This window comes from Oceanobacter sp. 1_MG-2023 (genome assembly GCF_030689025.1).
Taxonomy (GTDB): Bacteria; Pseudomonadota; Gammaproteobacteria; order Pseudomonadales; family Oceanobacteraceae; genus Oceanobacter.
In genome coordinates, this window is the sequence record NZ_JAUYWA010000007.1 from 1 (window position 1) to 115,343 (window position 115,343).

Consider the following 115,343-nt stretch of genomic DNA (forward strand, 5'->3'; position numbering starts at 1 on the left):
AACGTCACCGTGCTGGACAACGGCAACCTGTTGGTGAGCTGGACCTCAGACAACCAGGATGGCTCCGAAGGGGGCGTTTACGGCCAGACCTTCGATACCGATGGCAATGCCATTGGCAGCGAGTTCCTGATCAACAGCAGCACCGATGGCAACCAAAACGAATCCGACAGCAGCGCTCTCGCGCTTCTGAGTATCGATGAAAACAGCGGCGCCGGGCAGGTGGTGTATACCGCCACAGCCACTGATACCGGCGATATCTCCGATGGCGTGACTTTCTCGCTTTCGGGCGATGATGCCGCCCTGTTCAGCATCAACAGCAGCACGGGTGAAGTGACCCTGTTGGCCGATCCCGACTACGAAACCCAATTCAGCTACTCACTCATCGTTACCGCTAGCGATGGAGCCGGTAACCATACCGACCAAGCGGTTACCCTTGATGTCAACGACCTGGACGAAATAGCCCCAGAAGCCAGTATTGTGTTATCGCTCGCGACAGTACAGCTGGAAGCACCGGGTAATACCACTGGTTTTGACTATGCCCCCCAAATCACCGCCGTGGGCACTGACGGCACCTATGTGGTGACCTGGTACGGGTACGAGGGTGCTGGCTATTCAGGTGATCGGTCGATCTTTGTGCAAGCGTTTAACGCCGATGGTTCCTTCAACGGCACCAGGGTACAGCTGGAAGCACTGGGTCATACCACTGGTTATGACTATGATCCCCAAATCACTGCGGTGGGCAGCGCTGGCGCCTATGTGGTGACCTGGTACGGAAGGGATAGCGACGATGATTTGTCGATCTTTGTTCAAGCCTTTGATGCTGACGGTTCCTTCAATAGCACCACGGTACAGCTGGAAGCGCCGGATAATACCACGGGTCATGACTATGATCCCCAAATCACCGCGGTAGGCACTGATGGCGCCTATGTGGTGACCTGGTACGGAAGGGATAGCGACGATGACACTTCGATCTTTGTGCAGGCGTTTGATGCTTACGGCTCCTTCAACGGTGTTACGGTACAGCTGGAAGCGCCGGGTAATACCACTGGTTATGACTATGATCCGCAAATCATCGCCGTGGGCACTGATGGCGACTATGTGGTGACCTGGTACGGTGATGATAGCGACGGTGACTATTCGATCTTTGTGCAAGCCATTAATGCCGATGGTTCTTTCAACGGTGACACAGTACAGCTGGAAGCGCTGGGTAATACGACCGGTGATGACAGAAGTCCCCAAATCACTGCGGTGGGCACTGATGGCGACTATGTAGTGACCTGGTATGGGGTCGATAGCAACAATGACTATTCGATCTTTGTGCAAGCGTTTGATGCTGATGGCTCTTTAAACGGTGCCACGATACAGCTGGAAACACTGGGTGGGTATGATGTTGATCCTCAAATCGCCGCCGTGGGCAGTGCTGGCGCCTATGTAGTGACCTGGTACGGTAAGGATAGCGACGGTGACTATTCGATCTTTGTGCAAGCGTTTAATGCCAATGGTTCCTTCAACGGTGACACAGTACAGCTGGAAGCGCCGGGTAATACCACTGGTCATGACTTTGCTCCTCAAATCACCGCGGTGGGCACTGATGGTGCCTATGTGGTGACCTGGTTCGGTGAGGATAGCGACGGTGATGATTCGATCTTTGTGCAGGCGTTTAACGCCGATGGTTCCTTCAATGGCACCACGGTACAGCTGGAAGCGCCGGGTAATACCGATGGTGATGACTATGATCCTCAAATCACTGCGGTGGGCACTGATGGCGCCTATGTGGTGACCTGGTTCGGGATCGATAGCGACGGTGATTGGTCGGTCTTTGTACAGGCGTTTAATACCGATGGCACACTGGTGATGGATAGCACCTATGAAACAGGGGAGTTGATCACACTACAAAGCAATGAAGCGGGTACGGTGTATTTGGTGGGCGATACAGTGGCCGTGACCACTGAGGCCGATATTCTCTCTGCAGACGGTAGTTTGTGGACCCAGGCCGTTGCCACGGCCGATGTCAGTGTAGCGGTTGATAGCAGTGGCCTGGCTGGCGGCAATTATACGGCCTATGCCGTCGACAGTGCCGGTAACATATCGCAGGCCGCGGATGAAACCGTCACTCTGGTTGATACCAGTACGGTGGTGTTTGATCTGGTAAACGGCAGTTCGTCAGATCACAGTGGCCGGACGTTTGAGGAAGATACCAGCTATACCATTTACGTCCGGGTGGATTCTTCGACAAAGGTCTTGAATACCGATTCAAGTGAGTGGGGCAGCTGGGCCAATGCAGAGGCTCTTGGCAGTGATGATCAGGTGGTCTTGGTCGGGTCGGGGAGTGCGGTACTGGGTGCTAATAATTCGGCGGTTGCTTCTTTCAGTTCTCCCGGAGATAGCATGGCGGTGTGGGGGTCGGCTTTCTCATTGCAGGAGTCGGGTTTTGTTTTCCGCTGGGCGGACCATGCATTATCCGGTTCGGTATCGTTGTGGGATGGAAGGTGGAGTGATCTGAATGAGGGGCGGTCTCTGAATGAAGTCTACCTGACGACCATGCCAATGGGCGTTATGACATCACAGGGGTTGGTCTGATGCTGACAGGACATTCGTTAGCAGATGCGGGTGATGGCGCAGCCATTGCCCGGCTTCGGGCTTTGGTTGACGATCAGCACTATGAGCACCTGCTGCAACAGGTTAAGGGCTTGTTACTGCAGGCACCGGACGATGATGCCTTGCAAGTACTGCAGGCGCTGGCCTATGCACAACTGGGGAATCACTCCGAGGCGGAGCGTTTGATCGCTGGCCCGGCTGCTCGTGTTGCGAGTTTGACGGAAGATGTTCAAACGGATCTGGCGGCAGTGTGGTTGCTGTTGGGCCATATTGAGGTTGCTTGTGAACGTCTGGAGTCAGTGCTTGAGCAAGAACCACAACAGGATCTGGCATTGGCCCGGTTGGCCTTTGGTCGGGTTCAGCAAGGTCGTATGGAAGATGCCATTGCGTATTATCGGCAATCATTGCTGCTCAAACCTGGGCGTTTTTCGTTATGTCAGGCACTGGCCTCGTTGTATTTGCAACAACAACAGTGGCCGGAAGCCCAGCAGATGCTGGATCAGGCCATTGCCGGATTACAGGCCGCTTGTGAACGCTTGCCGGATAGCGCTCTGCATGGCACAACAGCCCGTTTGCGAGGGCTTCAGCTTGAGCTGTGGCTGGCCAGTGGTGAGCCACAGCGAGCCGAGGCCTGGCTGCAACAGGCGGGACAGGATCTGTCGGAATCAGAATGGCTGGTGCTGGTATCGGGCTATGCCCGTTTATTGGCTGGACAAGAACGCCATGATGATGCCGAAGCCCAGTTACGTTTGGGGCTGAAAGTTTATCCTGAAGCGTTGACACTGGTGTCGCAATTGGCGGAACTGCTCTGTGTGCGGGGGCGTATTGCCCAGGCCGGATGGCTGCTGCAGAAGGCGTTGCGGGTGGCGGCGGACAAGCAGTTACCACGGGCGGGGTTGTGGGTTCAGCTGGGGCAAACCCTGTTGATGACGGCGCCGGAGAAAGCACATGAAGCGGCCACTAAAGCTCTGGAACTAGTGGCCGTGGAAGAGCCAACCGAGTGGTTAACTGAGGTGGACGGGGCCGTCGAGTCGTTGCATCACACGGCATTACATTGGCGAATTCCCTTGATGGGACGTGCCCGCCATTTGCAGGCGATGGCAGATTTACAGCGGCAGCATTATGACGAGGCAGAACATGCGTTGCGCCAATTGTTGCTGGATTTTCCAGACTACACTGCGGCCATGCAAGGGTTGGCGCAGCTGGCGATGCAATTAGGGCGGGTCGATGATGCCATTGACTGGTATGAGCGTATCCAGCGGTTTGACCCGGCTGCGGGTTTTGCCGGGCTGGTCAATGCCCACCGTTTCCCTGAAGACGAGAACACCTTGCACCGGCTGGAGAAGCTGGCACAGCGGCCCGGTCTGTCTGGGGCGGTATCAACGTCCTTGTTGTTCCAGCTGGCTACGGCCTGGGAAAAACGGGGTAATTACGACAAGGCATTGGCGTTGGTTCGACAGGCCAACGAAGCCAGCAAGCTGCATATTCCTTACGACCCGGTTGCCCATCGGCAGCAGTGCGCACGTATTCGTTACGCTTTTTCGCGCAGTTTTTTCCAGCATCGGCAGTTGTATGGTGGTCAGCCTTATGGGCACCCCTCTTCGGCGCCGGTGTTTGTGGTCGGTATGCCGCGCTCTGGTACCACTCTGGTTGAGCAGATGCTGGCCAGCCATAGTGAAATCTGGGGGGCGGGTGAGTTGGGGGTTATTCCCCAGCGTATCCGGGGGCTGAATAATTGGGAGCGTCATATCGGTTCTGGCAGGCGCTATCCGGATTGTGTTGATGATCTGACGCCTTATGTTTGCCATGGTATTGCCGAGGGTATTTTGCAAGAACTGTTCGATCTGGCTCAGGCTGACAAGCCGGATGCCCGGTTTGTGATCGATAAATTGCCACATAATTTTGAACATATTGGTCTGATCAAATTCCTTTTCCCTAACGCCCGTATTATTTCGGTACGACGAGACCCGCGTGATATTGCTCTGTCCAACTATTTTATTGATTTCCAGGCCAAGCACGGTGGTATGGGCTTCGCCTATGACCTGCGTTGGATTGGCGAGCAACTGGCAGACCATAACCTGCTGATGCAGCACTGGCATGGGCTGTTTGGAGATGGCATTCTGGAGCTGCAATACGAACAGCTGTTGCAGGACCCGGAAGGACAGGCGCGGCGAATGCTGGAATATATTGGTGTGGCGTGGGAGCCACAAGTGCTGGCGTACAGTGATCTCGAACGGCCGGTGAAAACCGCCAGTGTATGGCAAGTACGGCAACCGATTTATCAGACCTCAAAAGCCAAATGGAAACATTACGCCAATCAGCTTGGGCCTTTGACTGAAGGCACCAATGCCAAAATCATCTGGGATGAGATTTCGATGCTGTCGTTGCCGGAGCCGGGCTTTTTGAGCGCGGCAGTGGCGTTGTATCACGCAGATGATCTGGATGGCGCAGAAAGGAGCTGCAAAAAAATGCTGTACCATAATCCACAACATGCGGCCTGCCAGTACCTGGTGGGGCTGATTTATTGCCGCAAGGGACATCTTCAGGACGGTATCGGTCTGATGCGTCAGGCGTTACAGCGGGTGCCATGGCAGCGGGCCTGGCAACATAACCTGGCTCTGGCGCTGACGTTGTCGGGCCAGAAAGAAGAAGCGGCTGCTATCCGTGAACAGCTGGGGCGTCGCTCATTGTCGCCGTTTGGTCCGTTGGATGAACCCCAGGACTGGGTTGATGGCGATTTGCCAGAACAGGCTTGGTAATGGCGGATACATTCAGAAAATATCGTGCCCTTTTACTGATTTGCAGTGGGCTGTTGTTCGCCGTTACGCATTCCGTGGCGGCCGAAACCAGCCAGTATCGCGGTATTTGGGGGGCGATTGAAGCGGCGCTGAAATTTCATCCGGCCATTGCCGGTCAACAAGCCTCGCTGGAAGCCAGCAGCTGGGGTGAGCAAGCGGCCAGGTCCGGGCGCTTACCCAACCTGTCGCTTTCGGCCGATAACCTCTATGACGATGATCTGGCCACGGTGACGCTCCAGCAGCCGTTGCTGACTTTTGGCAAGTTGAGCAGTGCCATTGAGCTGGCGCAGGCCGAAAGGCGAGCTGAGGATGTTGGCCTGTTGCAGATTCGTCGAGATCTGGTTGAAGCAACCAGTCAGGCTTATATTGCGATTGATGCCTTGCGTCGGCAGTTGCACATTGCCCAGCAGAACACCCGAGATCATCAGCAGCTGTACGACCGTATTGAACGACGTCGCGATGGCGGTCTGGCATCGGATGCCGATGTGCAGCTGGCGTTGGGACGTTTGTTGTGGGCGCAGTCGACGGAGCAGAATTATCAGGGGCAGCTGGCCGTTGCGGAGACGTCATTGCTGGCATTGACCCAGGTGCCGGTAGATTCGACGGAGGCGGTACCGGAACAGGGCTGGCTGCCAGGGAATGAGCAGCAGATCCAGTACGATGCCTTACAAACCAGTGCCGATCTGCAGTACCAGCGAGAGCAGGTTGTGATTGCGGACAAGACAGCCAATCAGCAACGTTACAGCTCGATGCCGACCTTGTACCTTCAGCTTGAGCGCGATATGCCTAACCAGACCAGCGATGAAGATGATGACCAGATGCGCTCGGGGTTATCGCTGGAAGCCAGTTTTGCCGGTCTGGGGGTCAGCAATTATGCCCAGACCAAAGCGGCGGTGGCCAGTAAACGGGCGGCCGAACAGTCATTGTATGTGACCGAAGTGAATTTGCGCCAGCAGGTGAGCTCGCTGCTGCTGAACCGGCAAATGCAGCAGCTTTTGCAGCATTCTCAAGAGCTGACGGTCGATGCGTTGAAACAAACTCTGGATTCTTTTGTGCGTCAGTACGAAACCGGTCGCAAGACCTGGCTGGAAGTGCTTAACGCCCAGCGGGAATGGGTTTATGGGCAGCTGGAGCTGGCAACCATTAAATCGACCTTGCTTGATGCATCACTGCAGCTGGCCAGTATGGCGGGTTATCTGGATGAGCGTAGCGGGGTTCCTGCTCTGGCACCAGAGCCCGTCACGCCGGTACCGAAACCGATGCCAATCAATAGATACCACTGATTTGTTTCAGACTGCTCTGAGGGCAGCCCGGAATGCCAAAACATTTGAAAATAACGCGTGGACACGATGTCAGATATTGAACAATCTACAGGGCCTTCTGCGGAGGACGATATAGGCAAATCCTTGCCTCTCAGTCTGTTGCAACGGCTGTTGTTGTTAATCCAGGTCAGTGTTGCACCGGGGAAGCTGGAGCAGGCCTGGAGTGCCAATACACAGGGCATCATGGGGCCGGTGTCGCTGCCTCAGCGCATTCAGTTGTTGGCGCAAGCATTACAACTACGAGGGTTGCGGGTGGCGCAATTACGCTGGGCGCGGATGGATCAGCGGCGGCTGCCGGCCTTGATGCATTGGCAAGGAGAATGGTGGCTGGCAGAACGCCAGTTGCTGGAACAGCCAACCACCAGCGCATCGTCTCAGGCAGAGGATTCCGCTCCGGTCGACTGGCCAGAGGATGGTGTGATACCGGCAAGCCATGAAATTTCTCTGACCGGTGTGGACGGTGTGGCGCATTTGCATGCACCGGAGGTGCTGGAAGACGGGGTGGTGCTCTGGCTGGACAATCCCGCCGCCAAGGCGCAAGAAAAAATCTCGCTGACGGGGAGTCGGTCCATCCGTCTGGTGGTGGCGGCGCTGTTGCGCCGTCGTCGCTGGATTGGTCATGTGGTGGTTGCCACTCTGGTAATCAATCTGATGGCGGTTGCGACATCTCTGTTTGCCATGCAGGTGTATGACCGGGTGGTACCGACCCTGGCCTGGGCTACCTTGTGGACTCTGGTGGTCGGGATGGTGATTGTGCTGTTGCTGGACTGGGGCTTGAAAATTTTGCGTGGACGGGTGCTCGACAGCGTCGCCTGTGAGGTCGATCAGAGGGTCAGTCAACAGGTGTTTGATCACCTTTTACACTTGCAGATGGATACCCGGCCACGCAGCCTGGGAACCATCGCTGCGCAAGTCAGTGGCCTGGAGTCGGTGCGTCATTTCTTTTCATCCGGGGTGTTTTTTACCCTGGTTGATACGCCGTTTGCACTGCTGTTTATAGTGTTTATCGCCATGATTGGTGGTCCTGTAGCCTGGGTGTATACGGCGCTGTTACCGGTGGCGGTGTTACTGGGCTGGCTGGGTCAACGCAGCATGCGGCGCTTGATGAAAGACGAAATGCAGCGCAGTAATGAGCGTCAGGGGCTGCTGGTCGATAGCATTCAGGGAGCCGAGACCATTCGGGCTGCGAATGCCAGTTGGCGTTTTTCTGAAATCTGGCAATCCATCAGTGAAACCGTGGCCGGGTTTGGTATTCAGCATAAAGCGCTGAATAACCTGATCCAGCTGACGACTGCCAGTCTGTCACAAGTCGCTTATGTGGCGGCTGTTGTGGTCGGGGTTTATGAAGTGGCTGAGGGACATATGACGATCGGGGCGATGATCGCATGCAGTATTCTGGGCGGGCGGGTGATTGCTCCGGTCAGTCAGGCGGTGCGTTATATGGCGCAGTGGGAAAATGTGCAGCAGTCGCTGAAAATGGTGGATCAGGTGCTGGATCTGGATACCGAGCGACGGGCAGAGCAATCGCTGCTGATGCCGTCGGAGCCTCCGGCGGAGATCGCGTTGCAAGCGGTGAGTTTTTCTTATCCGGATTCGCCGGTGTTGCAACTGGATGTCGGCTCATTGTCGCTCAAGGCCGGGGATCGGGTGGCGGTGGTGGGTCAAATCGGTTCGGGCAAGTCGACCTTGCTGAAAATACTGGCCGGCCTTTATCGGCCGTCCGCTGGTCGGGTGCGGCTGGGGCAAGGTGATCTGTGGGAAATGGACCCGGCGATTGTTGCCCAACAGGTCGGGTATTTGCCGCAGTCGGTGCATTTGTTCAAAGGGTCTTTGCGTTCCAATCTGATATTGGGTGGTGCCATCGCCGATGGTCATTTATTGGAAGTGGCCCAGCAACTGGGGATTGATCGTATTGCCGCCGATAGCCCCTACAGTATGGACTTGCCGATCAGTGAAGGTGGCGATGGTCTGTCGGGAGGTCAGAAGCAGCTGATCGGTATGGCCCGGGTGGTGTTGGCCCGGCCAACCATCTGGTTGCTGGATGAGCCGACAGCGTCGCTGGATCCGGATACCGAACAACAGGTATTAACAGCGCTGGAATCCCATCTCAAGCCTTCTGATATTCTGGTGGTATCGACGCACAAGCCAGCATTGGCCTCACGGCTGGCGCGTCGCGTGTTGCTGATGCAGCAGGGTCGGATTGTCCGGGATGACAGCCCGGAAGCCATTTTCCAGCGCCAGCGAGCGCCATCCGGTACGGCTCGTCGACCACCGGCAGGAGGCCCGATCAATGTTATCTGATAGCTTGATGGACGATCGTGATGCCAGTCGTGCCCAGCGGCTGGCGCGTTATCACCTGGATCGTAGTGGCTGGATCGTTTGGTTGATTGCGGCCACCTTTGTGGTGTTTATTGGTTGGGCCATTGAATTTCAGATCGATGAGGTAACCCGTGCGAATGGCGAGGTGATTGCCTCCAGCCGGGTACAAATTATCCAGTCGGTTGATGGTGGTGTGATCCGCAGCATCCAGGTGCGTGAAGGTGACCGGGTTCAGGCTGGCCAGGTGATTGCCGAGCTGGACGAAACCCGGGTTCGGGCCAGTGTGGGGGAAATGCGGGCACGGCTGGCGGGCTTGTTGGCCAAAGCAACCCGGTTGCGGGCAGAAGTGACCGGGAAACCTGAATTGGTCTTCCCACCGTTTCTGGAAATGTTTGATGAACAGAAACAGGTTGAACTGGCATTGTTTGAGCAGCGTCGTGATGGCCTGAAAGCCGAACTCGCCAACCTGACCCGGGCAGTGGAGCTGGCACAGGAAGATGCAGCTCTGGTGGCTAGGCTGCAGCACAGTGGTGATGTAAACCGCTCCGAGGTGATCCGCACCCAGCGCGCAATCAACGAGGCAGAGAACAAATTGCTCAGTCGTCGTAATCGCTTTTTTGAAGATGCCAGCGAAGAGTTGACGACTGCCGAGGACGAAATGGCACAAACCTCCGAAGTGCTGACCCAGCGACAACAGCAGTTGAATGACAGTGTGTTTCGGTCCAAGGTCGACGGTATCGTCAAAAACGTACGGGTCACTACCATCGGTGGTGTGTTGCGCGCCGGTGAGGAGTTGATGCAAATCGTTCCGGTGAATGACGAACTGATTGTGGAAGCCAAGATCAGTCCGACCGATATTTCCCGCGTTGAAATAGGGCAGCTGGCGACGGTGCGGTTTGATCCGTTTGATTACACGATTTACGGCGGCGTTGAAGGCAGCGTGGTGTATGTCAGTGCGGATACCCTCAAGGAAGAAAGCGGTGATAACGTTGATATTTATTATCGGGTGCATGTGCGTTTGGCAATGCATGACGGCAAGGTGCGCAGTTTGATTGGGCGGCAGTTGGAAATTCTGCCAGGCATGACTGCTCGCGTGGATATTCGTGCGGGTGAACGCAGTCTGATGGAATACTTGCTGAAACCGTTGCGTAAAACCTTGACCGAATCCCTGGGTGAGCGGTGATTCGCCATTGGAATGGGAACGGATAGCCTTGATGGCAGCCTGCATAGCCCGGCTGCTTTGCAGTGATCAACCACAGTTTGATACGCAGGGTGCCACCCGGTCACTGTGCTATTGATTTAAAAAACTGAATAAAAGTTTTGAATAATTGATTTAAAAAATCAAAAGACTTGATACAAACTGCAAATCTACCCATAAATAATCGAACATGACAGCAGAGGCAGTGCATGATTATGCTCTGCTGCCGTGGTTATCGATGCATTGCCCGGCCACTTCCCAACGATGAAGCAAGGAGAAAATAATAATGGCAGGTTTCGATAAAGTCGTAGGCAGCTACGAAGAAGCAATGGCAGGGCTCGAAGATGGCATGACCATCATCGCCGGTGGTTTTGGTTTGTGTGGCATCCCTGAAAACCTGATTGCGGAAGTCAAACGCAAAGGCAGCCGTCATCTGACCATCGTCTCCAATAACTGTGGGGTCGACGGATTTGGTCTGGGTGTGTTGCTGGAAGACAAGCAGGTCAAAAAAATGATCTCGTCATACGTTGGCGAAAACGCCATGTTTGAACAGCAGTTGCTGAACGGCGAACTGGAGGTTGAGCTGACGCCACAAGGCACATTGGCTGAAAAAATGCGTGCCGGTGGGGCTGGTATTCCGGCGTTTTATACGGCTACCGGGGTGGGTACTCCAGTAGCCGAAGGCAAGGAAGTGCGTGAGTTTAATGGCCGTGAATATTTGTTGGAAGAATCCATTCGCGGCGATTTTGCCATCGTCAAAGGCTGGAAAGCCGACCGTTATGGCAATGTGATGTACCGTCATACTGCACAGAACTTTAATCCGATGGCAGCCACTGCGGGAAAGATCACTGTGGTTGAAGTCGAGGAATTGGTAGAAGTGGGTGAGCTGGAGCCTTCGCAGATACATACACCGGGTATTTATGTGAATCGTCTGATTGTTGGCAGCTTTGAAAAACGTATCGAAAAACGAACGCTATCTGACAGCTGATTCGACGACTTAACCCATTAATAACAGGTGATGATCATGGCCCTTACTCGTGAACAAATGGCACAGCGTGTAGCCCGCGAATTGCAAGATGGATTTTATGTCAACCTGGGCATCGGCATTCCGACGCTGGTGGCCAACTATGTCCCAGATGGGATGGAAGTGATGCTGCAATCCGAAAATGGCTTGCTGGGCATGGGACGCTTTCCGACCGAAGCCGAGCTGGATGCGGATATGATCAATGCCGGGAAACAAACGGTAACGGCGGCGCCCGGGGCGTCTATTTTCAGCTCGGCGGAATCCTTTGCCATGATCCGTGGTGGTCATGTGGATTTGACGGTGCTGGGGGCTTTTGAAGTGGATATCAATGGCAATATTGCTTCCTGGATGATCCCCGGCAAGCTGATCAAGGGAATGGGGGGCGCGATGGATCTGGTGGCTGGTGCGGATAACATCATTGTTACCATGACCCATGCTTCCAAACATGGTGAGTCCAAGTTGTTGCCTGCGTGCAGCTTGCCGCTGACAGGCAAGGGGTGCATCAAAAAAGTACTGACTGACCTGGCCTGGCTTGAAATTGAAGACGGAGCCTTTCATTTGAAAGAGCGTGCCCCTGGCGTGTCGGTAGAAGAAATTGTTGAGAAAACGGCGGGCAAGCTGGTTGTACCAGACGGCGTGCCGGAAATGCAGTTTTAGGCACTGCCGGATTCTGGCTGGAGCGAACCGGCTGGCCGGTCTGTGACGATCATCCGTATCACTGCTATCAGTAGTAACACCCAGCCCGGCATATGGCCGGGCTGGGTGCGTATAGACATTGCTGTCTCTGCCGGGTATTAACTGACGGCCAGAATCACACTGTCGGGGCTGAAGGTTGCATAAACCGGCAGGTTCATGGCCAGTGCCAGGTCGTCAGCCTGCTGGTTGCTGACGGCGGCAACCACACTTTTTCCACTGGGTAAATCAACCCGGACTTCCGTACTTTGTTCTCCGCGGATCAGATCTGCTACCACCCCGGCAAAACAGTTGCGCTGCTCGACAGATTGGGTGTGAACACTGGCATAGGAGGTTTTGACCAGTGCAAACAATTCGAGACCAAGCCGCAAGTCGAGGTTTTCTGCACTTTCGTTGGTAACGATGGCGACGATCTCGGTGTGATCGTCAAGTCTCATCCGCACTTCACAATTAACCATCCCTTGTATCAAGGCTGTTACGACGCCATGAAACTGGTTGCGGGCACTGGTGCGCATCGAGAAACGGTTCATCATGCGGTGAAACTGCTGCATATCGCCGAGGCTGTTGTTCATCCGATCCAGCAGGCTCTGGTACTCGGCTTCAACAGTGCGATAGAGCGTGATTAATGCACGACCTTGTTCGGTCAAATGGCTACCACCACCACGACGGCCACCCACCTCCCGAATAACCAGAGGTTCATCGCACAGGTTATTCATGGCATTGACAGCATCCCATGCTCCTTTGTATGACAACCCCATTTCCTGGGCGGCTTTTTGAATTGTTCCATGGCGAGCAATGGCCTCGAGCAATATCACTCGTTTTTCTGCCAATAACGAGCCTTCATCAGTATCAAGCAGGATTCGTCCAACCAGTTGCATGCTGGATCTCCTTGTCATTTGTATGGTTATTTATCGAGTATACCTCTGACGGAAAAGAAAAGGAGTGCCGTTGTAACACGGATGCCACTTTTAGTGGCAGTGATGGCTAGATTGAGGGGATGTTTGATTCCGTTAGGTAGCTTGTCTATATACTGACACAGTCAGTACCAGGCTCAAGCTGTGAGTTTTCCGCTTTTGCCCCGCATGTTGAGCGCTAGCGGCCGTTCTTGCCGTCGATATCAAACCAACCACTGACAGTTACTGGCTTTTTGTTGATTTTGTTTTATATAAAAAATCATAGTGTGTATTTTCAAGTTATTGATTTTAAACGTAATTATTTGTTATTGGTATTTTTATATGGTTTTGAACTATTGATTACAATTGTCAGCTATTGAACAACCATGACGTTTTGAAGTCGGCTGCTGTGAGCTGTTGCTATCTGAGTGCTTTTGAGAAATATCTTTAAAATCAAATAGTTATGCTTGGCGTTGAAGGATGGCTCGTTCTGCTTTTCTCTGGTACGTGCATTGCTCCTGGTTTTCGTTGTGTAGTTTTAGGTTATTTATTGTATCCGGTGCTGACTTTGCTGATTATTTTTCAATTCTCGTGATGTGTATGGGGATGCCAATGGTGTCCCTGGGCGAGAACCTGGTTCTGTTTGGCTGTCGGCATCTGGTTTGGCGATAGATCCCTGATGCGACTTTTTCACAGTGATTAATCAGGAGTCATAAGATGAATGTTTCAGATGGCAGTACGTGTTTTTATCGTGTTACCAGCCCGGTGTCGGTACCGCTTGCACCGCTGACCTGGGCTGTACTGATGGTGCTTTCAACCCGGTGTGCTCTGGTGGCGGCAGAAGATAAAACAACCGTGGATACCCACTTGCCGACTGAAGTTGAAGACGCGATTGTGGTTGTGGGGCAACAGGAGGCCGCTATGTGGTATCCGTCAGATCAGGCGGCATCACAACGAACTGTAAGCCAAGAGGAGCTGGATATGTTTGCCGCACCGGGGGCAGGCAGCCCTTACAGTGCTGTGTCGGCATTGCCGGGAGTACAGGCAGAAACCGTCGACCCTTTTGGCTTTGGCAATCTGATGGGCGGGAACAAGGGGTTAAGGGTGCGCGGGGTGAATGCCTCTCATGGTGCCAATGGTACCGTCGAGGGAGTGGCGGTGACCGGCATGGGACCTGGACCTGGTTACTTGTGGATGTTCGAGCAGGAAAATATCGCCAGTGTGTCGCTGCACCAGGGGCCGGTACCTGCCGATCAGGTCGATCTGTTTAATAATTTTGGGGCGCTGGATACCCGGCTGTATTGGCCCAATATCGATCCTGAGGTGCAACTGTCCTACAGTGCCGGTAGTGACGATCTGGCACGCTGGTTTGCTCGGGCAGACTCGGGTGCCATGAATTTTGGTGGCCGGGTGATGGCATCGCTATCAAAATCCAGTGCTGATCAATGGCGAGGCCCAGGTCAGGCTGCTGACCAGAATAATATCAGTCTGGCCGGAGAGCAGCAGTTTGGGGCCTTGACTGCCCGGCTGTGGTACACCCGGAGTGAGGGAGAGCAACATGCTTACCGGGCCTTGAGTGCTGAGCAGGCGAATGATTTGGAGCAGTGGTATGACTATGCCTATAGCTCGGACCCGGAAGACCTGCATCTTTATTACGATCATAACCGTCAGCAGTTCAACAGCGACCTGTGGTTGCTGGAGGCTCGTTATCAGCTGTCTGACCAGAGTTATATCAGTGTCCAGCCTTATCAGAGTAACGAAGAGGGTGATTATTGGTCGGCGACCAGCTCCGGCATGATCCGGAACTGGTCGATTGATCATAAGGCCCGCGGGGTGCGGACAGAGTGGGTCCGCGAGGTGAAGGATACGCGTCTGAGTGTGGGGCACTGGTATATGACAATGGAACCGCCGGGGCCGCCAACAGACTGGAAAATGTACCAGCCACAAGCGGATGGCAGTCTGATGTTTAGCAAGTGGTCTCTACTGGCCAAGGTGACGAATGAGCACCAGATGAACAGTGTTTGGACTCAGTTGGATCGCTCGCTGGGGAATTGGCACTGGTCAGCCGGGCTGCGCTATGTGCGTGAAACCCTGGTCAGCCTGGATTACTACAATACCGATGGTCTTGGGGATGTGTCTTATGCAGCAGCGCTGCAACAATCGAGTGGCCCGATGGCGGATCGTAGTGTTGATGGTTTTGATCTGGATGTCTGGTTGCCTGTAGCCGGATTGAGTTATCGCTGGAATGACGACTGGTTATCGAGAATTCATGTTGGCCGTTCGATGGGAGCGCCGTCGTTTTCATCCTGGAATCAATTCCAGTCCAATTATTCCACTTTTGCTGCCGCGGGGTTGACGGCCCAGGACGTGATGGATAAGCAGCGTATCGAAACCCAGGACGGGATTGATCTGGGGCTGACCTGGACGTCGCGGTTTCACTATATGGATCTGACGGTGTATTACGCCCGCTTCCGCAATAAAGGCATCAGCTATTACGACCCGGATGTAGCTGTTGTGTATTCGCAGAATGTGGGGGATGGGCATCAGCAAGGATTGCAGTTCGCCGGTGGTCTGGAAGTGACACCAGAGTTGAATTTATTGGCCAATCTGGCCTGGACACACGCCGTTCTTGATAAGGATGTGCTGGGCAGTGGCGGCACGGTGATGGATGTGTCGGGTAACCAGTTGCCCGATGTACCGGTATGGACTGGTGCACTGGGCGCCCGTTGGGAGCAAGACCGCTGGTTTGCGACATCGATGCTGCGTTATGTCGGCCAGCGTTATGCTGATTCCGGTCATGAAGAGTCGGTGCCCGGTTATGCCCGTGTCGATATGGGTGCTGGTTATCAGTTGCCATTGGCCAGTGGTGATCTGTCGGTGGATGTAAATGTGGTCAATCTGACGGACAAGCGCTATATCGGCCGGATTAATGCCTCGGATGTGCAAAGTACTGGCTCATATACCTATTACTCTGGTGCGCCGCGTTCATATCTGATGACGTTGGCTTATATCTGGTAATTACTGGCAATAGCGGATCTGGCTGGCTGTCTTTGGCTGGCTGGCCAGAGAGGCCTGGTGGCTGTTTCAGGTATTGCCCCAGGCCATGATGATAATGCGGCTTGCTGGTTAGCAAACAAGTGTATTGTGGTGTTTGGTTTATTCTCATTAGATGGTTTGTCTATATGATTACAGGTGGTGGGTTTTGTCACAGAGCACCTTGGGTCATCGAGTTTATAAAATAAATAAAAATCAATAGCTTAGTATTTTTTCCATGATGGTATCAGCCTTGCTCTGTCTTTATATATGAAGTTTGTATTAATATAAACGTGAGCAGTAGGATGACCAGTGTCTCACCTCTTGTGGGCTGGCTTCTTGGTGTTCTGACAGGAGGCAAGCGATGAATAAACAAAGTGTTGACCAAGCCGTCTCGCTGATGGCTGACCGGGTAGTGGCCATCCATCATGATCAATGCAATATCAGCTGGCTGGCCAGTAATGATGGATGTTGGTTTGAGCAACAGGTATTGGCAGGGAAATGGTCGATGTCTCAGAGCAGCCAGCCTTGCAGTCATCAGTCTGTCTGTGTACGGAGTGATCTGGTGGCACGCTGGACCGACGTTTTTTTCTGAGGCCAGCGGGATCTTGCTAACCGTGACGTTGGGTTGGCGGAGTGACCAGAGTGAGCGATAGCGCTGTTACCGGTCTGCTGTGATGGTCTGGTTGTTGATGGTTCGTGACATTTTCAGGTGTTGGTCATAGCATGCCTTGGCATTGACGCGAGGGCTGAATGTCACAACTTACTGATTATCAACAACAGGTTGTTCAACACGTCGATGGCCACGCCCGAGTGGTGGCCGTTGCGGGTGCGGGTAAAACCACCACACTGACGCATTTTATTGCTGCGCGATTACAGGCTGGCGTATCGTCTCGCCGTATGCTGGTGCTGATGTATAACAAGGCGGCCCAGCAGGAGTTTCAACAGCGTTTATTTCGCCGTTTACCGGATCAAGCGGTACCGGAAGTACGCACTTTTCACTCGTTGGGATTGCGTATTTATCACAAGTTGATTGAACTGGAACAGTTGCCTGCTTTTGAGCGTAAATTGTTGGGAGATAGCGAAGTTGAAGGTCAGGTGTGGCGTTTGTTACAGCAATTGGCCGACGGCGACACCCGGCAGGAAATCCTGTCGCAACGAAAAAAATGGGTTGAGCCAGCGGTTGGTTTTATCGACCTGGTGAAATCCGGGCTGGCGCCTCCTCAGGCGGTTTATGAAGAGCTCGATTTACCCCCTCAGTGTCGTATGTTTATTGAGTTGTTTGAACGTTTTGAAGACTGGCGCAAACAGCAACGGCGTATTGGATTTTCCGACATGCTGTACGACCCGGTGATGCATCTGCGGCAAAATCCGGAAGCGGCGCGTTATTTTGGCGGCCATATGCAATGGATTCTGGTGGACGAATACCAGGATATCAACGGTATTCAGCAGCATTTGCTGGAACTGCTCCATGCTGGCCGGGGGTCGATGATGGTTATTGGTGATCCAGACCAGACGATTTATGAATTTCGTGGCTCACGGCCAGAATTTATTGTCAGTGGCTTTGCTAGCCAGTTGGGAAACGTCACTACGTATCAGTTACCGGAAACCTTTCGGTATGGACATCGACTGTCGTTGATGGCGAATCATCTGATTCACCATAACCGGCAGCGAGATCCGGTGATGGGGTTGTCCCACATATCCACTCCGGCCACCCAGGTACAGTTGCACAGCTGCTCTGTCAATGCGGAAGCGCATCAGGTTCTGACGCTGGTGCGGCAGTGCCTGGAAACCATGCCAGCCCATCAGATTGCTGTGATCCATCGTCTTTGGGCCTTGTGTGCGCCGATTGAACTGGCCTTGTTGCAGGCGGGTATTCCCTATCAGCTGGATCATTCTCTCTCGGTACTGGAGCGCTGGGAGCTGGAAATCTTCTGGCTGTTACTGGAAATTGCCGCAGGCCGTTTTGGGGATCGCAGCCGGGAGCAGCGCCGCTCGGGCTGGTTACAGATACTGACTACGCCGTTTCCCAAGGTACGCAGGGCGGTTCTGGAAGATATGGCCGATACGCTGGCGACGCACCGCGAGCACTTTGGCATTGCGTTACAGCAAGCGATTCCCGATACCCTGAGCCACTGGCAAAAAGCGCAGCTGCACGCACGGGCCGAGGTGCTCGACAGTGCCGAGCATGTGGTGGTACCGGTGCAGCGATTGCTGAACGCTTATATCGATACGACTGAATTGGAAAAAGGCATTGAAGACAGTGCTTTTTCTGCTCAACAGGTGGAAGACCGGTTACAAACCATCCGGGCGTTTGTGCGTTTTATGGCCGACTCCGGCGTGAACTCGAACGAAGCCCTGGAATTTTTGTTGGAACTGAGGGATCGCGCCCGGGCCCAGTCCCGTGAGCGACACGCCGGGGTCAGGCTGACGTCTATCCATAAAAGCAAGGGGCTGGAATGGCCGGTGGTGATTATTCCCGGCCTGAATGGCCATTACTTCCCGTACCGGCCAGAAGGCGAATTCAGCACTCCGGCCAGCGAGGAAAGTGAGCGGCGGCTGTTGTATGTCGCCATGACCCGCGCCATTCATCAATTACATCTGCTGGTGCCACTGCGATTGGTGCCGTCATCTTCGGGGCGTAAAAGGTCAGATGAGCGCCCTTCATTACGGGAAAAGCCCAGCCCTTTTACGAGTGAACTGAATGTCAGTCGTAGTGATCAAGTGGCCAGTGCCCTGGAGCAAGGGCAATCCCGCCTGGTGTTGGAAGGCGAGGTAGCCAGCTGGCTGCCAGCGTATCTGGCAGCACAACCGGCGCCGGTTGTGCTGGAGGTGAAGCCGTCCCGGGTACAGCCTGGGGTTCGCGGTGGTAACCGGTCGTTGCGCGATCCGGCCAAACCCATTGTGACCGGACAGCCACTGCCACGACTGGTGCATGCCCGCCTGGGAGCCGGTACCGTGATGGAGCAGGATGAACAGTATCTGATTATTCAGTTTGATGGCGAACGGACAACCCGGCGCCTGGATCGGGTATTTGCCGAGCCGCATATCCAGTGGTTACATTGATAATCAGATCCGTCGGGTGGCGTTGCGGGCTGATGGAATCTGTGCTTTTGGCGGCCACACCCGTCACCGACTGGCACTCAGCGGGGCAGTTGTTATACTGGGGGCCCATTTCGTAGAGAACGACTTTGGTCGCCGCTGGTTTCCAACGTCGCATCCTGTCGCCTTTGCGTAGAATTCACTGCCCTTAATCAGGGACAAAAAACGGACAATCATCATGACAATTGCCCAGCACAAAGTCGTTTCCATTCATTATAAAGTGGTTGACGTTGCTTCTGGAGAAACTATTGATTCTTCTGAAGGCGCAGCGCCAATGACTTACCTTCACGGTGCCCAGAACATCATTCCTGGCCTGGAAGCGGCGTTGGACGGCAAAAAAGTCGGCGACGAACTGGAAGTCACCGTAGAAGCCGCGAATGCTTACGGTGAATACAGCGAAGACCGTGTGCAGAAAGTTCCGCGTGATGCCTTTACCGGTGTTGATCAAATTGAACCTGGCATGGCATTTACAGCACAAACTGCACAAGGCCCGGTTAATCTGATTGTTACTGAAGTGGAAGAAGCAGAAGTAACGGTTGATGCCAACCACCCGCTGGCAGGCAAGGACCTAGCGTTCAGCGTAACGGTTGAATCCGTGCGTGATGCCAGTGAAGAAGAACTGGAACATGGCCATGTACATGGCGCAGAAGGCCACCAGCACTAAGCTGGTGCATTCTGCAACATAAAAACGGGCTGCCTTGGCAGCCCGATTTGCTTTTCTGCTTTTTTCCTTCCTGGTATTGCTTGTTTCCTTCCTGGTACTGCCTGGCCTAGCGAGTCAATGCAGTCGACATGGAAAAGTCGAGCGGTTCGGGTGACCAGATCGCCAGCTCTGGCGCATAGTCCAGGGTACCGGCAACGCCGATATCAACCGCTTCCTTGCTGGTTAGCAAAGACATCAGGCTGCTGGCCATATCCGCAAAGCTCAGTGACAGTGGAATAACCAACTGCTGCTGACTGTTTTTTTCCAGGTTGGCTGGCTGCACCGAGCCGGATGCCAATGCGCTGTTGGCGGCAGTTACCTGATAATCCAGCCCTTTCAGATCAATCCCGAAGCCATTGGGGTTTTCAACATCAACGGTCAGTTGCAGCTCCATGCCACGCCAGCTCAAATCCGCAACACTGGCGCTGGCCAGGCTGATTTTAGGACGTTGCGGGATCGGCAGGGTCGTGGTGTAGCTGGCGGGCAGGCTGATGTCTCCCAGTACCGGCAAATTAAACAGCAGGGCAGTATCAATTTGACAGGTTACTTCATCCTGGTCGGCAACCGCTTTGACAGCGTTATAAAGATCGCTGTAGCTGAAGCTGATGGGGAGCTGGGTGGTTGTGGTCTCGTTGGCGCTCAGGGTGAGGTCGGTGTCAGTTTGGTTGACGGTGGCCAAAGCATGATCTTCTACCGACATGGTCATGGTCAGACCGCTGGCGGGAATTGAAAAGCTGTTCGGGTTGGTAACATCCAGCGATACCAGCAAGTCGGCTTGTTCCAGCCCCAAGGACTGGATCGACAGGCCACTGATCGTGGCGCTGGGTTTGTCGGCGGCGGTCAAGCTCTCTTTCAGAGCGGCACAGCCACTTAGCAGAATCAGGCCAGTGGCGGTCAGCGTAGGTAAAATCGGGTTCATAGGCACTCCAGTCTGCACATATTCAAGAGGTGCAGTGTAAGGCAAACCGGCGGTTAATACAGGATCCCGATAGCTTTATGTGCTCTGGGGTATGATCGAAAGCAAATCAGGGGCAGTATGAATAAAAATCACCTGAAAAAATGCTGATTGTTTTGTTGATAGGCTTGGTGAATGACAACGGAGCTGCGACAATAACCGGTCATTTGCTGCCGGATTGCTGTCGTGAACCTTGATCGCATAGATTTGAACCTGCTGGTGTATCTGGATGTACTGCTGCGTGAGGGCAGTGTGACCCGGGCGGCGCAACAGCTTGGTATTACTCAGCCAGCCATGTCCAATGGTCTGCGCCGCCTGCGTGATCTGTTTAGTGATCCGTTGCTGGTGCGTACTTCCGATGGTATGACGGCAACGGAGCGGGCTCGTGAGCTGCAGCCGATGATCCGTAAAGCGCTGGCGGAACTGGAAGCTGCGCTGCAACCGCTGGGCGAATTTGATGCCCACAGCAGTAATCGGGTTTTTCGCCTGATGGTCAGTGATTATGCAGAGTCAACGCTGATTCCTGAGCTGGTCAAGCGCCTGCGGGAAGTAGCCCCGAACGTGATTCTTGATGTGTTGACGCCATCGGATGTGACCTTCAAGGATGTCGAAGCGGGCAAGGTTGATATGGCCATCAACCGTTTTGATGATATGCCGCAATCGTTCCACCAGATGACGCTGTGGCAAGACGACTTTGTCTGCCTGGTGAATCATGGCCACCCGTTGGCCGAAAAATTTGATCTGGAAGCCTACGTCGCCAGTAATCATATCTGGGTGTCTAAAACCGGTATGGGCGCCGGGGTAGGGATAGACCCTGAGAAAGTGGTTCGCCTTGGTTGGGTCGATAACGCGCTGGCCAAGTTGGGTTATAAACGGCGCATTTCGGTATTTACCCGCCATTATCAAATGCCCGCCTTGCTGGCTCACAATAACGATCTGGTGGCGACCTTGCCGCGTAAAGTGGCAGATATGCAGGCGGAATCAGCATCCTTGCTGGTGGTGCCACCGCCGTTCCCAATCCCGCCATTTGAGTTGAAAATGGCCTGGTCACCGCTGGTGCAGCATCATCAGGCGCATCGCTGGTTACGTCGTATTATTGTGGATGTGGCCCAGCATTGCTGAATCACATCCGTCGCAGATAGCCTCAGACGGCGCTTAAACGCATGCTCAGGCAGTGGCTTTCCCCAGCGGCCAGATTGACCCAGTCATCGGCGGCATTGGCTGTCTCAATACAGAGCATGGTTTGCCAGGCAGCATCGTCAAACTGGCTCAGGCGTTGGGCTTTTTCAATCCAGGGGTTCCAGACAATGGTGCTGTGGCTGCCACGGCTGTGAATCAGTAACGTGCGCTGCGGTGTAACCAGACGCAAGGGCGTTGCCTGCTGCAGATAGATACGGTCGGTTTCTCCCTGGAAGACGACTGCCCCTTGTTGCTGCTTGCGTTGCCAGCCAGTCATGGTGTCAATATACGAGTGTCCTGCCAGTCCGTCGATACGGGTGGTATGGATGTCTGGTGTCGGCAAGTAGGTGTGTAACGCCTGGCTGAATGCCAGGGTGGAGCGTCCGGTGTTGGTGGTGATCAACTGCATTTCCAGGCTGTCGGGGGTCATAATCCAGCGCGCTGTGAGCTCGGCGTTGCCTTGCCAGACCGACTGGATGCAATGGCTTTGGGGTAACGTCAGTTCGATTTCGATACGGTCGGCGGCTTCATATAGCCGGGACAGCGTCCAGCGATTGGTTCGGGCAAAGCCGTGAGCGGGTGGTTGTCTTCCGGCGATGGCATCCCGGACTTCGGGCGGGTTTTTATCGGCGTTGCCAAACCAGGGCCAGCAGATTGGAATACCGCCGCGCAATGAGACTCCTTGCCGGTATTCTGCGGTTGGGCTGAGCCAGATCCAGGAGGTATCGTCCGTGGGGCAAAAGGAGAGCAGCTGCGCTCCTTGTGGCAGCAGGCTGGCACTGAACCCGGGGTGTTGAATCACGATGCAAGGCAGCTCGCCGCGTTGCTCGAAATGGCAAAAGGCACTGGTTGAAAGACGTTCTTTTAATGACCGGTTCTGATGTTGGCGCATGGCTTACCTTGCAGAAATCGCTAGAATGGCGGGTTGCACCCAATAATGAGTGTGATTTCTTTCTACTGTACCGGATTATTTTGTGTGAACAAAAGCCAACTTAAGCCCTGTTTGCTGGCGCTGCTGGATCAGGAAATCGAGGTTGCCCTGGCCGCTGCCCGGACAGCCCAGGAAAGTGCCGCACATGAGGGTAACAAACCCGAAAACCAGTACGATACCCTGAGTCTGGAAGCGGCATATCTGGCTCATGGGCAGTCGGAACGTATTCTGGCGTTGCAGCAGGAGCGTATCCAGATCGCTCGTTGGGTGGTGCCGCTGTTCGGCAATGGCGAGGAGGAAGATGCACCGTTGGCGCTGGGAACTCTGGTCGGGCTGGAACCCGCTGATTCGCTGGGCAGCACGACGGCAGACAGACGCCGCTGGTTTTGGCTGACCCCTGTCGGTGGCAGAACCTTGTCGCTGGAGGGCGAGACGGTGCAGTTGTTGTCGATCTCGGCGCCACTGGCCAAACGCTTGCTGACCCTGGGGCTGGAAGATGAGCTGCTGTTGGGCTCGGGTCGCTGGCGTATTGTGGTGCTGAGTTGACATTGTTGCTGTTACGGGAATCTTGGTTCTGAGAATCATTCTCGTGTTTTTCAGGCAGGGCGTTACACTGTTTGTCTGTCACCTTGGTTGGATACACTGATCAAGTCCGTCTGTTTTTTATCTGGAGCGGTAATGTCTCGTCCTTCTCCCCGTGAATTGGTGGTTCATTCGTCATCACGCCTGACGACTAATATGCAACGGCTGGTCTTTTCCGGCGATGCGCTGGCCGATTTTCCGGTCGACAGTGCCAGTGGTTATATCAAATTGATGTTTACCGCCGATGGCCAGCCGCTGACCCCGGCAACGGCGCTGGAAGGCCAGCGGCCTCTGATGCGGACCTATACGGTGCGGGCCTTTGACCCGGACAAGTTCCAGCTTACGGTTGATTGCGCCTTGCATAACCATGGCCCTCAACCGGCAGGACCTGCCGCCAGCTGGGCTGCACGTGCCCAGCCCGGTGAGCGGATTCTGGTGGGTGGCCCAGGCCCAACCAAGCTGATTGATAACAGCGCCGACTGGTATTTCCTGGCTGGAGATATGACGGCTCTGCCAGCAATCAGCTGCAACCTCGAGCAATTGCCAGCAGAGGCTCGGGGTTATGCCGTGATTGAGATTGCCTCTGCCGAAGACCGTCAATCACTCGAATGTCCGGCCGGGGTTGAGGTGATCTGGGTTGTGGATGAGACAAGCCCGGAACTGGCGCAGGCTGAATCCATGGCAACGTCAAGCGCTCTGCTGCAGCGAGTGGTGGCGGCTGAATGGTTGTCCGGTCGTGTTGCTGTGTGGGTGGCGTGTGAGTTTCATAAAATGAAGGCATTGCGGCGGTATTTTCGGCAGCAACGCCAGACCGGGCGCAAGGAAACCTATATCAGTAGCTATTGGAAGTTGGGACGTAGCGAGGATGAGCACAAGGTCGACAAGCGTGCCGACCAGGCTCTTGTGGATGCGGCAGGCACCACACCCTGATACTTGGCCATGCGCCGTGTGAACGGTGGCTAACGGCTGTAATATAGCGTAAAGCTTGCCTTGTCGATGGCATGGGCATTCAGCATAAAGCCAATCAGCGCAGCACTGGCATCCGCCGGGATATCGAGGCTGGGCTGGTCGAGGGCAAACAGGGTAAATTGATAACGGTGGGGCTGGTCTCCCGCTGGCGGACAAGCACCACCGTAAGCATGGCTACCGTAGTCATTACGCCCTTGCTGGGCAGAGGCCGGCATCAAAGGTGAATGCATGCTGCCAGCCCCTGCTTCCAGGGAACGACTGTCGGCAGGCAGGTTGAATACTTGCCAATGCCACCAGCCCGAGCCTGTCGGGGCGTCCGGGTCGTACAGGGTAATGGCGAAGCTTTGTGTCTCTTCCGGTGGATGAAACCACTCCAATGGCGGGGAAATATTGTCGCCGGTGCAGCCAAAACCAGAATACAGGTGTTGAATATCGAAGCGAGACTCCGGTTCTATGGTCGGGCTGCGAAAGTCAAAATGGCTGCCATCAGATCTGGCTGCCAGTGATGTTGCTGCGATGCTCAATCCGCCTATCATCGCCAGTGCTACTTTTTTCTTCTTATAGTTACTGGAATCACTCAACATGGTGTTCTCCCTTCGTTGAATCCATCGACAAGGCAATTGGCGTGCCTGTTCCTTTGATCATATGTCATCAAGCATTTACATACTATTTCGGCAAATGGCATAGACAAACTCGATTTTTTCGAAAAACAGTCTACTTTAGGAGGAGTGAGGTAAAGAAATAGCGTACGAAAGTCGCTGATTATTGTGATCGTGACAAAAATCTCAGAATAAATGACCGATTCCGCTTGAACTGTCACGTAGTATTACTAAGATGCGCCAGAAATTGTAAAGAACACACACATTGTTCACTTTGGAGAGAGATATGTTGACCAAACCATTATTGGTAGCCATGGCTGTTGCGAGCGCAACAATGGCACACGCCGACAAGGAAATGTACGTTACGGGTGGTATCGGATACGTTGAAAACGAAATTTATGACGAGCTGACTACCAGAACCGGTCATAACGTCAATGATTCCTGGACCAACGAAGTATCCCTGGGTTACATGGTTCTGCCTGCGCTGGCAGCAGAAGCATCCCTGACTTTCCCGTCGTTCTTGCAAGGTGATATGAAACCAGATGTATCACAGTATCAACTGAAAGGGTTGTACTTCTTTGGTGAGCGTCCCCTGAAACCTTACCTAACAGCAGGTTATGGTATCGAAATCCTTGATGTACCCCAGGATGGTGCACTCGACCGTAAAACCCATGTATTCAGCTGGGGTGGTGGTGTGCAGTATGACCTGAATGACGAGCTGTTTGGCCGTGCCGAGCTGCATATTGATGAAATGACCGATGAAGGCAATGAGCACGGTGTGTTCATGATGGAAATTGGTTATCGCTTTGGTAGTGGCATGACTCGCACCAAAGAAACCATCGTTGAAGAATTCAAGCCAGTTGAGCCCGTTGTCGTAGAGCCGGTTATCGAAGAGCCAGTCATTGAAGAACCTGTGGTTGAAGAAGTAAAACCAGTGGTGATTCCTGAGCCAGCAGATAGCGATAACGATGGGGTTATCGATGACAATGACGAGTGTATGGACACGCTTGCCGGCGCCAACGTGAATGCCAAGGGTTGTGCTGTATTTGAAGGCAATCTGCACGGTGTTAACTTTGAAAGTGGCAGCACTCGTTTGACTGCCAACGCCCGTACCATTCTGGATAACGCAGCCGCTGAACTGCGCAACTACCCGGATGCCATGGTAGAAATCGCGGCATACACAGATAGCCAGGGTGCTGAAGCATTCAACCTGCGTCTGAGCCAACAACGTGCAGACTCCGTTCGTAACTACCTGATCGGTAAAGGTCTGAGCGCGGATCAGTTGACTGCCCGTGGTTACGGTGAAGCCAGCCCGATTGCCAGCAATGTGACTGCTGCTGGTCGTGCAGAAAACCGTCGTGTTGAACTGAGCGTCAAGTAAGTCTGAAAGCACCAGTGGCACTTTGCCGCTGGTGCTTGTCTGTTTTTCTCCTGCCTGTATCCGGCCTGTTCTGGCTGCTGTTTTCCTTCTGACTGTTTTCTTGACAACGATATTGTTGCTGTTGCTGGATTCTGTTTCGCCAGATCTTCCTGTTTGTTTTGCTTTTGCTTTTATGGATCACGACAGTTGTTCGTTATTGACCGGACGTTTTCTGTGCGTTTGTGGTGGCAGGGGGTGTGCTCCGTTATGTAGCTGTGAACATTGTGAGCCAGCATTGGTGGAAATATTGACCCCCCGGAATCGTATACGCATTCTTTGCGGCGCCCGAATCCGGAAAAAACAATAACAAGACGGGGGTGACCATGTCTGATAGAGCCTTTCAGTGGGCTGGGGCAGAGTTTTGGCTGCTGGAACAAGTTCAGTTTTGTCTGCAACATCAACTGAATGCTTCACTGCAAACTTCCCACCATGGCGAAATTATTGTCGCGGGTGGTGCGCAGCGTTTTATTGAACATGATATTCCTGAGTGCGTGACCCGTCATTTCAGCCCATCCAGTAGTTTCAAGCACCGCAGCTTGTCTGCCGATGACCCGATGGCACTGCAAGCGCTGATTGGACGGCCGGTCAGGGAACTGCTCTGGCGTTGTGGCTGGCAAGCCTGGCATGGTGAGCCACTGCCTGGAGCTTGTCCTGATTGCTGTGGACGCATGGTGCTGATGCCTGATGACAGCCTGTTTGATGCGGTGGTTGAGACAGAAGGTCCTGTTATTCGGCAGCTGGCCTGGTTGTTATCGCGTCAGGCGATGACTGCTCGACAACTGGCCAACCGGTCTGGCGCGCCCACAGCTCTGGCAGAGCGTTTTTTTGCAGCTGCAGAGTGTGCCGGGCTGTTGGAATAAATAAACCTGGCTGTTCGCTTGCTGTTCGGTATTGTTCCCGGCGCCGTAGTGAATGGCCATCCTCGCCATATTTCCCTGTTCTGTTTGTGACTTTGCTGTCAAGGTTGTAAATAACGACTGGCAGTGGTGTGTTTCCTGATGAATTTCCTCTGATAACAGCACGGTGTGAGTGCCGTTATTCATGGCGCTTGATTATCGCCGACAGGGTAGCTCCGTGTTCTGACGACTATTACCGGCAATACCTGTGGGTGGATGTTGGGGTATTTGTTAGCATCGGCTGCGGGGTATTCGCTGGATCGACAGTAACAGATAACGGGAGTGGCAGGTGCAAGTGATGGTTAGGTATTCAGAGCGTATAACAGCGATTCTGACTCTGTTGGTTATCCTGGCAGGAAGTAGCGCTTTGGCGGGTTGCATGACCACGACGGTCAGCAGTCGATCCGGTTTTGAAGTGCCGACGGCCGGGCCTGAAACCCGTGGCATCGTACGTATGCTGTTTGCTGGTGATATTCAGCCGGCCATTCGCATTTTGCCTCACTACCCCGACAAGGAATTCAGACGTGGCAAAGAGGGGCGGGTTGTCATTGAGTTTACGATTCTGTCAAACGGCCAGGTTGGCCTGTTGCGGCTGATTGAATCCAGTGGCGAATCCTTCGCAGAAGCCGCCGGGCAATCCATGAGCAGCGTGCTGTTTCAGCCCCGATATGCGGGTCAGGTAATCAGAGTTGAAGTGCAGTTCATGATTCTCCGAACGGATACCTCAGACTAGGCTGCTTATGAACAGACACGGCCGATGGCCATTGTTTTTAACGTTATGGATTGCGTCTCTGAAGCGGTCGTTTGCCGGGATGATTGGCGTGCTGCTGGTCGGTTGCTGTGGTTATGCTTCGTGCCAGGCGGACTCAATCCGGCCACTGGATGCCAGACAACAGCAGGCCGTCACCGATGAAATCCTGATGATGTTGTACCAAGGAAAGGATAAGCAGCTACAAGCCGCCAGCGATAGCCTGTTGGCGCAAGGTCCCCGGTTAACTCCACCGCTGCAGCGGCTGGCGCAATATGCCCGAGTCCGGTTTCTACTGGCGGAAGGCCAGCCGGATAGCCTGAGTGATGCCATGGATGTGTCATCAGGAATGGCGATTACCCATGGCGACCTGGCAGAAGGCCAGTTTGGCTTGGGCCTGCTGGCCCGACTGGATGTGATCCTGGCTGCGAGACAGCTGGGCGTCAAACCGGAATTACAGGTGTTTCTGCTGCAGACTTTGCAGCAGGCACTGGCGGATGCTGGCGGAGTGATGGAGCGTGAGACATCCAATCTGATGGCTTCTGTGCAAGTCATGGTGTGGATGGCGCAGTGGCAAGCCGGTGAGACGGTCGAAATGGTGAGGTTGTCGCAGCGGATTCCCCTGGATTCTCCCTGGTATGTGACGGCTCTGGTGTTAAGGGCGGTGCAGCCTTTGCTGCCGCTTGCCAGTGGCAGCAGGGATTGGTTGCAAGCGCTCTCTGCCACCACGACTGGATGGGTCGCAGATCCGGCCAGACTGGATCTGTTCCATCTGGATCAGGTGATGTTGCAGTTGCAGGTGCTGAATACCATGGGGGGAGCGTCGATGCGGTCGGTGTTGTTGCAGGCGTTATCCTTGCGATTACAGCAGCATATTGACGCTGTGCGGCAATGGCAGCACCCCGAGCGTCTGGAGCAGTTGTTACAGCACTGGTTGGGACAAGGAATGATGCCGGACAGCGCCGAAGCGGATGAACGTTTTCGTGCGTTTGTGGGGTGTCCGGCAGCCGGATTGATTGCTGCTGGGCGTCATGGCAGTGGGCACTGCCAGAGTCTGCCGCTCCGTTATTTGAACCAGGCTGTACGGTCCCAGACGTTGCGGGCAGCCTGGGTCGATCGTCAGGAGTCGCAGGGGTTACGAACACGCCTGGCAGCCCTGGCAGAGGTAACACAGCGGCTGGTGCCTGACGCTCGGGTATTGGTGGCCGGAGCGGCAGATGACAGCCGCACTGAGACGGTCAGTGAAGACAATGGCGAAGGGCTGGAGGATGAGACCCTGTTGCGTGGCAGGCAGGCGGCCTATCAGTCACAGGCAGATTACTACTATCAATTGTCACAGCGACACGTGTATCTGAGTTTGTTGGTGTACCTGGCAGAGGAGCATCAACGTTTGGCCAGTTATCTTCAGGTTGTGCAACAACAGCAGGCGGAGCTGGTACAGTAAAAATCGGAATTATACTGTTATCTTTCTGGCGTTGGTTTTGAAGTTCTTGTTTTGCTTGTTCTGCGATTATTTGTTTGTTGCCCGGGATTGGGGCTATGGGGCTATGGGGCTAAGTGCTCTGCAAAGGCATACCGGACCTGTGTGGTATGCCGATGCAGAGCGACCGCCTGTTACTGGCGGTCGGTCAAATCAATAACCCACTATTTGCCAGCTGGCTGGGTGATGGTGATTTCTGGCAGATCCGGCATGTCGATGGTCATTTTTTCGCTTGGAGCCAGGATAAAAGCTTCTCCGGTTACGACCGCTTTATCATTCTGGTTGGTGATGGTGGTGTCGATAACAACCTGGTTACGATCCCGCTTTTCTTTTACCGTCAGTGTCACGGTGACGGTATCTCCAATCATGATCGGGCGTTTGAACTGGGCATTCTGGCCCAGATAAATTGTGCCTGGCCCTGGCAGTTCCATTCCCAAAGCAGCTGAAATCAGAGCGCCGGAGTACATGCCGTGGGCGATTTGGCCTTTGAACTGGGTGGTCGCGGCAAAAACCGGATCAAGGTGGAGAGGGTTGTGGTCACCAGAGACGATGGCAAACAGCTGCAGATCGCGCTCATCAATGGTGTGGGTGCGCTTGCAGCTGTCGCCGATGTTCAGTTCTTCGTAGGTGCGATTGGTGATGGTTTCCATGATATACATCCGATGTCAGAGGTGAAAAATGACCAGTTCTGGTCGTTGGAATATAAGTGGACGGCAAGAGTGTAACGTGAAATCCAGCGCTCAATGCACCATTCACAGGTCATTTGCCATGCTATTGATCAGGATCACTTACTGCTGTTGATCCCGGTAGAGTGGATCAACCCAAGTGGTTTTGTAGCCATGCCAGCAGGTCAGACTGCACTTGCCCGGCATTGGTTTCATTCAGCATTTCATGGCGTCCGCCAGGGTATAACAGCGTGCTGATCTGATCATGGCCGCTGCGATGTAAGGCATGGTCGAGCGCTCGGATACCTCGGCCATATTGACCGACCGGGTCCTGATCGCCAGATAACAATAAGACAGGCAGCTGCGGTGGGATCGATGCCAGTGCGTTCTCCCGGGTGATGTTTGTCAGAGCGGTGAACAGGTTTTGCCAGAAGCCGGCGCTGCAATCAAAGCCGCACAAGGGATCGGTACGGTATTGCTGGCGCTGGTTGGCGTCGCGTGTCAGCCAGTCCCAGCGGCCAGAAGCCTGTTTGATCTGCTGGTTGTATCCGGCAAAGGCCAGTGCCCCGAGTAACGCTGAGGGTTTTTCCGCGGTATGCCAGTGTGCAATGACAGAGGCAACGATGTAACCCAGTTGGCAGCGCCAGCGTGCAGGGTAACCACTGCCCGATAATACCAAGCCTGCCAGACCTTCCACAGGGTGCATCGCTGTTGTTAATACCACAAACGATCCCATGGAGTGACCCAGCAAAATAACCGGGGTCGATTCCGGCAGTGTGGCCAGAGCTATCTGGCGAGCCTGGTTGGCATCGTTGATCAGTTGTTGCCAGCCGGTGCTGGTGTGGTGATGGCCGACGGGCAGGTGGCCGAGCGGCTGACGTTCTCCATGACCTTGATGATTATGTGCCAGCACAGCGTAACCGGATGCAGCCAGTTTGCGGATCAAGGGTTGATAACGGCGCCAGTGTTCTGCCATGCCGTGATATATCTGGATCAGGGCCGTTGGCTCAGTGCCCGGCATAAACAGCTGGGCAGCAAATGTCTGACCGCTATCACTGGCTATACTGAAAGTATGCGCAGGGCTGACATCGTTCATGAAATATTCCTTTCCGTCGATAGTTGTCCCGGTTCGTGATTGTGTGGCAATCAAAAGCGGGGCGAAATGGTCGTGCAGGCGGCTGCAGGTTGTCTATATTGTACTATCCACGGGCCAGAACGGTATCGAATCGGTAATTTGGCATTGATTTGGGAAACAGTTTTTTGCCTGAAATTCAAAAGATGGTTACAATTCCAGATTCTGACTCACTAATTGTTTATGACGCGCTCCGCATTCTGAGCGTTATCGCGAAATAAACGAGCAGACAACGACGTATAAGAATAACCAATGTTGGGGTGTAAGGGGGCGGTATGAACGAGCAGTTCTTCCAGGAACGCTATCCGGAAAATTATCCAGGCACGATTGATGCCGATAAATACAATTCAGTCATCGAGCTGTTTGATCGCTTTGTGAAAAAATTTGCTGATCGTCCTGCTTTTATGTGCCTGGGACATACGCTGAGCTACCAGGACTTGGATGTATTGAGTGCACAATTTGCCAGCTATCTGCAGCATGAGCTGGGTTTGCAGCCTGGTGAACGTATTGCCATTCAATTGCCAAATATTTTGCAGTACCCCATTGTGGTTTTTGGTGCCATGCGGGCAGGGCTGGTGGTTGTGAACACCAATCCACTCTACACCGAGCGGGAAATGGAGCACCAGTTCAACGACTCTGGAGCCAAGGCGCTGGTGGTGCTGGCTAATATGGCCGACAAGGCCGAAAAGATACTCAGTGATACGGGGATCCAGCACGTTATTGTCACGGAAGTGGCCGATTTGCATCCAGGGTTAAAACGGATGCTGATCAATGGCATGGTGAAGTACGTCAAGAAACAGGTGCCGGACTATCATTTGCCCGGTGCGGTGACATTACGGGCGGCCCTGGCGAAAGGTGCAAAGCGCCCTTGTCAGCCGTATCCGTCTGCTGGCAATGATGTGGCGGTGCTGCAATACACCGGCGGTACCACCGGGGTGGCCAAAGGCGCGATGCTGACGCACCGAAACCTGATCGCCAATATGTTGCAGTGTCATGGCTTGTTTGTGATGGCATTGGATGAAGGGGTGGAGAGGGTGGTAGCACCGCTACCGCTGTACCATATTTACGCCTTTACGGTGCATTGTATGGTGCTGCTTGAAACCGGGAACTGTTCTTTGCTGATTCCTAACCCCAGAGATATTCCAGGGTTTGTCAAAACCCTGCAGCAGCACCGGTTTTCAGCGTTTGTGGGCTTGAATACCCTGTTTGTGGCCATGTGTAATCAGGAAAAATTCCGGCAACTGGATTTTTCTGGCCTTAAATTGACGATCTCCGGTGGCATGGCGTTGACCACAACCGCTGCCGAACAATGGAAAAAAGTCACCGGCAACGATATTGCCGAGGGTTACGGCATGACAGAAACGTCACCGGTAGTGTCGTTTAATCCGCCAGGACATATCCAGCTGGGCAGTATTGGTATGCCGGTGTCGAGTACCCTCTGCATCACCGTGGATGATGATGGCCATGAGTTGCCGTTGGGAGAGCGGGGCGAGTTGTGCGTTAAAGGGCCACAGGTCATGAAAGGCTACTGGAAACGGGAAGCGGCGACCGATGAGGCATTTTTGCCAGGGGCTGATGGTTTGCCTGCCCGTGAATGGCTGCGCACTGGGGATATTGCCGTGATCCAGGATGATGGCTATATGCGTATTGTGGATCGCAAGAAAGACATGATTATTGTCTCCGGCTTTAATGTGTATCCGAACGAGGTTGAAGATGTTATTGCCGATCACCCCGAGGTGATGGAAGTGGCTGCTATTGGTGTGCCGGATCTGAAAAGCTCAGAAGCCGTCAAGGTCTTTGTTGTGGTGAAGTCTGAACTCAGTGAGGCGGATTTGCGCCACTGGTGCAAAGAGCGTCTGACCAATTACAAGGTACCTAAATATGTGGAATTCCGTACTGAATTACCAAAAACCAATGTTGGTAAAATACTCCGGCGTGAGCTGAGAGCAGAAGAGCTTGCCCAGTCCCGCTGAATAAGGTACTCGGCAACTAAAAAAGCGGATAAGGGAGAAACCCTTATCCGCTTTTTTATGCGGGTCTGAGCCGCGATGGAGGCTTCAGAACGGCTGGCTCAGGACTGGTCCGGGCGTTCTTCCCCAACAATAATCGCTTCATACTGGCTGGTGATCTTATCCAGCTTTACCAGTAATGTTTCAGTCACTTCCTGAATATGTGGCACATCCTTACGCTTGTCGGCACTGTCCTGAAACAGTTTGAACGTCGCTTTGGATGCCATCCAGAAGGATGCAGCGGCTTCCAGCGATGCCGCCAGTTGTGGCGTGGTCAGACGGGAATGCATCAACTCACGCAGGGTGTGATCAAACAGCGCAATGGTGGCGTCGAGATCGTAATGGATCCAGTCGTTGTCATAGCCCCAGTAAATAGCCACACAGTTTCTGGCAATTCGCTGGGATAGCATACGCTGTCTGCCTGCGAGGTAGGCCATTTTGGCGATGTTATCGCCTTCATGTTCTGCCTTGCTGCGGGCAATATCATCACAGAGGGCGAGCAAGCGGTCATTATCTTGCATCAGGTTACCAACCAGATTGAGGTCTGGCTGTGCCAGAATCTGGGGTTGGTGGATATCCCAAATGGCCTGCGTGTTGGCCAACAGCTTCTGCATCGCTTCGTCGTGATCTTCTTTTTTCAGTTGTTCCAGACGCTGGTTAAACAGCATGACGCTCACATCGCGCTGGCTGTGGGCCGAACGAGTACTCACCCCTGCGCCAAGCATCAGATGATCTTTCATCATCCTCTGGCTAAGCATGATCAGACTGCCTGTTATAGCCACAACACTATTGGCTCTGTTAGCGGTGTAGTTGTTCTTTTTAGGTCGTTTGATCCAGAAAAACCAGATCAACACAACAATGAAGATCAGAAGCATTTGAATTCCTCCGCGAATTCTCTTCATGTGCCGTTTGGTCTTGACTACCAGGAGGGCTGGCGTTTGCCAACCTGGAGAAATAACAGTCAGGTGGTTTGATTGCTCTACAATGCAGCAAAAAATGATCTTATCGAAGGCCTGAGTCAATGAATGATTTCATCTGAGGTCATTTCGAACGTTAACTTTTTTTGTGGCCTGCCTTCTATCGCAACATGGCGGTATAGGTCTGATTTTTTGTCTAGTACATGACCGACCCCGGCGCAAAATATCACTTTACATCAGGATGAGTAGGCCTGGATTGTTACATGCACCTGAGATGCTGGAATACCCCGGTTGTTTCTCAGGATGGATGTAATGCCTGGTCTTACATATCTTTACTGTATTTTGATGCTTGTTGTGTCTCTTGTTGGGCAATGGATTTCTTGTCAGAAACCACCTTGCCAGCGCCGATGTATCGATGCCCAAAAGAACCTTTGCTGCTTACAAGGATAGTGGAATTATTCACTGGTCGGCTTAATTTTGTACGAAATGAGTGCTGGGTCTGATTTTGTAATTATCTTTGGGTGATGTGGTATTTCTCTGCTACCAGTAGCTGTAAAGAAGCTTCAACTGTTTGTTTTTTAATTAAAATTTAATAATTTTTATATGTTTTTGTCATATTTTCAGGGTTTCTGGCTGTTTTTTATGCATCATTTTAATTAACAGAGTAAGAATTATAATAAGAATAAGACGCCTTTTGGGTTGGTGTTGTCTCGATGTGGGTGTTTTCTGTTGCTGTACTGAGAAGGCAGGGAAATCCTGCCGTGATTGGCGCGGACTGTTTGTGGCGAAGCAAGGCGGGATGACCGGTTACGTCATGAAATGCCAGTGTTGACTGCTGTGAGGCGATGTGACGCGCATCGCCATAATGAGCGGTAACGCTGTGGCAGGTGATGACAGGTGATGCTGCAAGTGGATGGTAACTGGCTGAACCCCTGAATCGATTCGCTATCGTATGGTTTTTGCTTTGCTGATATAGTCCGGCGCTATCAAACAGGTGTTGGGCTGCTCTGGCGGCTTAACGTAATTGGGAATCCGGTGTGAGTCCGGAACTGTACCCGCAACTGTAATTCTGTGGCCGTGATGGGCCAGGAAAAGTCAGATACCTCCCTGGAATGGTTCTCTGCCCTGTCTCGACTAACGTCGTGCACGGGTGAATGAATGATTCAGTCTCTTGAATTTTGTTCGTGCGGGAAGACACGAACCATCTCCTTTCCCTGTGGATGCACATGTCGCACGGTGTTGATGGTCTTGCTTCGTACGGCTTACTTTTGTCGGATATCTCCATGGTTGGTTGTTCCGGTCTGGCGGTCAATAAGCTGGTGCTCACGATTGATCAACAGCCGATTCTGAAACAGATCTCTTTTGCGTTAAAGCGTGGCTCGGTACTGGGTGTGCTGGGCCCTAACGGGGCGGGCAAAACCAGTTTGCTGCTGGCGTTGTCCGGTCAGTTGTCTGGCGCCGGTACTGTGTGCTGGCGTGACCAATTGGTCGCGGATTATCGCTTGAGTCAACGGGCGCGGCGGATTGCTGTTGTGCATCAGCTTAATGATACGGTGTTTGCGCTCAGCCTGCGGCAAATGGTACGCATGGGATTATTGCCGCATCAGTCCTGGTTGGGGCGACAGACCCAGGAGGACGACCAATGTATCGAACAAGCGTTAGAGCGTGTTGGTCTGGCGACAAAAGCCGATCAGGTGTTTGCCTCTTTGTCTGGTGGCGAACAGCAGCGCGGCTTGATTGCCCGGGCACTGGTGCAACGGGCAGAACTGATTGTGCTCGATGAACCGGTCAATCATCTGGATGTGTATTACCAGCACGATGTGCTGGCTTTGCTGGGGCAATTGGCTCGGGATAACGGCCTGACCGTGGTGATGAGTTTGCACGATCTTAATCTGTCGGCACATTACTGCGACCAGTTGTTGTTATTGGATCATGGCGAACAAGTGGCTTATGGCACACCGTCGCAGGTATTGGAGCCTGAGCGTTTGCAGCAGGTATTTCGTTTGCCTTGTGCGGTACGTCACGATGCCGGAGCGTTGCGGGTCGATTTTTCACCACCAGCACCGATGGCTCAGACCGTCGCTCCGACGGGGCAGGATCAAGCCATATGAGATATCGCTGGATAATCCTGATCGCGGTGGCGTTGTTGTCGCCGTTGGCGGCGTTGTTTTTTGGGTCTGCCGACCTGCCTTTTAATACCGTTTGGCGTTGTCTCGCCGGTTTGCCGGTCGATCCTCTGGACCAATTGATCTTTACTGACCTGCGGTTGCCGCGGGTTGCTGCAGGCGTATTGGTTGGTGCTGGATTGGCCATTGCCGGTGCCTCATTACAGAACGTAACCCGTAACGGCCTTGCCGATCCTTATCTGTTTGGTGTAGTCGCCGGTGCCGGCTTGGGGGCCAGTGTGGTCACCGTGTTGATGGGTACGATGCTGTCACAGCAGCCGTTGCTGGCCTGGCTGCTGGGCTGGTTGCCGGTCGGCACGGCCTTGCCGTTGGCCGCGTTTGGTGGTGCCTTGTTTGCGGTGATGCTGGTTCAGGTTCTGGCTATTACTTCGTTCGCCCGCAGTTCCGAGCAGTTGTTGTTGGGCGGGGTGGCGATTTCGTTGATGCTGGGTTCACTCACCCATTTTATTCTGTTTATCGGTGAGCCTTTTGCTGCCAACAAGGTGCTGTTCTGGCTGATGGGCAGCCTGGGGCGGGTTGAAAGCAGTCAGTTATGGCTGTTGTTCCCTGTGGTGTTGGTCAGCAGTGGTGTACTGCTGCTGCTTGGGCGTCATTTTGATGCCATGTTGCTGGGGGATGACAACGCTCGCACGCTGGGAGTGGATGCCGTACGCCTACGGGCGCTGGCACTGGTGATCTGTGCTGCCTTGACCGCTGCAGTCGTGGCGTATTGTGGTGGTATCGGTTTTGTTGGCCTGATGATTCCCCATATTGTGCGACGCTGGCTGGGCGTTACGACCCGAACGCTGATCGCAGGCTGTTTGTTGCTCGGCAGTACCTTTCTGGTTTGGGTGGATGTGATTGCCCGTTCGGCAGTCGCCAGCCAGGAAATTCCCATCGGTATTATTACCTCTGCTTTGGGCAGCGTCTTTTTTCTGTTGGTTATGCGTCAGCGGCTGGCCTGATCAGAGCTGACTGGAGTTTCGTTTATTTATGCATACGGTTTCTTTTGATATTCCAGCACTCGGACAGGCTGGTCAGGCGCAGATACAACAACGGATTGATCAGAAAACCAAACCTCCGGGGGCGTTGGGGGCGTTGGAAGTACTGGCCGTCCAACTGGCCCAGATCCAGCAACTGGATGGCGGCGACGAGGAAATCCGGATCACCCGGCCAACCATGCTGGTGTTTGCTGCTGACCATGGTATTGCTCGTCATCCCGTCAGTATTGCCCCTCAGGCTGTCACCAGACAAATGGTGCTGAATTTTCTGGCTGGTGGGGCGGCTATCAACTGCTTTTGTCAATCCAGTGATATGGCCTTGCAAGTGATTGATGCCGGAGTGATTCAGCCGCTGGAAGCTGATCATCGGTCACTGTTACGGCGTCGGGTTGGCCCGGGTAGTGCCGATTTTTCGGTCCAGCCAGCCATGACGGCAGAGCAGTACCAGCGCGCGTTATACCTGGGTGCAGACGTGGCCCGCGAGGTGATTGCCCAAGGCAGTAATGTGCTGGGGCTGGGTGAGATGGGTATTGGGAATACCAGCTCCGCCTCCGCGTTGCTGGCACTGGCAGAAAACCTGGCAGTCGAGCAAGTCATTGGCCGGGGGACGGGCATTAATGATGATCAGCTGTTGCTCAAGAGTGAACTGGTGGGCCGGGGTGTGCAGCGGGTTCGGGCAGCGTATGCCGATGCCAGTCCGGCGGTTGCATTACAGGAAGTGGGTGGTTTTGAAATCGTCCAGATCGTTGGAGCCATACTGGCGGCGGCGGCGCAACGGACGGTCATTCTGGTGGATGGCTTTATTGTCACGGTTGCAGCGCTGCTGGCCTGTCGGATGGAACCCGGCTGTCGGGACTATATGGTGTTCTGCCATCATTCTGCGGAACCGGCACATCGTTTGGCGCTGCAGGCCCTGGAAGCCAACCCCTTGCTGGATCTTGGGCTGCGACTGGGAGAAGGCACCGGCGCCGCTTTGGCATTACCCTTGTTGCGGGCCGCGGCAGGTTTTTATAACCAGATGGCCAGCTTTGCCAGCGCTGGGGTCGAGGTCTGATGTCGAGTCTTCTGATGCAGTTACGCCAGCATTGGCAGTTATTACAGTTGGCAATCGGGTTTTTGACCCGATTGCCAATGAGTAGTCAGTTGCTATATAGCCCTGACAGAATGCACAGTGCCTTGGGTTACTTTCCGTTGGTGGGGTGGCTTCTGGGGTTGTTATTGATGCCGGTGTATCTGCTGGCAGAAGCCGGGTTAGGTATGGCTCCAGCGGTATGTGTGCTGTTGATAACCAGCCTGTTATTGACCGGTGCCTTGCACGAAGATGGCCTGGCGGATTGTTTTGATGGCTTTTATGGAGGCCTGGATCAGCCTCACAAACTCCGTATTCTCAAAGACAGCCGACTGGGCACGTATGGCAGCAGTGCGCTGTTGTTGGCGTTGCTGTTCAAGTACCTGTTGCTGGTCGCCCTGGCAGAACAGGGCGAATTACTACTGGCGTTATTGATTGGTTATCCCTTGTCGCGGGCGATGGCGATTACCCATGCCCAGGATTTGCCGTATGTATCGGCACCGGGAACCAGTAAAAGCGACCCGCTGGCGTACCCCATGAACACCGCCTTGTTGATGCAGGTACTGGTGACGGGAGCGGCGGGACTGTTGTGGTTGCCGTTCTGGTCGGCATGGGTGCTGGCGATTGCTGTTGTGGTCATGCGATGGTGGCTGAAACGTTGGATGAGCAAACATCTGTACGGTTTTACGGGGGATAGCCTCGGTGCTGCCCAGCAATTGCAGGAGTTGCTGATTTATAGCGTTTTGCTGGCCCTTGCGAATGGCGGGCAACTGGCATGATTCATTTGATACTGGGAGGCGCTCGCTCGGGCAAATCCCGTTACGGCCTGTCTGTTGCCAGTGATCTGGCAGCCCGGCAACAGGTAAACAAATATTTTGTCGCCACTGCCACGTCATTCGATGATGAAATGCAGCGTCGGATTGAGCGGCACCAGCAGGAGCGAGGAAAGGATTGGCCGCTGGCCGAAGTCCCGCTGGCGTTGCCTGAGTATTTGGCGCAGCAGTCCGGCCCGGGTGTGATGCTGGTGGACTGCCTGACGTTATGGCTAAACAACCAGTTTTATCATTTTCCTGAGCAGGATTTCCCCGCCTTGTTTCAGTCGTTGACCGAGGCATTACAACAGTGCCCGTTGGATGTGGTGCTGATTGCCAATGAAATCGGTTTGGGCGTGATACCGGCTGGCGATGTCAGTCGAAGGTTTGTCGATCAGGCAGGCTGGCTAAATCAGGCAGTGGCGGCAATCGCCGACCGGGTCACGCTGGTGGTGGCTGGTATTCCCGTGATTGTAAAGGAGGTGCAAGCATGACAACCGATATAACAACAGGCGATACGATTATTGACCTGGTTCGACACGGTGCCGTGGACGGTGAGGCGGCCTTGTATGGCCGTTTTGATATTGCACTCAGCCCCATCGGTTGGCGGCAGCTGGAGCAGGCATTGGCCGCGATTACTGCTGCGGATACAAGCATAGACGCGATCATTAGCTCTCCACTACAGCGATGTCAGGCGTTTGCTGCTCACTGGGCGCAACAACAAGGAATGGCGCTGGATATTGTTCCGGCGTTGCGGGAGTACGATTTTGGCGATTGGGACGGTATTCCATTTACCACCCTGTTTGGTCCTCCGGAAGATAATCCGGATGGCTGGAGCGAACTGGAAGCCTTTGCCCAGTTTCCGGCCGGTAATCCACCACCGGGAGGCGAACGCATCGAACAGGTGTACGAACGGGTGGTACAGGGCTGGCAGCAAATAACGGAGCAGCATGGGGGGCAGCATGTGGTAGTGATGTGCCACGGTGCTGTGATTCGCCTGATTCTGGGTTACTTGCTACCGGTCGACTGGCGGGATGGCAACTGGTATTCCTCGCTGGCGATTCATTATGGCAGTCGCACCCGTATCCGCCTTTCGCCGCACCCTGACGTGGCACCGGTGGTGGAGTGTATCGGCTGGTTGCCTGCAGGCAGTGAGCCGTGCTGAATCATGCCTGGCGATCCCCGGACACACTGATGGTGCAAGGCACCACCTCGGATGCCGGTAAAAGCTTGCTGGTGGCGGGCCTGTGCCGTTGTTTCCACAACCTTGGTATCGCGGTGGCGCCGTTCAAACCACAAAATATGGCTCTGAACAGTGCCGTGACCGCGTCCGGGGGTGAAATTGGCCGGGCTCAGTCACTCCAGGCCAAAGCCGCACGACTGGTACCCCATGTCGATATGAATCCGGTGCTGCTCAAACCCCATTCAGACACCGGAGCCCAGGTCATTATTCATGGCAAGGCCATTACCGATATGGAAGCCGCGGCCTATCATGATTACAAGACCACCGCGATGACCGCGGTACTGGCATCCCACCAGCGCTTGCAGCAGCAGTACGAACTGATCGTGGTGGAAGGGGCGGGCAGTCCGGCAGAAATCAACTTGCGCGACCGGGATATTGCCAATATGGGGTTCGCTGAAGCCGTTGACTGCCCGGTGATTATTATTGCCGATATTGATCGGGGCGGCGTGTTTGCCCAGCTGGTGGGGACATTGGAGCTGTTATCTGAGACCGAACAGCAGCGGGTGGTGGGCTTTGTGATCAACAGGTTTCGGGGAGATATCGGGTTGTTGCAACCGGGTCTGGACTGGCTGCAACAACGCACGGGCAAACCGGTGCTGGGTGTCTTGCCTTACCTTATGAACCTTGGTGCTGCGGCGGAAGATGCCATCGACACCGAGCAGCAACTTGATCACACCGACATTCGCTTGCGGGTACGTGTGCCGGTGCTGTCGCGTATCAGTAATCACACCGATTTTGACATGCTGCGCCAGCACCCGCAGGTAGACTTTGCTTATGTCGGGCCAGGGCAGCCATTAACCGGCGCTGATCTGATTATTTTGCCCGGCAGTAAAAACGTCCGGGCCGAACTGGACCTGTTACGTAAGGGGCGTTGGGCCAGCGATATCGCCCGCCATCTGCGATATGGCGGCAAGTTGATGGGTATTTGTGCAGGCTATCAGCTGTTAGGGGAAGCCATTCATGATCCCGAAGGTGTCGAAGGCCCGGCGGGCAGTGCAACAGGCCTGGGTTATCTGCCGATTGCAACACGACTGTTCCCGGACAAATCCCTCACCAACGATCATGGCCAGTTGCTGTTGTATGACGACCATCACCAGATTGTAGCGCCGCCGATGCGGGTGCCAGTGACCGGTTATCAAATACACGTCGGACAGAGTCATTATCTTGAGCCAGCGACGGCCCGGCCATTTGCACAACTGGATTCCGGCAAGAACCAACTGGACGGCTGTTATAGCGCCGACGATCAGGTGGCTGGAACCTATCTGCATGGGGTTTTTGATACGCCATCTGCCTTGCAGTCCATTCTGGCCTGGGCCGGTGCCAGCACTGACCGGATTGACGATTATCAGCAACAACAGGAGCAGGCGCTGGATCGTATTGCCGCTGCCTGTGCCGAACATCTTGATATCCCGGCGTTGCTGGCGTTTAGCTCGGCATCCAGGCCCCAAGTACCCACTCAAGAAAACAGCCAAGAAAACAGCCATCATCCACTATCAGGGAGCAACTCGTGAGCCAGCCACTCGATAAAAATGCAGCACACAAAGCCAAAATGCAGCAACAGCAAGCCACCGTCGCCGAACGGGTCAAGGCTGCACAGGAAAAACGCGGCACACTGATCGTGATCACCGGTAATGGCAAGGGCAAGTCCACGTCCGGTTTTGGCACCATTGTGCGGGCACTGGGCTACGACTATAAAACAGCCGTTGTACAGTACGTTAAAGGCACCTGGCCCTGTGGCGAGCGAGATCTGCTACAACAACTGGGGGTGCCGTTTCATGTGATGGGGACCGGGTTTACCTGGGATACTCAGGATCGGGAAAAAGACATTGCCGCGGCACAAGAAGCCTGGGCGGCCAGCAAGGTATTTCTGGCGGACCCGGATATTCATGTGCTGTTGCTGGATGAGCTGACCTATATGCTCAGTTTCGAGTACCTGGATATTGACGAGGTTCTCGACGCTCTGGCCAATCGCCCGGTTGAACAAACCGTGGTGATTACCGGTCGGGATGCGCATCCCCGGTTGATTGAACTGGCCGATACCGTCAGTGAAGTACAGCCGGTCAAACATGCGTTTGACGCCGGTATCAAGGCCCGTAAAGGAGTCGATTGGTGAGGTTGGTTCATGGTATTGGCGGGCTCTGGCTGGCCACGGTCTTGGCGGTGCAGACCGCACCCGCCATGTCAGCCGGGACAGCACCTCAAGCTGCTTCGGTGACGCCTGCCACTGCTGTGGCCGCCGACCGTCAGCGGTTGCGTATTATTGCGCTGGCGCCACATATCGTAGAGCTGCTTTATGCCATTGGTGCCGGTGAACAGATTATCGGCACCACCGAATACGCCAACTACCCTGAGGCGGCCAATCACATTCCCCGAGTGGGGTCGTACGCTGGTTTGCAGATTGAAAAAATCCTGCAAATGAAACCGGATCTGATCATCGCCTGGGGCACCGGGAACCCGTTACCGGATCTGGAGCGACTGCAGCACTATGGTCTGCCCGTGGTGTATTCCGAAGTGACCCGACTGGATGATGTGGCCAGCGAGTTGCGCCACTTTGGCCAGCTCACCGGCCATGAAAAGCGTGCCGAGCAGCAAGCGCTGGCGTATGAGCAACGCTTGCAGCAATTACGCCATCGCTTTGCAGGTAAAGCTCCGGTGCGCGTGTTTTACGAACTCTGGTCGCGACCGCTGACCACGGTGGCGGGTAACGCCTGGCCACAGCAACAGTTGATCCTATGCGGTGCACACAACCCTTTTGCCAGTCTGGATCAGGATTACCCCGGTGTTGGTCTGGAGCAGGTGATTGTGTCGGCTCCGGAAGTCATTATCCAGCCAAGCCACAATACAAACGACAACAGCAATATTGACGCTGATGCGGTTAACTGGAGTCGCTGGCCAACTATTCCAGCGGTGAAAAACCAGCAAATGATTCATCCGAATGCCGACAAGTTACACCGCATGACGCCACGGGCGCTGGATGAAATTCAAGTGCTGTGTGAACAGATCGATCGTGCCCGATAAAACCGTCGGCATAAAAACACTTTTTCGTGATGACAGGCCTGATCACGGCCTGTCCCAGTCGTAGTAATCTCGGTCAGTCTGTTACTTATGAGAATGACTGCCTATGACCCGTTCCCACACTGAAGCACTGATTTTCAACTACTACCAAGCGTTTAATCAACGCGATATGACGACCTTTCTGGATTTGCTGACGGCGGATGTGATCCACGATATCAACCAGAGCGAACGAGAAATTGGCAAGGAAGCCTTTGCGCGCTTTATGGAGCGAATGAACCGGCACTACCAGGAAACGCTGAAAGATATTGTGATTCTCAGCAGCCCCGACGGCGAACGTGCCGCAGCTGAATTTGTGGTGCATGGCGAATACCTGCTCACGGATGATGGCTTGCCCGCCGCCAATGGCCAGCGTTATGTATTGCCTGCCGGGGCGTTTTTTGATGTTCAGAATGGCAAAATTGCCCGCGTCAGCAACTACTACAACCTCGACGACTGGATTCGCCAGGTCACCGAGGTGGCTGCAGACTGATGTGCTTCAGGGCTTGCTGCGCCTGGGGCGGGTCAGCCGGGTACGTTTGAGGCGCCAGTCAGGGATAACAGGATTCTGCCAGGAAGGCCCAAAATACGGCCAGAATGCAGCGGATATTGTGCTTGCATGAAAATATCCGCTGCGGTGCCTGTGCCGGTTTCTGAATCATTCCAGTGGCTGGCCGTGACAGGTTGGACTGGTCTCGATACAAGCGGCCTTGCTGGTTGAAATTACCGTCTGCCTTCTGGCGCTGACACGTCGTATAATGGCCGTTTGATTTCCCTCATATTCGCTGTTTTCAGGATCGCTTTTGTCTTCCGACCATTCTTCAGTCCCCACCTCTGACCAGGCTGTAACCGCCGATTCACACCCTGCTGCCATTGATGCGCGGGCCTTGCACCAGGCGATCGACCATTGTCTGATCCGGGATCGCCTGCGCTTGCGGCGGCAGTTGAAAGAGTTGCTGGCCAGTCAACGACGGCAACAGCCGTTTGAGTCTGCACTGGCGACATTGCTGTCACGTATCGAAACCAGTCAGCAGCGGGTGGCGCAACGCAGTGATCCGGTGCGCTTGAGTTATCCGGATTTACCGGTTTCGGAGCGCAAGGATGAGATTCTTTCAGCCATCAAGAACCACCAGGTGGTGGTGATTGCCGGTGAGACCGGGTCGGGTAAGACCACACAGTTACCCAAAATCTGTCTGGAAGCCGGACTGGGGCGTTATGGTCGTATTGGCCACACCCAGCCGCGCCGGCTGGCGGCCCGGTCGGTGGCGCAGCGTATCGCGGATGAACTGAGTGTCGAGCTCGGGTCGCTGGTCGGCTTCCAGATTCGTTTTACCGATCAGAGCAGCGACCAGACGCGCGTCAAGTTAATGACCGATGGCATTCTGCTGGCGCAAACCCAGCATGACCGCTTCCTCAATGAATACGATGTCATCATTATTGACGAAGCCCATGAGCGCAGTCTGAACATCGATTTTCTGATGGGCTACCTGAAAAACCTGCTGCCCAAACGGCCTGACCTGAAGCTGGTGATCACCTCGGCGACCATTGATGTCGAACGCTTCTCGGCTCATTTTGGCGATGCGCCTGTGATTCAGGTGTCCGGTCGAACCTATCCGGTCGAGACCCGTTACCGGCCATTGGTACGGGAATCGGAAGAGGAGGCTGATCGCACCCTGTTCGAAGGGGTGCATGATGCCTTGACCGAATTGCGTAACGAGGACAAAAAAGGCGGTGCTCCTGGGGATGTCCTGGTGTTTTTACCCGGCGAGCGAGAGATCCGGGAGTGTGCTGAATATTTACGGCGTGCCAGTTTGCCCGCTACGGATATTCTGCCGCTGTACGCCCGTCTGAGTGGTTCCGACCAGCAGCGGATATTCAAACCCCATGGTGGGCGTCGAGTGGTATTGGCTACCAACGTTGCTGAAACCTCGCTGACGGTGCCAGGTATTCGTTATGTGGTGGATGCCGGTGTCGCCCGTATCAGCCGCTACAGCTACAAAAGCAAGGTACAGCGTTTGCCGGTAGAGGCGATTTCGCAGGCCAGCGCCAACCAGCGTGCCGGTCGTTGTGGCCGAACCTCGCCGGGCATCTGTATCCGTCTGTATGAAGAGAGTGACTTTTTGGGGCGGGATGAATTTACCGACCCGGAAATTCGCCGCACCAATCTGGCGGCAGTGATTTTGCAGATGTTGCATCTGGGGCTGGGGCGGTTGCAGGATTTCCCGTTTGTCGATCCACCGGATGAGCGGTTTATCAAGGATGGCTTTACCCTGCTGCAAGAGCTGGAGGCAGTTGATAAACAACACAAGCTGACTGCTTTGGGGCGGCAGATGGGCCGTTTACCGACCGATCCGCGTTTGTCCCGCATGATGCTGGAAGCCCAGAAGCAAGGTGCATTAACGGAAGTGCTGATTATAGCGGCGGCGCTGACGGTGCAAGACCCGCGTGAGCGACCGCAGGATAAACAACAGCAGGCCGATGAAAAGCATCGCCTCTGGCAAGATGAAGACTCAGACTTTGTGGCATTGGTGAATCTTTGGAATGCCTACGAAGAGCAACGCCAGGAGCTGACCCAGAACCAGCTTCGCAAGTGGTGCAGCAAGCATTTTCTCAACTATATGCGCATGCGCGAGTGGCGCGACACCCATCGTCAGCTGCATTTGCTGTGCAAGGATCTTGGCCTGACCGAAAACAGTCAGGTTGCCAGTTACGAGTCGCTGCACAAATCGTTGTTGGCGGGCATGTTGAGCCAGATCGGTTTTAAAAGTGAAGGCCAGGAATATCTGGGTGCCCGTAACCGCAAGCTGTTTGTTTTTCCGGCGTCGAGCCAGCACAAGAAAAAGCCGAAATGGATGATGGCGGCGGAGCTGGTGGAAACCAGCCGGTTGTTTGCCCGTACCGTGGCCAAGATCGAACCGGCCTGGATTGAGGAAATCGGCAAACCCTTGCTCAAATACCAATATTTTGAGCCGCATTGGCATGAGAAGCGTGGCCAGGTGGTGGCGTTTGAACAGAGCACCCTGTATGGCCTGATCGTTAATCCGCGCAAACGGGTGAATTATGCCCTCAGTCATCCACGGGAAGCCTGGGAAATACTGATTCTGGAAGGTCTGGTCGGACAGAAGATCCGTACTCGGGCGGATTTTTTGCAGCACAATATCGACCTGATTGCCGAGGTGACCGAATACGAAGAGAAATCCCGCCGTCGTGATCTGGTGATTGATGACAACTTCCTGATCGATTTTTATCAGGCACGTTTGCCCGAAGAAGTGGTGACTACCCGGCATCTGGAACGCTGGTACAGCAAAGCGACTGAGGCGCAACAAAGCGCTCTCAAACTGACCCGGGAACAACTCTTGAGTGATGCCGCCGCCGGTATTACTGATCGGGACTTTCCGGCAGAGCTGGAGTGGCAGGGGCTGCAATTTCCACTGAGTTACAAGTTTGCACCCGGTGCCATGGATGATGGGGTCTCGCTCAGTGTTCCCGTGGCGATGTTACAGCAGGTGCCTTCCGCTCAAGTGGAGTGGCTGGTGCCCGGATTTATTGCCGAAAAAGTAGCGCTGATCATCAAGGGCCTGCCCAAAGCCATCCGTAAATTGTTTGTTCCGGTACCGAATACCGTCGAAGATTTCCTGCAAGGGGCGCATGCCAGCAAAGGCAGTTTGTATTCTTTGTTGTGTGCCTACCTGAACCGGACAGCCCGGCCCCGTATTGAAGTAGATACCTTGAGGGCGATTGAGTTACCTGCGCATATGCTGATGAATATCCAAGTGCTGGAAGACGGCAAGTTGATGGCGGAGAGTCGTGATCTGGAGGCATTAAAAACCGATCTGAATGAACTCAGCAAGCGTCAGATGCAAGGCATGGTGAAGCATGAGCTGCAGCGGGAAAACGTCCAGCGTTGGGATTTTGGCGATTTGCCCGAAGCCACTCAGTCTGAGATCAACGGTTTGCAAGTACGGGCATTCCCGTGCCTGAAAGTGGACAACGAGCAGCTGCAGCTGACCGTGGAAGCGGATGCCGATGCTGCCCGGCGCAGTCATCGGCGTGGGTTGGTGACCCTGTTCCGGCAATCGCTGAGCGAACAGGAGCGGCTGTTAAAAAACCGCATCCAGAAAAATATGAACAACCGCTGGTTGCAGGCCAAGGGAATGGGTACCCAACAGTCCCTGACCAACGAATTGGTCGAAGCCGCTTTCCAGCAGGTGTTTGTTCCGTTGGATGAGCCATTGCCTTATAAAGAGAGTGATTTTCAGCAACGCTTGTTACGTCGAGCGACATTGGTAGAGCACGGTGAGCAGCTACTGGCGCAATTTATCGAATGGCTTGCCCTGCGACATAAAATCCTCAAGAGCATGAGTGGGGCTGTCAGCCTGGATCGCGCCATGGCCTACAGCGATATCAAGGTGAATCTGGAGCGTTTGCTGCAACCCGGCTTTATGCTCGATGCCAGCTGGAAGCGGCTGACATGTTTTACCCGCTACCTTAAAGCCATGGAATATCGCATCGAGAAACTGCAGGGCAACTTGCCTCGCGACCGTCTGGGCATGAAAGAATACGCCTCGGTTTATGAGCCTTTTGTGAAGTTCACTGAAGGTATGGTGCTGGATGAACCATCGGAACTGACGGATTTTCGCTGGTTGTTGGAGGAGTTCCGGGTGTCGCTGTTTGCCCAGCCGCTAGGCACCCAGGAAGCGGTGTCGTTAAAACGGCTTGATAAACGTTGGCAAGAGTTGACAAGTTAGTGGCTGGGCGCTCTGGTGAGGACAGCGATTGGTCATTATGATGGTTGTCTTTGTTTATGGAACAGGCCGGTATTGAGATGCGGCTTTTTTCCATGCCTGCAAGCTGTTTTAATACCGCCCAAATGGATTGAGGGGATCATGATGAAGCTTCTTCTTGCGACGTTGCTCTTGACGTTGGCCAGCACTGGCCAAGCGGCCAGCGCTGATGACAATCTGGACCCGTGGGAGGGCTTTAACCGTCGGGTTTTTGCATTCAACGAGGTGATGGATAAATACGTGCTGAAGCCGACAGCTCAAGCGTACCAGTATGTGACACCACAAAGTGTGGATGATTCGGTGAGTAATTTTTTCTCCAACATTGGCGATGTGCTGGTGGTGGTGAATGACCTGGGCCAGCTCAAATTGACTCAGGCGGCGTCGGATACTGGCCGTTTTCTGGTTAACAGCACGGTCGGTTTCTTTGGCTTCTTTGATGTCGCAACCCATATTGGCCTCAGAAAACACAATGAAGACTTTGGCCAGACGCTGGGGTATTGGGGAGTTGGCACCGGCCCGTATCTGATGCTGCCGCTCCTTGGTCCAAGCAACTTGCGCGATACCGGTGGTTTGGTGATGCACTGGGGGAGTGGCCTGACCAGTTCCAGGATAGGTGACAGCGTCACTGAAGACTACTCGATGATCGCCTTGCAGGCTGTTGATTTGCGCGCCGACCTGATTTCCTCAGAAGGCCTGATTACGGGTGATCGGTATATATTCTTGCGCAGTTTTTATGTGCAACGGCGGGAATATCTGGTGAATGACGGTGTGGCGGCCGATAGCTTTGAAGATGATTTTGACGATTTTGACGACGAAGAATGGGATGAAGACTGGGACGAAGGTTGGGATAAGGAAGACCAAGACCCGGCATCCACTGGCGAAACCTATTCGATGTGATATTGAGTTGATGTGATGGATCGATAAAACCAAAAAGCCCCGGTGATAGATAAACACCGGGGCTTTTTTTATGCTCGACTTTTTACATCTTTACATCGTTTTTCCAGCGCTTTGCAGGGCGCTGTTTTTCGGTGCCGTCTTGCGAGCAAGGCATGACGGCGGAATTATTGCCCGCGTTTGGGTAATACGTTTTTAAGCTTGTCGTACATGGTCAGGATCGCTGTTTCGGTTTCGTCCCAGCTGATGCAGCCGTCAGTGACGGACTGACCGTATTCCAGCTCATCCAGGTTGGCCGGAATATTCTGGCGACCGTGCTTGATGTTGGATTCCACCATCAGACCGATAATGGACTGGTTGCCATCCAGGATCTGGTTGGTGACGTTTTCCATAACCAGTGGTTGCAAGGCCGGGTTTTTGCTGGAGTTTTCGTGCGAGCAGTCAATCATGATGTTTTGTGCCAGCCCGGCTTTTTCCAGCGCCTGTTCAGCCAGGGAAACATTGACGGAATCATAGTTTGGCTTGCCGCCACCACCGCGCAAAACAATATGTCCATACGGGTTGCCCTGGGTCGTCACAATGGCTACCGAACCTTGCTGGTTAATACCGAGGAAGCGATGCGGATTGGCGACCGACATCAAGGCGTTGGTCGCGACTGACAGGCTGCCATCGGTGCCGTTTTTGAAGCCGACCGAAGAAGACAGGCCGGAAGCCATTTCGCGGTGAGTCTGGGATTCCGTGGTGCGGGCACCAATGGCAGACCAGGTGATCAGGTCTTGCAGGTACTGCGGAGAAATCGGATCGAGTGCCTCGGTAGACAGTGGCAGACCCATTTCAGACAGGTCTTGCAGCAAGCGCCGGGCAATGTGCAAGCCTTCTTCAATCTTGAAACTGTCGTTCATGTAAGGGTCGTTGATCAGACCTTTCCAGCCAACGGTTGTACGGGGTTTTTCAAAATAAACCCGCATCACCAGATACAGGGTATCGCCGACTTTTTCAGACAGCGCTTTCAGGCGTGTGGCGTAATCTTTGGCGGCATCGACGTCATGGATTGAGCAGGGGCCAATAACAATAAAAATGCGATTGTCCTTGCGATCCAGAATATCACGAATCACCTGGCGGCCTTGTTGTACACAGCTGACGGCGGCTTCGGAAATAGGCATTTCCTGTTTGAGCTGATCGGGGGTGATCAGGGTGGTAATCGACTCGATGTTCAAGTCTTCGACACGGTTGTCTGTCATAAAAATCCTGATGATGGTTGACGCTTGTATGTTGGGCCAGGTCGCTCGACGGTCAGTATAGCCAGCTCTGCTAAAGCGGGCGGCATTTTGGGCGGTGGCGCTGTTATAATTGAGTGATTATGACAAATACAGCTCAAAAAGCACATTCAGCAAATGAAACAGGTGTATTACGCATGGGGCTGCCGATGTGGTTTTTGCCGCAATGGAAAGGGCAATTGCTCTCAGCCGATCAATCCAGCGCCAGTGCCCTGGCAGAATACAGTCAGGTCTTTCGCTCGATTGAGGGCAATACGACGTTTTATGGTTTGCCTGAGGCGGCGCGGCTACGGCAGTGGCTGGACCTGACAACAGAAGACTTTCGTTTTTGCTTCAAGCTGCCTCGGGCAATCAGTCATGCACCGGATATTCTGGCGGCTTTGCGAGGCTTGCCAGGGCGAGACCTTGCGGCTTTTCTGGAAGTGATCCTGACCCATGCTCCCGACAAACTGGGTGTGTTGATGTTGCAGCTTCCCGGACGCTTGGGTGCCGACCGTGCCGGAGCGGTTCTGGAGGCTCTGGATTATTTGCTGGGCGGTCATTTCAGTGGCGGTCAGGGCAGCGGACTGACATTGGATATTGCCGTGGAATGCCGGCATCCGTCGTTTTTTGACAAAACCCATCATGAGCCCCGATGGTTGCGGGCGTTGGCCGATCGCCAGATTGACCGGGTCGTGTTTGATACTCGGGGCCTGATGGCAGATAAGGGCTCGTCTGCAGCGCTACTGGATGCCCAGCGTAAAAAGCCAGCCATGCCAGTACACCCGATCGCGACAGGGCGTTGCCCGGTGGTGCGTTTTATCGGCCATCCTCGTTATGAAGACAATCAGCGCTATTTCCAGCAATGGCACAAGAAGTTGAGCCAATGGCAGCAGCAGGGCAAGTCGCCCTATGTTTTCTGGCATACCGTGGGTAACCACGATGTGCCGCAGCTGCATCGGCGGTTGCTGCAAGAGTACTGGCAGCAGTCAGTTGTCTGGCCCGGAGAAAGTGGCATTCATCAGACCGCGGATTTATGGGGCTGATGTGCAGGTACAGGGTTTGGCCCAGGCCTGGCAAGGCTGATGGTTCAGAACAGCGCGTATTTAAGGCCCAGTCCAAACAGCAGGCTGGCCAACAAGCTGCGCAAAACATTTTCCGGGATATGTCGGGCCAGACGGCTGGATACCTGAATCGCCGGGATGGAGCCAATCAGCAGAGCGCCCAACAGCATAAAGTCAACATGCCCCATATACATATGTATCAAACCGGCTGCCAGTGTCAGGGGGACAGCGTGAGCGAGATCCGTACCCACCACATTGGTTGAGCGCAGCGCAGGGTACAGAATCATCAGGATCGCAGTACCAATGGCACCGGCGCCCACCGACGACAAGGTGACCAATACACCAAGAATAACCCCCATGGCGATGGTTAAATGACCAATGCGGGCAGGGTTGTCGCCAAGCAGGCGGTTGGACCAGTACTGGATCGTGGTGCGAAAAACGATGGCACAGGCCGTGAACAGCAGCATGGCACCCAGCACGCTGGTCAGAATATGGCTATATTGCTCTGGGTTATCAAAGAGCTGGTTCAGTATTACACCGGTGATCAAGGCGGAGGTTATACTACCCAGTGCCAGTTTGCGCATAATGCCCCAGTTCACATGGCCCTGCTTGTGATGCGATATTGCGCCAGAGACCTTGGTGATTGAGGCGTACATCAGATCGGTACCAATCGCGATATGGGCAGGAAAACCAAACAGCAGCAGCAGAGGAGTCATCAGCGCGCCGCCGCCGATGCCTGTCAGGCCAACAATAAAACCAACGCCAGCGCCGGCGAGGATATATAACAGAAAGTCCATGTTTGAGGTCTACACTGCCGAGAACGGAAAGAGGATGTGATGGTACTCTAACCGAGCACCTTCTATACTTAAAAAGAATATTTGATTATATTTTTATAACTGAATTTCTGGGGAGGTAGCATGAAGCTACAGCAGCTTAAATACATATGGGAAGTAGCCCACCACGATCTGAATGTGTCTGCCACCGCTCAGGTGTTGTACACCTCGCAGCCAGGCATCAGCAAGCAGATTCGTCTGTTGGAGGATGAGCTGGGCGTTGAGATTTTTGCTCGCAGTGGCAAGCACCTGACGCGGGTTACCCCTGCCGGTGAAGAAATTCTTGCGGTAGCCGGAGAAATCCTGCGCAAAGTCGAAGGTATCAAGCAAGTTGCCCAGGAATTTAGCGATGAAACCAAAGGCTCCCTGACGCTAGCCACCACGCATACCCAGGCCCGTTATGCCTTGCCAGGAGTGATCAGCGTCTTTATGAAGCAGTATCCTGATGTGGCGCTGCATATGAACCAGGGGACGCCAATGCAGATTGCAGAGATGGCGGCCAATGGTACCGTCGACTTTGCCATTGCGACGGAAGGCATGGAGCTGTTCAGTGATCTGGTAATGATGCCGTGTTACCGCTGGAATCGCAGCATACTGGTACCTGCTGATCATCCATTGGCGCAGTGCCAACAGCTGACGCTGGAGCAGGTCGCCAATTATCCGTTGGTAACATACGTCTTTGGTTTTACTGGGCGTTCCAAGCTGGATGAGGCTTTTAAAAGTCGAGGGCTGACACCGAGAGTGGCGTTTACTGCCGCGGATGCCGATGTGATCAAAACCTACGTACGGTTAGGGGTTGGTGTTGGCATTATTGCCAGCATGGCGCTTGATCCAGTGCAGGATAAAGATCTGGTCGCGATTGATGCCAGCCATTTGTTTGCGCCCAGTGTGACCAAGATCGGTTTCCGAAAAGGTACCTTCCTGCGTGGTTTTATGTATGACTTTATTTCTGGGTTTGCGCCACATTTGACGCGAGAGCTGGTGGATGCGGCGGCACAATGTGGCAGTAAACACGATGTGGAAGACGTATTTGATGGGATCAAGCTGCCGGACGTCTGACCGTAGCCGGTAGGGGTGACTTGCCGGGGTTGGCAAGTTGTCTGGCAGGCAAGCCGTTTACACCGTTACAGCATCGATGCACTGAGGCACTGAGGCTGTAATCGCGGGGTAGCGCATGGGGGCCAGGCCCTGATGGAACTGGCAACCGCAGTGCGCAAGCCTCCGCCTGGGCGGAGAGTCGTTATCCCTTGCTGATGATATTGGCGCTGTGCAGGCCACATTCCTTATGGGTTTCTTCTTCCCACCACCAGCGACCTTCCCGCTCGTGCTGGTTGGGTAATACCGGGCGTGTACAGGGCTGGCAGCCGATACTGACAAAACCACGGCTATGCAGCGGGTTGTATGGCACATCAAACATCTTGATGTATTCCCACACTTGCGCGGATGTCCAGTGGGTTAGCGGGTTGTACTTGATTAATTCCCCCTGGCGACCGGGTGATGCATCAACCTCGATCATTTCGATATTGCTGCGAGTACCGGGGCTCTGGTCACGGCGTTGGCCGGTGATCCAGGCATCCAGGGTGGCCAGTTTGTTTTTTAACGGCTGGATTTTACGAATCCCGCAACACTCTTTATGGCCGTCTTCGAAAAAACTGAACATGCCCTTGTCGGAGGTAAACTCCTGCAGGGCCTGCTGGTCCGGCGTTTGTACCTGGATCTTGATGCCATAGTGCTTGCGTACGGCTTCGATAAATTCATAGGTTTCAGGGTGCAGGCGGCCGGTGTCGAGAGTGAATACCTGAACATCCCGGCGAAGCTTGACGGCCATATCGATCAGCACCACATCCTCGGCACCACTGAACGACACGGCAATGGCGTCGTGCTGTTCAAGGGCGTAGCGAATCAGGTCTTTGGGGCGCTGGCTAGCATACTCTGCATTAAGTTGGGTGAAGTCTGTCATCTGGCTGAACCGCTAATTACTGGAAGTTTGGTTAAATGGTAGCACGCCACTTTTAGGTCAAAAAATACTAATAAAGAATATTGTTATTTCATTATGGTTATAAAGTCAGTGTTTTTAAGCTGCGCGCCGTTCAGGCTCAATACCATCAGCTGGCGGTAGCGTGGCGTGCTGGTAATCATTTAACCAGAAGGAGTTCTGTTATTTTGTCCTTGCTCTTAAAAGCTAACAGATCGTTGTTGAACCTTAAACCTCCGTTCCCCCCGGCGGTTGTGTTATAGCAGGCAACTGGCTAGAGTACGGCGGCTGAAAATACCCCGAAAAACTTCCTCGAATCGCGGAGATATCATGGAAATCGCATGTTTGGACCTTGAAGGTGTTCTGGTTCCTGAAATCTGGATTGAATTTGCCAATAAAACCGGGATTGAGGCGCTTAAAGCCACAACCCGTGATATTCCTGACTACGACGTGCTGATGCAGCAACGTTTGGGTTTATTGAAACAGCATGGTTTGAAAATCCAGGATATTCAGGACGTGATAGCGACCCTGTCGCCACTGGAAGGGGCTGCGGAGTTTGTTGACTGGCTGCGTGAGCGTTTTCAGGTAATTATTCTGTCCGATACGTTTTATGAGTTTTCCCAGCCATTAATGCGTCAGCTGGGTTTTCCAACGCTGTTTTGCCACCGCCTGATTACGGACGAAGCCGGTAACGTTGTGGATTATAAATTGCGTCAGGCCGATCCCAAGCGGCAATCGATCCGGGCTTTGCAAACCATCTACTACCGCACCATTGCGGCCGGTGACTCCTACAACGACACCACCATGCTGGCTGAAGCCGACGCTGGCATTCTGTTTCATGCACCGCAAAATGTGATTGACGAATTTCCGCAATTTCCAGCAGTGCATACGTATGACGATTTGAAAAAGGCGTTTATCAAAGCCAGTAATCGTGAACTAAGTCTCTGATCCTGATGTGATTTAATGCATGCATGGTCAAGTATTGTATTTGATGTCATGTATCCACTGTAATACGTATTGAGCGATTGGCGGATTGTCCGTCAATCGTTCATCGGTTTTGTCGTAATGGGCGGTAAGGGTGTGCTGAATAGCCAATACATCTTTTTAGGTCAGCCAAAACAGTGTAATTTGACGACGACATTCATGGGTAGGTACCGCTGACAGCCAGAATGACAATTAAATCGGGAAGTTATTACAGTCGCGACTATACTAGGCGTTCGTGACAGTGTGTTTTTTAAGAAAGCTACGTTATTCAAGATAAAATCTGGTTGGATGTCGTTTTTGCCATGGTGGCCAGAGCATCTTCAGGGATTTTCCAGTACTTGTAATTCCTTTGCTGATAAGTGATAAACGGGTTCTGAATATGTATCAGCAATGGCTGATTTTAAGTATGACCAACAGGCAATGGCGGGAGAATCCAGTCAGGAACTCCAAGAGAGAAACTGTCAGATGGTTGCTGGCATTTGTGCTGTGTGGGCTTGCCCCAACCGTTCTGGCTGACAACGTGGTGATTTCCACCGGGCAATCGCATCTGGAAGATCACAAAACCTACGATCAGACTCCAATGACCTCTTCCGGCAGCAGTACGGTGACGCAGCATTCGTCAAGCGCCGGTCAATCGTCTGCTGCCAGCCGTTCTCCGGTAATCCGCTCCGCCGCCAAGGCGCCGGCCGCTGCGCCGGTCAAAACAACAAAACCGGTCGCCAAAGAAAAGAACACCACGACCACGACGGTCACCTCGACTCCCAAAACAGCAACTGCCAGCAACCTGCCAGCCGCTGCGGTAAGAATCGAAGAACAACGCCGCAGCAGTTTTGCTTTGCCGGTTCCTTCGCAGGAGCTGACAGGGGTTGCCCGTACTGAAACGGCCGCCACCCCCAGTGGTCATGGTGAAGGGCAAGAGCATGGTAGCAGTGCCGCTGTTGCAGAAGACGAGTTGATGGAAATTCTCGCTGGCAGCGTAGAAGTCGGTGCCGGGAGTGATAGCTCGCCAGAAATCACCCAGCAGGTAGTTAATCCCCCAGCGGTCAGTGCTCAGGTGGTCAGTCCGCAAATGACCAGTCAACAAATGACCAGTCCGCAAATGGCAGTGCCACAGGAAGTTGTTCCTCATGTGGCGGAAATACAGCAACACAGTGCCCCGGTAATCAAGCTGCTACCGGCGGATCAGGTCAATCAGTTACAGTCCCGGCGGCGGGTTCAGCCCCAAGAAGCTGCCGGTATGGTGGAGGTGCCGGCGGCAAATCATAGTGGGCGCGTCGTGGTCAAGGAGGAAGTGAATTACCGGCCACCGGCTGAAGTAACGTATTTGCCTCCGCAACCACTGGAAGCAGACCGCCATCTAGGTGCTGCTGATACCACTCGATCATCCGTTCCTGCGGCCAGGGTATCTCCGGGTTATACCCGTTCCAATGTGGTTGAGGTCGCGCCAATGCCGACGTCTGAACTGGTTTCCAGAAACAGCTCCGGCAGTACCGGAGTGTCACACCGTCAAGGTGTAAAGAATATTGGTTCCCGCTCCCGGTCGGTTAGTAGCAATACAACCCAAGGGTACACCCGGTCAGAAATTATCGAAGTGGTGCCGATTCCTGCTTCGGCACTGGTTTCCAAAAAGACGGTTCGGGATACCGGGACAGTCCAGCGCTCAGTCCCGGCTTATGTGGCCCCCAAGGCATCGTCTGGCAAGAGTGTGGCTGGTGTGAGCAGCTCTAAAACCCTTGCCACCAAACCTGCGGTGACCAGTCAGCGGGCATTGCCAACGCCGTCCAGCAGTCTGACGCTGAACAAAACAAAGCCGGTGGTCAAGTCGCCTGCGGTGAATCAGGCAGCGACGTCATCGGTCAAGACCACCAAAAAAGTGCCGGCAGACTTTCCGCGCTGGAATGCCAATCGTGATCTGAATAATCCCGATGCCGAACCTGCGGCGACAACAACCAGTAAAGCCAGGAAAACACCAGCGGCTGCACCCCCTGCCAAGTCACAAGACGAGGCCAAGGATGAGTCCGCTGTTGTGGCCAAGGCGGTAACCGTGGTCGAACCGAGGGAGCCGGCCAAAGCGGCGGCACCAGCGAAGTCGACCACACCAATCCGGTCAGTCAAGCCAGCCAAAACAACGGCAGCCAAAAAATCGTCGACCACCAGCACCGGTACGACCGTGATCAGCAAGCAGGATGCGGTAATGAACATCAAGACGCGTGAAAGTGGTGGGCAGGTAATATACCGGATCGATCAGTAGCCATGGCTGATGACCGGTCTGGTTGGCTCTGAACGATGATGTCAGCCGATGATATCCAGCAGCGCCTGAACCTTGCTGTATAACTCGTCGTATTCCCCTGTTGCGGTAGAATCCTTGACCACGCCGCCACCGGCCCAGCATTCTGCCCCCGTTGTGGTCGCCACGACCGAGCGGATCAGAATATTGAAATCAGTTTCCCCCTGATCACTGAAGTAACCAAAAGAACCGCAGTACAGGCCACGGCTATCGGGTTCCAGTTCCTGGATGATTTCCAGTGCCCGTTTTTTGGGTGCGCCAGTGATCGAGCCACCAGGAAAAGCACTTAATACAGCCTGCAACGGTGAAATATCCGCTTTCAGCTGTGCCTGAATGGTGCTGACCATATGGTGGACATTGGCATGGGATTCAATATCAAACAGCTTGTCGACCTGAACACTGCCGGTGCGCGCGGATTGCCCCAGATCATTACGTAACAGATCCACAATCATCAGGTTTTCCGCCTGATTTTTTTGACTGTCGGCCAGCCACTGGCGATTGGCCTGGTCTTCGCTGGCGGTTTTCCCCCGGGGGGCGGTGCCCTTGATCGGGCTGGTGGTCATCTGGCGTTGACGGATACGCATAAAACGCTCCGGACTGACACTGAACAGCGTCAGGCACTGGCTCCGGAAATAGCAAGAAAACGGCGCATCAAAATGCTCCAGCAATCCGGCTGGTGCCGCATCGGTCAGATCGTTTTGACAGCGAAAAGGCATGGTCAGATTCACCTGATACACATCACCGGAAAGGATGTAATCCTGCACCTGATTGAATGCCTGTTCATACTCGCGGGCATTCCAGCGGGCTTGCCAAGCGGGTTTGTCTGGTTGTTGGAGCTGAAGAGCGGTGTCGTGAGTATCTTGTTGCTCAAGCGCTTGCTGTAACTGCGTAATCAGCTTGTGACGGTATTGGTCAGTCAGAGGCTGTGGGCTGCGAAGGGTGACGGTGTCTGCGTTGAAGTCGAGTAGCAGGCTATGGGGATAATAATGAAATTCTGCCAGCGGTGGTTGTGCCGGTGTCGACTGAGTCGCCGATGGCTGCATGCCCGCTACCGTCTGATGGCAGGCATCAAAGGAGAAATACCCCATCCAGCCACTGATAAAACCACTGTTGTCGGAACGGTCCGTCGGGTTTGTTGATGGCGTTTGCCCTGTTTCCAGAATACGTTGCAGTTGCTGCCATTGTGATGCACTGCGAGCCGACAGGGTGCGGCTCGGAGCCCAGGCCAGTACGGCCCAGCGTTGAGAGTGCGACTGGCCACTGCTGCCGCTGTACAATAAGGCAGCCCCGGGGAGTTGATGGCAGCAGAACAAGAGTGATCGGGCTGAAAAGGGCAGTCCGGTGGCGTGAGATGCGGCCGGTATGGGCGTGCTGGACATGAGAGCGAAGGATTCCCGATCGGTCGGTGGATAAAATAGCGGCGTATTATCCGGCGCATGGTGTCCGATTCACAACCCCTGGCATTGCTATAACCTGCTGGTTAGACTGGCGCTGTCGTCTTTGGGCAGCCTTTGCCTGCCCGTCGAGCCCTTCTGAACCTATTATTCTGTCAGTTTTAAGGCTAATTGTGGAAAAGCACCCCGTTAATCTTCGTACCACCCGTGTTAATCAACATGCACTGCTGTTGCAATCGACATCGCCATCAACATCTCAGGCCGGGCACCGGCGTCTGGTGTTGCTGCACGGTGCCGGTATCGCCGGGGAACTGACCTGGACGTATGTGGCTAATTATCTGGATGGTTGGAGTGAAATATTGATTCCGGATTTTGCCGGGATGGGCAAGTCGTCCTTTATCGATTGCGACAAGCCAACCATTAACGATTATGCGCAACAAATTGAAGAATTGCTGACAGCGCTGGATTGGTGGGATACCGATCTGGTTGGGTATTCTTTTGGCGGTATGGTGGCGACAGAATTGGTCAAGCGGCATGCGTTTGGGTTGCTGTATTTGCTTGAACCGGCGCTATTGTCTGGTGACGATGCCGCTGGCCTGCAAGATAAAGAAGCGCGCTATGCGGCATTGGCGCAACGTTTCCGGCAAGGGGATGACGGCGCGTATCGGGATTTCCTCGATGTGGTGTCGCCCAATCGCCGACGTAATCCGACAGCAGATAAAGTAGCCATGAAGCGTTTGCAGGCCAATCGTCCGGGGTTGAGCCAGGCTCTGGGAGCCGTCAGTGAATCGCTGGGACGCCAACAGGCTTATTACCTCGACTGGACATCACCACTGCCGGGTATGAGTCTGGTGGGCGAATTGAGTGCCCCGGAGATGAAACAGCGGCAGTTACGGCTGGAGCAGCAAAGCAGCGACTGGATCGCCCAGGGGGTCGCCGGGGCGGACCACAGTCTGGTGTTTACTCATCCCAAGCAGGTGGCGCGGCTGATGAATGATCGTCTGGCGCTGGCGTTGTTGTCATAGCGTAGCGGGTCAGACGTCATACCGGTTTGATCCGTCGCGCACCCTGAATGTCTTGTTCTTCAGGAACGTAGCTTCCGTTGCATGCCCGTCTTGGCCAGAATCCGGGTGGAAATTTCCTCGATCGACTTGTCCGTGGTGCTGATAAAGGGAATTTGTTCGCGCTGGTACAGGGTTTCGACCTCGTCCACTTCGTGATAACACTGCTTCAGGGAAGAATAACGGCTGTTGGCGCGGCGCTCATTACGAATCACCGACAGACGATCAGGATCAATGGTCAATCCAAACAGCTTTTTGCGATACGGCTCAAGGCTTTTGGGGAGTCGTAAATCGGCCATGTCTTCTTCGGTCAGTGGGTAGTTGGCCGCCTTGATGCCATATTGCATCGCCAGATAAAGACAAGTAGGGGTTTTGCCGCAACGGGAAACCCCCACCAGAATCACATCGGCGGTTTTGTATTGGCGGGTACGGGCGCCGTCGTCGTTATCCAGTGCGAAGTTGACGGCGTCGATGCGAGACAGGTAACTGGTGTTCTTGGCAGAGTGGGACATCCCCACGCTGTAGGAAGAATCTTCCCCTAGCGCCTGTTCCAATGGTTTCAGGAAAGCATCAAAGATATCGATCTTCAGGCCATTGGCGGTATCGATGACATGCTGGATGGACTTGTCGATGACGGTATCAAAAATAATCGCTGGCTGGCCGCTCTTGATTGCATCAGCATTAATCAGGGCAACCGCTTGTTCGGCTTTGACGATGCTGTCGATGTAGGGCAGGGTGACACACTCGAATTCAATCTTCTCAAATTGTGCCAGCAGGCTATTGCCCAGCATCTCGGCGGTGATGCCGGTGCCATCAGAAATAAAGTAGGCGTATCGCTTCATATGGAAATTTGTTCTACCTGCACTTAGTATTACGCGCGCTTGCTACGGCCCGATTTGAGTCACTGAGTATACGAATAACCGCAGACGATGATCTGCATCAGTAGACTGTTATGATAATGAACCATATCGGTACGCTGGATGGTCCGGAAGCAGCATAAAAAGGGTTATCTGAACCCGTAATCACCGAAACCCAAAAACGGTGTTCTTACCGTCGAGGTCACCACTGGTGGCGTCGATGAGTTCAGCAGGCTCATAAAGCACGCGATGGTACAGGAGAACAACATTGACTGACTATGTACTTTGGTTTGATCAGGTAGGTATGGCAGATGTGGACCGGGTTGGTGGCAAAAATGCCTCGCTCGGAGAAATGATCAGCCACCTGGCCAGTTCTGGCGTTACCGTGCCGGGTGGTTTTGCCACCAGTGCCGACGCCTATCGGGAATTTCTTTCCTATCAGGGACTGGATGATCGTATCAATGCCGCATTGTCCGATCTGGATGTGGATGATGTACGGGCACTGGCAGAAACCGGTGCTGCCATTCGTAGCTGGATTCTGGCGGCGCCGTTACCACCGGCGCTGGAGTCTGCTATCCGGACAGCGTACGACACGCTGCAAGGCGATAATGACCAGATAGCGGCTGCAGTGCGCTCGTCGGCCACAGCAGAAGACCTGCCAGACGCCTCCTTTGCTGGTCAGCAGGAAACCCATCTGAATATCGTGGGGATTGATAACGTTCTGCATGCGGTTCGGGATGTCTTTGCCTCATTGTTTAATGACCGGGCGATTGCCTACCGGGTACATCAGGGCTTTGATCACAGCGCGATTGCCCTGTCGGCCGGTGTGCAGCGCATGGTGCGCAGCGAGACCGCCAGCAGTGGTGTGATGTTCTCGATTGATACCGAGTCCGGTTTTGATCAGGTGGTGTTTATTACTGCATCATACGGCCTCGGTGAAACCGTGGTGCAAGGGGCAGTAAACCCGGATGAGTTCTACATCCACAAGCACAATCTGCGTGAAGGCCGTCCCTCTATATTACGTCGCAATCTCGGTGCCAAAGCCATCAAGATGGTATACAACGCTTCGGCCAGTGTTGGCCAGTCAGTTGAAACCTTGCGGGTGGATCGTGAGTTGCGGCAGCAGTTTTCCATTACCGATACCGAAGCCGAAGCACTGGCACGCATGGCGCTGACCATCGAAGAGCACTATGGCCGGCCGATGGATATCGAATGGGCCAAGGATGGGGATGACGGCAAGTTGTACGTGGTGCAGGCGCGACCGGAAACGGTCAAGAGCCGCACCAGCAAAACCGTGATGGAGCGCTACCTGCTGAAAGAAACCGGCACGGTGCTGGCCGAAGGACGCAGTATTGGCCACCGGATTGGCTCCGGGCCGGTTCGGGTCCTGAACGATATCGACGATATGGATCAGATCCGGGAAGGGGATGTACTGGTTGCCGATATGACCGACCCGGATTGGGAACCGATCATGAAACGCTCGTCAGCCATTGTTACCAACCGGGGTGGGCGGACTTGCCATGCCGCGATTATTGCGCGTGAACTGGGCATTCCGGCGGTGGTCGGTTGTGAAGACGCTACCGAGCGACTGAAAGATGGCCAGCCGGTCACGGTATCCTGTGCCGAGGGTGATACAGGTTATGTTTACGATGGCGCACTGGATTTTGATATCCGCACCAACAGCGTGGACTCAATGCCGGAGCTGCCGTTCAAAATCATGATGAACGTAGGCAATCCCGACCGGGCCTTTGATTTCCAGGAGCTGCCAAACGCCGGGGTTGGTCTGGCGCGGCTGGAATTTATTATCAATCGCATGATCGGTGTGCACCCCAAGGCCTTGCTGAATTTCGACAACCTGCCCGAAGACCTCAAGCCTACGGTACAACGCCGTTTTGCCGGCTATCCGGGGCCGGTCGACTTTTACGTCGAAAAGCTGGTGGAAGGGATTTCAACACTGGCCGCCGCGTTCTGGCCCAAGCGGGTAATCGTGCGCTTGTCAGACTTCAAATCAAACGAGTACGCCAACCTGATTGGTGGCCGTTTGTACGAGCCGGAAGAAGAAAACCCGATGCTGGGCTTCCGTGGCGCTTCCCGTTATATCTCGAAAAATTTCCGCGATTGTTTTGAGCTGGAATGCCGGGCCATGCACAAGGTGCGGGATGAGATGGGCTTTACCAATGTCGAGATCATGGTGCCCTTTGTACGCACCCCTGGTGAAGCGGAGCAAGTCGTTAACTTGTTGAAAGACAACGGCCTGGAGCGCGGCAAGAACGGCCTCAAGCTGATTATGATGTGTGAGCTGCCGGCCAATGCCATTCTCGCCGACGAGTTTTTACAGCACTTTGATGGTTTCTCGATCGGTTCCAATGATTTGACCCAGCTGACACTCGGACTGGATCGGGATTCCGGTATTATTGCCCATCTGTTTGATGAGCGTAATCCGGCGATCAAGGTGCTGCTGGAAAAGGCCATTCAGGCATGTAAACGACAAGGTAAATACGTGGGTATTTGTGGCCAGGGGCCATCAGATCATCCGGATTTTGCCCGCTGGTTGATGGAACATGGCATCGACAGCGTGTCGTTGAACCCGGACTCTGTTATGGATACCTGGTTCTTCCTCGCGGACAAGTCACATTAATGTCCAAACGGGCTGCCATTCTTATCTTACCGCAATGAGTACCCGATCGCTGGTGATCGGAGCTTTGGAGATATTCCCGCATGAAAAGCAGCAGTGCGCTGTTTCCGGTAACCCTGGCCAGGGCTGATAACCTGGCCGGTTTTACCGATGATGTTTATCTGGTCAAGCACAACCTTGATCAGGATCGCAGTGTCGAAGTGGCGGTAACACACCTGTCCCCCGGCAGTTATGAAACATCTCCAGACCGTGATGGCCGTCGTCCACCGGTTGTGCTGCTGCATGGCTCGTTTACCAATCGCAGTTTCTGGCTGACCGCCGATGGTGACGGCCTGGCTGCCTGGCTGGTGCGGCAGGGGTTTGATGTCTGGTTGATGGAGCAGCGAGGTCATGGATTGTCGCCACGCAATATCGAATACACGGACAATACGGCGCAACAGTACGCCTGTTACGATGTGCCCGCCGTCAATGATTTTGTCTGTGAAAAAACCGGAGAATACCCGGCCTGGATCGGACACTCCTTGGGTGGGGTGGTGCTGGCAACTGCGATTGCAGCGGCCAAGTTACACCCGGACAACTGCGCCGGTGTGGTGTCGTTTGGTGCCCAGGTGCTGAAACGCCCCTGGTATTTGTGGATGCCATTAGGGGCATTAAGTTTACGGACGCTGATGTCCATCAAGGGTGAGCTGGACGGTCTCAAGGTCGGCATTGGCCCCGAAAATGAACCGGCCGGTATCGTGAATGAATACCTGGCACGACAGGCTATTTTTGGCAAATGGCAACTGACAGCAGCCAAACAACCATTGTTGCCCGCCTGGCGACAGGCCAGGGTGTCGTTGCGCATGTTTGCCGGTGTCGCTGATCGTGTTGATCCGCTCACCTGCTGCCGTCGTTTTTACGAACACTACGGTTCCGACGCAGGCGTGGAAGTGCCCAAATCCATGACGGTGCTGGGTACCGATAGCGGTTTTAGTGAAGATTATGATCACTCCGGCATGGTCAACAGCCCGACAGCCTGTCATGAAGTCTGGCCATTGGTGGGCGACTGGCTGGGTAATCTGCATGCCTTGCCGGGGAATCCAGTCGTTAATCACTCGTTATTACTTGAATGATTCTTGCTTGCTATCAGCCCAAAGTGGTCTGGACGACAGTGCCCTGTATGGTGTTTGATAGCCAACACACTTAACAGGAGACCACTTGTATGACTGATTATCTGACCCCCGATCTGTGCGATGAATATCCTGAACTGATCGAAGTGGTTGAACCTATGTTCAACAATTATGGCGGCCATGACAGCTTTGGTGGCGAGATTGTGACCATCAAAGCCTTTGAGGATAACTCCAAGGTCCGTGAGCTGGTAGCCACTGACGGCAAGGGCAAGGTACTGGTTGTCGACGGTGGTGGTTCACTGCGCCACGCCATGCTGGGCGATATGCTGGCAGAAAAAGCCGCTAACAACGGCTGGGAAGGCATTATTATTAATGGCTGTATTCGTGATGTTGATGCCATTATGGAAACCGCACTGGGTGTTCAGGCATTGGCGACCCATCCACTCAAAACCGACAAGCGTGGCCTGGGTGATGTGAACGTTGAGGTCAAATTTGGCGGCGTTGTATTCAAACCCGGCTGCTTTGTCTATGCCGATAACAACGGCATTATTGTTTCTCCCAAAGCATTGTCGATGCCAGCTGAATAAGTACCCTGATGACTGGGAAATCAGTCGCCTCCGCTGCGTGGCCCGGCTTGGCCGGGGCATGCAGGTTGGGGCATGCAGGTTGGGGCATGAGGTTGGGGCATGAGGTTGGGAGAAAGAAGAGTGGGTAGAGGGAGAGAGAGGCTGGAAGTGTGGAGCTGTCGAGCGTACGAATAAACACTAATAAACTAATAAAAATTACAGCCTGAATTCAGCGTATCAATAAATCATTGCTGGCCAATCCTGGCGACTGCAAATAAATAATCATGCAATAAAAACAATCAATATCTGGTGCTGATGCATGCCGGTTTTCTGGCGTTCTGCAAAAATCACAATATCAGAACCGGGTGCAGGATTAATGTTGGTTTTATTTGGTATTCATAAAATATCATCAATGGAGATAATATGTTTCGTGAGCTACAGGGGGCATCTATTTAATCCGGTAGCCCAGAGTGAGCACCGGATTAAATAGATGTCCCCTTTACCTTAAAGGCAGCAAGACTGATGAGATTTTGTCGATTGCTGAAATAAAGCGTATATCTGTTGACCCCGAATAAAGAGCGTATTCAAAACCCTGTGTAAGGCTGTTCAGTGTTCTGGGTCAGTCACTGGTCGCGCTACCCATCCAGATACGCGTCGATGCTGCCACTCAAAATGGATGCTCAGCTGCGACAGCGTGAGGTTCCAGTTCTGCCCCTTGATTCTATTTGCCGCTGCCGCTCCATCATGCCGTCAGCACACGCTGCAGTCGATGTGGCGCGACAAGCAAGCGGAGCCTGGCGACAAGGTGACACCAAACGGGTCATCGTCACCGATTGCATACAAAATCGTTTTCTGAACAAATATTCTGGCCTTTTTTTAGCCAGATTCTGTATTTTCGTATACAATATTAGCCTAAAGTCTATTGTTAATCTCCTTCAAGGGCCTTATTGTGAGCACATCCCAATCGATTGTAGACAATCTGATGGCAGACCCTCAAACACTCGCAGATAAGGTTTTTTCAGAACTCACCACCGCCATTGTGCGGGGAGAGCTGAAGCCGGGTGTACGAGTGTCGGAGCAAATGCTGGTGCAGAAGTACGGCGGTAGCCGTGCGCCGATGCGTGAAGCCATTCAGAAACTGGAAGCCCGGCACCTGGTTGTGCGTATTCCCCATGCCGGAGCCAGGGTGGTGTCGTTATCGTTGGCGGAGCTGCGCGATATCTATGAAGTCCGGGTTGAACTGGAAAGCATGGCTTGCCGTCTCGCCGCCGAGCGGATGACGGACGACGAAATTGCTGAGTTACAAACCTTGCTGAATGAACACGCGGCATCGATTGAGGCTGAGCAAGGGCAGAGTTATTACCAGAAAGCCGGTGATCTCGACCTGCATTACCGGCTGATTCGTGGCAGCAAGAATGAACGCTTGCAGCAAATGTTATACGGCGAGTTGTATCACCTGGTGCGTATGTACCGCTATCAAACCAGTACCAGTACCGAGCGCCCATTACAGGCTCTGCAGGAACACCAACGTATCGTTGAAGCCATCGCAGCACGTGATGCCGAGTTGGCTGAACTGTTGATGCGACGTCATATCCAGACGTCGCTTCTTAATCTTGAACGACTTATGGCAGAAGAGGAGGGTCAATGATGACTCCAGGACAAAAATTTCGTCAGGCACTGGCGGAAAACAAACCATTACAGATTGTGGGCACCATCAATGCTTATAGCGCCATGATGGCTGAACGTATCGGACACAAGGCAATTTACCTGTCCGGTGGTGGTGTGGCGAATGCCTCTTATGGTCTGCCAGATCTGGGTATGACGTCGCTGAACGACGTGATCGCCGATGTTAGCCGTATTACGGCAGCCTCTTCTTTGCCATTGCTGGTGGATATTGATACCGGTTGGGGTGGCGCGTTTAACATTGCCCGCACTATCCAGCAGATGGAAAAAGCCGGTGCCGCTGCGGTTCACCTGGAAGACCAGGTAGCCCAGAAACGTTGTGGTCATCGTCCGAACAAGGAAATTGTTTCGGTTGAAGAAATGACCGACCGTATCCGTGCGGCGGTTGATGCCCGTACCGATCCTGATTTCTTCATCATGGCCCGTACCGATGCCTTTGCCCAGGAAGGTCTGGAAGCGGCGCTGGAACGTGCCAAAGCCTATGTGGCTGCAGGTGCGGATGGCATTTTTGCGGAAGCAATCAAAACCGAAGAACATTACCGTGCCTTCTCTGAAGCGCTGGGTGATGTGCCAGTACTGGCGAACATTACCGAGTTCGGTCAAACCGAATTGTGGAACCGTGAGCAGCTGGGTGAATGGGGCGCTGCCATGGTGTTGTACCCACTGAGTGCGTTCCGTGCCATGAACAAGGCAGCAGAAACGGTATATACCAGCATTCTTGAAAACGGTGATCAGCGCGCAGTTGTCGACATGATGCAGACCCGTATGGATCTTTACTCTTACTTGAACTACCACGATTTTGAACAGAAGCTGGACCAGCTGTTCTCTGAAGGTAAAAACAAGTAAGCCTCCGGCTGACCCAATAATAACACCAGATCTACACCTGTACGTATCGCGTTACTGCGGCCACAACACAACGGATATTGGCTGTTGGCGCGATACGACATACCACCGCTACAGGTGTGGCAACTGACCAGTTTCGATGGAGCATAATGATGGCTGAAGCAAAAAAACTGAGTGGCGCAGGCTTGCGCGGACAATCTGCCGGTGAAACGGCACTGTGTACCGTAGGTAAAAGCGGTGCCGGTCTGACCTACCGTGGTTACGATATCAAGGAATTGGCCGACAAGGCCCAGTTTGAAGAAGTCGCTTATTTGTTGCTGTACGGCAAATTGCCTAATCAGGCAGAGCTGGACGGTTACAAAGCCAAATTGAAAAGCCTGCGTGGCTTGCCCGACGCCTTGAAAACCGTACTGGAACAGATTCCAGCTGACGCTCACCCAATGGATGTGATGCGGACCGGTTGTTCGATGCTGGGTAATCTGGAAACTGAAACCGATTTTTCCCAGGCCCACGACAGCATTGATCGCATGCTGGCGGTTTTCCCAGGCATGATCAACTACTGGTACAACTTTACCCATAACGATGGTTTGCGTATCGAGGTAGAGACCGAGGCCGACAGCATTGGTGAACAGTTCCTGTGGACCCTGCACAACAAAAAACCTGATCCAATGCATGTGGATGTGATGCACGCGTCACTGATCGTGTATGCAGAACACGAATTTAATGCTTCGACGTTTACTGCCCGCGTGTGTGCTTCCACCCTGAGCGATATTCACAGCTGTGTGACCGCTGCCATTGGTTCCCTGCGTGGGCCACTGCATGGTGGTGCCAACGAAGCGGCCATGGACATGATCGAGCAATGGCGTTCAGCCGATGAAGCAGAAGAAGCCATCATGGGTATGCTGGCGCGCAAAGACAAGATCATGGGCTTTGGTCACGCGATTTACAGAGAGTGTGACCCGCGTAATGCCATCATCAAGGAATGGTCACAAAAACTGGCTGAACTGGTCAATGACAAGCATCTGTACGCCGTTTCCGAGCGTGTTGAAGCGGTGATGTGGCGCGAGAAAAAACTGTTCTGCAACGCGGATTTCTTCCACGCCTCGGCTTACAGCTTTATGGGTATCCCAACCAAGTTGTTTACACCTATCTTTGTGTGTTCACGGGCTTCTGGCTGGTGTGCTCATGTTATGGAACAGCGTGCCAACAACCGGATTATCCGTCCATCTGCAGACTACTCCGGCCCGGAAAGCGCCGAATGGGTTGATATATCTGAACGCAGTTGATTGTTGTGATGATCAGGTGATGGATGCTGGCCATAGAGCTGTCCATTCGCCACAAGCCGGGTGCCTGAAACCAGTGTGTTGAAGGCACCTGACGTGTTGGGCCAAGCAATGCTGCTGCCTGAAGTCACAACCAAATTACAACAACCGGTTGTTGTCCGACAGCCGGAAGAGAGAACACCATGAATACTGAATTCCGTAAAAACCTGCCCGGTACCGACCTCGATTATTTCGATACTCGTGCAGCTGTTGATGCGATCCAGCCTGGGGCCTATGCCAAGCTGCCGTACACTTCCCGCGTGTTGGCGGAACAACTGGTTCGTCGTTGTGACCCTGCCGACCTGACCGCTTCCCTGACACAGCTGATCGAACGCAAGCGTGACCTGGATTTTCCATGGTACCCGGCACGAGTCGTGTGTCACGATATTCTCGGTCAGACGGCGCTGGTCGACCTGGCGGGTTTGCGTGATGCCATTGCTGACCAGGGAGGCGACCCGGCCAAAGTGAATCCGGTTGTGCCAACCCAGTTGATTGTTGACCACTCGCTGGCAGTTGAAGCCGCAGGTTTTGACCCGGATGCCTTCGAGAAAAACCGGGCGATTGAAGATCGTCGTAACGCTGACCGCTTCCACTTTATTGAGTGGACCAAAACCGCTTTCAAAAACGTCGATGTGATCCCGGCCGGTAACGGCATCATGCACCAGATCAATCTGGAAAAGATGTCGCCAGTGATTCAGGCCCGTGAAGATGACAACGGCAAGCTGGTGGCTTTCCCGGATACCTGTGTCGGGACCGATTCCCACACACCACACGTGGATGCGCTGGGCGTTATCGCGATTGGTGTTGGTGGTCTGGAAGCCGAAACCGTGATGCTGGGCTTGCCATCCATGATGCGCCTGCCAGACATTACCGGGGTTGAGCTGATTGGCAAACGTCAGCCCGGGATTACCGCTACCGATATTGTTCTGGCGTTAACCGAATTCCTGCGCAAGGAACGGGTAGTCGGTGCCTATGTTGAGTTCTTCGGTGCCGGTGCCGCCAGCCTGTCCATTGGTGATCGTGCCACGATCTCTAACATGTGTCCTGAGTTTGGTGCCACCGCTGCGATGTTCTACATCGATTCCCAAACCATTGATTACCTGAAACTGACCGGGCGTGAGCCTGAGCAAGTCGCACTGGTTGAGCAATACGCCAAAGAGACCGGCTTGTGGGCGGATGCGCTGGTCGACGCTGAATACGAGCGCGTGCTGCAGTTTGATTTGTCCTCTGTGGTTCGTAACATGGCTGGCCCGTCCAACCCGCATCGTCGTTTGCCAACCTCGGATCTGACCGAACGCGGTATCGCCGATGAAGGCAAACTGGCTGCTGGCAAGCAGGAAGAAGCCGATGGCCTGATGCCGGATGGCGCGGTGATTATTGCGGCGATTACTTCGTGTACCAATACATCGAACCCTCGCAACGTGGTTGCAGCGGCATTGTTGGCGAAAAAAGCCAATGAATTGGGCCTGACTCGCAAACCCTGGGTGAAAAGCTCGTTTGCACCAGGTTCCAAGGTTGCCAAACTGTATCTGGAAGAAGCTGGCCTGCTGACTGAGTTGGAAAAACTCGGCTTCGGTATCGTGGCTTATGCCTGCACGACCTGTAACGGCATGTCGGGTGCACTGGACCCAGCGATTCAGCAAGAAATTATCGACCGTGACCTGTACGCCACCGCAGTACTGTCGGGTAACCGTAACTTTGATGGTCGTATCCATCCGTATGCCAAACAGGCTTTCCTGGCGTCACCACCACTGGTTGTGGCCTATGCGATTGCCGGTACGGTGCGTTTTGATATCGAGCACGATGCCCTGGCCGTGGTTGATGGCAAGGAAATTACCCTGAAAGACCTGTGGCCATCAGATGAAGAAATTGATGCCATCGTTGCCTCCGCAGTTAAGCCGGAGCAGTTCAAGCAAGTCTATATCCCGATGTTTGATCTGGGTGAAATCGAACAAGCCGAGAGCCCACTGTACGACTGGCGTCCAATGTCGACCTATATCCGTCGTCCTCCTTATTGGGAAGGTGCCCTGGCGGGTGAACGCAGCATGAAAGACATGCGTCCTCTGGCGGTGCTGGGTGACAACATCACTACCGACCACCTGTCGCCATCCAATGCGATTCAGGCACACAGTGCGGCCGGTGAATACTGCGCCAAAATGGGCTTGCCGGAAGAAGACTTCAACAGCTATGCAACGCACCGAGGCGATCACCTGACGGCGCAGCGTGCGACATTCGCCAACCCGAAATTGCTGAACGAAATGTGTCGTGACGAGCAGGGTGACGTGATTCAGGGGTCTCTGGCGCGGGTTGAGCCGGAAGGCGAACAAATGCGTATGTGGGAAGCGATTGAAACCTACATGAACCGCAAACAGCCGCTGATTATTGTGGCGGGTGCTGATTATGGTCAGGGTTCTTCCCGTGACTGGGCCGCCAAAGGCGTTCGTCTGGCAGGCGTGGAAGTGATCGTCGCGGAAGGTTTCGAGCGTATTCACCGGACCAACCTGGTGGGTATGGGAGTATTACCGGTGGAATTCAAGCCGGGTACCACTCGTCTGACCCTGGGTCTGGATGGCACCGAAACCTACACCATCAAAGGCGATATTTCTCCACGCAGTGAGCTGACCCTTGAAGTGACTCGCCGTAGTGGTGAGGTGGTTGAGGTACCGGTGACCTGTCGTCTGGATACCGCAACGGAAGTACGTGTTTATAACGCCGGTGGCGTATTGCAAATGTTTGCCAAGGACTTCCTCGGACAGGAATAAGCGGCAAACTCCGTAGCCGCTGGTTGCCCCTGAAAACAAGAGGCCGCCAGCGGTTCGTTTTGTCCAGAACCGATTTATAGACATGGCCGGTGCCTGTTTCCCGGTACCGGCTCATCAAGGAGACCATATGGCCCACGTTCCTCAAATTAAAATTCCGGCGACCTATATTCGTGGTGGGACATCAAAAGGTGTGTTTTTTCGCCGCCAGGATTTACCGCCTGCCGCTCAGGAGCCGGGTGAAGCCCGTGACAAGATTCTGCAGCGTGTGATTGGCAGCCCGGATCCTTACGGTCAGCAGATCGATGGTATGGGGGGCGCTACCTCCAGCACCTCGAAAACCGTTATCGTGGATAAAAGCACCCAGCCAGACCATGATGTGGATTATTTGTTTGGTCAGGTAGCCATCAATAAAGCATTTGTCGACTGGTCGGGTAACTGTGGCAACCTGACGGCAGCGGTGGGTGCCTTTGCCATTATGTCCGGTTTTGTGGATGCCGGGCGGATTCCGGAAAACGGCGTCTGTACGGTACGTATCTGGCAGAAAAACATCAGTAAAACCATTATTGCCCATGTGCCCATCACGGCGGGAGAAGTACAGGAAACCGGTGACTTTGAGCTGGATGGTGTGACCTTCCCGGCGGCAGAAGTCGAAGTGGAATTCATGGATCCGGCCGATGGCGAAGGCTCGATGTTCCCAACCGGCAACCTGGTCGACGACTTGGAAGTACCGGGTATCGGAACCTTCAAGGCAACCATGATCAATGCCGGTATTCCGACCATTTTTGTCAATGCTGCGGATATTGGTTACACCGGTACCGAGTTGCAAAAAGACATCAACAGCGATGCTGAAGCACTGGCACGTTTTGAAACCATGCGGGCCTGGGGTGCGGTCAAAATGGGATTGATTAACGATATCTCAGAAGCAGCCGCTCGCCAGCACACTCCCAAAATTGCATTTGTGGCCCCTGCGACAGCGTATGTCTCGTCCAGTGGCAAGCAGATTGAGGCCGACGCCATTGATGTCTGTGTCCGTGCCTTGTCGATGGGTAAATTGCACCATGCCATGATGGGAACGGCATCGGTGGCCATTGCTACTGCGGCGGCAGTGCCCGGCACGCTGGTGAATCTGGCAGCCGGTGGTGTCGAGCGTGACGCGGTTATTTTTGGGCACCCGTCCGGTACCTTGCGAGTCGGTGCTGCGGCAGAGCTGGTGGATGGTGAATGGCGTGCCCAAAAGGCCGTGATGAGTCGTTCCGCTCGCGTATTGATGGAAGGTTTTGTCCGTATCCCCGGGGATACGTTTTAGCTGCCGGGCAGGCCATTAAAGCCTGCCGGGTTTGTAGCTGAAGACAGCAGGAGTCCCTGTGACCTGCGTTCACGATGCTCCTCGCGGAACGCAGTTTTTTGCCCTCGGTCTTAGCCAGGCCGGGGGCATTTTTATGGCTGGTCGGTACTGGCCAGCAGGCTTTGATATTTGCTCATCAGGTTTTCGATCAACACAATGTCGAAGGTATCGATGGCGGCGAGCAGATTGCTGGCAATTTCAGTCAGTGAGGTGATGCCTTCTGCGGTCGATAACTGCTGCAATGCCTGGGCAAACTGGCCGATGTCTTTCAGGTTGTGGGTATGACGGGCCTGCTCGTAAAGCGGCATCAATTGGTCCTTGATGCTCACCAGTACGCTGCTGTCGGGAGGGTTCGACAAGGGTAAGGGTGTGGTATCGGTGGTGGTATTGGCTGTTGCCGGTGTGTCCGGGCGGTTGTTTTCGTCTCTGGTGGCGAGGAACTGCTTCAGTGTCTTGATCAGTTCACGCTGCAAGACCGGTTTTTGCAAATGGGCGTCAAAGCGTTGCAAATCCGGTGCAGATTCTCCCCCTTGTAATACCGACGCTGTCAGTGCAACCACCGGCAGGCCCGGGTAACGCTTGTGCAGGATTCGGGTGGCTTCATAGCCGTCCATTACCGGCATGCGGATATCCATCAACACCAGATCCGGCGGTGACAAGGCGACGGCATCGAGGGCTTCCTGGCCGTTGGCTGCGGTGAGAATCTGGATCTGTGAGTGCTCAAAAATACGGGCAATCAGTTCGCGGTTATTGTCTATGTCATCAACCACCAGAATGCTGCAGGGTTCAAAATCATCGATCCGGAGGCGACCAAGGTTTTGTCCCGGCTCTGTCCGGTCAGCGGTTTCAACTGATGCGATGTCGATACCAACCAGTTTGAGGGTAAATGTTGATCCCTGGCCGGGGCTGCTGGTGACGGAGATGCTCCCTCCCATACGTTCAATCAGGCGTTGGGATATGGCCAGCCCCAGCCCGGTGCCACCGGCGTGGCGGCTGTCGAGTTGTTCAAACTCGGTGAAAATGGCCTGAATCTGGTCCGGCTCAATGCCTATGCCGGTATCACTGATGGTGATTTCAAGGTCGACCTTGCTGAGGTGATCGTCGATGTGCAAGGTGCGTGAGGTGAGTGTGATGGCACCCTGGTGGGTGAACTTGACGGCATTACCCACCAGATTGATCAGGATTTGTCGCAGGCGGACATCGTCGAGTAATAAAAAAAGCGGTAATCGGGTATCGGTGTTGACGACCAGATTCAGTCCCTTGGTGGTGACTGCGAGAGAGAAAAACTGGGCGATTTCATCAATCAGAACATTCACATTGGTGGGCGCCTTGGTTATCGCCATCTTGCCGGATTCGATTTTCGACAGATCCAGAATGTCATTGATCAGTTGCAGTAATGAGCTGCTGGCTTTGTGTACGGTGTCGACATAAGAGCGCAGGCGAGGCTGGTCGAGCTGCTCACTCAACAGCTCGGTAAAGCCGATAATTGCGTTCATGGGGGTGCGGATTTCATGGCTCATATTGGCGAGAAATTCCGACTTGGCGCGGTTGGCGACTTCGGCCTTGTCGCGGGCGCGGGCCAGTTCAGCGGTGAGCCGTTTCTGCTCTGAAATATCTTTCAGTACGGCATAAATGGCTGGCTGGCCTTCGTAGTGAATGCGCGTCAGGGAAATATCAAGCCAGCGTTGGGTACCATCCTGACGGCGAATCATCAGTTCCAGGTGAAAGGTGCCATTGTTGAGACAGGTCGCAAAGGCCCGGGTGATCACCTCTTCAGACTCGCGGCCATCGGGCTGGGTTAATGGCGTGGCATTGGCGAGTGTCATGCCGTCGATATTGCGGCCGTTGCGATAACCCAGCAGTCGTTCGGTGGCGTGGTTGTGGGCGATACACTGGCCAAACTGAAAGATCAGATTGCCTTCGGTGGCTTCCTTGAACAGGGTTTTGAAGTTGTCACGTTCGGTTTGCAAGGCCTGCTCGGTCTGTTTGCGCTGCTCGACTTCCTTGCTCAGGCGGCGGTTCCAGTAAATGCTGATAATGATGTAGAGGATGAAAACGGCAACAACACTGGCAACCAGCTGATAGTTGATGCGTTCGGCAAACTGGATATTTGACCATTGGTTGAGAACGGACAGCCGGTCGGCATCACTGAGTTTGATTCCGGTGGCCAAGATAGCCGACATCAACTCCGGTGACTGGCGGTTTACCATAATGGCGGGTTGAATTGTCACGCTGGTTTTACCCACCACTTTGAGATGACGAAAGTTCTCCAGCCGCAGCAGGTGATTGGCTTGTATCAGAGGCATGGTCACGGCGTCGAGTTGCCCGGCTTCGAGCATGTCCAGCAGCTGGGTAGGGGAGTCGATATGGGTCAGCAATAAACCGGGAATCCGCTTGCCCAACAGTTGGTCAAAACTGGCAGATGCCAGTATTCCTACTCGCAAGCGGCTGAGCTGCTGTTCGTCATCGATAAACGCCGCATCCTCGGTCATCAGAATAACGACCGGAGTTTCCAGTAGCGTTGCGACCGCTCGATAGTCGTCATTGAGTGCAGAATCGTTGAGATCGCAGATAATGATATCGGCATGATGGTCGGAGGGATTGGGCGCAAAGCGAATATCCAGAGCCTTGCCGACCCGGCTGAAATATTCACCCGCGATGCCACCGATTTGTTCTCCTTCGGTGATCACCAGAGGAGGCAGGAAGTGGGCATCAACAGTGACTTGCGGGTGCTGCTGTAGCCATTCGATTTCATGGCGCGACAATAATAGCTGATGATTGCTGCTTGGGTGGTCAGGCAACCAGGTTTGTGACAGGGCACTGATATCTGCAGCGGATATTTCCAGCAACGCCTTGTCGATAATACCTTGCAGGATTGGCTGTGAACGAGGCACGGCCATATGCAGGTTCACGGCATCATAAGGCACCAGTGGCTTGATATTGATGATGCCCTGACGGCTGAGTTTGTAATGCATCACCGCGTAGATATCGATCAGCAAGTCGGCCTGGCCTTCCAGTATCATGCGGATGGCTTCATCCAGATTGGACACGGTGAGAATAGTGAGGTCGGGGTAAAGAGCCCGGATGCTTTCATCCAGAGCGAAGTCGGCAGGCATGACCAGACGCTGTTTCATCAGCATCTCTTTGCTGGCGCCCACCAGATCGCTGTGACCAAAAAAATACTCACTTAAACGCAGGTAAGGCTTGGTGAAGTGCAAATATTCTTGCCGCGCAGGGGTGTGGACCAGGGAAGGCAAGATCAGAATCTCGCCGGAACGGGCATCACGCAGCAAGCTGGACCAGTCATCGATACGATAATCGGGCTGGATGCCGACTGAGGCCAGAATATTGCTGATCAGGCGTTGGGAAATGCCATCTGGATTACCGTTGTAGTCTACAAAGTCAAAAGGGGCCCAGTTACGCTCGACCGCCACCGTGACGGTGGGGTGGGCATCGATCCAGGCTTGTTCTTCCGGAGTGAGTTCGAATCCGGCCACGACCGTTGAGGACAATAATAGCGTCAACAGCAGGAGCAGGGTTCTGCTGTTCCTGAGCCAGCTGGCTTGTTGCCAGTGGCTACACTTCTGCAAGCGCAATGAATTGATCCAGGTTGTCCCGAAACAGCTCGACCAGATAAGGGTCAAAATGGGTGCCGCTGTTATTGATAATGTAGGCGGTGGTGTCTGCCATGGTCCAGGCCGGTTTGTATATGCGCTGGTGGGACAGGGCGTCGAAGACGTCGGCCAGAGCCACAATGCGGCCATAGATATGAATATCATGGCCTTTGAGGCCCAGCGGGTAGCCGCTGCCATCCCAGCGTTCATGATGTTGCCAGGCGATGGTATCCGCAGCCTTGAGAATACGACGGGGCGAGTTCTTGAGGAAATTATGGGCACAGGTGGTGTGGGTTTTCATGGTGTCGTATTCCTCTGCCGTCAGTTTTCCGGGCTTGTGAAGAATCGCTTCAGGCACAAAGACCTTGCCGATATCGTGCATCGGGGAAGCGTGGAAGATGATGACGGCATCTTCTTCGGTCAGGCTGTTGTGCAGCTGTGCCAGCAGTTGCGAGTATTCGGCCACACGTTTGATATGGCGGCCGGTTTCATCGGAAGTGAACTCCATCAGCTCGGTGAGGATATGGATCATTTCCAGCTGGGTTTGCTCCAGCTCGGAGAGTAGGCGTTTTTCGGTCAGCTCTACTTTTTGACGCAGGCTGATATTGTGCTTTTGCAGCAGCGCTTTGGCAGTATGCAGCTCCAGATGAGTGCGCACCCGGGCGAGCAATTCGGCGGCATGAAAGGGTTTGATGATGTAGTCGACCCCTCCAAGCTCGAAGCCCTTGACCACTGAATCGACATCCGCCCGTGCGGTGAGAAAGATAATGGGGATGTCCCGATGCTTGAGGTCTTTGCGGATGCGTGTGCAGACATCAAAGCCATCCAGATCGGGCATCATGACATCGAGTAAAATCAGGTCAAAAGACTGGGTTCGCAATAAAGCGAGGGCATCGTTACCCGACATGGCGTAAGACAGTTCGTAGTTGTCTTCACGCAGGATATTCATGGCGACCTGAATGTTGTTGGCGACGTCATCGACAACCAGGATACGTGAAGGCTGATCCACAGGTTCCTCTACCTCGTCCTTATCTGAATATCGTTTAAAACTAGCACGTAGCGGGGCAGGAGAGAATGTTATTGGTCGAAATCTTGGTTGCTATTGGACATATCGGCAAGATTGGCGCAGTTGTGTCCGAATTCGTGTGGTTGCACCGGCTTGGCTGGAGAGGGAGTATCGATTGATGGTGAAATTCAAAAGGCCTGCACGATGGCAGGCCTTTTGAATAGAAAGCCAGCGGACTTTGGGGAGTCCGCCTGTTTTCGTCTATTGTCCAGAAATCAGGAGGATTTCGGATCTTTGCTGGTTGCGGTGTCGTCAGTGGCGGTTGTTTCCGCCGGTGTGACTGCAACCTTGCTGTCAGCTGCTGTGTCGTTGGCTTTGGTCGTGGTTTCTGCGACAGGTTTGGCTGGCGCAGGATCATCGACTGTCACTTCAGCTTCTGTTTTTACTTCGGCTTCTGTTTTTACTTCGGCTTCTGTTTTCACTTCGGCTTCTGTTTTTACTTCGGCTTCTGTTTTTACTTCGGCTTCTGTTTTTACTTCGGCTTCTGTTTTTACTTCGTCTTCTGTTTTCACTTCAGCTTCTTTAGCCTCAACAACCTTAGCAGCAGCGACTGGTTCAGCAGCAAGTACTGGTTCCTCTGCAGGCGTGGTGGTTGAAGTCTCTGTCGTATCCAGCGGTTTGGCTGCTGTTTCTGACTCGGTTTTAACGTCACCCTGGTTGCGAGGATCATTCGGCGCACGGTAGTTTTGGCGACGGTTACGACGGCGGCGAGGCGCTGTCTGTTCCTTCGTGGTGTCTGCCGCTGGCGGTGTTTCCACTGCGACCGTCGCTTCTGCCGTGGCGGTTGTCTCGGTTGCTGGAGCAGTTTTGGCTTCCGTCACTTCGGCGGTCACGGTCTCGGTGACGGCTTCTTTGGCTTCTGTTTTGACTGGCTCTGGTTGCTCAGCAGTGTCAACCGGTGCCGGGGCGCTGGCTGTTGCCGGAGCCGGTTCCGGGCTTGCTGTTTCGGCTTTCGCGTTGTTATCCGGCTGCTCTGTTGCTGCAGATTCGGATGTGTTGTCGCGGTTTGAGCGATTACGGCTACGACGGCGACGGCGGGGACGGGTTTCTTCGGTCGTCTCTGCTTTTTCTGGCGTCGGGGCTGCTTCCGCTTGCGGAGCGGGTTCAGCTGCTGCGTCAGTGGCCGGGGTGTCCGTGGTTTCAGACGGCGTGGTAACCGCAGTGTCTGTTGCATCAGCGCTGGTATCGACAGCGGTGGCAGCAGCAGTAGCGGTCTTGTCGTCGGTAGCCGCAGTGGCTGCAACGTTACTCTCGGTCGCTGTGCTTTCTGCAACCTTGGTTTCAGTTTCAGTTTCAGCTTCTGGTGCCGTGGTTGCGGTAGCGGCGGTTTCGGTCGCTACCGTGTCAGCGCTTGCCGTTTCTGCTGCTGTTGTGGTTTCTGCTGCTGCTTCAGTTTGGCGATCTTCATTACGGCTGCGACGACGACGACGTGAACGGCGTGGTGATTTTTCTTCACTGCCGGACTCATTGCTGCTGTCGGTTGCCGTGGTTGAGGAGCTGGCATTGCGGCTCGCAGGTGCGATGGACTGCTTTTCTCCTTCTTCTGCACCTGGTTTTGGCGCTTCACGACGGAATTCACTGCTGCCACGACTGCGGTCACGACGTGGACGACGACGATTGTTCGACGAGGTCTCTGTTGCCGAGTTGTTGGTTGTGTTGTTGTCGGTCGTTTCCTGCGGGGTGCTGGTGGCCTCTTTGGTGGCCTTGTCCGTTACCTGCTCGGATGTTTTTTCAATGTTTTTGTCGGTAACCGCGGTGTTGCTGCTGTCTTCCGGACGTTCGCGACGACGGTTACGGCTACGGCTGCGGTTGTTTTCCCGGTTGGATGAATCGTTGTCCGGGTTGCCGGACTGGCGTTCTTCGCGACGTGGGCGACTGGCTCGCTCTTCGTTGCGGTTGTTACGCGGCTTGTCGTTATCCGTTTGGCTGTCGTTGCTGTCGGTATTACCGGCGTTGTTGCGACGACGACGGCCACCATTACCGGAGCGTTCTTCGCTACGGGAGGACTCTGAACGGCGGCGATTGGTGCTGCTACTGCTGCGATTGCTATTGGCCGCTGCTGGTGTGGATGGCGTGGCTGCCGGTGCTGCTGTTTTGGCCGCCGGGCTGCTGGTAGTGCTACTGTTGCCGGAATCGCCACCAAACAGGCCAGACAGGAAAGACGCCACTTTCTCTATCATGCCCGGGTTGTTATTGGCGGCCGGCGCGGCAGCAACCGGGGTGGCGGCTGGAGCTGCTGCAGCTGGTTCTGGTACAGCGGTGGTGGTTACTGGCTTGGCGTGAACCACACCTTTAACGGCTGCCTGTTGGGTTTTGGCTGTTTCTTTGAGATTGGTGTCGATGCCGTATTCCGGTTCGACTTCATCAAAGCGGTGCTCGTAGGAAACCTCTCCTACCAGGGTGTCATCTGGACGCAGGCGCAGGACTTCAAAATGCGGCGTGTCCATGTTCGGATTTGGCAAAACGACAACACGGTTACCGTGACGGCTTTCGATGGCGTCAATCAGTTTGCGTTTTTCGTTCAGCAAGAAGCTGGCGACCGATACCGGCACAATGGCACGTACCTGGCCAGTGTTTTCCTTGGCGGCTTCTTCTTCAATCAGGCGCAGAATGGACAGGCCAGTGGACTGGATGTCACGGATAACACCGGTGCCGTTACAGCGTGGGCAAACGTGGCCACTGGTTTCTTCCAGTGACGGGCGTAGGCGCTGACGAGACATTTCCATCAATCCAAAGCGGGAAATACGGCCAACCTGAACGCGGGCGCGATCCATTTCGAGGGCTTTTTTCAGGCGTGTTTCGACTTCACGCTGATGCTTGTTGGAGAGCATGTCGATAAAGTCGATAACAACCAGGCCACCCATGTCACGCAGACGCAGCTGGCGCGCAATTTCATCGGCAGCTTCGAGGTTGGTATTGAAGGCTGTGTCTTCAATATCGCTGCCTTTGGTGGCGCGTGAGGAGTTGATATCGATCGATACCAGTGCTTCGGTCGGGTCGATAACAATCGAGCCACCGGCAGGCAGCTTGACTTCACGCTGGAAGGCGCTTTCGATCTGGGTTTCGATCTGGTAACGGTTAAACAGCGGCACGCTGTCGTCGTAGCGCTTGAACTTGTTCTGATAGTGCGGCATGACTTGCTGCACAAAACCAAGGGCTTCGGCATAGGCGGCATCGGTGTCGATCAGCACTTCGCCTACGTCTTGACGCAGGTAGTCGCGAATCGCACGAATGATCACGTTGCTTTCTTGCAGCAGCAGGGCAGGGGCTTTGACTTCGTTGTAGGCGCGTTGAATGGCATCCCACAGTTGCACCAGGTAGTCGAGATCCCATTGCAGTTCCTGACCGCTGCGGCCAATACCGGCAGTACGGACGATCACGCCCATTTTGTCGGGAACCGTGACGTCTTTCATGGCTTCACGCAGTTCGGTACGCTCATCCCCTTCGATACGGCGGGAAATACCACCGGCACGAGGATTGTTGGGCATCAATACCAGATAACGACCTGCCAGGCTGACCTGGGTCGTCAAGGCTGCACCTTTGTTGCCGCGTTCTTCTTTATCGACCTGGACGATGATTTCCTGGCCTTCGCGCAGGACGTCCTTGATGTTGATACGGCCAGGGCCGGGATCGCGGGCAAAGTATTCTTTGGAGATTTCCTTTAACGGCAAAAAGCCGTGGCGCTCGGCACCAAAATCCACAAATGCTGCTTCAAGGCTGGGCTCTATTCGAGTGATCCGGCCTTTGTAGATGTTGGATTTTTTCTGTTCGCGAGCACCGGATTCAATGTCCAGATCGTAGAGTTTTTGGCCGTCTACCAGGGCTACGCGCAACTCTTCAGGTTGAGTCGCGTTAATCAGCATTCTTTTCATGCAGTACAAATTGCTCAGTAGGGCAACGTACTCTGATGGCAATTCCAGTCGTTGATATGACTGGCCAATACCAAAATTTTTATGGGTGCTTTGCTTTATCCTGCCAGCACCGCGCAATGACTGCCCGGTCTGTCTCAGTGTGTAAGCATAGGGGCCTTCGTTGAGGCTCCGACACGTCAGGTTGCTGTCTGTTGTCACTCTGGGCAGTTGGCCACGCTGCGGCAGGGGTATTAGCGCTGCGGGAGGTGGCTTGCATCAGAGTGTTGCCCGGACCGGTTTGTGGTCTGGTATCGGCAACACCGTCCATAATTTGATAATGCGAGATCGCCCGCAGGTCGCTGCGTGGTTTATCTCACCGGGCGGCGCCAATATGGTTGATCGTACAGGGCGAGGTTTGGCGGACGTTTTGTGTGTCCGGGGACTCTGCTGGCCGGGGCTGGGGCAAGTTGCCCGCAGCTATCTCACTGACCCGTCAAGTCCGACGCTCGTTTATACGACCTGTTATACTGGCAAGCCTGCCGTGTTAAATCTTGCGAAGAGTTTTGTTGCTGACTCTTCTTCTTCTATACTCGCCGCTTTCGATGTTGGCGATACTTGCATCGGTCAAAATGTTTGTGTAAGACCCGAATGCCGCTGGAATATAGCAACAAAGTATGAAGTCAGCAAAGTATTAGATTCTCTGTCGCGGTAATGTGACACTCAATTCTCTTTAAATCCGGCGCTTGTTGCAGCAATCACGCCGGTGGTTACCCTGAATATATGGCAAAGTTTGAAATAGATACCACCAAGGTGTCGTTGCTGGAAGTGACGACGGATAACGATGGCCAGCGTGTCGATAATTTTTTGATGGCAGTGCTGGGAAAGGTACCGCGCGCGCTGGTGTATCGCATTATCCGCAAGGGCGAGGTCCGGGTTAACAAGGGAAGAGTAAAGGCCGACTCTCGTGTGGCCGCGGGTGATGTTGTACGTATTCCTCCGGTGCGTTTGCCCCAGGAACAGGCGGTTGGCCATGCTTCGGCAGATCTGCTGGCGGGGCTGAAAAAAGCCATTGTTTATGAAGACGATGCCCTGATTGCCATTAACAAGCCGCATGGTTTGGCGGTGCATGGCGGCAGTGGCGTCAATCTGGGCCTGATTGAAGCCATGCGGCAGTTGTATCCGGATCACAGCTTTCTGGAGCTGGTGCACCGGCTCGATCGGGATACGTCCGGTATTATCATGATTGCGCGCAAACGATCGGCGCTGGTAGCGTTGCAGAAAATGCTGGTGAACAAAGTCGGTATCCGGAAGCGTTATCTGGCTCTGGTACACGGTCACTGGCCTTTGTCTGTTACTGAGGTGAAGGCACCGCTAAAAAAATCCGAGCGCCAGTCCGGTGAGCGCATTATGTTGGTGGATGCTGAAGGCAAGGCCTCGCATACCCGCTACCGGTTGTTGTCGAGCGGCCCGCATTATTCCTTGCTGGAAGCGGAACCTGTCACCGGTCGAACCCATCAGATTCGGGTTCATTGCCAGTTTCAGGGGTTTGCCATTGCCGGGGATGAAAAATATCGGGATCGTGCACAAGTGGCGATCGATCAGCAGCATGGGGTCAGGCGGTTGTTTTTACATGCCTTGCGACTGGAGTTTCGCCATCCATTAACCGGAGAGGCGTTGTCGCTGACGGCACCTCCGAATGCAGATTTTGAGCGACTACTTATAAAGGAAGGCTGTGGTTATGAGCTATGACCTCATTGTTTTTGATTGGGATGGTACGCTGGCTGATTCCACGGGGCGGATTGTGGACAGTATGCAGCGAGCAGGACGGATTATCGGTTTGCCTCCGGTCACGGATGCCCAGGTGCAGAATATTATTGGCCTGGGATTGCCTGAAGCCATTACAACACTATGGCCAGCTATTGATGAGCAGAACATGGCGGCGATGAAAGAGTGTTACGCCCGTCATTTTGTCTCAGACAGCCCGGTGGCGATGGGGTTGTTTGCCGGGGCAGAAACGATGTTGGCGCGTTTGCAGGAACAAGGCATATTGTTGGCCGTTGCGACAGGTAAAAGTCGGCGGGGGCTGGATCGTATTCTGGATGATCTGACGTTGCGGCGCCGGTTTGCTGCCACCCGTTGTGCCGATGAAACCTGCTCCAAACCCGATCCGCTGATGCTGCAGGAAATTCTGGCGCAATTGAGAATTCCAGCATCGAGGGCGTTAATGGTAGGGGATACCACCTATGATCTTGATATGGCCAATGCTGCCGGAATGGCATGTGTGGCCATGAGTCACGGTGCTCACGATGAAGTGGCCTTGTCCGCTTGTCGGCCCTTGGTGATGTGTCATAACATCGCCGGGCTTGATGCCTGGCTTGCCCGGCATTTATCAACGGCTGGTAAATAAAGTTGTCTGTATGTTGTCACTGAATAAATTGGAAGTCATGCATGAATCGTCCTGAAGACAGCAGTAAAGAGTGGAAGTTGATCAGCAAGTTGGTGATGGACTTGCAAAAGGAACAGCGACGGTCACGCCGTTGGGGAATATTTTTTCGGGTGCTGATGTTCAGCTATCTGTTTGTTGTGCTGTGGATGTTCCGTACACCACTGGAAGATGCAGCAGCAGGGGGCAGTGCTGGCGGCGAGCCATTTGCGGCGGTAGTTGAAGTCACAGGTGCCATTGCGGCAGACAAGGAAGCCAGTGCCGATGCGCTGATCAGTGGGATTCGCAAAGCATTTGAAGATCAGGATGCCCTTGGATTGATTCTGCGCATCAACTCACCCGGGGGAAGCCCGGTACAGGCCGGTTATGTGTATGACGAGATCAAGCGCCTGAAAGAAACCCGCCCGGATTTTCCAGTGTATGCCGTGATCGTAGACCTGGGTGCTTCCGGGGCTTATTACATTGCCGCTGCCGCCGATGAAATTTATGCCGACAAGGCCAGCCTGGTTGGCTCTATTGGTGTGGTGGGTTCCGGCTTTGGTTTTGTGGATGTAATGGACAAGCTGGGGGTTGAGCGCAGAAGCTACACCGCCGGGGAACACAAGGGGTTTTTGGATCCATTCTTGCCGGAGCGTGCTGATGAGCGTGAATTCTGGGAAGGCGTTCTGGCAGTTACCCATAAACAGTTTGTTGAGCAGGTACGCAACGGCCGTGGCGATCGTCTGAAAGAAACCCCGGATATGTTCAGTGGTTTGATCTGGTCTGGCGAACAAGCACTGGAGATGGGGCTGATTGACGGCCTGTCATCTACCAGCCAACTGGCACGAGAACAGTTGGATACCGAAACCCTGGTCAACTTCACCTTGCGGCCCAACCGTTTTGAAGAGCTGGTTGGACGCCTGGGAGCCAGTATGGGTCGTGGGCTTTCCAGTGTTTTTGTCGATCAGGGTATTACGCTGCGCTGATACTGGCGTTGGTTAATCAAATAATTTTGACAACAGGAGGCGAGATACCTATTATCTCGCGCACTATGGCAGAGGCACAAATACCCCACCGGGTTGATGCACCTAAACTTGTTGAACATAATCAACAGTTTAAGGCAGCAATCAACAGTTCCGATCTTCCTCGTCTGAACGAAGCCGTCGATCAGTGTCTGGCACCGATCGACTGCGTTATTTCTTTCGAAAAAGATGCTGAACGTTTTCGTATGATTGTGGGTAGTTGTTCTACTCGTGTCGCCATGACTTGCCAGCGTTGTCTGGGGAGAGTGGAGATAGCGGTTGGTAGTCAGTTTTCACTGGGTTTGGTTTTTAATGACGAGCAGGCGAGAAATTTACCTAAACGTCTTGAACCTGTGGAAATGGACGAAAATGGCGTGATCGACCTGTGGTCGGTGTTGGAAGACGAAGTGCTGTTGGCACTGCCTGCTTTTCCAACCCATCCCGAGTCCGAATGTCAGATTCAGCAGCCCGAGCCTGAAGACATAATCAGTAACGAAAAGCGGCCCAACCCGTTTGACGTTTTGGCACAGCTCAAACAGAAATAGTGTAGGAGCCAATCATGGCTGTTCAGAAAAACAAAGTAACTCGATCCAAGCGTGGCATGCGTCGTTCACACGATGCACTGGATACTGCTTCAGTAGCCCTGACCACAGATCCAACCACGGGTGAAATCCACCGTCGTCACCATGTGAGCGATGATGGTTTCTATCGTGGTAAAAAAGTTGTGGAGACTGGCACCAACTAAGATGTTAACCATCGCGGTAGATGCCATGGGCGGGGACTTAGGTCCCCGCGCTGCGTTTTATGGCTGCAAAAACCTGCTTGGCAAGCATCGGCAAGTCAGGGTGATGCTGTTTGTTGAGCAAGGCTGGGTTGGTGAAGCCACCCGGAGCACGGCAGAGTTTTCTGACCGTATCAGGATTGTAGGTTGCGGTACCAGTATCGCGGTTGATGAAAACCCTTCTGTAGTACTTAAAAAGCGCCAGTCTTCATCCATGGTGATGGCTCTGTGTGCGTATCGCGATGGTGAAGTGCAAGGTGTGTTGTCAGTTGGCAGCACGGGTGCACTGATGATTCTTTCTCGCCGCTTGTTGGGTGTACTTCCTGGTATCGATCGTCCTGCTCTGGCAACGCAAATCCCGACCCGTGGCAAACCTTTGTTGCTGTTAGATCTGGGGGCTTCTCTGGGAGCTACCTCGTCGCAGCTGGTGCAGTTTGCTGTACTGGGGGTGGCCTGGTGCCGTTCCATGAAAATAGAGCGGCCGGATGTGGGCTTGCTGAATGTTGGTCATGAGTCTGGCAAGGGCACGGCGGATATCCGTACTGCCGATTCGATACTCAGCTGTTTGTTGCCTGAGAACTACGCCGGTTTTTATGAAGGCGATGATCTGTATCGTGGTGATCTGGATGTTATGGTCTGTGATGGTTTTACCGGTAATATCGCGCTGAAAACCAGTGAAGGGTTGACCGACTGGCTCACCCAGATGGTAAAAGACGAACTCAAGCAGCATTGGGTGTTGCGGCTGGTGTCGCCCTTGTTGCGGCAGGCGTTCAAGCGTATTCACAAACGTATTGCACCCACTCGACATGGCGGTGCCATGTTGTTGGGAATTGATGGTGTGGTGGTGAAAACCCACGGTAAATCTGATATATCTACTTATGAATTTGCCATGGGGTATTTGGTTGAGCAGGCCATAAATCATGACCGTGAGGCACTAATCAGGCAGATTTTGCCCATGCAAGAGGCGATTGCCTGAAACAAATTCATTAAAATTGTGCCAATTGGGTGTTTACTGGAGCGAGCGAGAATCCTACTATGGCGCCGCTTCCGGGTTATTGGACACCGTATTTGTTTTGAATCAGTGTGCTTTGGCCTCTGGAACCGGTTTCCAACTGGTATCAATACATGCCCGCTACAACAACGGCAGCTAACCGATTTGGTGATTGATAATATGACAGAAGTAATCGCAATTTTCCCCGGTCAGGGTGCTCAGCAAGTGGGTATGCTGGCGGATTTGGCTGCAGAATACAGCCTGATCGGTGATACCTTTGCAGAAGCCTCGGAAGCGCTTGGGTTCGATCTTTGGGCGTTGACCCAGGATGGCCCGGCGGAAACACTCAACCAGACCTATAATGCCCAGCCAGCCTTGCTGACGTCCAGTGTTGCCCTGTTGCGCTTGATTCAGGCTCATTGTCCTGCGTTGCAAATTGTTGCCGCGGCCGGTCATTCGTTGGGTGAATATTCGGCGCTGGTCGCCGCTGATGCGATTGATTTTGTTGATGCTGTCCGTCTGGTACGGCAGCGAGGCCAGCTGATGGAGCAAGCCGTTCCTGCCGGTCAGGGCGGCATGGCCGCGATTCTGGGGCTGGATGAAGCCACTCTGCGTCAGGTTTGTGACGATGCCAAACCAGCTGGAGTGGTCGAACCGGCCAATTTTAATGCACCTGGCCAAATTGTTATTGCCGGTGATATGGCTGGTATTGAAAAAGCCATCGAGCTGGCCAAGTCAGCCGGTGCCAAACGGGCTTTGCCATTGGCGGTGAGTGGCCCGTTTCACTCCAGCCTGATGCGGGCAGCGGCACAGAATTTCAAAGGTGCTCTGGCAGACGTCAACTGGCGGGCGACGGAATTTCCGGTGTATCACAACGTTGACAATGAACCGGCACCCTTGGCGGAAATGCAAGAAAAATTGCTGGATCAGTTGTACAGCCCGGTTGACTGGACGGGTGCGATTGCTGCAGTACGCAGCAAAGCGGATGTGGCGATTGAATTTGGTCCTGGCAAGGTATTGGCAGGGCTCAACAAGCGTATCGATAAAACCCTGACAACCTGTGGTACTGGTGATCTTGCCAGCGCCCAGGCAGTCATGGCCATGATTCAAGGACAATAAGCATGACAGACAAGGCACTGGCACTGGTTACTGGCGCATCCCGGGGTATTGGGCGAGCGGTGGCCGAGCGCCTGGCAGGCAAAGGATACAAGGTCATCGGCACGGCGACCAGTGAATCGGGTGCAGCGGCTATTCGTGAGGCATTACAAGTAATCGATGCCGACAACGACGCCGTGGTGCTGAATATTTCAGATGCAGAACAGACCAGTGAGGCCCTCAAGGCGCTGGTTGCTGAGCATGGTACGCCCGCAGTACTGGTGAATAACGCCGGTATTACTCGTGACAACCTGTTCCTGCGTATGAGCGACGATGAGTGGCATGCAGTGATTAATACCAACCTGACCGGCGTGTTCCGTGTCTGTAAGGCACTGGTCAAACCGATGATCAAGGCGAGAGCCGGTGCCATTATTAATATCAGCTCCATTATCGGCACTACCGGTAATGCGGGTCAGGCTAACTATGCAGCGGCCAAGGCCGGTCTGGAAGGCTTTTCCCGTTCTCTGGCACAGGAAGTGGCCAGTCGCAACATCACGGTTAATTGTGTTGCACCGGGTTTTATCAAAACAGACATGACGGACGTCTTGCCTGAAGCCCAAAAAGAAGCCATCCTGTCGTCCATTCCAAGCAAGCGCTTGGGGCGGCCAGACGAGATTGCCAGTGCTGTTGCCTTTTTGGCCAGTGACGAAGCGAAATACATTACAGGCCAGACCATTCATGTGAATGGCGGTATGAATATGGGTTAGGGTCGCACTGACCTTCGAAACACTGAAACGGTAGGAAAAAACATGAGCAATATCGAAGAACGCGTAAAAAAAATCGTCTGCGAACAGCTGGGCGTTAAAGAAGACGAAGTGAAAGCAGCTTCTTCTTTCGTTAATGACCTGGGTGCAGATTCTCTGGACACTGTAGAGCTGGTAATGGCTCTGGAAGAAGAATTTGAGACTGAGATTCCAGACGAAGATGCCGAGAAGCTGACTACCGTTCAGGAAGCAATCGACTACATCGTTGCGAATCTGTAATAATCGCGACGTCTGAAAGCCGCCTCTTCGGACGCGGCTTTTTTTGTGTCTGAGACGGGGAAACGAAAACAGTGATGACGAAACGACGCGTAGTGGTAACGGGCCTGGGAACTGTTAACCCAATGGGTCTGGACGTGGCGACAACCTGGCAAGCAGTGTGTCAGGGCAAATCCGGCATCGGACCGGTAACGCATTTTGATGCCAGCAGCTATTCAACCCGAATTGTCGGGTCAGTAAAAGACTTCGATGTAACCAGTGTTATGTCGGCCAAGGAAGCACGCAAACTCGACCCGTTCTTGCAATACGCAATGGTGGCAGCCGAACAAGCGATGCAGGATGCCGGATTTCCTGAAGATCTCGATCGCACACGCTTCGGTGTTGCCGTTGGTTCAGGAATTGGTGGACTGAACACCATTGAGCAGAATTACCAGCAACTGACCAAAAGCGGTCCTCGCCGGGTGTCACCTTTCCTGGTGCCCGCTGCGGTGATTAATATGGCGTCGGGCAATATTGCCATTCGTCATGGCCTGCAGGGCCCTAATTTTGCTATTACGACCGCCTGTACCACAGGTACCCACAATATCGGTTACGCCGCCCGGACGATTGCGTACGGCGATGCCGACCTGATGCTGGCAGGAGGCACAGAAGGTGCGTCTTCTCCGCTGGGTATGGCTGGTTTTGCGGCCGCAAGAGCCATGAGCACCCATAACGACGAGCCGGAAAAAGCCAGTCGCCCATGGGATAAAGACCGTGACGGTTTTGTACTGAGTGATGGCGCAGCGATTCTGGTGCTGGAATCACTGGAACATGCCCAGGCACGTGGTGCTCATATTTATGCCGAACTGATCGGATTGGGCATGAGCGATGACGCCTACCATGTGACCAGTCCACCGGTAGACGGTTCAGGTGCGTGCACCGCGATGACCAATGCGCTGCGAGATGGCGGTGTGACACCGGATCAGGTGGACTATATCAACGCGCACGGCACATCGACGCAAGTGGGTGATATTGCCGAAACCAACGCCATCAAGACGCTGTTTGGGGATCATGCCTACAAACTGGCGGTGTCATCGACCAAATCCATGACTGGCCACTTGTTGGGTGCGGCAGGGGCGATTGAAGCCATGTTCACCATTTTGACGATTCAGGATGGCATCATTCCGCCGACAATCAATCTTGACAATCCGGATGACGGTTGCGATCTGGATTATGTGCCGCATACCGCCCGCAAGGCTGATGTGTCGATTGCACTGTCCAACTCCTTTGGTTTTGGCGGCACTAACGGCAGCTTGCTATTCTCGCGTTTTAACGGCTAAGACCAGTGACTAGGGTACTTTGTCGATTGGCGGGTCAGTGGCAGGACGATTGGCCTGCCACTGACCGAGGCCTGCACTATGGCGACGGTTTGTTCGAAACCATGCGCCTGTCCGCTGGCCGTATTCCTTTATGGCCATTGCATCAGGCCCGGCTACAGGCCGGAATAACGGCGCTGCGCTTCCCGTCAGCCACCATGGACGACGTCTTGCAAGCACTGGCGACGCTGCCCGAGCCTCAACGGCTGGATCGTTACTCGGCGGTCAAACTGCTGCTGAGTCGTGGCACTGGGCCGCGAGGTTATGCCATCCCCGAACCGACAGCGATCAATCTGCAGCTGCACCTGTTTGATGCCCCCCAGTGGCGCTGGAGCGGGTTGTCGGCTGAGTGCCCTGGGTTGACCATTGGAGTGAACCCGGTACGGCTTGGGCGGCAGCCCCGGCTGGCCGGATTAAAACACCTGAATCGGCTTGAGCAGGTGTTGGCCCGGGCAGAATTCCAGCCAGGCTGGGATGAAAGCCTGATGCTGGACGATCAGGAACAGGTGATAGAAGGATGTTATTCCAATCTGATAATCCGTCGTGGTGGGCAATGGTTGACGCCGTCACTGGTGACATCCGGTGTCAATGGCGTGGTGCGGCAGTGGTTGCTGCAACAGCTGGATGTCACCGTCACTGGCTTGTCGCTGGATGACATCAAACAGGCCGATGCGCTGTTTATGAGCAACAGCCTGATGGGGATTGTGCCGGTGGCCCGAATGGACACGACAAGCTATGCCCCAACCTCTGAAGCATTGGATGTCATGCGGGCGTTGCAGACCAGACTGGAGAGTCTTTTTTGAAAAAAATATTGGCGTTGATCGCTACCTTGCCAGTACTGCTGCTGGCTTTGAGCCTGGCGGTCTGGACGTTACCTGCCAGCAATGATGACCTTGTCCGTATCGAGATCAAGGCGGGGGATACCCTGACTGGCAAAGCCCGACAATGGGAAGCCGATGGGTGGCTGCCTTCGGCCTTGCTGTTACGTATCCAGGCCCGAGTATTAAATAAACAACACTTGCGCGCCGGGGAGTACGATGTTCCGCCACAGCTGACTGGCCCGGAGTTGCTCGCCTGGCTTGAAACCGCCGAAGCGGTCACCTATCGGGTACGGCTGATTGAAGGCACCCGTCTGGTGGATGCATTGGCCAATATCGCCAGCGCCAACAAGCTCAAGCAGGATATCCAGCCACTGACGCCAGAACAGGTTGGGCAATATCTTGGTATTGATGGCAACCCCGAAGGCTGGTTGTATCCGGACACCTATGTTTATCCCAGTGGCGCATTAGCCTCTTCGGTCATTACCCAAGCCTACCAGCGTATGCAAAACCAGTTACAGGAGGCATGGAGCCAGCGAGACAAGGATCTGCCGTACAGTACGCCCTATCAGGCACTGGTGATGGCCTCGATTGTTGAAAAAGAAACCGCCGTGGCCTCCGAGCGTCCTCAAATAGCCGGTGTCTTTGTGCGGCGCTTGCGTAAAGGCATGCGACTGGAAACCGACCCCACGGTGATCTACGGCCTTGGAACGGACTTCTCCGGCAATCTGCGCAAACGCCATCTGCTGGATCGCAGCAACGTCTACAACACCTATCGCAACCATGGCTTGCCGCCCAGCCCGATCTCACTGGCCGGTCGGCAGGCACTGGATGCCGCACTGCACCCGGATGAGGGTGATGCCTTGTTCTTTGTGGCGCGCGGGGACGGCTCACACGTGTTCTCCGCGACGTTTGCGCAGCACAACAAGGCTGTGTACCAATACCAGATACGTAACCGCAAGGCGGATTACCGTTCAACGCCGGAACCGGCGGCACCTTCTTCACCCGCATCGCCTGACGCAGGAACACAACCATGACTTCAGCCAACACCCCGCCGCCACGCGGCAAATTCATTACCTTTGAAGGAGGGGAGGGTGTTGGTAAGACGACCAATGTCCAGTGGTGTGCCGACTGGCTGATGGAGCGCGGGCTGGAGGTAATGGTGACCAGAGAGCCTGGGGGGACACCGATTGCCGAGCTGATTCGCAACAAGTTGCTTAAAGCCCATCATGCCGAGTCCATGGTGCCAATGGCCGAGTTGCTGCTGGTGTTTGCTGCCCGGGTACAACATCTCGAAGCGGTTATTTTACCGGCGTTGTCACAGGGCACCTGGGTATTGTGTGACCGTTTTACGGATTCCACCATTGCCTATCAGGGGTTTGGTCGAGGTCTGGACCTGGGTAGTATCGAAACGCTCAAAAACCTGGCTCAGGGCACACTGGAACCAGACTGTACCTTGCTGCTTGATGCTCCTGTTGACGTTGGAATGGCACGGGCACGTGGTCGTACAGCCATCAGCGGTGAAGACATCGATCGCTTTGAAACAGAACAAATGGCTTTTTTTGAACGGGTAAGAGACGGCTTTCAAGCCCTGGCGGCGACCCAGACCCGTTTTGTTACTCTGGATGCCACTCAGTCACTGGATGATATTCAATCCGAGTTGGCGATTCGGCTCAGCCTGTTGAGTGGGCTATGAGCGATTCTCACTGGTCGCATGTTTATCCTTGGCAGTCCGACCTTTGGGATAGCCTGATCAAACGGCATCAGCAGCAGGGGTTGCCCCATGCACTGATGCTTACCGGTGTTGAAGGAATTGGCAAACACGCCCTGGCGCTGGAAACGGCGCGCTGGTTACTCTGTACCCGTCGGGTTGAACAGCATGCCAGTGTTGCTTGTGGCGAATGTCACAGCTGTCGCTTGTGGCAAGCAGGCAATCATCCGGATTTTATGGAATGCCAGCCAGAAGACGACAGTCGACAAATTCGTATCGACGGTGTGCGCAAACTCAACGAATTTCTGATGCAAACACCGCAAATCAGCCCGTGTCAGGTGGTCAGCCTGCATCCGGTGGAAGTCTTGAATGGCAACGCCGCCAACGCCTTGCTTAAAACCCTGGAAGAACCACCGGGTGAAAGCTTCCTGTTGCTCGAAACCGAGCGTCTTGGCTCGGTCATGCCGACCATTCGCAGCCGCTGCCAGCGTTTGACACTGGCGATACCATCGCCGCAGCAGTCCCTTGACTGGATGCAGGCCAACGGTTGTGACCCCTTGGTGGCTGAACAGGCGCTACGCATGAACCAGATGGCACCGATCGCGGCTCTGGCATGGGTACAACAACAACGCCATGAACAACATAACCACTGGTTGCAACAACTGCAGCAATGGTCCAACGGCAGCTTGCCACTCGATGCCATGGTTGCCATCTGGAAAAAAGACGAGCTGACCGGGATTCTGTCCTGGTTGGGGCAGCTGAGTGCTGATTTGATGCGGGCACATATGGGGGCCGATCACAGCCAGTTGCTGGAGCCTGCCATCTTGGGCTGCTTTGACGCATCTACTCTGCAGCCCGCAAAACTGATAGCCTTGCATGACCGGATCAACAGCACATTAGGGCAAATACAGTCCGGTGCCAGCTATTTTAATCGCCAGCTGTTGCTGGAATCATTGATGATCGAGTGGCAAACACTCGTAACCAACCCAGGGAGAGACTGATGGCCAATATGGGGCGTAGCGGTATTCTGACGCTGACCATCAAAGATAAGGCTGTTCTGTACGGTGCGTATATGCCGTTTCTCAAAGAAGGCGGCTTGTTTATTCCAACTAACCGCAGCTACAAGTTGGGTGATGAAGTCTTTTTGTTATTAAAGCTGATGGATGACCCGGAAAAACTGCCGGTGGCAGGCAAGGTTGTCTGGATTACACCGCAGGGAGCACAGGGAAATAAAACGGCCGGTATTGGCGTCCAGTTCTCTGGCGATAACACCATGGCACGGGACCGGATCGAAACCCATCTCGTCGGGGCGATGAAATCTGAACGCCTTACCCACACCATGTGATACCCATGTGCCTGGACACGCCCGGCCTGACCGGCCCTGTCTGTGGCGCGACACCCGTTCTGTCACGTCAAGCACTCTTCCGATCGCACGCGACCGGAAAGTGATGTATACGGAGTACGAACGTCGTCTGAACACTACAAGGTTTGTATATGTCTGATTCTGCTTTTCGTCACCTGAGTGCCACACCGGTTGAGTCGCTCAACCTGGTGGTTCACCACTATGAACACACCGGCACCGGGGCGGTCCATTACCACCTTGAGTCTGATCACGACGAAAAGGCCTTTATGGTCGCAGTCCGTACCATGCCGAAAGACTCCACCGGGGTCGCCCATATTCTTGAACATACGGTGCTGTGCGGCTCAGAAAAATTCCCGGTGCGTGATCCTTTCTTTATGATGACCCGGCGCTCGCTCAACACCTTTATGAACGCCATGACCAGCAGCGACTGGACCGCCTATCCGTTTGCTTCCCAGAACGACAAAGACTTCAATAATCTGCTTGATGTGTATCTTGACGCGGTGTTTTTCTCGCGACTGCATCCGCTCGATTTTGCCCAGGAAGGCCATCGTCTGGAACTGGAAGACCCGCAAGACCCGAACTCCAAGCTGGTCTTCAAGGGCGTGGTGTTCAATGAAATGAAAGGGGCCATGTCTTCACCGGTGTCACAACTGTGGCAAGGTATCAGTGCCTACCTGTTTCCAACCACCACCTACCACTTCAACAGCGGCGGTGATCCGGCTGAAATTACCCAGCTCAGCTACGAGCAGTTGATGAGCTTTTACAAAAGCCATTACCACCCCAGCAACGCGGTGTTTATGACGTTTGGCAATCTCGACGTTGACGCACTGCAAGCACGGCTTGAAAGCGAAGTCTTGTCCCGCTTTGAGCGGCAGACCCAGCGCTGGAGCGTACCCGCAGAACAACGTTATGCCGCGCCAGTTGCCGTACAGGAATACTACGGCGTTGACAGCGACGACCTCAGCGGTAAAACCCACCATGTCACCGGTTGGCTGCTGGGCTCTTCGGTTGATCTCGACGCCCAGCTGGAAGCCAACCTGCTCAGCCAGATTCTGCTCGATAACAGCGCTTCGCCATTACGCCGGGCGCTGGAACAAACCGAACTGGGTGGCTCACCATCGCCGCTGTGCGGGCTGGAAGAATCCAACCACGAAATGAGCTTTATGTGTGGCGTCGAAGGCAGTGAGCCGGAACACGGCCAAGCCATTGAAACCCTAATTCTCGACACCCTGCAACAGATCGCCACCGATGGCGTGGACGCTGACATTGTTGAATCCGCCTTGCACCAGCTGGAATTGCATCAGCGGGAAATCGGCGGCGATCATTACCCATACGGTCTGCAACTGGTGTTTAACGCCTTGCCCGCTGCGATCCACCATGGTGACCCGGTGGCAATGCTCAATCTGGATCCGGCGCTGGCCCGCTTGCGCGCCAACGCCAGCCAGCCAGGCTGGGTGCAGGCAACCGTGACCCGGTTGCTGCTCAACAACCGCCATCGGGTACGTTACAGCCTGTTGCCGGACGCCGGGCTGAATGCGGAAGCCAAACGACTGGAACAACAGCGACTGGATACCATTCGCGCCAACCTGACGGAACAACAGCTGCAAGCCATTCGCGACCAGGCGGAGGCGCTGCAACAACGCCAGGCGGCAGAAGACGATCCCGGCTTGCTGCCCCAGGTGACTCTCGAGGACGTCAAACCGGATATCCACTACGTTGCCCCCGATAATCATTACACCGACACACTGACAACCACTGAATATGTTACCGGCACCAACGGTATTCTTTACCAGCAACTGATTGTCGGCCTGCCAGCATTCAATGCAGAACAGCTCAGCTGGCTACCTATGTTTACCAATGCCTGGAGTGAAGTGGGCGCTGGCGGTAACGATTACCTCACCCAACAAATCAAGCAGACCGCACTGGTGGGGAGCCTGTCGAGCTACGCCTCTATCCGTGGTGATGTCGACAGCAATCAGCACCTGCACGGTCACCTGGTAATGAGCGGTAAGGCCTTGGGCAGTAAAGCAGAGGACTTCAGCGCGCTGATGAAAGAGACCTGGCAGACTCCGACTTTCGACGACAATGCCCGGTTACTGGATCTGATGACGCAAATGAAAGCCCGTCGCGAGCAAGGTGTGACCGGCAGTGGTCACAGCCTGGCGATGTCAGTCGCGGCGTCGACCTTGAACCCGGTCGCCAATATCACCAATATCATGACCGGTATGCCCCAGCTGGTTGAATTGAAACAACGACTGAAACAGGCACAACAAGACGGTGGCGCCTCGCTGTCGGCAGCACTGAACAGCCTGTACGCCTGTATTGCCAGCAGCCCGGATGAAGCCTTGCTGATTCACGACGCACCATATCGGGAAATCCACCTCGATGCACTGCAGCAACAGTGGCCCCAGACATCGGCCAGTACCCCCATCGACTTGCCCTGGACACCCGTTGCGAGCGCCAATTACTGGATGGTCGATTCCCAGGTCAATTTCTGCGCCTGGGCGTTGCCCACCGTCTCTATGGTGAACGAGGACGCCGCCGCCCTGTCGGTCTTGGCAGGTGTCATGCGCAACGCCTACCTGCACACCGCCATCAGGGAAAAAGGCGGTGCCTATGGTGCCGGTGCCACACAAGACAACAGCAGCAGCTGCTTCAAGTTCTACTCCTATCGCGATCCTCGGGTAGAAGGAACGTTTGATGATTTCGCGGCTTCTATCGACTGGGTGCTGGAACGTACCAACGGCGATGACCTGGTTGAGCAAGCAGTGCTGGGACTGATTGGCGGTATGGATCGCCCCGGCTCCCCGGCCGGAGAAGCCAAACAGGCATTCCATATGGATCGGGGTGGTCGCACCCGGGCTCTGCGTCAACAATACCGCGAGCGTCTTCTGTCTATTCGCTGGAGCGACGTTCAGCGGGTCGCCGCTACCTACCTGCAAGGGCAGGAGGGCAGCAAGGCAGTGATTGCGCCACGAGGCACACAGGATATTGCCGCGGCACTGGGCCTGACCGCACAAGACTTTTAGACCATCGGTTTTTAAGTCAGACTTTTCACTACCAACGCTTGAACTACACAACCAGTAGGTGTTTGCCACCTGCTGGTTGCTTTTTTTTACCCACTTTTAGAGCAACCTGATGACCATCTTGCTTTATCTCGCCCGTATTTTGCTTGTCGCCGTACTGGTTGTGGTGGTTTGGGCTTCGCTCAAACAAACCGGCAGTGCCATCGCCGGATCCGACAAAACTGCTCACTTCCTTGCGTATATGGCGTTGGCCGGACTGGGGCTGGCCAGCTTCCAGTTATTGCGCAATCAGGGATTGTTTATGCTGTTCTGTCTGGCACTGGGAGGCGCGATGGAACTGATTCAGGGACAGCTTCCCAGTCGAGTCATGGGCTGGGACGACATGCTGGCCAACAGCCTGGGCGTGCTGGCAGCGATTGTCGTGTATTGGCCTTTGAGGAAATGGATTGACCGGCTGCTGGGGCGGGGAGGAGCTACTGTTATTCGTGGTGAATAACGCCGATATGGCTTATTCACCGCCCTGTTAGTGAATTTTGGATGGCAACTGTTTCAATTCTGGCTGTTGCTATCACCCTTCTAGTTGCCAGACTGGTATCTGGATCGTAATGATATCGATCGAATTTTTCCTGTGGTTTGAGCTGGTGATGTTTAAGGTTTAAAAGTTTCCGCTGAGGACTTTTCTCCACTGCAGGCCATCATTTTTTAATTTTCTTCCGCGGTGTGGCTGATTTCCTGTGATCGTTTTGTTATCGAGACGTTGGTCTTCACCCCAAATAATTTGTATTGGCAGTTGCGTTCTGCTCCCAGTTTGCTCGTCAGATGACAAAGGCATCCATGCCGTGGCTACCGATGGCTTTATGATAAAGATTTTGGTTCATTGGTTTGCAGCCATGGCAGGGCGACAAGCAGCAGCAGGGTAATGGCGATTACGGGGAAGGTGATCAGGTTGAGTTCGTACCAGCCGTAGAGGTTGAATTGTCTGCCAGCACCAAGGGACGCGAGGGCGACGGTGCCAAATACCAGCAAGTCGTTGAGGGCTTGCACCTTGGATTTTTCTTCTGGTCGGTAGGTCTTGGTCAACAGGTTGGTTGCGCCAATAAAGCCGAAGTTCCAGCCTAAGCCAAGCAAGATTAACGATCCCCAGAAGTGCATCACTTCCATCCCGGACATGGCGGTAGCGGCGGAGGTGAACAGCAGCATCAGTCCCAGCGCGGTGATCCAGCGGGCACCGAAGCGGCTGATCAATCGGCCGGTAAAAAAGCTGGGAGCAAACATGGCGAGGATGTGCCATTGAATGCCGAGGGTGGCTGTGCCGCTACTATGACCTTCGTGCACCATGGCGATCGGGGCGGCAGTCATGATAAAGGACATTAGAGAGTAGGATACTGTACCTGCCAGGGCAGCAACGATAAATCCCGGGGTTTTGGCTATTTGCCATAAGGACCGGGTGTGCTCACTGATGTGGCGGCGGCGGGGTGGCGGTAATCGGAGTGATAGCAAAATGGGAATGGCGAAGAGTGCCAATACGCCCTGGGCAATAAAGCTGGCAGCGAAAGGGGCAGACTCCCAAAGGTTTTGGGTCCAATAAACGGTTTGTGGGCCAATAATGGCAGCTGCTAACCCGCCTAGCATAATCAGTGAGATCGCGTTGGCTTTATGGCTGTCAGGTACCAGGTCGGCGGCGGCAAAGCGGTAGTTTTGGACGCAGGCACCATAAAACCCGGTCAGTCCAAGTGCTGCACAAAAAAGCCAGAATGAGGTGTTGGCAATGGCGCTGGCGGCTAGTGCGGCGGCCACTACACACACTAAGGTCCCGATCAGGTAGGTGGCTTTGCGTCCGGTATTTTTCATTAACATGGCGACGGGGATCATGGCGAGGGCGACGCCGATGCCATACAGGCTGACCGGGAGTGTGGCCAGTGCGGGATCCGGGGTCAGCCGTTGGCCAACTAGGCCACCAATGGAGATGATGATCGGTGCTGAAGAGCCGCCCAGCGCCTGGGCTGAAAACAGTTTGCCTAGGTTGCGTTGAGTGAAGGCGTCCAGGGTTTTAAGCGACATACGGGTATCCAGTCTGGAAGGTGAAATCGGCCATGTTATGTTGGCGTTGCATTGGCCTGGGTTACCAAGACCTGGTCGCGCTTGGCACGACCTGGGTATTCCATTACCGGGTACGTTTGTGGGAAAGACGAACTAGCTCTTTTTAGTTATTGGTGGGGTTGTCGCCGTTCGGTTTTCACGTAGTTGTTTGATTTTGATTCTGCCTGGAATTGCCATAATGATATGCATCAAGGAATTTCCTTTATGTAGGGCAATCCTACAAATTTTTGTTGTGTAAATCGGGCAAGAATGATACGAGGTTGTGGCCAGATTGTCAGCCCTGGCATGGATTCTGTTGCTGTTATTGAGACAGGGTATCCACTTTTGCAGTCGGATGGTTGGCGTACAGTGAGGTAATGAGGGAGGACCAATAGGCGTTATCTTGTTCTGATGCAACGGTGTCGTGACCGATCCGACTGGATGGCTTGGCTGGACTTTGTTTGAATGCGCGGCCAGCGTGAATGTTGTGGTTGTCGGACATCAAAGTGGTGGCAGCCGCTATATTCTGTTTGTATCACTCACAGGTAATAACGAGAAATATTGTGCATAACATCCCTGAAGATGCCATCAGTTGGTTGAATTGGGCCGCGCTGGCCTGGTTTTTGTTCTGCTGGATTGTTTATGGGCGCTTTGCCAAGTACATGGCAAAGCGTACCGCTTCTCTGTCATCGGTGATGCATGTACACCGGATCAATTGGATGCGACGGCTGCTGATGCGAGAGGTAAGGGTCGGGGATGCGGCCTTGCTGGCCAACGTCGAACGGAATGTTAACTTTTTTGCGTCTTCCTGTGTGTTGGTGTTGGCGGGTTTGTTGACGGCTATGTCGGCGGTGAACGAAATTCAGGATGTCTTGCTGGAAATTTCTTTTGTTACCCCTGACAGTCTGTTGGCCATGGAATTGAAGGTCGGGGTCATGATTGGCGTATTTATTTATGCTTTCTTTACCTTTACCTGGTCGATGCGGCAGTTTGGTTTTGCTTCGGTCTTGATTGGGGCAGCACCGTTCCCTAATGACAAAACCGTAACGGCGGCCGAACGGCGCAGTTTTGCTATTTATGCTGCCAAGGTGATCGATCAGGCTGGCCACAGTTATAACAACGGCTTGCGAGCTTTTTATTTTTCGCTGGCGTTGTTGTTGTGGTTTGTCAATGTCTGGTTGTTTTTGGCCAGTGCCGCAACGGTGGTATTTATTCTGTATGAACGGGAGTTTTTATCCAGTTCATTAAAAGCATTAAAGATGGTTGAAAATGTTGGTGAAAAACTGACTCGGGATGACAAGGAATTGTCGAACTATTGATTCCTGTGGCCGAGTGGCTGATGAGTCGCTTATGATTCGGGTCCACTATTGATAAACGGATGGAATAATGCTGGATATACTTCTGGTTGCAGTGATTGCCGGTTTGCTGGGTTATGCCTTGCGTCGTGCGGGGGTTGGCAGTAAAGGGGCGGATGAAAATATCGCGCTGGGAGATGCCTTTCTGGCAAAGAACGGAGCGGAAGACGGCGTTGTCTCGACCGCCTCGGGTTTGCAATACAAGGTGTTAAAACCGGGTAATGGTGGTGAGCACCCAGCCGCCAGTAGCAAGGTAACAGTGCATTATCATGGTACCTTACTGAACGGTACTGTCTTTGATAGCTCGGTTGAGCGTGGAGAAACCATCAGTTTTCGTTTGAATCAGGTGATTCCTGGTTGGACGGAAGGTGTGCAGTTGATGACCGTTGGCCAGAAGAATATCTTTTATATCCCGTCAGAGCTGGGCTATGGCAAACGCCGTGCTGGCCGGATCGAACCGGGCAGCCTGCTGATATTCGAAGTGGAATTGCTCGGTATAGAGTAGGGATTGGTTCTGTCGGTGTTTTTGTCCTGTTCTTGTCAGCTCCATCTAAAGCAAAACCGGCTCGCCTGTATGGGCGAGCCGGTTTTGACCATCTATCAGACTATCAGACTATCAGACTATCAGGCTTTGTTTTGTGCTTCTGACTCAGCCGGTTTGCCCAGGCTTTTGTTCAGAACCATATAACCAAGGATGCCGGAAGCAATCGAGCCAATCAGAATCCCCAAGCGCTCATCGAAAGTGTTTTCGATACCGCCACCGTCCTCAAAGGCCAACGAGCCGATAAACAAACTCATGGTAAAGCCGACGCCACACAATGCGGCGGTGCCGTAGAGTGTTGTCCAGGAGACGTTGCTAGGCAGTTTGGTCCAACCGATCTTGATGGCCAGCCAGCAGAACGCAAAGATCCCTAGTTGTTTACCGATGAACAGGCCTGCGGCAATCCCGACCGGGATTGGGTGTAGCAGTTGATCCATGCCGATGCCGGTGAGGTTGAGGCCCGCGTTGGCAAAGGCAAAAACGGGTAAGATGAAGAACGCAACGACCGGGTGCAAGTCTTTTTCCAGTTGGTGGGCCGGTGAGTAACCAGGCTGGCGATCAAGTTTCATTGGTACGAACATCGCCAACATGATGCCCGACAGGGTGGCGTGTACACCGGATTTCAGCATCGAAACCCACATGATGGCTCCCAAGAGCATGTAGACACTTTTGGAGGCTACTTGAAGCCGGTTCACCATGAATAGTATCGGCAAGCACAAGGCGATGACGCTGAGTGCCGTCAGGGAAATGTTGTCGGTATAAAACACGGCGATAATGATAATGGCGCCAATATCGTCAAAGATGGCCAGAGATGTCAGGAATATCTTGATGCTGGTCGGGACGCGAGAGCCCAATAACATCAAAATACCGAGAGCAAAAGCAATATCCGTGGCTGCCGGGATAGCCCAACCCTGAATATCCAACTCATTTTTGTGATTGAACGCGATGTAGATCACCGCAGGTACGAACATGCCGCCCAAGGCACCGATGCCTGGCAAGACAACGTTGCGTTTGTCGCGTAATTCACCTTCGAGCCATTCGTATTTCAGCTCCAGACCTACCATAAAGAAGAAGATAGCCATCAGGCCATCGTTAATCCAAAGCAGCAGGGGTTTGGCAATATGCAGCGCGCCAATATGGACTTCTACCGGAGTGTCCAGTAGCAGATTGTAAAACGGTTCCAGTGGAGTATTGGCAAAGATGATCGCCATCAGTGCGGCAAACATCAGCAACAGACCGCTGGCGGATTCCATCTTGAAAAAACTGTTCAAGCTGTTCAGTGATTTCGGCAAGAGTGAGGATATGTTCATAGGTAATGAATAGGCTTCCTGTCGTTCAGAGGTGTCTACATTATCATTTTGCTTGTCTGTCGGGCCAGCATGATCGGATATAAATATTCGATCTGGAAGGAGTTTTTACGTTGGATTTGATTTCTTGTAAATTTGAATAATCAACTGTTAATTCAGGGGTTTAGCGGATTAAGTCAAGCTGGGTTAATATGTCATCTTTGTACGATCCACCGAAGGTGTTGGCGGGTTGGAATATTACAGATTTTGGAATTGTCATTATGCTTACCGAAAAAATCCGCAACAGGGAAAGTGGCATCGTGTTGTACGGCATCGTGCCACCGAAAAAAGGTACGGAGCCAGCCCGGATTGCAGAGATCGCTGAGCTGCAAATCCAGCGCATGCAGTCATTGCCTATCGATGGTCTGGTGCTGTACGACATTCAGGACGAAGAATCACGAACCGCCGAGAAGCGGCCTTTTCCGTTTATCGAAACCCTGGATTGTTTTGACTACAGCCGCCAACAGCTGGCAGCGCTGACCGTACCCAAAATCATTTATCGCGCCGCTGGCAAGTATCCAGGCGAGCAATTGAGTGCGTTTCTCCAGCAGGTCTCTGCGACAGATAATCTGACTGTCTTTGTTGGTGCTGCCTCAAAAGACCAGTCGGTCACCATGACCATGTCTGAAGCTTACCAGTTAAAGCAGCAGGTTCGGCCGGATGTCCTGCTGGGAGGTGTGATGATTCCTGAGCGCCATCGGGCCAAGGGTGATGAGCATCTGCGTGTTTTTGAAAAGATTCGCCAGGGCTGTTCGTTTTTTATCTCCCAGGGGGTTTACGACTTGCAGGCATCGAAGGATTTTTTGTCTGACTATTATTACGCTGGTAAAGCCCAGGGAATCGATCTGGTGCCGGTAATCTTTACCTTGACGCCCTGTGGGTCTGTGCAGACGCTGAATTTCATGAAATGGCTGGGGATCAGTATTCCACGCTGGCTGGAGAATGAGCTGCTGCACGCTCACGATATTCTTGAGCAATCGGTCAATTATTCTGAAGCTAACTGGCGCGAGCTCAAGGCTTTTGCGGATACTCTGGGGGTGCCGGTGGGATGCAATATCGAAAGTGTTGCTGTACGCAAGGTCGAAGTAGAAGCGGCTATTGAGTTACTGAACCGGGTGTCGCGACCGGCTCCGTCCGTATCCTGAGCTGGTTCTGCCCTGATGCCATTTGAGTTGACTCATTCGTACCCTGAGAGCTGGTTCTGTCCGCTGAACCAGCTCTGTCGATGACGCCGAAGCTGACCGGTTCGCCGATGAATCCGGAGTGGCCTTGTGTAAGAGCTTAGCGTTGGGGATCGATAGGGGTGACAGGAGGTCTGGAATTGGGTTGATCCTGCGTTGTAGCTGGAATCACGGAGCTTGCTTTGTTGGTCGGCTGGCGAGGGCCAAAACGAGGGGCAGGCAGGCTAGGGGTTCGAAGAGCACGATGCGCCTGAAGTCGAGAATTGGGTTTGGTCATGTCGATTCCTGTTCAGTCTGGATGGGGCCAGGCTCTGTCAATGAACCTTGGTTCGGTTGTTAAACACCGGATAACCAATGCGAACATTGCGATGTCTGCTGTTACTGATGTGGTTGTTTTTCCGGTCTGCTTTGCCTCATCCGTGGGCCGTTGGGCATCCTGTCAGCGCCCCAGTCTATCATAGTTGAGCACTCTATAATTAGGGTTTGCCGCGACAGCTTGCCTGATAACGGCTTTCTGCCGGTGAATCAATCGCCATTGACTGCATGGATTTCAGCGTGGTCTCTGCCGGATGCCTGCCAGGAATCACCGTGTGCGATGTTGCCTGGTGGGGTTGCATAAACGCTATTTGTGACTGGGTTGAAGGTATTAGAGGGTATTAAATGCCTGTCAATCTTTATTTTTTCTGGCTTTGTCGTTATGGTCGAAAGCCAAATATGACCTGTTCGGGACAGAAATTATCATGGAAAAACTCTGGTTGGCGGTGCTGTTGGTATTGGGGTCAACATTGACGATGGCGGACACCATTTTTGTGGATGTGCGTACTGATGAAGAATATCAGCAGGATCATCTCACCGGTGCTGCCCATATTCCTTTTCAGCAAATAGCCGAAAGAATAGGCCAGTTGCAGCTGCAGAAAGATGATCAGGTTGTGCTGTACTGTCGTTCCGGGCGTCGCGCCAGTATTGCTGCCGATACCCTGGATGGTATGGGATTTACTAATATCAAGAATATCAAGACATTGAGCAGTGCCCGGGCATACCGGAGCGAATTGCTCGACAAGCCTTGAGTCGATGGCTGGCAGCTGCATGTAGTCTTTTACAATGAATTCACCTTCGACTGCCAAGCGACCTGCCAAGCCACCGACGAATGCTGCACTGCAGCTGTTGGTGGCTTTTGTGGTTGCCTGTTTATGTCTGCTCGACAAAGGCGAGAGCTTGCTCCATGACTTCCGGTCCAGAGCCTTTTTTGTAGGCATTTTCACTAAGATGTCGGCGATATAAACGAGCACCTTTCTGGGCATTGAACAGCCCCAGTGTGTGGCGGCTGATATGGCTTAATGTGGCGCCGAGGCTGAGTTGCTCTTCAATATACGGGTAGAGGCTGCGAATAATGTCCGCTTTTGACATCGGGCCGGTGCTGTCGGGTGTTGTGTCGAAATACAAGCGGTCAACGTCCAGCAAAATGCCAGGGTTCTGGTAAGCCTCCCGGCCAATCATGACACCATCGATATGTTGCAGGCTCTGTAACGACTCATCGTGGGTTTTCAAACCGCCGTTTAACAGAATATCCAGATGCGGAAATTCCTGCTTCAGGCGATAAACATAGTCGTATTTCAGTGGCGGCACTTCGCGGTTTTCCTTGGGGGAAAGCCCCTGCAAAACCGCTTTGCGGGCGTGCACAATAAACACCTCACAGCCTGCTTCGGCGACGGTGGCGACAAAGTCGCGCATATGGTCATAGCTGTCCTGATCGTCGATACCGATTCGGTGTTTGACTGTGACCGGAATGGAGCAGTGGTCTTGCATGGCCTTGACGCAGTCGGCGACCAGTTGCGGATGACCCATCAGGCAAGCGCCAATCATGTTGTTCTGTACCCGGTCGCTGGGGCAGCCGACATTCAGGTTCACTTCATCGTAACCCCAGTCTTCAGCAAAACGAGCGCATTGGGCCAGCTCGTCCGGATTGCTGCCGCCCAATTGCAAGGCAATCGGGTGCTCGATGTCGTTGTACTGTAAAAAGCGTTCACGGTTGCCATGAATCAGGGCGCCGGTAGTAACCATCTCGGTGTACAACAGTGCTTGTCTGGACAGGTGGCGCCAGAAATAACGGCAATGACGATCGGACCAGTCCATCATCGGGGCGGTGCTGAAGCGGCGATTCAGTGTCCTCATTCGCTGTTGCCCGGTCGTGATAATTGCGCCAGGGCGTTGAGGTATTGTTTACGGCGCAGTAGCAGATGCCAGCGGCGTCCGCCTACCTGGCGCCAAAGGATGGCTGCCCGGATGCCAGATAACAGCAGCGCCCGTACCTTGTTGGCGGTGTGTTCGTTTTGCAGGTGCATCGGGTCACCGGTGACATGAATGCGGAAGCTGAGGTTGCTGAGGGTTTGCTTGTAGAGCTCGGCCAGAGCGGAAATGGTGTTTTCGTGGCTGATGGAAAAGTGATCCACCTGGCGAGATGCTTGCTGGATGCCATTGCCGAGCGCTGCAATCATATCGTGGTTGCGGCGCAGTTTGCTTTCCAGGTGCAATATGGCGACGGTGTAGCGGGTGATATCGGGGCTGAGGCTGTCTCCCTTGCCGGATGCCAGCGTTTGCAGGGTGTTGATGCCGAGCTGCAGGCTGTGGCTGGGGTCGCCGTAGATGTCATCAAATGACTCCGGATTCTGTTCAAACAGACTGGCCAGGAGTGGCGTAGCATCGCTGATGGAGGTATCTCCGGTACGAGCCAGCTGCTCTACCAGAGTGGCGGCCTGAACGACGGCGGCAATGGCAATGGCTTGCTGACGGCGGTCAGTCATGTTGGTTCCCTGCTGTGACGGATGAGTCATTAGTGGATGGTTGATTGCTGGTGGTTTCAATAACGCCGCCGCCGAGGCAAACGTCATCCAGATAAAAAACCACCGATTGCCCCGGTGTGATGGCGCGTTGTGGCTGTTCGAAAATCACCCGGTAGCCCGTCTGACCATCGACGGTGTCTTGTCGTTCAATCACGCAGTGCTGGTCACTCTGGCGATAACGGACTTTGGCGGTGCAGTGTAAGGGCAACTTGGCCGGTTCCTGATTTACCCAGAAAATAGCACCGGTGGTGAGTGTGTCGGTAAACAGCAGCGGGTGGTTTTTACCCTGTACGGCAATCAGAACGTTATGTTCCAGGTCTTTGCCGGCGACAAACCAGGGTTGGTCCGGATGGTTGGCCAGCCCGCCAATACCCAGTCCCTGGCGTTGACCCAGGGTGTGGTACATCAACCCCTGGTGCTCACCAATGTCTTCGCCTTCCGGGGTTTTGATGCGGCCGGGTTGGGCTGGCAGGTATTGTTTGAGAAAATCACGAAAACGCCGTTCACCGATAAAGCAGATGCCGGTCGAGTCTTTTTTGTTGGCGGTGACCAGTCCGTTGGCTTCGGCAATCTTGCGGACTTCAGGTTTCTCCAGCTCGCCAACGGGAAATAATGTCTGGGCGATTTCTTCACCGCCGACCGCGTGCAGAAAATAGCTCTGGTCTTTGTTGGGATCGAGCCCCTTGAGCAGCTCGGTCTGGCCGGATGAAGTGTCGCGTCGGCGAACATAATGCCCGGTGGCGATCAGGTCAGCCCCCAGCACTTTGGCGTATTCCAGGAAGGCTTTGAACTTGATTTCGCGGTTGCAGAGGATGTCTGGATTCGGGGTGCGGCCAGCCTTGTATTCCGCGAGGAAGTATTCGAAGACATTGTCCCAGTATTCGGCGGCAAAGTTGGCCTGGTGCAAGGGAATGTCCAGCGCATCGCAGACTTGTTGGGCATCAGCGAGATCGTCTTTGGCGGTGCAGTATTCGGTGCCGTCGTCTTCGTCCCAGTTTTTCATAAACAGGCCTTCGACCTGATACCCCTGTTGCTGTAACAGCCAGGCGGAAACGGACGAGTCAACACCGCCGGACATGCCAACGATGACTTTGGTGTTCTGGTTTGGCATCTTACGGGTGCTCAACGATTGCGTTTAACGGGAATTGTTTGCCACTGAGGTAGTCTTCGACGCAGCTCAGAACCATGGCACTACGGAGATTGGGGCAGTGGCGTAATTCTTCAATGGTCATCCAGCGGGGGCCAATGATGCCATCGTCAAGCGGGCTGTCTGGCAAAAAGCGGTCGGCTTTGGCACTGAAGCAGTAGCGATGGTAGGTCACGCCATTGGCCGGAGCGGTGTAGGTGTAAAGGCCAATCAGTGCGGTCGGGGTGACTTGCCAGCCGCTTTCTTCAAGGGTTTCCCGGATGGCGGCATCGATAATGGTTTCATGCTGTTCAATATGCCCGGCGGGCTGGTTGATCACGGTTTTTCCGGCGCTGATTTCTTCAACCATCAGAAAACGTTGATCTTGCTCAACAATGGTGGCAACGGTAGCGTGGGGTGTCCAGCGATTAGGCATGATGGCTCCAGATAACAACGAGAGAGAATAATAAACGATAGTGACAGCAAAACCCAAAAATGACGTTGAGCTGACCAATGAGGGGAGGGAAGTAGCTGTTTTTCCAATATTGTCCGGGAAAAACAGTTATTCCTGATTGATCGTTATCGGCGGCGTGTTCCTGCGGATTTTCCCGCCCTGGAAGTCCGGCCAGAAACGGTACGGCGATTATTTTTGGGCCGTTCAGAGGGTTGTGGCATATGCACGGTTTCAACCCGGAACTCTCCGGGCGCCAGGTTGTTCAGAGTCCAGTTACCGATGGCGGTTCGGACCAGTCGCAAGGTTGGGTGGCCAATGTGGGCTGTCATGCGTCGCACCTGGCGGTTGCGGCCTTCCTTGATGCGTATTTCGAGCCAGCTGGTGACGTCGTTGGCGCGCTGTCGAATGGGCGGATGCCTTGGCCAGAGCCGGGGTTCGGCAATCCTGGCCACTTGGGCAGGGCGTGTCGGGCCGTCTTTCAATGTGACGCCCTGGCGTAGTTGTTCGAGTGCTTTTTGATCAGGAATACCTTCAACCTGGACCCAATAAGTCTTCTCCATTTTTTGTGCCGGATGAGCAATTCTGGCCTGGAGTTGACCGTTGTCAGTAAGCAAAAGCAGGCCTTCGGAGTCATAATCCAAACGGCCCGCGGGGTAGACTTTTGGGATGTCGACTAAAGTAGCTAGGGTTTTTCGTCCTTCAGTATCGGTAAACTGGGAGAGGACGTTAAAAGGTTTGTTGACAAGGATAAGCAGGGCCATATGAGCTCATTGTTCTGTAGGAAAACTACTTAACTAAATAGTCTAGCTTGCATTTTTTGTAGAAAAACTACAAATTATGCGCCGTTTTCACGATCGAAATGCTACCGGAGTAGGTGGTGTTTCAGCGAGTCTAGGCAATCCCTTGACTTGTTTTATCATTTGTCTGCGGGTTTCTACCTCAGCATAACTACCACAAGTGGTTATCAGGAAATCCGAGCGCTATAGCAATTTCAGCTCACACAACAGGAGTAAGAATGTCTATTAATAATCCTACGATCATCTACACCGACACTGACGAGGCTCCGGCTCTCGCGACCTATTCCTTACTCCCAATCGTTAAAGCCTTTGCAGGGCAGACTGGTATCAATGTAGAGACTCGGGATATTTCTCTCGCAGCTCGTATTATTTGTCAGTTTCCAGAATACCTGACCGAAGAGCAACGCCAGGCGGATGAATTGGCCTTTTTGGGTAAGTTGGCGAAACAACCAGAAGCCAACATCATCAAGCTGCCGAACATCAGTGCTTCGATCCCTCAATTGGAAGCTACCGTTAAGGAACTGCAATCCAAAGGTTACAAGCTGCCTGACTATCCGGCTAACCCGGTGACTGATGAAGAAAAAGACATCCGTAGCCGTTACGACCGCGTCAAAGGCAGTGCAGTTAACCCGGTGCTGCGTGAAGGTAACTCTGACCGTCGTGCTCCAGAATCTGTCAAGGCTTATGCTCGTGCCAACCCACACTCCATGGGTGAGTGGAGCAAAGAATCCAAATCCAATGTTGCTTTCATGGAAGACGGTGATTTTTACGGCAGTGAAAAATCCGTTACCTTGCCGGCTGCTACCGACGTTCGTATTGAGCTGGTGAATGAAGCGGGCGAAACCGTTGTCTTGAAAGAAAAGCTGTCGTTGTTGGCTGATGAAGTCATCGACGGGTCCAGTATGAGTGTTGCCAAGCTGCGTGAATTCTACGAGCAATCAGCCGAAAAGGCGAAAGCAGAGGATGTACTGCTGTCCTTGCACCTGAAAGCCACCATGATGAAGGTATCTGACCCGATCATGTTTGGCCACGCGGTAGAGGTGTATTACAAAGACGTATTTGCCAAATACGCTGACACCTTCGAAAAACTGGGTGTGGATGTGAAAAATGGTCTGGGTGATGTGTATGCCAAGATCAAATCCCTGCCAGATGCAGAGCGTGAAGCGATTGAAGCGGATATCGCTGCTGTTTATGAGTCCCGTGCTGACCTGGCTATGGTGAACTCGGACAAGGGCATCACCAACCTGCACGTACCAAACGATGTGATCGTGGATGCATCCATGCCGGCGATGATCCGTTCTTCCGGTAAAATGTGGGGTGCTGATGGCAAACTGCATGATTCCCTGGCCATGATTCCAGACCGTTGTTATGCCGGTGTCTATCAGGAAGCGATTGATTTCTGTCGTGAAAACGGTGCTTTTGATCCGCGCACCATGGGTACCGTACCGAATGTGGGGCTGATGGCCCAGAAAGCAGAAGAATACGGTTCACACGATAAAACCTTTGAAATCCCTGCTGCTGGTACCGTACGCGTCACTGATGCCGCGGGTACTGTGTTGATGGAACATGCGGTTGAGTCTGGTGATATCTGGCGTATGTGTCAGGCCAAGGATGCACCGATTCAGGATTGGGTGAAGCTGGCGGTTAGCCGTGCTCGCGCTACTGGCTGGCCAACCATCTTTTGGCTGGATCCTGAGCGTGCCCACGATGCTGAGCTGATCAAGAAGGTAAATGCCTACCTGCCGCAGCACGACACCGAGGGTTTGGATATTCGTATCATGACTCCAGTGGAAGCGACTCACTTCTCGCTGGAACGCATGAAGAAAGGTGAAAACACCATTTCTGTTACCGGTAATGTTCTGCGTGATTACCTGACTGACCTGTTCCCGATTCTGGAACTGGGTACGTCTGCCAAGATGTTGTCCATTGTGCCGCTGATGAGCGGTGGTGGCTTGTTTGAAACCGGTGCTGGTGGTTCCGCACCAAAGCACGTTGAGCAGCTGATCAACGAGAACTACCTGCGCTGGGATTCGCTGGGCGAATTTATGGCACTGGCAGCCTCTCTGGAGCATCTGTCTGAATTTGCTGATCTGCCTAAAGCCAATGTATTGGCCAAGGCGCTGGATTCTGCAACCGGTAAATTCCTGGTTGAAAACAAGTCGCCTGCTCGTAAGGTCGGCGGTCTGGATAACCGTGGTAGTCATTTCTACCTGGCCATGTACTGGGCTGAGGCGTTATCCACTCAGGATGAAGACGCTGAGCTGAAAGAAATCTTTGCCCCGGTTTACGCCGCCATGGCTGAAAACGAAGACAAAATTGTTGCTGAGTTGGCGGCAGTTCAGGGCAAACCGGTAGATCTTGGTGGTTACTACAAGGTCGACAAAGAGCTGGTTAAAACCATTATGCGTCCTAGTGCAACACTGAACGAAATAGTGGATGGTCTGGCCAAGTAATTGATCAGAGCATAAAAAAACCGCCGAAAGGCGGTTTTTTTATGCCTGGTTGCTGCGTTTTGAAATTATTCTGTCCTGAAATGGAACACTCAGTTTGCTAAATATTACAAATTGAAGATGGTCCTCTTTGCCTGTATGTCTCTGTTTTGATGCCAGGCCGTCTCAGGCAGACACCGGCATCTCGTTGCTGCAGACCGCTGTAGTAACCGATTCAGAGATTGTGCCTGGAGTGGTGTCTGGCGTTGTGGTGGCAGCTTGAGATGCTGTGGCATCCAGAGTGCGAATATTGATGGCGTGAGTGCCTTTATCGCTTGGTTTGGTGTCGAATTGTACGGCCTGACCGGCCTTGAGCGTGCGATAACCATCCATCACGATGGTGGAGTAGTGGGCGAACAACTCCTCGTTGTCTTCATCGGTGAGGATAAATCCATAGCCCTTGGCGTTGTTGAACCATTTGACAGTTCCGGTCTTCATCGCAATACCTCCTTGTTTTGTTGTCAGTATGTTGCTGTGACAATTATTACGACGCGGGCCAATACAGTACTGGTGGTCGTGTCGGGCGTCAAGCCGCTAGAGCATCCTTGCTTGCACAGGTATCATGAAATCAAATTCCAAGATCATCAGTGCTATGTACCTTACTTCCAAAACTCAACTAGAATCAAACATGAGCAACCAGCCAGGGGATGAGCGTGAAGGCGGTGTAGCGGTTGAAAATACCAAACCTGCCCTCAAGAAACCTTCTATGTACAGTGTGATTATGATGAACGACGATTACACGCCCATGGAATTTGTGGTCGAAGTGCTGCAACGGTTTTTTAACAGAAGTCCGGAGCAGGCCACACAAATCATGTTGACAGTTCATACCAAAGGCAGTGCAGTATGTGCCATCTACACTCGGGATGTTGCTGAAACTAAAGCTGAGTTGGTGAATCAATACGCTAGAGATTGCCAGCATCCATTGCTGTGCGAGGTAGCACCAGCTGACGATTAGGGGGACTATTCAATGCTGAACAAAGAGTTAGAGCTTACTCTGAATGAGGCTTTTAAAGATGCTCGCTCAAAACGGCATGAGTTTATGACCGTAGAGCATTTGTTGTTGGCATTGCTCGACAATGATGCTGCGTCAGCCGTATTGGGAGCCTGTGGTGCTGATGTGCCACGGATTCGCAAGGAGTTGACGGATTTTGTGGACGCGACAACACCACTGATTCCAGACACGGATGACGAGCGTGAGACCCAGCCAACCCTGGGCTTTCAACGAGTACTGCAGCGTGCTGTATTTCATGTGCAATCGTCTGGCAAGGCGGAAGTGACCGGTGCCAACGTACTGGTTGCCATCTTCAGCGAGCAGGAAAGCCAGGCCGTTTATTTTCTCAAACAACAGAATATTGCCCGTATTGACGTGGTGAATTACATTTCCCATGGCATTTCCAAAGTGTCGGGCCAGGAAGATGAATCCGGTACTACCGGTACGTCGGGTGTCACCGATGAAGATGGCGAACCAACAGCCAGTAATGCATTGGAAGGCTACGCCACCAATCTCAACAAGGTTGCCCGGGATGGCAAGATTGATCCACTGATCGGCCGTGATCAGGAAGTCAGTCGCCTGATCCAGATTCTGTCGCGTCGACGCAAGAACAACCCATTGCTGGTAGGGGATTCCGGTGTCGGTAAAACGGCGATTGTAGAAGGTCTGGCGAAGCGGATTGTTGATGGTGAAGTGCCGGATGTGATCGCCAATGCCGTTGTATACAGTCTGGATATGGGCGCATTGTTGGCCGGTACCAAGTATCGGGGTGACTTCGAGAAACGTCTCAAGGCCTTGTTGGCCGAGCTGAAGCGCCAGCCTCATGGCATTCTGTTTATCGATGAAATTCACACGATCATCGGTGCAGGAGCGGCTTCTGGTGGTGTTATGGATGCCAGTAACCTGCTGAAACCGATGTTGAGTTCTGGTGAAATTCGCTGTGTTGGCTCAACCACCTTTACTGAATTCCGTGGAATCTTCGAAAAAGACAGTGCATTAACCCGTCGTTTCCAGAAAATCGACGTGGCGGCACCGTCTGTTGATGATACCTACAAGATTCTTAAGGGGCTGAAGTCCAAGTTTGAAGATCATCACAACGTCAAATACACCGACAAGGCACTGCGTGCCGCGGCAGAGCTGTCAGACCGCTATATTACCGATCGTAATATGCCGGACAAGGCCATCGATGTTATCGACGAGGTGGGAGCGTTACAGCAATTGATGCCCGTCAGTCGGCGCAAGAAACAGATCAATGTGGCCGAAATTGAGCAGGTGATTGCCGCGATTGCCCGTATTCCGCCAAAAACTGTCTCTGCCGATGACAAAGAGCTGTTGTTCAAGCTGGAAGACAAGCTGGAAATGGTGGTGTTCGGGCAAAATGAAGCCATTCAGACTCTGTCGACGGCCATCAAGATGTCTCGTGCCGGACTCAGTGCACCACAAAAACCCATTGGTTCATTCCTGTTTGCTGGCCCTACGGGGGTTGGTAAAACGGAAGTGTCGCGCCAGTTGGCCAATGTCATGGGGATGGAACTGATTCGTTTTGATATGTCGGAGTACATGGAGCGTCATACCGTGTCCCGCTTGATTGGTGCGCCTCCTGGCTATGTGGGTTACGACCAGGGTGGCTTGTTGACCGAAACCGTTAATAAAACGCCGCATTGCGTGTTGTTGCTGGATGAGATCGAAAAGGCACATCCGGAAGTCTTCAATATTCTGTTGCAGGTTATGGATCACGGTACGCTGACGGATAACAACGGTCGCAAGACCGATTTCCGCAACGTGATTCTGATCATGACTACCAATGCCGGTGCCGAGCGGATGAGTCGAGCCAGTATCGGCTTTACGCATCAGGATCATACGGTTGACGGTGCTGAGGAATTGAAAAAATTCTTTACTCCGGAATTCCGCAACCGCCTGGATGCTACAGTGCAGTTTGCAGCCCTGGGTCGAGATACCATTCTGAATGTCGTCGACAAGTTCCTGGTTGAGTTGCAGGGACAACTGGACGACAAACGTGTGATGTTGCATATCGATGACGATGCCCGTCAATGGTTGGCTGAGCATGGCTATGACGAAAAAATGGGTGCTCGCCCGATGGCTCGTCTGGTGCAGGAAAAGGTCAAAAAACCACTGGCAGAGAAAATTCTGTTTGGGGAGTTGGCACGTGGAGGGGATGTGATGGTTCAGGTCGAGGACGGCGAACTGGTCGTTGTGGTACCTGAAGAGGTTTCTGCCTGAAAAGGCAGTAACCAGACTGTGATTTGGTAGTCTGTGGCCCCACCTGTCAGGTAGGGGTCACAGATATCACAGCCGGTTAGCGGGCGCGATAGGTAATTCGGCCTTTACTGAGGTCGTAGGGAGTCAGCTCAACCTTGACCTTGTCACCAGTCAGAATGCGGATATAGTTCTTGCGCATCTTTCCAGAGATATGAGCCGTAACCACGTGACCATTTTCAAGTTTTACGCGGAACATGGTATTAGGCAGAGTGTCTATCACCTCACCTTCCATTTCTATATGATCGTCTTTCGCCATTCATCACCTGTTTAGAGAATATACAGAGCGGGCGCATTCTGCCCTAATTCCTGCCAATAATCAAAGTTATCCGGGCGAATAACTGCACCAATTGCCATTAACAAACTGTTCCAATGGTTGAAAGTCCGTTTTGTATTCCATTTTGGAGCAGCCGGGCACCCAATAACCAAGATAATGGTGAGGTTGCTGCAAGGCCGCTGTCAGGCGCGTGAGCTGCAAAATCATAAAGGTTCCTGGTGACTCCCGTGTGAGTGCCGGATCGTAAAAACAATAAACCGACGATAAGCCATCCA

Annotated in this window: 94 protein-coding genes and 1 riboswitch (1 of these 95 running past the window's edge); of the genes, 68 read left to right on the plus strand and 26 right to left on the minus strand. The window is 53.7% G+C overall.

Going from position 1 to position 115,343, the window contains the following annotated elements; all coding sequences use genetic code 11:
* The 7 genes from Q8W22_RS06395 to Q8W22_RS06425 form a co-directional block, all read left to right on the plus strand.
* Positions 1 to 2,580: cadherin repeat domain-containing protein (locus tag Q8W22_RS06395; RefSeq protein ID WP_305451859.1), on the plus strand; the 2,580-nt coding region annotated here is incomplete at its 5' end.
* Positions 2,580 to 5,357: a tetratricopeptide repeat-containing sulfotransferase family protein gene (locus tag Q8W22_RS06400; protein ID WP_305451860.1), complete on the plus strand. Its 2,778-nt coding sequence runs from the start codon at positions 2,580 to 2,582 to the stop codon at positions 5,355 to 5,357. The genes Q8W22_RS06395 and Q8W22_RS06400, both read left to right, overlap by 1 nt.
* Positions 5,357 to 6,679 carry a TolC family protein gene (locus Q8W22_RS06405; protein ID WP_303431399.1) on the plus strand — a complete coding sequence of 441 codons (1,323 nt, stop codon included), beginning with the start codon at positions 5,357 to 5,359 and terminating at the stop codon, positions 6,677 to 6,679. Before Q8W22_RS06400 ends, Q8W22_RS06405 begins: the two co-directional genes overlap by 1 nt.
* Before the next feature lie 66 nt (positions 6,680 to 6,745).
* On the plus strand, positions 6,746 to 9,019 hold the full coding sequence (locus tag Q8W22_RS06410; protein ID WP_305451861.1) for a peptidase domain-containing ABC transporter: 2,274 nt from the start codon (positions 6,746 to 6,748) through the stop codon (positions 9,017 to 9,019).
* The gene (locus Q8W22_RS06415; protein WP_305413423.1) at positions 9,009 to 10,220 is read left to right on the plus strand and encodes an HlyD family type I secretion periplasmic adaptor subunit; all 1,212 of its coding nucleotides are present in this window, start codon (positions 9,009 to 9,011) and stop codon (positions 10,218 to 10,220) included. The genes Q8W22_RS06410 and Q8W22_RS06415 overlap by 11 nt, the downstream gene beginning before the upstream one ends.
* Positions 10,221 to 10,521: 301 nt before the next feature.
* Positions 10,522 to 11,223 (plus strand): CoA transferase subunit A, encoded by a 702-nt coding sequence (locus tag Q8W22_RS06420; RefSeq protein ID WP_305413421.1) that lies wholly within the window; start codon positions 10,522 to 10,524, stop codon positions 11,221 to 11,223.
* A 36-nt stretch (positions 11,224 to 11,259) separates the two neighbouring features.
* Complete coding sequence (locus Q8W22_RS06425) at positions 11,260 to 11,916, plus strand: CoA transferase subunit B (protein ID WP_305451862.1); 657 nt, start codon at positions 11,260 to 11,262, stop codon at positions 11,914 to 11,916.
* Here Q8W22_RS06425 and Q8W22_RS06430 read toward each other — a convergent pair.
* Complete coding sequence (locus tag Q8W22_RS06430) at positions 11,913 to 12,035, minus strand: hypothetical protein (protein WP_305451863.1); 123 nt, start codon at positions 12,033 to 12,035, stop codon at positions 11,913 to 11,915. The genes Q8W22_RS06425 and Q8W22_RS06430 overlap by 4 nt on opposite strands.
* Before the next feature lie 18 nt (positions 12,036 to 12,053).
* Positions 12,054 to 12,830, minus strand: a complete 777-nt coding sequence (locus Q8W22_RS06435) for a TOBE domain-containing protein (protein WP_305413419.1) — start codon at positions 12,828 to 12,830, stop codon at positions 12,054 to 12,056.
* Between the two features lie 732 nt (positions 12,831 to 13,562).
* On the opposite strand from Q8W22_RS06435, the gene Q8W22_RS06440 reads away from it, so the two are divergent.
* From Q8W22_RS06440 to slyD, 4 genes are all read left to right on the plus strand, one after another.
* Positions 13,563 to 15,863 carry a TonB-dependent receptor gene (locus tag Q8W22_RS06440; RefSeq protein WP_305451864.1) on the plus strand — a complete coding sequence of 767 codons (2,301 nt, stop codon included), beginning with the start codon at positions 13,563 to 13,565 and terminating at the stop codon, positions 15,861 to 15,863.
* A 379-nt stretch (positions 15,864 to 16,242) separates the two neighbouring features.
* Positions 16,243 to 16,473: a hypothetical protein gene (locus Q8W22_RS06445; protein WP_305451865.1), complete on the plus strand. Its 231-nt coding sequence runs from the start codon at positions 16,243 to 16,245 to the stop codon at positions 16,471 to 16,473.
* 158 nt (positions 16,474 to 16,631) lie between these two features.
* A complete protein-coding gene (locus tag Q8W22_RS06450) occupies positions 16,632 to 18,944 on the plus strand; it encodes an ATP-dependent helicase (protein WP_305451866.1) in 2,313 nt (770 codons plus the stop codon).
* A 214-nt stretch (positions 18,945 to 19,158) separates the two neighbouring features.
* Positions 19,159 to 19,644 (plus strand): peptidylprolyl isomerase, encoded by a 486-nt coding sequence (slyD, locus tag Q8W22_RS06455; RefSeq protein ID WP_303431410.1) that lies wholly within the window; start codon positions 19,159 to 19,161, stop codon positions 19,642 to 19,644.
* A 106-nt stretch (positions 19,645 to 19,750) separates the two neighbouring features.
* On the opposite strand, the gene Q8W22_RS06460 is transcribed toward slyD, so the two are convergent.
* Positions 19,751 to 20,602, minus strand: a complete 852-nt coding sequence (locus Q8W22_RS06460) for an LEA type 2 family protein (RefSeq protein WP_305413416.1) — start codon at positions 20,600 to 20,602, stop codon at positions 19,751 to 19,753.
* A 222-nt stretch (positions 20,603 to 20,824) separates the two neighbouring features.
* Between Q8W22_RS06460 and Q8W22_RS06465 the strand changes: the two genes are divergently transcribed.
* Positions 20,825 to 21,760 (plus strand): LysR family transcriptional regulator, encoded by a 936-nt coding sequence (locus Q8W22_RS06465; protein ID WP_303431413.1) that lies wholly within the window; start codon positions 20,825 to 20,827, stop codon positions 21,758 to 21,760.
* 22 nt (positions 21,761 to 21,782) lie between these two features.
* Here Q8W22_RS06465 and Q8W22_RS06470 read toward each other — a convergent pair whose 3' ends face one another.
* A complete protein-coding gene (locus tag Q8W22_RS06470) occupies positions 21,783 to 22,709 on the minus strand; it encodes a D-hexose-6-phosphate mutarotase (RefSeq protein ID WP_305451867.1) in 927 nt (308 codons plus the stop codon).
* Between the two features lie 84 nt (positions 22,710 to 22,793).
* Between Q8W22_RS06470 and Q8W22_RS06475 the strand changes: the two genes are divergently transcribed.
* Positions 22,794 to 23,294 (plus strand): hypothetical protein, encoded by a 501-nt coding sequence (locus Q8W22_RS06475; RefSeq protein ID WP_303431417.1) that lies wholly within the window; start codon positions 22,794 to 22,796, stop codon positions 23,292 to 23,294.
* A 132-nt stretch (positions 23,295 to 23,426) separates the two neighbouring features.
* Entirely contained in the window at positions 23,427 to 24,260 is an 834-nt protein-coding gene (locus tag Q8W22_RS06480; protein ID WP_305451868.1) for a siderophore-interacting protein, read from the plus strand.
* Positions 24,261 to 24,289: 29 nt separating this feature from the next.
* Here Q8W22_RS06480 and Q8W22_RS06485 read toward each other — a convergent pair whose 3' ends face one another.
* Positions 24,290 to 24,883, minus strand: a complete 594-nt coding sequence (locus Q8W22_RS06485) for a YbhB/YbcL family Raf kinase inhibitor-like protein (protein WP_303431419.1) — start codon at positions 24,881 to 24,883, stop codon at positions 24,290 to 24,292.
* Between the two features lie 301 nt (positions 24,884 to 25,184).
* On the opposite strand from Q8W22_RS06485, the gene Q8W22_RS06490 reads away from it, so the two are divergent.
* The 4 genes from Q8W22_RS06490 to Q8W22_RS06505 all read left to right on the plus strand — a co-directional run bounded on the left by Q8W22_RS06490 (position 25,185) and on the right by Q8W22_RS06505 (position 29,406).
* A complete protein-coding gene (locus Q8W22_RS06490) occupies positions 25,185 to 26,279 on the plus strand; it encodes an OmpA family protein (RefSeq protein WP_303431420.1) in 1,095 nt (364 codons plus the stop codon).
* A gap of 362 nt (positions 26,280 to 26,641) precedes the next feature.
* On the plus strand, positions 26,642 to 27,178 hold the full coding sequence (locus Q8W22_RS06495; protein WP_305451869.1) for a hypothetical protein: 537 nt from the start codon (positions 26,642 to 26,644) through the stop codon (positions 27,176 to 27,178).
* Positions 27,179 to 27,512: 334 nt separating this feature from the next.
* Positions 27,513 to 27,947 (plus strand): energy transducer TonB, encoded by a 435-nt coding sequence (locus tag Q8W22_RS06500; RefSeq protein WP_303431423.1) that lies wholly within the window; start codon positions 27,513 to 27,515, stop codon positions 27,945 to 27,947.
* A gap of 7 nt (positions 27,948 to 27,954) precedes the next feature.
* The gene (locus tag Q8W22_RS06505) at positions 27,955 to 29,406 is read left to right on the plus strand and encodes a hypothetical protein (RefSeq protein ID WP_305451870.1); all 1,452 of its coding nucleotides are present in this window, start codon (positions 27,955 to 27,957) and stop codon (positions 29,404 to 29,406) included.
* A gap of 200 nt (positions 29,407 to 29,606) precedes the next feature.
* Here the strand turns inward: Q8W22_RS06505 and Q8W22_RS06510 are convergent, their stop codons facing one another.
* Entirely contained in the window at positions 29,607 to 30,092 is a 486-nt protein-coding gene (locus Q8W22_RS06510; protein ID WP_305451871.1) for a MaoC/PaaZ C-terminal domain-containing protein, read from the minus strand.
* Positions 30,093 to 30,258: 166 nt separating this feature from the next.
* Positions 30,259 to 31,203 (minus strand): alpha/beta fold hydrolase, encoded by a 945-nt coding sequence (locus tag Q8W22_RS06515; protein ID WP_303431427.1) that lies wholly within the window; start codon positions 31,201 to 31,203, stop codon positions 30,259 to 30,261.
* Between the two features lie 311 nt (positions 31,204 to 31,514).
* Here Q8W22_RS06515 and Q8W22_RS06520 point away from each other — a divergent pair, with 311 nt between their 5' ends.
* Positions 31,515 to 33,212 (plus strand): AMP-binding protein, encoded by a 1,698-nt coding sequence (locus Q8W22_RS06520; RefSeq protein ID WP_305451872.1) that lies wholly within the window; start codon positions 31,515 to 31,517, stop codon positions 33,210 to 33,212.
* Between the two features lie 98 nt (positions 33,213 to 33,310).
* Here the strand turns inward: Q8W22_RS06520 and Q8W22_RS06525 are convergent, their stop codons facing one another.
* On the minus strand, positions 33,311 to 34,123 hold the full coding sequence (locus Q8W22_RS06525) for a type IV pili methyl-accepting chemotaxis transducer N-terminal domain-containing protein (RefSeq protein WP_303431430.1): 813 nt from the start codon (positions 34,121 to 34,123) through the stop codon (positions 33,311 to 33,313).
* A 1,017-nt stretch (positions 34,124 to 35,140) separates the two neighbouring features.
* Positions 35,141 to 35,291: riboswitch (cobalamin riboswitch) on the plus strand.
* A gap of 157 nt (positions 35,292 to 35,448) precedes the next feature.
* On the opposite strand from Q8W22_RS06525, the gene Q8W22_RS06530 reads away from it, so the two are divergent.
* The 12 genes from Q8W22_RS06530 (at position 35,449) to Q8W22_RS06585 (ending at position 49,187) form a co-directional block, all read left to right on the plus strand.
* Positions 35,449 to 36,276, plus strand: a complete 828-nt coding sequence (locus Q8W22_RS06530; protein ID WP_305451873.1) for an ABC transporter ATP-binding protein — start codon at positions 35,449 to 35,451, stop codon at positions 36,274 to 36,276.
* Positions 36,273 to 37,295, plus strand: a complete 1,023-nt coding sequence (locus tag Q8W22_RS06535) for an iron ABC transporter permease (RefSeq protein ID WP_303431432.1) — start codon at positions 36,273 to 36,275, stop codon at positions 37,293 to 37,295. The genes Q8W22_RS06530 and Q8W22_RS06535 overlap by 4 nt, the downstream gene beginning before the upstream one ends.
* Positions 37,296 to 37,323: 28 nt before the next feature.
* Positions 37,324 to 38,385 (plus strand): nicotinate-nucleotide--dimethylbenzimidazole phosphoribosyltransferase, encoded by a 1,062-nt coding sequence (gene cobT / locus Q8W22_RS06540; protein ID WP_305451874.1) that lies wholly within the window; start codon positions 37,324 to 37,326, stop codon positions 38,383 to 38,385.
* Entirely contained in the window at positions 38,385 to 39,179 is a 795-nt protein-coding gene (cobS, locus tag Q8W22_RS06545; RefSeq protein WP_305451875.1) for an adenosylcobinamide-GDP ribazoletransferase, read from the plus strand. The genes cobT and cobS overlap by 1 nt, the downstream gene beginning before the upstream one ends.
* Positions 39,176 to 39,706, plus strand: a complete 531-nt coding sequence (cobU, locus tag Q8W22_RS06550) for a bifunctional adenosylcobinamide kinase/adenosylcobinamide-phosphate guanylyltransferase (RefSeq protein ID WP_305451876.1) — start codon at positions 39,176 to 39,178, stop codon at positions 39,704 to 39,706. Before cobS ends, cobU begins: the two co-directional genes overlap by 4 nt.
* Positions 39,703 to 40,377, plus strand: a complete 675-nt coding sequence (locus Q8W22_RS06555) for a histidine phosphatase family protein (RefSeq protein ID WP_305451877.1) — start codon at positions 39,703 to 39,705, stop codon at positions 40,375 to 40,377. The genes cobU and Q8W22_RS06555 overlap by 4 nt, the downstream gene beginning before the upstream one ends.
* 29 nt (positions 40,378 to 40,406) lie before the next feature.
* Positions 40,407 to 41,966 carry a cobyric acid synthase gene (locus Q8W22_RS06560; RefSeq protein WP_305451922.1) on the plus strand — a complete coding sequence of 520 codons (1,560 nt, stop codon included), beginning with the start codon at positions 40,407 to 40,409 and terminating at the stop codon, positions 41,964 to 41,966.
* Positions 41,963 to 42,568 (plus strand): cob(I)yrinic acid a,c-diamide adenosyltransferase, encoded by a 606-nt coding sequence (gene cobO, locus Q8W22_RS06565; protein WP_370693664.1) that lies wholly within the window; start codon positions 41,963 to 41,965, stop codon positions 42,566 to 42,568. The genes Q8W22_RS06560 and cobO overlap by 4 nt, the downstream gene beginning before the upstream one ends.
* Complete coding sequence (locus Q8W22_RS06570) at positions 42,565 to 43,473, plus strand: cobalamin-binding protein (RefSeq protein ID WP_305451878.1); 909 nt, start codon at positions 42,565 to 42,567, stop codon at positions 43,471 to 43,473. The genes cobO and Q8W22_RS06570 overlap by 4 nt, the downstream gene beginning before the upstream one ends.
* A gap of 103 nt (positions 43,474 to 43,576) precedes the next feature.
* On the plus strand, positions 43,577 to 43,999 hold the full coding sequence (locus Q8W22_RS06575) for a ketosteroid isomerase-related protein (RefSeq protein WP_305451879.1): 423 nt from the start codon (positions 43,577 to 43,579) through the stop codon (positions 43,997 to 43,999).
* Between the two features lie 310 nt (positions 44,000 to 44,309).
* The gene (hrpA, locus tag Q8W22_RS06580) at positions 44,310 to 48,254 is read left to right on the plus strand and encodes an ATP-dependent RNA helicase HrpA (RefSeq protein ID WP_305451880.1); all 3,945 of its coding nucleotides are present in this window, start codon (positions 44,310 to 44,312) and stop codon (positions 48,252 to 48,254) included.
* Between the two features lie 141 nt (positions 48,255 to 48,395).
* On the plus strand, positions 48,396 to 49,187 hold the full coding sequence (locus Q8W22_RS06585) for a VacJ family lipoprotein (RefSeq protein WP_305451881.1): 792 nt from the start codon (positions 48,396 to 48,398) through the stop codon (positions 49,185 to 49,187).
* A 164-nt stretch (positions 49,188 to 49,351) separates the two neighbouring features.
* Here the strand turns inward: Q8W22_RS06585 and Q8W22_RS06590 are convergent, their stop codons facing one another.
* A complete protein-coding gene (locus Q8W22_RS06590; RefSeq protein WP_303431443.1) occupies positions 49,352 to 50,425 on the minus strand; it encodes a 3-deoxy-7-phosphoheptulonate synthase in 1,074 nt (357 codons plus the stop codon).
* Between the two features lie 119 nt (positions 50,426 to 50,544).
* Between Q8W22_RS06590 and Q8W22_RS06595 the strand changes: the two genes are divergently transcribed.
* Complete coding sequence (locus Q8W22_RS06595; RefSeq protein ID WP_305451882.1) at positions 50,545 to 51,486, plus strand: DUF72 domain-containing protein; 942 nt, start codon at positions 50,545 to 50,547, stop codon at positions 51,484 to 51,486.
* Positions 51,487 to 51,530: 44 nt separating this feature from the next.
* On the opposite strand, the gene Q8W22_RS06600 is transcribed toward Q8W22_RS06595, so the two are convergent.
* On the minus strand, positions 51,531 to 52,301 hold the full coding sequence (locus Q8W22_RS06600) for a sulfite exporter TauE/SafE family protein (protein ID WP_305451883.1): 771 nt from the start codon (positions 52,299 to 52,301) through the stop codon (positions 51,531 to 51,533).
* A 120-nt stretch (positions 52,302 to 52,421) separates the two neighbouring features.
* Here Q8W22_RS06600 and cysB point away from each other — a divergent pair, with 120 nt between their 5' ends.
* Positions 52,422 to 53,396 carry an HTH-type transcriptional regulator CysB gene (gene cysB / locus Q8W22_RS06605; protein WP_305451884.1) on the plus strand — a complete coding sequence of 325 codons (975 nt, stop codon included), beginning with the start codon at positions 52,422 to 52,424 and terminating at the stop codon, positions 53,394 to 53,396.
* A 181-nt stretch (positions 53,397 to 53,577) separates the two neighbouring features.
* Here cysB and Q8W22_RS06610 read toward each other — a convergent pair whose 3' ends face one another.
* Positions 53,578 to 54,297: a phosphoadenylyl-sulfate reductase gene (locus Q8W22_RS06610; protein WP_303431447.1), complete on the minus strand. Its 720-nt coding sequence runs from the start codon at positions 54,295 to 54,297 to the stop codon at positions 53,578 to 53,580.
* A gap of 345 nt (positions 54,298 to 54,642) precedes the next feature.
* Between Q8W22_RS06610 and thrH the strand changes: the two genes are divergently transcribed.
* Positions 54,643 to 55,260, plus strand: coding sequence for a bifunctional phosphoserine phosphatase/homoserine phosphotransferase ThrH (gene thrH / locus Q8W22_RS06615; RefSeq protein WP_303431448.1), 618 nt, complete (start codon positions 54,643 to 54,645; stop codon positions 55,258 to 55,260).
* A gap of 556 nt (positions 55,261 to 55,816) precedes the next feature.
* Positions 55,817 to 57,547: a hypothetical protein gene (locus tag Q8W22_RS06620; protein WP_305451885.1), complete on the plus strand. Its 1,731-nt coding sequence runs from the start codon at positions 55,817 to 55,819 to the stop codon at positions 57,545 to 57,547.
* Between the two features lie 41 nt (positions 57,548 to 57,588).
* Here Q8W22_RS06620 and Q8W22_RS06625 read toward each other — a convergent pair whose 3' ends face one another.
* Positions 57,589 to 58,962 carry an anthranilate synthase component I family protein gene (locus Q8W22_RS06625; RefSeq protein WP_305451886.1) on the minus strand — a complete coding sequence of 458 codons (1,374 nt, stop codon included), beginning with the start codon at positions 58,960 to 58,962 and terminating at the stop codon, positions 57,589 to 57,591.
* Positions 58,963 to 59,150: 188 nt separating this feature from the next.
* On the opposite strand from Q8W22_RS06625, the gene Q8W22_RS06630 reads away from it, so the two are divergent.
* Complete coding sequence (locus tag Q8W22_RS06630; RefSeq protein WP_303431451.1) at positions 59,151 to 60,002, plus strand: alpha/beta fold hydrolase; 852 nt, start codon at positions 59,151 to 59,153, stop codon at positions 60,000 to 60,002.
* A 59-nt stretch (positions 60,003 to 60,061) separates the two neighbouring features.
* Here Q8W22_RS06630 and Q8W22_RS06635 read toward each other — a convergent pair whose 3' ends face one another.
* On the minus strand, positions 60,062 to 60,880 hold the full coding sequence (locus tag Q8W22_RS06635; RefSeq protein WP_303431452.1) for a pyruvate, water dikinase regulatory protein: 819 nt from the start codon (positions 60,878 to 60,880) through the stop codon (positions 60,062 to 60,064).
* Between the two features lie 283 nt (positions 60,881 to 61,163).
* Here Q8W22_RS06635 and ppsA point away from each other — a divergent pair, with 283 nt between their 5' ends.
* The 8 genes from ppsA (at position 61,164) to prpF (ending at position 73,121) form a co-directional block, all read left to right on the plus strand.
* On the plus strand, positions 61,164 to 63,533 hold the full coding sequence (gene ppsA / locus Q8W22_RS06640; protein WP_303431453.1) for a phosphoenolpyruvate synthase: 2,370 nt from the start codon (positions 61,164 to 61,166) through the stop codon (positions 63,531 to 63,533).
* A gap of 80 nt (positions 63,534 to 63,613) precedes the next feature.
* The gene (locus Q8W22_RS06645) at positions 63,614 to 64,642 is read left to right on the plus strand and encodes an alpha/beta fold hydrolase (RefSeq protein WP_305451887.1); all 1,029 of its coding nucleotides are present in this window, start codon (positions 63,614 to 63,616) and stop codon (positions 64,640 to 64,642) included.
* Between the two features lie 89 nt (positions 64,643 to 64,731).
* The gene (rraA, locus tag Q8W22_RS06650; RefSeq protein WP_305413390.1) at positions 64,732 to 65,226 is read left to right on the plus strand and encodes a ribonuclease E activity regulator RraA; all 495 of its coding nucleotides are present in this window, start codon (positions 64,732 to 64,734) and stop codon (positions 65,224 to 65,226) included.
* Positions 65,227 to 66,187: 961 nt separating this feature from the next.
* On the plus strand, positions 66,188 to 66,853 hold the full coding sequence (locus Q8W22_RS06655) for a GntR family transcriptional regulator (RefSeq protein ID WP_303431715.1): 666 nt from the start codon (positions 66,188 to 66,190) through the stop codon (positions 66,851 to 66,853).
* Positions 66,853 to 67,734: a methylisocitrate lyase gene (gene prpB / locus Q8W22_RS06660; protein ID WP_303431716.1), complete on the plus strand. Its 882-nt coding sequence runs from the start codon at positions 66,853 to 66,855 to the stop codon at positions 67,732 to 67,734. Before Q8W22_RS06655 ends, prpB begins: the two co-directional genes overlap by 1 nt.
* Positions 67,735 to 67,883: 149 nt before the next feature.
* Entirely contained in the window at positions 67,884 to 69,017 is a 1,134-nt protein-coding gene (gene prpC / locus Q8W22_RS06665) for a 2-methylcitrate synthase (protein WP_303431458.1), read from the plus strand.
* 179 nt (positions 69,018 to 69,196) lie between these two features.
* On the plus strand, positions 69,197 to 71,815 hold the full coding sequence (gene acnD / locus Q8W22_RS06670) for a Fe/S-dependent 2-methylisocitrate dehydratase AcnD (protein WP_305451888.1): 2,619 nt from the start codon (positions 69,197 to 69,199) through the stop codon (positions 71,813 to 71,815).
* A 127-nt stretch (positions 71,816 to 71,942) separates the two neighbouring features.
* On the plus strand, positions 71,943 to 73,121 hold the full coding sequence (gene prpF, locus Q8W22_RS06675) for a 2-methylaconitate cis-trans isomerase PrpF (protein ID WP_303431461.1): 1,179 nt from the start codon (positions 71,943 to 71,945) through the stop codon (positions 73,119 to 73,121).
* Positions 73,122 to 73,252: 131 nt separating this feature from the next.
* On the opposite strand, the gene Q8W22_RS06680 is transcribed toward prpF, so the two are convergent.
* The 3 genes from Q8W22_RS06680 to rne all read right to left on the minus strand — a co-directional run bounded on the left by Q8W22_RS06680 (position 73,253) and on the right by rne (position 81,712).
* A complete protein-coding gene (locus tag Q8W22_RS06680) occupies positions 73,253 to 76,756 on the minus strand; it encodes a transporter substrate-binding domain-containing protein (RefSeq protein WP_305451889.1) in 3,504 nt (1,167 codons plus the stop codon).
* Positions 76,737 to 77,783, minus strand: a complete 1,047-nt coding sequence (locus Q8W22_RS06685; RefSeq protein WP_303431463.1) for an HD domain-containing phosphohydrolase — start codon at positions 77,781 to 77,783, stop codon at positions 76,737 to 76,739. Before Q8W22_RS06685 ends, Q8W22_RS06680 begins: the two co-directional genes overlap by 20 nt.
* A 272-nt stretch (positions 77,784 to 78,055) precedes the next feature.
* Positions 78,056 to 81,712, minus strand: coding sequence for a ribonuclease E (gene rne, locus Q8W22_RS06690; RefSeq protein WP_305451890.1), 3,657 nt, complete (start codon positions 81,710 to 81,712; stop codon positions 78,056 to 78,058).
* A 759-nt stretch (positions 81,713 to 82,471) separates the two neighbouring features.
* Here rne and Q8W22_RS06695 point away from each other — a divergent pair.
* From Q8W22_RS06695 to Q8W22_RS06775, 17 genes are all read left to right on the plus strand, one after another.
* Positions 82,472 to 83,440, plus strand: coding sequence for an RluA family pseudouridine synthase (locus Q8W22_RS06695; protein WP_303431465.1), 969 nt, complete (start codon positions 82,472 to 82,474; stop codon positions 83,438 to 83,440).
* The gene (locus tag Q8W22_RS06700) at positions 83,430 to 84,098 is read left to right on the plus strand and encodes an HAD family hydrolase (protein WP_305451891.1); all 669 of its coding nucleotides are present in this window, start codon (positions 83,430 to 83,432) and stop codon (positions 84,096 to 84,098) included. Before Q8W22_RS06695 ends, Q8W22_RS06700 begins: the two co-directional genes overlap by 11 nt.
* A gap of 41 nt (positions 84,099 to 84,139) precedes the next feature.
* The gene (locus Q8W22_RS06705; RefSeq protein WP_303431467.1) at positions 84,140 to 85,099 is read left to right on the plus strand and encodes a S49 family peptidase; all 960 of its coding nucleotides are present in this window, start codon (positions 84,140 to 84,142) and stop codon (positions 85,097 to 85,099) included.
* Between the two features lie 8 nt (positions 85,100 to 85,107).
* The gene (locus tag Q8W22_RS06710) at positions 85,108 to 85,680 is read left to right on the plus strand and encodes a YceD family protein (protein ID WP_303431469.1); all 573 of its coding nucleotides are present in this window, start codon (positions 85,108 to 85,110) and stop codon (positions 85,678 to 85,680) included.
* A 14-nt stretch (positions 85,681 to 85,694) separates the two neighbouring features.
* Positions 85,695 to 85,880, plus strand: coding sequence for a 50S ribosomal protein L32 (gene rpmF, locus Q8W22_RS06715; RefSeq protein ID WP_303431471.1), 186 nt, complete (start codon positions 85,695 to 85,697; stop codon positions 85,878 to 85,880).
* A gap of 1 nt (position 85,881) precedes the next feature.
* Positions 85,882 to 86,892, plus strand: coding sequence for a phosphate acyltransferase PlsX (gene plsX / locus Q8W22_RS06720; protein WP_305451892.1), 1,011 nt, complete (start codon positions 85,882 to 85,884; stop codon positions 86,890 to 86,892).
* Between the two features lie 195 nt (positions 86,893 to 87,087).
* Complete coding sequence (gene fabD / locus Q8W22_RS06725) at positions 87,088 to 88,026, plus strand: ACP S-malonyltransferase (RefSeq protein WP_303431474.1); 939 nt, start codon at positions 87,088 to 87,090, stop codon at positions 88,024 to 88,026.
* A gap of 2 nt (positions 88,027 to 88,028) precedes the next feature.
* Positions 88,029 to 88,769 (plus strand): 3-oxoacyl-ACP reductase FabG, encoded by a 741-nt coding sequence (gene fabG / locus Q8W22_RS06730; RefSeq protein ID WP_305413380.1) that lies wholly within the window; start codon positions 88,029 to 88,031, stop codon positions 88,767 to 88,769.
* A gap of 42 nt (positions 88,770 to 88,811) precedes the next feature.
* Entirely contained in the window at positions 88,812 to 89,045 is a 234-nt protein-coding gene (acpP, locus tag Q8W22_RS06735; RefSeq protein ID WP_303431478.1) for an acyl carrier protein, read from the plus strand.
* A gap of 74 nt (positions 89,046 to 89,119) precedes the next feature.
* Positions 89,120 to 90,361: a beta-ketoacyl-ACP synthase II gene (gene fabF, locus Q8W22_RS06740; protein WP_303431480.1), complete on the plus strand. Its 1,242-nt coding sequence runs from the start codon at positions 89,120 to 89,122 to the stop codon at positions 90,359 to 90,361.
* A gap of 5 nt (positions 90,362 to 90,366) precedes the next feature.
* The gene (gene pabC, locus Q8W22_RS06745; protein ID WP_305451893.1) at positions 90,367 to 91,200 is read left to right on the plus strand and encodes an aminodeoxychorismate lyase; all 834 of its coding nucleotides are present in this window, start codon (positions 90,367 to 90,369) and stop codon (positions 91,198 to 91,200) included.
* Positions 91,197 to 92,252, plus strand: a complete 1,056-nt coding sequence (mltG, locus tag Q8W22_RS06750) for an endolytic transglycosylase MltG (protein WP_305413378.1) — start codon at positions 91,197 to 91,199, stop codon at positions 92,250 to 92,252. The genes pabC and mltG overlap by 4 nt, the downstream gene beginning before the upstream one ends.
* Positions 92,249 to 92,911, plus strand: a complete 663-nt coding sequence (gene tmk / locus Q8W22_RS06755) for a dTMP kinase (RefSeq protein ID WP_303431485.1) — start codon at positions 92,249 to 92,251, stop codon at positions 92,909 to 92,911. Before mltG ends, tmk begins: the two co-directional genes overlap by 4 nt.
* Positions 92,908 to 93,927 carry a DNA polymerase III subunit delta' gene (gene holB / locus Q8W22_RS06760; RefSeq protein WP_305451894.1) on the plus strand — a complete coding sequence of 340 codons (1,020 nt, stop codon included), beginning with the start codon at positions 92,908 to 92,910 and terminating at the stop codon, positions 93,925 to 93,927. The genes tmk and holB overlap by 4 nt, the downstream gene beginning before the upstream one ends.
* Positions 93,927 to 94,271: a PilZ domain-containing protein gene (locus Q8W22_RS06765; RefSeq protein WP_303431488.1), complete on the plus strand. Its 345-nt coding sequence runs from the start codon at positions 93,927 to 93,929 to the stop codon at positions 94,269 to 94,271. The genes holB and Q8W22_RS06765 overlap by 1 nt, the downstream gene beginning before the upstream one ends.
* A gap of 149 nt (positions 94,272 to 94,420) precedes the next feature.
* Positions 94,421 to 97,318, plus strand: coding sequence for an insulinase family protein (locus tag Q8W22_RS06770; protein ID WP_305451895.1), 2,898 nt, complete (start codon positions 94,421 to 94,423; stop codon positions 97,316 to 97,318).
* Positions 97,319 to 97,427: 109 nt separating this feature from the next.
* Positions 97,428 to 97,811, plus strand: a complete 384-nt coding sequence (locus tag Q8W22_RS06775) for a VanZ family protein (protein ID WP_305413371.1) — start codon at positions 97,428 to 97,430, stop codon at positions 97,809 to 97,811.
* Positions 97,812 to 98,170: 359 nt separating this feature from the next.
* Here Q8W22_RS06775 and Q8W22_RS06780 read toward each other — a convergent pair whose 3' ends face one another.
* Positions 98,171 to 99,376 carry an MFS transporter gene (locus tag Q8W22_RS06780; RefSeq protein ID WP_305451896.1) on the minus strand — a complete coding sequence of 402 codons (1,206 nt, stop codon included), beginning with the start codon at positions 99,374 to 99,376 and terminating at the stop codon, positions 98,171 to 98,173.
* Positions 99,377 to 99,957: 581 nt separating this feature from the next.
* Here Q8W22_RS06780 and Q8W22_RS06785 point away from each other — a divergent pair.
* Both Q8W22_RS06785 and Q8W22_RS06790 read left to right on the plus strand, forming a co-directional pair.
* Entirely contained in the window at positions 99,958 to 100,713 is a 756-nt protein-coding gene (locus Q8W22_RS06785; RefSeq protein ID WP_305451897.1) for a DUF599 domain-containing protein, read from the plus strand.
* A 67-nt stretch (positions 100,714 to 100,780) separates the two neighbouring features.
* Positions 100,781 to 101,254, plus strand: coding sequence for an FKBP-type peptidyl-prolyl cis-trans isomerase (locus Q8W22_RS06790; RefSeq protein ID WP_303431507.1), 474 nt, complete (start codon positions 100,781 to 100,783; stop codon positions 101,252 to 101,254).
* A gap of 119 nt (positions 101,255 to 101,373) precedes the next feature.
* On the opposite strand, the gene nhaA is transcribed toward Q8W22_RS06790, so the two are convergent.
* Complete coding sequence (nhaA, locus tag Q8W22_RS06795) at positions 101,374 to 102,600, minus strand: Na+/H+ antiporter NhaA (RefSeq protein ID WP_305451898.1); 1,227 nt, start codon at positions 102,598 to 102,600, stop codon at positions 101,374 to 101,376.
* A gap of 257 nt (positions 102,601 to 102,857) precedes the next feature.
* Between nhaA and Q8W22_RS06800 the strand changes: the two genes are divergently transcribed.
* On the plus strand, positions 102,858 to 103,781 hold the full coding sequence (locus Q8W22_RS06800; protein ID WP_305451899.1) for a methylenetetrahydrofolate reductase: 924 nt from the start codon (positions 102,858 to 102,860) through the stop codon (positions 103,779 to 103,781).
* Between the two features lie 776 nt (positions 103,782 to 104,557).
* On the plus strand, positions 104,558 to 104,884 hold the full coding sequence (locus tag Q8W22_RS06805) for a rhodanese-like domain-containing protein (RefSeq protein ID WP_305451900.1): 327 nt from the start codon (positions 104,558 to 104,560) through the stop codon (positions 104,882 to 104,884).
* A gap of 121 nt (positions 104,885 to 105,005) precedes the next feature.
* On the opposite strand, the gene dusA is transcribed toward Q8W22_RS06805, so the two are convergent.
* From dusA to Q8W22_RS06830, 5 genes are all read right to left on the minus strand, one after another.
* Entirely contained in the window at positions 105,006 to 105,989 is a 984-nt protein-coding gene (gene dusA, locus Q8W22_RS06810; protein ID WP_303431512.1) for a tRNA dihydrouridine(20/20a) synthase DusA, read from the minus strand.
* On the minus strand, positions 105,986 to 106,618 hold the full coding sequence (gene hflD, locus Q8W22_RS06815) for a high frequency lysogenization protein HflD (protein ID WP_305451901.1): 633 nt from the start codon (positions 106,616 to 106,618) through the stop codon (positions 105,986 to 105,988). Before hflD ends, dusA begins: the two co-directional genes overlap by 4 nt.
* Entirely contained in the window at positions 106,611 to 107,768 is a 1,158-nt protein-coding gene (gene mnmA / locus Q8W22_RS06820; protein ID WP_303431514.1) for a tRNA 2-thiouridine(34) synthase MnmA, read from the minus strand. The genes hflD and mnmA overlap by 8 nt, the downstream gene beginning before the upstream one ends.
* A gap of 1 nt (position 107,769) precedes the next feature.
* Positions 107,770 to 108,219: an NUDIX hydrolase gene (locus tag Q8W22_RS06825; RefSeq protein WP_303431515.1), complete on the minus strand. Its 450-nt coding sequence runs from the start codon at positions 108,217 to 108,219 to the stop codon at positions 107,770 to 107,772.
* 143 nt (positions 108,220 to 108,362) lie between these two features.
* Complete coding sequence (locus Q8W22_RS06830) at positions 108,363 to 108,998, minus strand: pseudouridine synthase (protein ID WP_305451902.1); 636 nt, start codon at positions 108,996 to 108,998, stop codon at positions 108,363 to 108,365.
* Positions 108,999 to 109,252: 254 nt separating this feature from the next.
* Here Q8W22_RS06830 and Q8W22_RS06835 point away from each other — a divergent pair, with 254 nt between their 5' ends.
* A complete protein-coding gene (locus Q8W22_RS06835) occupies positions 109,253 to 111,487 on the plus strand; it encodes an NADP-dependent isocitrate dehydrogenase (protein ID WP_305451903.1) in 2,235 nt (744 codons plus the stop codon).
* A 162-nt stretch (positions 111,488 to 111,649) separates the two neighbouring features.
* Here Q8W22_RS06835 and Q8W22_RS06840 read toward each other — a convergent pair whose 3' ends face one another.
* A complete protein-coding gene (locus Q8W22_RS06840) occupies positions 111,650 to 111,961 on the minus strand; it encodes a cold shock domain-containing protein (RefSeq protein WP_305451904.1) in 312 nt (103 codons plus the stop codon).
* Positions 111,962 to 112,151: 190 nt separating this feature from the next.
* Between Q8W22_RS06840 and clpS the strand changes: the two genes are divergently transcribed.
* Both clpS and clpA read left to right on the plus strand, forming a co-directional pair.
* Positions 112,152 to 112,478, plus strand: coding sequence for an ATP-dependent Clp protease adapter ClpS (gene clpS, locus Q8W22_RS06845; protein WP_370693297.1), 327 nt, complete (start codon positions 112,152 to 112,154; stop codon positions 112,476 to 112,478).
* A 12-nt stretch (positions 112,479 to 112,490) separates the two neighbouring features.
* On the plus strand, positions 112,491 to 114,755 hold the full coding sequence (clpA, locus tag Q8W22_RS06850) for an ATP-dependent Clp protease ATP-binding subunit ClpA (RefSeq protein ID WP_303431520.1): 2,265 nt from the start codon (positions 112,491 to 112,493) through the stop codon (positions 114,753 to 114,755).
* A gap of 76 nt (positions 114,756 to 114,831) precedes the next feature.
* Here the strand turns inward: clpA and infA are convergent, their stop codons facing one another.
* Positions 114,832 to 115,050, minus strand: a complete 219-nt coding sequence (gene infA / locus Q8W22_RS06855) for a translation initiation factor IF-1 (RefSeq protein ID WP_028292799.1) — start codon at positions 115,048 to 115,050, stop codon at positions 114,832 to 114,834.
* A 66-nt stretch (positions 115,051 to 115,116) separates the two neighbouring features.
* Positions 115,117 to 115,343, minus strand: the final stretch of a protein-coding gene (locus tag Q8W22_RS06860) for an arginyltransferase (protein WP_305413351.1). It continues 475 nt past the right edge of the window; only the last 227 of its 702 coding nucleotides appear in the window; its start codon lies off the right edge, out of view; the stop codon is at positions 115,117 to 115,119.

What these genes read in the sequence shown, in the direction of transcription:
- Q8W22_RS06485 (WP_303431419.1), bottom strand. Translation starts at nt 24,883, where the DNA reads ATGTTGAGTGATTCCAGTAACTATAAGAAGAAAAAAGTAGCACTGGCG.
- cysB (WP_305451884.1), top strand. Translation starts at nt 52,422, where the DNA reads ATGAAGCTACAGCAGCTTAAATACATATGGGAAGTAGCCCACCACGAT.
- cobS (WP_305451875.1), top strand. Translation starts at nt 38,385, where the DNA reads ATGTCGAGTCTTCTGATGCAGTTACGCCAGCATTGGCAGTTATTACAG.
- Q8W22_RS06555 (WP_305451877.1), top strand. Translation starts at nt 39,703, where the DNA reads ATGACAACCGATATAACAACAGGCGATACGATTATTGACCTGGTTCGA.
- hflD (WP_305451901.1), bottom strand. Translation starts at nt 106,618, where the DNA reads ATGACTGACCGCCGTCAGCAAGCCATTGCCATTGCCGCCGTCGTTCAG.
- rne (WP_305451890.1), bottom strand. Translation starts at nt 81,712, where the DNA reads ATGAAAAGAATGCTGATTAACGCGACTCAACCTGAAGAGTTGCGCGTA.
- fabD (WP_303431474.1), top strand. Translation starts at nt 87,088, where the DNA reads ATGACAGAAGTAATCGCAATTTTCCCCGGTCAGGGTGCTCAGCAAGTG.
- Q8W22_RS06405 (WP_303431399.1), top strand. Translation starts at nt 5,357, where the DNA reads ATGGCGGATACATTCAGAAAATATCGTGCCCTTTTACTGATTTGCAGT.
- infA (WP_028292799.1), bottom strand. Translation starts at nt 115,050, where the DNA reads ATGGCGAAAGACGATCATATAGAAATGGAAGGTGAGGTGATAGACACT.
- prpF (WP_303431461.1), top strand. Translation starts at nt 71,943, where the DNA reads ATGGCCCACGTTCCTCAAATTAAAATTCCGGCGACCTATATTCGTGGT.
- Q8W22_RS06635 (WP_303431452.1), bottom strand. Translation starts at nt 60,880, where the DNA reads ATGAAGCGATACGCCTACTTTATTTCTGATGGCACCGGCATCACCGCC.
- Q8W22_RS06800 (WP_305451899.1), top strand. Translation starts at nt 102,858, where the DNA reads ATGCTTACCGAAAAAATCCGCAACAGGGAAAGTGGCATCGTGTTGTAC.
- Q8W22_RS06470 (WP_305451867.1), bottom strand. Translation starts at nt 22,709, where the DNA reads ATGCGCCAACATCAGAACCGGTCATTAAAAGAACGTCTTTCAACCAGT.
- Q8W22_RS06425 (WP_305451862.1), top strand. Translation starts at nt 11,260, where the DNA reads ATGGCCCTTACTCGTGAACAAATGGCACAGCGTGTAGCCCGCGAATTG.
- Q8W22_RS06655 (WP_303431715.1), top strand. Translation starts at nt 66,188, where the DNA reads ATGGCAGACCCTCAAACACTCGCAGATAAGGTTTTTTCAGAACTCACC.
- acnD (WP_305451888.1), top strand. Translation starts at nt 69,197, where the DNA reads ATGAATACTGAATTCCGTAAAAACCTGCCCGGTACCGACCTCGATTAT.
- Q8W22_RS06790 (WP_303431507.1), top strand. Translation starts at nt 100,781, where the DNA reads ATGCTGGATATACTTCTGGTTGCAGTGATTGCCGGTTTGCTGGGTTAT.
- Q8W22_RS06510 (WP_305451871.1), bottom strand. Translation starts at nt 30,092, where the DNA reads ATGGAAACCATCACCAATCGCACCTACGAAGAACTGAACATCGGCGAC.
- thrH (WP_303431448.1), top strand. Translation starts at nt 54,643, where the DNA reads ATGGAAATCGCATGTTTGGACCTTGAAGGTGTTCTGGTTCCTGAAATC.
- Q8W22_RS06600 (WP_305451883.1), bottom strand. Translation starts at nt 52,301, where the DNA reads ATGGACTTTCTGTTATATATCCTCGCCGGCGCTGGCGTTGGTTTTATT.
- Q8W22_RS06695 (WP_303431465.1), top strand. Translation starts at nt 82,472, where the DNA reads ATGGCAAAGTTTGAAATAGATACCACCAAGGTGTCGTTGCTGGAAGTG.
- Q8W22_RS06700 (WP_305451891.1), top strand. Translation starts at nt 83,430, where the DNA reads ATGAGCTATGACCTCATTGTTTTTGATTGGGATGGTACGCTGGCTGAT.
- plsX (WP_305451892.1), top strand. Translation starts at nt 85,882, where the DNA reads ATGTTAACCATCGCGGTAGATGCCATGGGCGGGGACTTAGGTCCCCGC.
- Q8W22_RS06775 (WP_305413371.1), top strand. Translation starts at nt 97,428, where the DNA reads ATGACCATCTTGCTTTATCTCGCCCGTATTTTGCTTGTCGCCGTACTG.
- Q8W22_RS06590 (WP_303431443.1), bottom strand. Translation starts at nt 50,425, where the DNA reads ATGACAGACAACCGTGTCGAAGACTTGAACATCGAGTCGATTACCACC.
- Q8W22_RS06435 (WP_305413419.1), bottom strand. Translation starts at nt 12,830, where the DNA reads ATGCAACTGGTTGGACGAATCCTGCTTGATACTGATGAAGGCTCGTTA.
- Q8W22_RS06525 (WP_303431430.1), bottom strand. Translation starts at nt 34,123, where the DNA reads ATGCTTCTGATCTTCATTGTTGTGTTGATCTGGTTTTTCTGGATCAAA.
- Q8W22_RS06480 (WP_305451868.1), top strand. Translation starts at nt 23,427, where the DNA reads ATGTCTCGTCCTTCTCCCCGTGAATTGGTGGTTCATTCGTCATCACGC.
- Q8W22_RS06830 (WP_305451902.1), bottom strand. Translation starts at nt 108,998, where the DNA reads ATGGCCCTGCTTATCCTTGTCAACAAACCTTTTAACGTCCTCTCCCAG.
- Q8W22_RS06840 (WP_305451904.1), bottom strand. Translation starts at nt 111,961, where the DNA reads ATGAAGACCGGAACTGTCAAATGGTTCAACAACGCCAAGGGCTATGGA.
- Q8W22_RS06450 (WP_305451866.1), top strand. Translation starts at nt 16,632, where the DNA reads ATGTCACAACTTACTGATTATCAACAACAGGTTGTTCAACACGTCGAT.
- Q8W22_RS06505 (WP_305451870.1), top strand. Translation starts at nt 27,955, where the DNA reads ATGAACAGACACGGCCGATGGCCATTGTTTTTAACGTTATGGATTGCG.
- Q8W22_RS06410 (WP_305451861.1), top strand. Translation starts at nt 6,746, where the DNA reads ATGTCAGATATTGAACAATCTACAGGGCCTTCTGCGGAGGACGATATA.
- fabF (WP_303431480.1), top strand. Translation starts at nt 89,120, where the DNA reads ATGACGAAACGACGCGTAGTGGTAACGGGCCTGGGAACTGTTAACCCA.
- Q8W22_RS06835 (WP_305451903.1), top strand. Translation starts at nt 109,253, where the DNA reads ATGTCTATTAATAATCCTACGATCATCTACACCGACACTGACGAGGCT.
- Q8W22_RS06805 (WP_305451900.1), top strand. Translation starts at nt 104,558, where the DNA reads ATGGAAAAACTCTGGTTGGCGGTGCTGTTGGTATTGGGGTCAACATTG.
- nhaA (WP_305451898.1), bottom strand. Translation starts at nt 102,600, where the DNA reads ATGAACATATCCTCACTCTTGCCGAAATCACTGAACAGCTTGAACAGT.
- Q8W22_RS06440 (WP_305451864.1), top strand. Translation starts at nt 13,563, where the DNA reads ATGAATGTTTCAGATGGCAGTACGTGTTTTTATCGTGTTACCAGCCCG.
- clpA (WP_303431520.1), top strand. Translation starts at nt 112,491, where the DNA reads ATGCTGAACAAAGAGTTAGAGCTTACTCTGAATGAGGCTTTTAAAGAT.
- cobU (WP_305451876.1), top strand. Translation starts at nt 39,176, where the DNA reads ATGATTCATTTGATACTGGGAGGCGCTCGCTCGGGCAAATCCCGTTAC.
- Q8W22_RS06520 (WP_305451872.1), top strand. Translation starts at nt 31,515, where the DNA reads ATGAACGAGCAGTTCTTCCAGGAACGCTATCCGGAAAATTATCCAGGC.
- rraA (WP_305413390.1), top strand. Translation starts at nt 64,732, where the DNA reads ATGACTGATTATCTGACCCCCGATCTGTGCGATGAATATCCTGAACTG.
- prpC (WP_303431458.1), top strand. Translation starts at nt 67,884, where the DNA reads ATGGCTGAAGCAAAAAAACTGAGTGGCGCAGGCTTGCGCGGACAATCT.
- Q8W22_RS06765 (WP_303431488.1), top strand. Translation starts at nt 93,927, where the DNA reads ATGGCCAATATGGGGCGTAGCGGTATTCTGACGCTGACCATCAAAGAT.
- Q8W22_RS06500 (WP_303431423.1), top strand. Translation starts at nt 27,513, where the DNA reads ATGGTTAGGTATTCAGAGCGTATAACAGCGATTCTGACTCTGTTGGTT.
- fabG (WP_305413380.1), top strand. Translation starts at nt 88,029, where the DNA reads ATGACAGACAAGGCACTGGCACTGGTTACTGGCGCATCCCGGGGTATT.
- Q8W22_RS06495 (WP_305451869.1), top strand. Translation starts at nt 26,642, where the DNA reads ATGTCTGATAGAGCCTTTCAGTGGGCTGGGGCAGAGTTTTGGCTGCTG.
- dusA (WP_303431512.1), bottom strand. Translation starts at nt 105,989, where the DNA reads ATGAGGACACTGAATCGCCGCTTCAGCACCGCCCCGATGATGGACTGG.
- Q8W22_RS06575 (WP_305451879.1), top strand. Translation starts at nt 43,577, where the DNA reads ATGACCCGTTCCCACACTGAAGCACTGATTTTCAACTACTACCAAGCG.
- Q8W22_RS06430 (WP_305451863.1), bottom strand. Translation starts at nt 12,035, where the DNA reads ATGTCTATACGCACCCAGCCCGGCCATATGCCGGGCTGGGTGTTACTA.
- Q8W22_RS06625 (WP_305451886.1), bottom strand. Translation starts at nt 58,962, where the DNA reads ATGTCCAGCACGCCCATACCGGCCGCATCTCACGCCACCGGACTGCCC.
- Q8W22_RS06610 (WP_303431447.1), bottom strand. Translation starts at nt 54,297, where the DNA reads ATGACAGACTTCACCCAACTTAATGCAGAGTATGCTAGCCAGCGCCCC.
- cobT (WP_305451874.1), top strand. Translation starts at nt 37,324, where the DNA reads ATGCATACGGTTTCTTTTGATATTCCAGCACTCGGACAGGCTGGTCAG.
- prpB (WP_303431716.1), top strand. Translation starts at nt 66,853, where the DNA reads ATGACTCCAGGACAAAAATTTCGTCAGGCACTGGCGGAAAACAAACCA.
- rpmF (WP_303431471.1), top strand. Translation starts at nt 85,695, where the DNA reads ATGGCTGTTCAGAAAAACAAAGTAACTCGATCCAAGCGTGGCATGCGT.
- Q8W22_RS06415 (WP_305413423.1), top strand. Translation starts at nt 9,009, where the DNA reads ATGTTATCTGATAGCTTGATGGACGATCGTGATGCCAGTCGTGCCCAG.
- acpP (WP_303431478.1), top strand. Translation starts at nt 88,812, where the DNA reads ATGAGCAATATCGAAGAACGCGTAAAAAAAATCGTCTGCGAACAGCTG.
- holB (WP_305451894.1), top strand. Translation starts at nt 92,908, where the DNA reads ATGAGCGATTCTCACTGGTCGCATGTTTATCCTTGGCAGTCCGACCTT.
- Q8W22_RS06645 (WP_305451887.1), top strand. Translation starts at nt 63,614, where the DNA reads ATGAAAAGCAGCAGTGCGCTGTTTCCGGTAACCCTGGCCAGGGCTGAT.
- Q8W22_RS06420 (WP_305413421.1), top strand. Translation starts at nt 10,522, where the DNA reads ATGGCAGGTTTCGATAAAGTCGTAGGCAGCTACGAAGAAGCAATGGCA.
- Q8W22_RS06705 (WP_303431467.1), top strand. Translation starts at nt 84,140, where the DNA reads ATGAATCGTCCTGAAGACAGCAGTAAAGAGTGGAAGTTGATCAGCAAG.
- Q8W22_RS06560 (WP_305451922.1), top strand. Translation starts at nt 40,407, where the DNA reads ATGGTGCAAGGCACCACCTCGGATGCCGGTAAAAGCTTGCTGGTGGCG.
- Q8W22_RS06445 (WP_305451865.1), top strand. Translation starts at nt 16,243, where the DNA reads ATGAATAAACAAAGTGTTGACCAAGCCGTCTCGCTGATGGCTGACCGG.
- Q8W22_RS06460 (WP_305413416.1), bottom strand. Translation starts at nt 20,602, where the DNA reads ATGAACCCGATTTTACCTACGCTGACCGCCACTGGCCTGATTCTGCTA.
- Q8W22_RS06825 (WP_303431515.1), bottom strand. Translation starts at nt 108,219, where the DNA reads ATGCCTAATCGCTGGACACCCCACGCTACCGTTGCCACCATTGTTGAG.
- Q8W22_RS06490 (WP_303431420.1), top strand. Translation starts at nt 25,185, where the DNA reads ATGTTGACCAAACCATTATTGGTAGCCATGGCTGTTGCGAGCGCAACA.
- Q8W22_RS06535 (WP_303431432.1), top strand. Translation starts at nt 36,273, where the DNA reads ATGAGATATCGCTGGATAATCCTGATCGCGGTGGCGTTGTTGTCGCCG.
- mnmA (WP_303431514.1), bottom strand. Translation starts at nt 107,768, where the DNA reads ATGCCAAACCAGAACACCAAAGTCATCGTTGGCATGTCCGGCGGTGTT.
- Q8W22_RS06515 (WP_303431427.1), bottom strand. Translation starts at nt 31,203, where the DNA reads ATGAACGATGTCAGCCCTGCGCATACTTTCAGTATAGCCAGTGATAGC.
- Q8W22_RS06595 (WP_305451882.1), top strand. Translation starts at nt 50,545, where the DNA reads ATGACAAATACAGCTCAAAAAGCACATTCAGCAAATGAAACAGGTGTA.
- Q8W22_RS06780 (WP_305451896.1), bottom strand. Translation starts at nt 99,376, where the DNA reads ATGTCGCTTAAAACCCTGGACGCCTTCACTCAACGCAACCTAGGCAAA.
- tmk (WP_303431485.1), top strand. Translation starts at nt 92,249, where the DNA reads ATGACTTCAGCCAACACCCCGCCGCCACGCGGCAAATTCATTACCTTT.
- Q8W22_RS06585 (WP_305451881.1), top strand. Translation starts at nt 48,396, where the DNA reads ATGAAGCTTCTTCTTGCGACGTTGCTCTTGACGTTGGCCAGCACTGGC.
- Q8W22_RS06400 (WP_305451860.1), top strand. Translation starts at nt 2,580, where the DNA reads ATGCTGACAGGACATTCGTTAGCAGATGCGGGTGATGGCGCAGCCATT.
- Q8W22_RS06530 (WP_305451873.1), top strand. Translation starts at nt 35,449, where the DNA reads ATGGTTGGTTGTTCCGGTCTGGCGGTCAATAAGCTGGTGCTCACGATT.
- Q8W22_RS06770 (WP_305451895.1), top strand. Translation starts at nt 94,421, where the DNA reads ATGTCTGATTCTGCTTTTCGTCACCTGAGTGCCACACCGGTTGAGTCG.
- clpS (WP_370693297.1), top strand. Translation starts at nt 112,152, where the DNA reads ATGAGCAACCAGCCAGGGGATGAGCGTGAAGGCGGTGTAGCGGTTGAA.
- slyD (WP_303431410.1), top strand. Translation starts at nt 19,159, where the DNA reads ATGACAATTGCCCAGCACAAAGTCGTTTCCATTCATTATAAAGTGGTT.